Origin of the sequence: Paenibacillus pedocola (genome assembly GCF_031599675.1) — a bacterium.
Lineage (GTDB): Bacteria > Bacillota > Bacilli > Paenibacillales > Paenibacillaceae > Paenibacillus_AQ > Paenibacillus_AQ pedocola.
Window position 1 is genome coordinate 3,690,038 of record NZ_CP134223.1, and the last position, 115,343, is coordinate 3,805,380.

98 protein-coding genes (2 of these 98 running past the window's edge) are annotated in these 115,343 nt (G+C 50.8%); 25 read left to right on the forward strand and 73 right to left on the reverse strand.

Features of this window, described 5'->3' with window-relative positions:
* The 18 genes from QU597_RS16215 to miaB all read right to left on the reverse strand — a co-directional run.
* Nucleotides 1-560 carry the 5' portion of an ABC transporter permease gene (locus QU597_RS16215; RefSeq protein WP_310828947.1) on the reverse strand. It extends 436 nt beyond the left edge of the window, so the window shows 560 of its 996 coding nt (coding positions 1-560); it begins with the start codon at nucleotides 558-560; its stop codon lies beyond the left edge, outside the window.
* A 40-nt stretch (nucleotides 561-600) separates the two neighbouring features.
* A complete protein-coding gene (locus QU597_RS16220) occupies nucleotides 601-1,704 on the reverse strand; it encodes an ABC transporter substrate-binding protein (protein WP_310828948.1) in 1,104 nt (367 codons plus the stop codon).
* A gap of 35 nt (nucleotides 1,705-1,739) precedes the next feature.
* Entirely contained in the window at nucleotides 1,740-3,059 is a 1,320-nt protein-coding gene (locus QU597_RS16225; RefSeq protein ID WP_310828949.1) for an O-acetylhomoserine aminocarboxypropyltransferase/cysteine synthase family protein, read from the reverse strand.
* Between the two features lie 25 nt (nucleotides 3,060-3,084).
* Nucleotides 3,085-4,398 carry a nitrogenase cofactor biosynthesis protein NifB gene (gene nifB / locus QU597_RS16230; RefSeq protein ID WP_310828950.1) on the reverse strand — a complete coding sequence of 438 codons (1,314 nt, stop codon included), beginning with the start codon at nucleotides 4,396-4,398 and terminating at the stop codon, nucleotides 3,085-3,087.
* Nucleotides 4,399-4,427: 29 nt separating this feature from the next.
* Nucleotides 4,428-5,306, reverse strand: a complete 879-nt coding sequence (gene nifH / locus QU597_RS16235; RefSeq protein WP_310828952.1) for a nitrogenase iron protein — start codon at nucleotides 5,304-5,306, stop codon at nucleotides 4,428-4,430.
* A gap of 28 nt (nucleotides 5,307-5,334) precedes the next feature.
* A complete protein-coding gene (locus tag QU597_RS16240; protein WP_310828954.1) occupies nucleotides 5,335-5,694 on the reverse strand; it encodes a NifB/NifX family molybdenum-iron cluster-binding protein in 360 nt (119 codons plus the stop codon).
* Between the two features lie 347 nt (nucleotides 5,695-6,041).
* Entirely contained in the window at nucleotides 6,042-6,260 is a 219-nt protein-coding gene (locus QU597_RS16245) for a hypothetical protein (RefSeq protein WP_310828955.1), read from the reverse strand.
* 125 nt (nucleotides 6,261-6,385) lie between these two features.
* Nucleotides 6,386-6,988, reverse strand: coding sequence for a DUF1349 domain-containing protein (locus QU597_RS16250; protein ID WP_310828956.1), 603 nt, complete (start codon nucleotides 6,986-6,988; stop codon nucleotides 6,386-6,388).
* Nucleotides 6,989-7,045: 57 nt separating this feature from the next.
* On the reverse strand, nucleotides 7,046-8,236 hold the full coding sequence (locus QU597_RS16255; RefSeq protein WP_310828957.1) for an MFS transporter: 1,191 nt from the start codon (nucleotides 8,234-8,236) through the stop codon (nucleotides 7,046-7,048).
* A 12-nt stretch (nucleotides 8,237-8,248) separates the two neighbouring features.
* The gene (locus QU597_RS16260) at nucleotides 8,249-9,277 is read right to left on the reverse strand and encodes an ROK family protein (RefSeq protein ID WP_310828958.1); all 1,029 of its coding nucleotides are present in this window, start codon (nucleotides 9,275-9,277) and stop codon (nucleotides 8,249-8,251) included.
* A 147-nt stretch (nucleotides 9,278-9,424) separates the two neighbouring features.
* A complete protein-coding gene (locus tag QU597_RS16265) occupies nucleotides 9,425-11,731 on the reverse strand; it encodes a thiamine pyrophosphate-dependent enzyme (RefSeq protein ID WP_310828959.1) in 2,307 nt (768 codons plus the stop codon).
* A 26-nt stretch (nucleotides 11,732-11,757) separates the two neighbouring features.
* Entirely contained in the window at nucleotides 11,758-12,768 is a 1,011-nt protein-coding gene (locus tag QU597_RS16270; protein ID WP_310828960.1) for a 2-oxoacid:acceptor oxidoreductase family protein, read from the reverse strand.
* Nucleotides 12,769-13,179: 411 nt separating this feature from the next.
* Nucleotides 13,180-14,409 (reverse strand): family 8 glycosyl hydrolase, encoded by a 1,230-nt coding sequence (locus QU597_RS16275; protein ID WP_310828961.1) that lies wholly within the window; start codon nucleotides 14,407-14,409, stop codon nucleotides 13,180-13,182.
* Nucleotides 14,410-14,764: 355 nt separating this feature from the next.
* Entirely contained in the window at nucleotides 14,765-16,216 is a 1,452-nt protein-coding gene (locus tag QU597_RS16280; RefSeq protein ID WP_369698822.1) for a nicotinate phosphoribosyltransferase, read from the reverse strand.
* Between the two features lie 22 nt (nucleotides 16,217-16,238).
* On the reverse strand, nucleotides 16,239-16,784 hold the full coding sequence (locus QU597_RS16285; RefSeq protein ID WP_310828962.1) for a cysteine hydrolase family protein: 546 nt from the start codon (nucleotides 16,782-16,784) through the stop codon (nucleotides 16,239-16,241).
* Between the two features lie 55 nt (nucleotides 16,785-16,839).
* Nucleotides 16,840-17,610, reverse strand: coding sequence for an NUDIX domain-containing protein (locus tag QU597_RS16290; protein ID WP_042177372.1), 771 nt, complete (start codon nucleotides 17,608-17,610; stop codon nucleotides 16,840-16,842).
* 140 nt (nucleotides 17,611-17,750) lie between these two features.
* A complete protein-coding gene (locus QU597_RS16295) occupies nucleotides 17,751-18,167 on the reverse strand; it encodes a YlbF/YmcA family competence regulator (RefSeq protein ID WP_370656270.1) in 417 nt (138 codons plus the stop codon).
* 61 nt (nucleotides 18,168-18,228) lie between these two features.
* Entirely contained in the window at nucleotides 18,229-19,836 is a 1,608-nt protein-coding gene (gene miaB, locus QU597_RS16300) for a tRNA (N6-isopentenyl adenosine(37)-C2)-methylthiotransferase MiaB (protein ID WP_310828963.1), read from the reverse strand.
* 453 nt (nucleotides 19,837-20,289) lie between these two features.
* On the opposite strand from miaB, the gene QU597_RS16305 reads away from it, so the two are divergent.
* The gene (locus tag QU597_RS16305; protein WP_310828964.1) at nucleotides 20,290-21,864 is read left to right on the forward strand and encodes an alpha/beta hydrolase; all 1,575 of its coding nucleotides are present in this window, start codon (nucleotides 20,290-20,292) and stop codon (nucleotides 21,862-21,864) included.
* A gap of 27 nt (nucleotides 21,865-21,891) precedes the next feature.
* Here the strand turns inward: QU597_RS16305 and QU597_RS16310 are convergent, their stop codons facing one another.
* From QU597_RS16310 to QU597_RS16335, 6 genes are all read right to left on the reverse strand, one after another.
* Nucleotides 21,892-23,082: a beta-ketoacyl-[acyl-carrier-protein] synthase family protein gene (locus tag QU597_RS16310; RefSeq protein WP_310828965.1), complete on the reverse strand. Its 1,191-nt coding sequence runs from the start codon at nucleotides 23,080-23,082 to the stop codon at nucleotides 21,892-21,894.
* Between the two features lie 150 nt (nucleotides 23,083-23,232).
* The gene (locus QU597_RS16315) at nucleotides 23,233-24,327 is read right to left on the reverse strand and encodes an NADH:flavin oxidoreductase (RefSeq protein WP_310828966.1); all 1,095 of its coding nucleotides are present in this window, start codon (nucleotides 24,325-24,327) and stop codon (nucleotides 23,233-23,235) included.
* A gap of 185 nt (nucleotides 24,328-24,512) precedes the next feature.
* Nucleotides 24,513-25,358, reverse strand: coding sequence for a rhamnulose-1-phosphate aldolase (gene rhaD, locus QU597_RS16320; protein ID WP_310828968.1), 846 nt, complete (start codon nucleotides 25,356-25,358; stop codon nucleotides 24,513-24,515).
* A 52-nt stretch (nucleotides 25,359-25,410) separates the two neighbouring features.
* Nucleotides 25,411-26,667 carry an L-rhamnose isomerase gene (rhaA, locus tag QU597_RS16325; RefSeq protein ID WP_310828969.1) on the reverse strand — a complete coding sequence of 419 codons (1,257 nt, stop codon included), beginning with the start codon at nucleotides 26,665-26,667 and terminating at the stop codon, nucleotides 25,411-25,413.
* 179 nt (nucleotides 26,668-26,846) lie between these two features.
* A complete protein-coding gene (gene rhaB / locus QU597_RS16330; protein ID WP_310828970.1) occupies nucleotides 26,847-28,322 on the reverse strand; it encodes a rhamnulokinase in 1,476 nt (491 codons plus the stop codon).
* Between the two features lie 34 nt (nucleotides 28,323-28,356).
* Nucleotides 28,357-29,508 carry an iron-containing alcohol dehydrogenase gene (locus QU597_RS16335; RefSeq protein ID WP_310828971.1) on the reverse strand — a complete coding sequence of 384 codons (1,152 nt, stop codon included), beginning with the start codon at nucleotides 29,506-29,508 and terminating at the stop codon, nucleotides 28,357-28,359.
* Nucleotides 29,509-29,888: 380 nt separating this feature from the next.
* Between QU597_RS16335 and QU597_RS16340 the strand changes: the two genes are divergently transcribed.
* Nucleotides 29,889-30,644 carry a DeoR/GlpR family DNA-binding transcription regulator gene (locus tag QU597_RS16340; protein WP_310828972.1) on the forward strand — a complete coding sequence of 252 codons (756 nt, stop codon included), beginning with the start codon at nucleotides 29,889-29,891 and terminating at the stop codon, nucleotides 30,642-30,644.
* A gap of 85 nt (nucleotides 30,645-30,729) precedes the next feature.
* Here the strand turns inward: QU597_RS16340 and QU597_RS16345 are convergent, their stop codons facing one another.
* The 6 genes from QU597_RS16345 to zwf all read right to left on the reverse strand — a co-directional run bounded on the left by QU597_RS16345 (nucleotide 30,730) and on the right by zwf (nucleotide 38,052).
* Nucleotides 30,730-32,010, reverse strand: a complete 1,281-nt coding sequence (locus QU597_RS16345; protein WP_310828973.1) for an L-cysteine desulfidase family protein — start codon at nucleotides 32,008-32,010, stop codon at nucleotides 30,730-30,732.
* 96 nt (nucleotides 32,011-32,106) lie between these two features.
* The gene (locus QU597_RS16350; RefSeq protein ID WP_370656271.1) at nucleotides 32,107-33,075 is read right to left on the reverse strand and encodes an alpha/beta hydrolase; all 969 of its coding nucleotides are present in this window, start codon (nucleotides 33,073-33,075) and stop codon (nucleotides 32,107-32,109) included.
* A gap of 225 nt (nucleotides 33,076-33,300) precedes the next feature.
* The gene (locus tag QU597_RS16355; protein ID WP_310828975.1) at nucleotides 33,301-34,671 is read right to left on the reverse strand and encodes a sensor histidine kinase; all 1,371 of its coding nucleotides are present in this window, start codon (nucleotides 34,669-34,671) and stop codon (nucleotides 33,301-33,303) included.
* A complete protein-coding gene (locus QU597_RS16360; RefSeq protein WP_310828976.1) occupies nucleotides 34,668-35,342 on the reverse strand; it encodes a response regulator transcription factor in 675 nt (224 codons plus the stop codon). The genes QU597_RS16355 and QU597_RS16360 overlap by 4 nt, the downstream gene beginning before the upstream one ends.
* A 217-nt stretch (nucleotides 35,343-35,559) precedes the next feature.
* On the reverse strand, nucleotides 35,560-36,453 hold the full coding sequence (gene gnd / locus QU597_RS16365; protein WP_310828977.1) for a phosphogluconate dehydrogenase (NAD(+)-dependent, decarboxylating): 894 nt from the start codon (nucleotides 36,451-36,453) through the stop codon (nucleotides 35,560-35,562).
* 60 nt (nucleotides 36,454-36,513) lie between these two features.
* The gene (zwf, locus tag QU597_RS16370) at nucleotides 36,514-38,052 is read right to left on the reverse strand and encodes a glucose-6-phosphate dehydrogenase (RefSeq protein ID WP_310828978.1); all 1,539 of its coding nucleotides are present in this window, start codon (nucleotides 38,050-38,052) and stop codon (nucleotides 36,514-36,516) included.
* Nucleotides 38,053-38,251: 199 nt separating this feature from the next.
* Between zwf and QU597_RS16375 the strand changes: the two genes are divergently transcribed.
* The gene (locus tag QU597_RS16375) at nucleotides 38,252-38,566 is read left to right on the forward strand and encodes a winged helix-turn-helix transcriptional regulator (protein ID WP_310828979.1); all 315 of its coding nucleotides are present in this window, start codon (nucleotides 38,252-38,254) and stop codon (nucleotides 38,564-38,566) included.
* Between the two features lie 80 nt (nucleotides 38,567-38,646).
* Here the strand turns inward: QU597_RS16375 and QU597_RS16380 are convergent, their stop codons facing one another.
* The 4 genes from QU597_RS16380 to QU597_RS16395 all read right to left on the reverse strand — a co-directional run bounded on the left by QU597_RS16380 (nucleotide 38,647) and on the right by QU597_RS16395 (nucleotide 48,118).
* Nucleotides 38,647-43,434 carry a LamG-like jellyroll fold domain-containing protein gene (locus tag QU597_RS16380; RefSeq protein WP_310828980.1) on the reverse strand — a complete coding sequence of 1,596 codons (4,788 nt, stop codon included), beginning with the start codon at nucleotides 43,432-43,434 and terminating at the stop codon, nucleotides 38,647-38,649.
* Nucleotides 43,435-43,772: 338 nt separating this feature from the next.
* Entirely contained in the window at nucleotides 43,773-44,312 is a 540-nt protein-coding gene (locus QU597_RS16385; protein ID WP_310828981.1) for a GNAT family N-acetyltransferase, read from the reverse strand.
* Between the two features lie 27 nt (nucleotides 44,313-44,339).
* Entirely contained in the window at nucleotides 44,340-45,257 is a 918-nt protein-coding gene (locus QU597_RS16390; RefSeq protein ID WP_310828982.1) for a PadR family transcriptional regulator, read from the reverse strand.
* A 182-nt stretch (nucleotides 45,258-45,439) separates the two neighbouring features.
* Nucleotides 45,440-48,118, reverse strand: a complete 2,679-nt coding sequence (locus tag QU597_RS16395; protein ID WP_310828983.1) for a family 78 glycoside hydrolase catalytic domain — start codon at nucleotides 48,116-48,118, stop codon at nucleotides 45,440-45,442.
* Between the two features lie 134 nt (nucleotides 48,119-48,252).
* On the opposite strand from QU597_RS16395, the gene QU597_RS16400 reads away from it, so the two are divergent.
* A complete protein-coding gene (locus tag QU597_RS16400) occupies nucleotides 48,253-49,149 on the forward strand; it encodes an AraC family transcriptional regulator (protein ID WP_310828984.1) in 897 nt (298 codons plus the stop codon).
* Nucleotides 49,150-49,260: 111 nt separating this feature from the next.
* Complete coding sequence (locus QU597_RS16405) at nucleotides 49,261-50,007, forward strand: YdcF family protein (protein WP_310833339.1); 747 nt, start codon at nucleotides 49,261-49,263, stop codon at nucleotides 50,005-50,007.
* Between the two features lie 70 nt (nucleotides 50,008-50,077).
* Here QU597_RS16405 and ybaK read toward each other — a convergent pair whose 3' ends face one another.
* From ybaK to QU597_RS16455, 10 genes are all read right to left on the reverse strand, one after another.
* The gene (gene ybaK, locus QU597_RS16410) at nucleotides 50,078-50,551 is read right to left on the reverse strand and encodes a Cys-tRNA(Pro) deacylase (protein ID WP_310828985.1); all 474 of its coding nucleotides are present in this window, start codon (nucleotides 50,549-50,551) and stop codon (nucleotides 50,078-50,080) included.
* Between the two features lie 155 nt (nucleotides 50,552-50,706).
* Nucleotides 50,707-52,488, reverse strand: a complete 1,782-nt coding sequence (locus QU597_RS16415) for a glycoside hydrolase family 36 protein (protein ID WP_310828986.1) — start codon at nucleotides 52,486-52,488, stop codon at nucleotides 50,707-50,709.
* 42 nt (nucleotides 52,489-52,530) lie between these two features.
* Nucleotides 52,531-54,249, reverse strand: a complete 1,719-nt coding sequence (locus QU597_RS16420; protein ID WP_310828987.1) for a sensor histidine kinase — start codon at nucleotides 54,247-54,249, stop codon at nucleotides 52,531-52,533.
* Nucleotide 54,250: 1 nt separating this feature from the next.
* Nucleotides 54,251-55,816, reverse strand: coding sequence for a response regulator (locus QU597_RS16425; protein WP_310828988.1), 1,566 nt, complete (start codon nucleotides 55,814-55,816; stop codon nucleotides 54,251-54,253).
* A gap of 151 nt (nucleotides 55,817-55,967) precedes the next feature.
* Complete coding sequence (locus tag QU597_RS16430; RefSeq protein WP_310833340.1) at nucleotides 55,968-57,608, reverse strand: extracellular solute-binding protein; 1,641 nt, start codon at nucleotides 57,606-57,608, stop codon at nucleotides 55,968-55,970.
* A gap of 70 nt (nucleotides 57,609-57,678) precedes the next feature.
* Nucleotides 57,679-58,581 carry a carbohydrate ABC transporter permease gene (locus QU597_RS16435; RefSeq protein WP_310828989.1) on the reverse strand — a complete coding sequence of 301 codons (903 nt, stop codon included), beginning with the start codon at nucleotides 58,579-58,581 and terminating at the stop codon, nucleotides 57,679-57,681.
* 31 nt (nucleotides 58,582-58,612) lie between these two features.
* Nucleotides 58,613-59,476 carry an ABC transporter permease gene (locus QU597_RS16440; RefSeq protein WP_310833341.1) on the reverse strand — a complete coding sequence of 288 codons (864 nt, stop codon included), beginning with the start codon at nucleotides 59,474-59,476 and terminating at the stop codon, nucleotides 58,613-58,615.
* Nucleotides 59,477-59,694: 218 nt separating this feature from the next.
* Nucleotides 59,695-62,694, reverse strand: a complete 3,000-nt coding sequence (locus QU597_RS16445; RefSeq protein ID WP_310828990.1) for a glycosyl hydrolase — start codon at nucleotides 62,692-62,694, stop codon at nucleotides 59,695-59,697.
* Between the two features lie 461 nt (nucleotides 62,695-63,155).
* Nucleotides 63,156-65,414: a WD40/YVTN/BNR-like repeat-containing protein gene (locus tag QU597_RS16450; RefSeq protein WP_310828991.1), complete on the reverse strand. Its 2,259-nt coding sequence runs from the start codon at nucleotides 65,412-65,414 to the stop codon at nucleotides 63,156-63,158.
* Between the two features lie 227 nt (nucleotides 65,415-65,641).
* Entirely contained in the window at nucleotides 65,642-65,914 is a 273-nt protein-coding gene (locus QU597_RS16455) for a YolD-like family protein (protein WP_369698823.1), read from the reverse strand.
* A gap of 202 nt (nucleotides 65,915-66,116) precedes the next feature.
* On the opposite strand from QU597_RS16455, the gene QU597_RS16460 reads away from it, so the two are divergent.
* Nucleotides 66,117-66,554, forward strand: a complete 438-nt coding sequence (locus tag QU597_RS16460) for a hypothetical protein (RefSeq protein ID WP_310828993.1) — start codon at nucleotides 66,117-66,119, stop codon at nucleotides 66,552-66,554.
* Between the two features lie 126 nt (nucleotides 66,555-66,680).
* Here QU597_RS16460 and QU597_RS16465 read toward each other — a convergent pair whose 3' ends face one another.
* From QU597_RS16465 to QU597_RS16475, 3 genes are all read right to left on the reverse strand, one after another.
* Nucleotides 66,681-68,342, reverse strand: a complete 1,662-nt coding sequence (locus QU597_RS16465) for a DUF6138 family protein (protein ID WP_310828994.1) — start codon at nucleotides 68,340-68,342, stop codon at nucleotides 66,681-66,683.
* 196 nt (nucleotides 68,343-68,538) lie between these two features.
* Complete coding sequence (locus QU597_RS16470; protein ID WP_310828995.1) at nucleotides 68,539-69,021, reverse strand: SRPBCC family protein; 483 nt, start codon at nucleotides 69,019-69,021, stop codon at nucleotides 68,539-68,541.
* A 94-nt stretch (nucleotides 69,022-69,115) separates the two neighbouring features.
* The gene (locus QU597_RS16475; RefSeq protein WP_310828996.1) at nucleotides 69,116-70,792 is read right to left on the reverse strand and encodes a hypothetical protein; all 1,677 of its coding nucleotides are present in this window, start codon (nucleotides 70,790-70,792) and stop codon (nucleotides 69,116-69,118) included.
* A 187-nt stretch (nucleotides 70,793-70,979) separates the two neighbouring features.
* Here QU597_RS16475 and kduI point away from each other — a divergent pair, with 187 nt between their 5' ends.
* The 3 genes from kduI (at nucleotide 70,980) to kduD (ending at nucleotide 73,448) form a co-directional block, all read left to right on the forward strand.
* Nucleotides 70,980-71,813, forward strand: a complete 834-nt coding sequence (gene kduI / locus QU597_RS16480) for a 5-dehydro-4-deoxy-D-glucuronate isomerase (RefSeq protein WP_310828997.1) — start codon at nucleotides 70,980-70,982, stop codon at nucleotides 71,811-71,813.
* Nucleotides 71,814-71,847: 34 nt separating this feature from the next.
* A complete protein-coding gene (locus QU597_RS16485; protein ID WP_310828998.1) occupies nucleotides 71,848-72,603 on the forward strand; it encodes a DeoR/GlpR family DNA-binding transcription regulator in 756 nt (251 codons plus the stop codon).
* An 89-nt stretch (nucleotides 72,604-72,692) separates the two neighbouring features.
* Nucleotides 72,693-73,448, forward strand: coding sequence for a 2-dehydro-3-deoxy-D-gluconate 5-dehydrogenase KduD (gene kduD / locus QU597_RS16490; RefSeq protein WP_236330764.1), 756 nt, complete (start codon nucleotides 72,693-72,695; stop codon nucleotides 73,446-73,448).
* Between the two features lie 138 nt (nucleotides 73,449-73,586).
* Here the strand turns inward: kduD and QU597_RS16495 are convergent, their stop codons facing one another.
* On the reverse strand, nucleotides 73,587-74,045 hold the full coding sequence (locus QU597_RS16495) for a hypothetical protein (RefSeq protein WP_310828999.1): 459 nt from the start codon (nucleotides 74,043-74,045) through the stop codon (nucleotides 73,587-73,589).
* Nucleotides 74,046-74,156: 111 nt separating this feature from the next.
* Complete coding sequence (locus tag QU597_RS16500) at nucleotides 74,157-75,239, reverse strand: stalk domain-containing protein (RefSeq protein ID WP_310829000.1); 1,083 nt, start codon at nucleotides 75,237-75,239, stop codon at nucleotides 74,157-74,159.
* Nucleotides 75,240-75,372: 133 nt separating this feature from the next.
* On the opposite strand from QU597_RS16500, the gene QU597_RS16505 reads away from it, so the two are divergent.
* Nucleotides 75,373-75,993, forward strand: coding sequence for an NUDIX hydrolase (locus QU597_RS16505; RefSeq protein ID WP_310829001.1), 621 nt, complete (start codon nucleotides 75,373-75,375; stop codon nucleotides 75,991-75,993).
* 36 nt (nucleotides 75,994-76,029) lie between these two features.
* The gene (locus QU597_RS16510; RefSeq protein ID WP_310829002.1) at nucleotides 76,030-77,310 is read left to right on the forward strand and encodes an MFS transporter; all 1,281 of its coding nucleotides are present in this window, start codon (nucleotides 76,030-76,032) and stop codon (nucleotides 77,308-77,310) included.
* 114 nt (nucleotides 77,311-77,424) lie between these two features.
* Here QU597_RS16510 and QU597_RS16515 read toward each other — a convergent pair whose 3' ends face one another.
* Entirely contained in the window at nucleotides 77,425-77,802 is a 378-nt protein-coding gene (locus tag QU597_RS16515) for a FlxA-like family protein (RefSeq protein WP_310829003.1), read from the reverse strand.
* A 284-nt stretch (nucleotides 77,803-78,086) separates the two neighbouring features.
* On the opposite strand from QU597_RS16515, the gene QU597_RS16520 reads away from it, so the two are divergent.
* Nucleotides 78,087-78,938, forward strand: coding sequence for an alpha/beta fold hydrolase (locus tag QU597_RS16520; protein WP_310829004.1), 852 nt, complete (start codon nucleotides 78,087-78,089; stop codon nucleotides 78,936-78,938).
* Nucleotides 78,939-79,082: 144 nt separating this feature from the next.
* Here the strand turns inward: QU597_RS16520 and QU597_RS16525 are convergent, their stop codons facing one another.
* The 3 genes from QU597_RS16525 to QU597_RS16535 form a co-directional block, all read right to left on the reverse strand.
* Nucleotides 79,083-79,457, reverse strand: a complete 375-nt coding sequence (locus QU597_RS16525; protein WP_310829006.1) for a collagen-like protein — start codon at nucleotides 79,455-79,457, stop codon at nucleotides 79,083-79,085.
* A gap of 123 nt (nucleotides 79,458-79,580) precedes the next feature.
* Nucleotides 79,581-80,837: an acyltransferase family protein gene (locus QU597_RS16530; RefSeq protein ID WP_310829007.1), complete on the reverse strand. Its 1,257-nt coding sequence runs from the start codon at nucleotides 80,835-80,837 to the stop codon at nucleotides 79,581-79,583.
* Between the two features lie 222 nt (nucleotides 80,838-81,059).
* Nucleotides 81,060-81,962, reverse strand: a complete 903-nt coding sequence (locus tag QU597_RS16535) for a LysR family transcriptional regulator (RefSeq protein ID WP_310829009.1) — start codon at nucleotides 81,960-81,962, stop codon at nucleotides 81,060-81,062.
* 140 nt (nucleotides 81,963-82,102) lie between these two features.
* On the opposite strand from QU597_RS16535, the gene pyk reads away from it, so the two are divergent.
* Nucleotides 82,103-83,533, forward strand: a complete 1,431-nt coding sequence (gene pyk, locus QU597_RS16540) for a pyruvate kinase (protein WP_310829010.1) — start codon at nucleotides 82,103-82,105, stop codon at nucleotides 83,531-83,533.
* A 76-nt stretch (nucleotides 83,534-83,609) separates the two neighbouring features.
* On the opposite strand, the gene QU597_RS16545 is transcribed toward pyk, so the two are convergent.
* The 3 genes from QU597_RS16545 to QU597_RS16555 all read right to left on the reverse strand — a co-directional run bounded on the left by QU597_RS16545 (nucleotide 83,610) and on the right by QU597_RS16555 (nucleotide 86,140).
* Nucleotides 83,610-84,305, reverse strand: a complete 696-nt coding sequence (locus QU597_RS16545; RefSeq protein WP_310829011.1) for an ABC transporter ATP-binding protein — start codon at nucleotides 84,303-84,305, stop codon at nucleotides 83,610-83,612.
* A complete protein-coding gene (locus QU597_RS16550) occupies nucleotides 84,305-85,426 on the reverse strand; it encodes an ABC transporter permease (RefSeq protein ID WP_310829012.1) in 1,122 nt (373 codons plus the stop codon). Before QU597_RS16550 ends, QU597_RS16545 begins: the two co-directional genes overlap by 1 nt.
* 144 nt (nucleotides 85,427-85,570) lie before the next feature.
* On the reverse strand, nucleotides 85,571-86,140 hold the full coding sequence (locus tag QU597_RS16555; RefSeq protein ID WP_310829013.1) for a TetR/AcrR family transcriptional regulator: 570 nt from the start codon (nucleotides 86,138-86,140) through the stop codon (nucleotides 85,571-85,573).
* A gap of 153 nt (nucleotides 86,141-86,293) precedes the next feature.
* On the opposite strand from QU597_RS16555, the gene QU597_RS16560 reads away from it, so the two are divergent.
* On the forward strand, nucleotides 86,294-86,641 hold the full coding sequence (locus QU597_RS16560) for an AbrB/MazE/SpoVT family DNA-binding domain-containing protein (RefSeq protein ID WP_310829014.1): 348 nt from the start codon (nucleotides 86,294-86,296) through the stop codon (nucleotides 86,639-86,641).
* Between the two features lie 50 nt (nucleotides 86,642-86,691).
* A complete protein-coding gene (locus QU597_RS16565; RefSeq protein ID WP_310829015.1) occupies nucleotides 86,692-88,353 on the forward strand; it encodes an ABC1 kinase family protein in 1,662 nt (553 codons plus the stop codon).
* Nucleotides 88,354-88,505: 152 nt separating this feature from the next.
* On the opposite strand, the gene QU597_RS16570 is transcribed toward QU597_RS16565, so the two are convergent.
* Nucleotides 88,506-88,910, reverse strand: coding sequence for a VOC family protein (locus QU597_RS16570; protein WP_310829016.1), 405 nt, complete (start codon nucleotides 88,908-88,910; stop codon nucleotides 88,506-88,508).
* 232 nt (nucleotides 88,911-89,142) lie between these two features.
* On the reverse strand, nucleotides 89,143-89,811 hold the full coding sequence (locus QU597_RS16575) for a TetR/AcrR family transcriptional regulator (RefSeq protein WP_310829017.1): 669 nt from the start codon (nucleotides 89,809-89,811) through the stop codon (nucleotides 89,143-89,145).
* 114 nt (nucleotides 89,812-89,925) lie between these two features.
* On the opposite strand from QU597_RS16575, the gene QU597_RS16580 reads away from it, so the two are divergent.
* The gene (locus QU597_RS16580) at nucleotides 89,926-90,753 is read left to right on the forward strand and encodes an SDR family NAD(P)-dependent oxidoreductase (RefSeq protein ID WP_310829018.1); all 828 of its coding nucleotides are present in this window, start codon (nucleotides 89,926-89,928) and stop codon (nucleotides 90,751-90,753) included.
* A gap of 239 nt (nucleotides 90,754-90,992) precedes the next feature.
* Here the strand turns inward: QU597_RS16580 and QU597_RS16585 are convergent, their stop codons facing one another.
* On the reverse strand, nucleotides 90,993-91,877 hold the full coding sequence (locus tag QU597_RS16585) for a TetR/AcrR family transcriptional regulator (RefSeq protein ID WP_310829020.1): 885 nt from the start codon (nucleotides 91,875-91,877) through the stop codon (nucleotides 90,993-90,995).
* A 141-nt stretch (nucleotides 91,878-92,018) separates the two neighbouring features.
* Here QU597_RS16585 and QU597_RS16590 point away from each other — a divergent pair, with 141 nt between their 5' ends.
* Complete coding sequence (locus QU597_RS16590; protein ID WP_310829022.1) at nucleotides 92,019-92,612, forward strand: hydrolase; 594 nt, start codon at nucleotides 92,019-92,021, stop codon at nucleotides 92,610-92,612.
* A 271-nt stretch (nucleotides 92,613-92,883) separates the two neighbouring features.
* On the opposite strand, the gene QU597_RS16595 is transcribed toward QU597_RS16590, so the two are convergent.
* Complete coding sequence (locus QU597_RS16595; protein ID WP_310829023.1) at nucleotides 92,884-94,956, reverse strand: beta-galactosidase; 2,073 nt, start codon at nucleotides 94,954-94,956, stop codon at nucleotides 92,884-92,886.
* A 187-nt stretch (nucleotides 94,957-95,143) separates the two neighbouring features.
* Here QU597_RS16595 and QU597_RS16600 point away from each other — a divergent pair, with 187 nt between their 5' ends.
* Nucleotides 95,144-96,010 carry an AraC family transcriptional regulator gene (locus tag QU597_RS16600; protein ID WP_310829024.1) on the forward strand — a complete coding sequence of 289 codons (867 nt, stop codon included), beginning with the start codon at nucleotides 95,144-95,146 and terminating at the stop codon, nucleotides 96,008-96,010.
* Between the two features lie 204 nt (nucleotides 96,011-96,214).
* On the opposite strand, the gene QU597_RS16605 is transcribed toward QU597_RS16600, so the two are convergent.
* The 4 genes from QU597_RS16605 to QU597_RS16620 form a co-directional block, all read right to left on the reverse strand.
* The gene (locus QU597_RS16605; RefSeq protein ID WP_310829025.1) at nucleotides 96,215-96,589 is read right to left on the reverse strand and encodes a Cif family virulence factor; all 375 of its coding nucleotides are present in this window, start codon (nucleotides 96,587-96,589) and stop codon (nucleotides 96,215-96,217) included.
* A gap of 24 nt (nucleotides 96,590-96,613) precedes the next feature.
* On the reverse strand, nucleotides 96,614-97,414 hold the full coding sequence (locus QU597_RS16610; protein ID WP_310829026.1) for an SDR family oxidoreductase: 801 nt from the start codon (nucleotides 97,412-97,414) through the stop codon (nucleotides 96,614-96,616).
* Nucleotides 97,415-97,491: 77 nt separating this feature from the next.
* Nucleotides 97,492-98,424, reverse strand: coding sequence for a helix-turn-helix transcriptional regulator (locus tag QU597_RS16615; RefSeq protein WP_310829027.1), 933 nt, complete (start codon nucleotides 98,422-98,424; stop codon nucleotides 97,492-97,494).
* A 294-nt stretch (nucleotides 98,425-98,718) separates the two neighbouring features.
* Nucleotides 98,719-99,369 (reverse strand): hypothetical protein, encoded by a 651-nt coding sequence (locus tag QU597_RS16620; protein ID WP_310829028.1) that lies wholly within the window; start codon nucleotides 99,367-99,369, stop codon nucleotides 98,719-98,721.
* A gap of 292 nt (nucleotides 99,370-99,661) precedes the next feature.
* Here QU597_RS16620 and QU597_RS16625 point away from each other — a divergent pair, with 292 nt between their 5' ends.
* The 3 genes from QU597_RS16625 (at nucleotide 99,662) to QU597_RS16635 (ending at nucleotide 102,582) form a co-directional block, all read left to right on the forward strand.
* Nucleotides 99,662-100,111, forward strand: coding sequence for a hypothetical protein (locus QU597_RS16625; protein ID WP_310829029.1), 450 nt, complete (start codon nucleotides 99,662-99,664; stop codon nucleotides 100,109-100,111).
* A gap of 384 nt (nucleotides 100,112-100,495) precedes the next feature.
* Nucleotides 100,496-101,569, forward strand: coding sequence for a ribosome small subunit-dependent GTPase A (rsgA, locus tag QU597_RS16630; protein ID WP_310829031.1), 1,074 nt, complete (start codon nucleotides 100,496-100,498; stop codon nucleotides 101,567-101,569).
* Nucleotides 101,566-102,582 carry an aminoglycoside phosphotransferase family protein gene (locus QU597_RS16635; RefSeq protein WP_310829032.1) on the forward strand — a complete coding sequence of 339 codons (1,017 nt, stop codon included), beginning with the start codon at nucleotides 101,566-101,568 and terminating at the stop codon, nucleotides 102,580-102,582. Before rsgA ends, QU597_RS16635 begins: the two co-directional genes overlap by 4 nt.
* Nucleotides 102,583-102,669: 87 nt before the next feature.
* On the opposite strand, the gene QU597_RS16640 is transcribed toward QU597_RS16635, so the two are convergent.
* From QU597_RS16640 to QU597_RS16660, 5 genes are all read right to left on the reverse strand, one after another.
* Nucleotides 102,670-103,011 carry a DMT family transporter gene (locus QU597_RS16640; protein WP_310829033.1) on the reverse strand — a complete coding sequence of 114 codons (342 nt, stop codon included), beginning with the start codon at nucleotides 103,009-103,011 and terminating at the stop codon, nucleotides 102,670-102,672.
* A gap of 32 nt (nucleotides 103,012-103,043) precedes the next feature.
* Nucleotides 103,044-103,373: a DMT family transporter gene (locus QU597_RS16645; protein WP_310829034.1), complete on the reverse strand. Its 330-nt coding sequence runs from the start codon at nucleotides 103,371-103,373 to the stop codon at nucleotides 103,044-103,046.
* 13 nt (nucleotides 103,374-103,386) lie between these two features.
* A complete protein-coding gene (locus QU597_RS16650; RefSeq protein WP_310829035.1) occupies nucleotides 103,387-103,920 on the reverse strand; it encodes a TetR/AcrR family transcriptional regulator in 534 nt (177 codons plus the stop codon).
* A gap of 176 nt (nucleotides 103,921-104,096) precedes the next feature.
* Nucleotides 104,097-105,836: an ABC transporter ATP-binding protein gene (locus tag QU597_RS16655; protein WP_310829037.1), complete on the reverse strand. Its 1,740-nt coding sequence runs from the start codon at nucleotides 105,834-105,836 to the stop codon at nucleotides 104,097-104,099.
* The gene (locus QU597_RS16660; protein ID WP_310833342.1) at nucleotides 105,833-107,569 is read right to left on the reverse strand and encodes an ABC transporter ATP-binding protein; all 1,737 of its coding nucleotides are present in this window, start codon (nucleotides 107,567-107,569) and stop codon (nucleotides 105,833-105,835) included. The genes QU597_RS16655 and QU597_RS16660 overlap by 4 nt, the downstream gene beginning before the upstream one ends.
* Before the next feature lie 148 nt (nucleotides 107,570-107,717).
* Between QU597_RS16660 and QU597_RS16665 the strand changes: the two genes are divergently transcribed.
* Together QU597_RS16665 and fosM are read left to right on the forward strand one after the other, a co-directional pair.
* Nucleotides 107,718-108,584 carry a LysR family transcriptional regulator gene (locus tag QU597_RS16665; protein ID WP_310829038.1) on the forward strand — a complete coding sequence of 289 codons (867 nt, stop codon included), beginning with the start codon at nucleotides 107,718-107,720 and terminating at the stop codon, nucleotides 108,582-108,584.
* Nucleotides 108,585-108,618: 34 nt separating this feature from the next.
* Complete coding sequence (fosM, locus tag QU597_RS16670; RefSeq protein WP_310829039.1) at nucleotides 108,619-109,044, forward strand: FosM family fosfomycin resistance protein; 426 nt, start codon at nucleotides 108,619-108,621, stop codon at nucleotides 109,042-109,044.
* A 93-nt stretch (nucleotides 109,045-109,137) separates the two neighbouring features.
* Here the strand turns inward: fosM and htpG are convergent, their stop codons facing one another.
* Together htpG and QU597_RS16680 are read right to left on the reverse strand one after the other, a co-directional pair.
* The gene (htpG, locus tag QU597_RS16675; protein ID WP_310829040.1) at nucleotides 109,138-111,015 is read right to left on the reverse strand and encodes a molecular chaperone HtpG; all 1,878 of its coding nucleotides are present in this window, start codon (nucleotides 111,013-111,015) and stop codon (nucleotides 109,138-109,140) included.
* A 153-nt stretch (nucleotides 111,016-111,168) separates the two neighbouring features.
* The gene (locus tag QU597_RS16680) at nucleotides 111,169-111,801 is read right to left on the reverse strand and encodes a DUF1796 family putative cysteine peptidase (RefSeq protein WP_310829041.1); all 633 of its coding nucleotides are present in this window, start codon (nucleotides 111,799-111,801) and stop codon (nucleotides 111,169-111,171) included.
* Nucleotides 111,802-111,960: 159 nt separating this feature from the next.
* Here QU597_RS16680 and QU597_RS16685 point away from each other — a divergent pair, with 159 nt between their 5' ends.
* Nucleotides 111,961-112,839 carry a glycosyltransferase family 2 protein gene (locus tag QU597_RS16685; protein ID WP_310829042.1) on the forward strand — a complete coding sequence of 293 codons (879 nt, stop codon included), beginning with the start codon at nucleotides 111,961-111,963 and terminating at the stop codon, nucleotides 112,837-112,839.
* Nucleotides 112,840-112,891: 52 nt separating this feature from the next.
* Here QU597_RS16685 and QU597_RS16690 read toward each other — a convergent pair whose 3' ends face one another.
* Nucleotides 112,892-113,788 (reverse strand): LysR family transcriptional regulator, encoded by an 897-nt coding sequence (locus QU597_RS16690; RefSeq protein ID WP_206100535.1) that lies wholly within the window; start codon nucleotides 113,786-113,788, stop codon nucleotides 112,892-112,894.
* A 133-nt stretch (nucleotides 113,789-113,921) separates the two neighbouring features.
* Between QU597_RS16690 and dapA the strand changes: the two genes are divergently transcribed.
* Nucleotides 113,922-114,797, forward strand: coding sequence for a 4-hydroxy-tetrahydrodipicolinate synthase (dapA, locus tag QU597_RS16695; RefSeq protein ID WP_310829043.1), 876 nt, complete (start codon nucleotides 113,922-113,924; stop codon nucleotides 114,795-114,797).
* A 176-nt stretch (nucleotides 114,798-114,973) separates the two neighbouring features.
* On the opposite strand, the gene QU597_RS16700 is transcribed toward dapA, so the two are convergent.
* Nucleotides 114,974-115,343: the final stretch of a DEAD/DEAH box helicase gene (locus QU597_RS16700; RefSeq protein WP_310829044.1), read on the reverse strand. 1,223 nt of this gene lie beyond the right edge of the window; only the last 370 of its 1,593 coding nucleotides appear in the window; the start codon falls outside the window, past its right edge; its stop codon occupies nucleotides 114,974-114,976.

The window sequence follows — 115,343 nt, forward strand, 5'->3', positions numbered from 1 at the left end:
GGAATCAGCGCGGTTGCCGGAATAACTCCCATCACCTTGAGCACCGGAAACAGCCAGTAGCTCCACTTACGGTACCAGCCGATCAGCACGCCAAGCACAATGCCCAGGAAGCTGCCGATCAGAAAACCGATGACTAAGAGCCGCAAGGAATATGCTGTACTAAGCAAAAGGGTACTGGCGTCCTCAACCATCACTGAGACAATCTGCGCCAAACCCGGAACGAACGGCAGCGGCAACAAATTCAGTTTCGTACTAAGTACATCCCAGAGCGATAGTACTAGCCCAAGTACAAAATAAAACGGCGAATCATACAGCGCTTTGTTCCATCTTTTATCATTCAGTCTGGCAACCGGGATGCGGAGCGCGAAAAAAACGATAAAGGCGAGCAATACGATCCGGTAAGGCAGCAGCTCCACCTCTTGCCGCGCCGGAATCACCAGACTGACTGCCAGCGCAACCCCGAAGGAGATAATCGGCAAGCCGGTGCGGAGCCCGGCAGGACGACGCAATATCTCCCGCGAAGGTTCAACCAGCGCCAGATTGTGGTCCACAATGCTCATAAATCGGCTAACCTCCTTAAAGGTCTATCGCAGTTTATTGCTACTTCACAGCCCCGAACACATCATAATAAGCGGTCTTGAGGAATTCCTCCGGATCGGTATCCTTTTTGAGGAAGCCGGTCTTACTGAACTGCTTCACGAAGTAACGCACATCTTCCTGGGCAGCATCCGTAGTGAAATTAAAATGATAGCTTTCGATCAAATCCGTCACCAGCTTCACATCATCAGTGGCCACGTATTTCTTCTCAATTTCCAGCTTGGCAGTTTCTTCCGGATGCTCGGCGATCCAGGCGGTTGCTTTTTGATAGGCTCTGGCGATGGCTGCGACGCGCTCCGGGTCTTCCTTGATTTTTTTGCCCGAGGCATACAGGAAGCAGCAGCTTTTGCCGGCAAAATTGGCATCGGTGGAGATATCCGACAGAACCGTGTAACCGTTATTCACTTCAGCCAGCTTACCGAACGGGTCCCAAGCGGCGTAGACGTCGATCTCGCCTTTTTTGACGCCTTCCTGAAGCTGATCCAACGGATACGCCAGCCACTGCACATCCTTTTGCGGATCGAGACCGGCATTGGTCAGAACGACACTGGCAACCGCCATCGGCACACCGCCGATTTCGTCAACCCCAATCCGTTTGCCCTTCAGGTCAGCAGCAGTCTTAATGTCCGAACCCGGCGGAACGACGAGCTTAATGCACCCGTGATGCAGTCCGCCGATTACCTTGAGATCAAGTCCTTGCTGGATGGATGTAAACCAGACAAAGTCACCGTTGGTCACTGTAAATTCACCTGTTGTGAGCCCTGTTTTCATTGTATCCATCGAACCGCTGACCAGCTCTACATCAAGGCCTTCCTCAGCAAAAAAGCCCTTCTCATACGCCACATAGCTCGGTGCACCGCACACCGCTCCGCTCAGCGCCTGAATCTTCAGCTTGCCGTATTTATAGCTGGCCTTGGCCGCATTTCCGCTGTTACCAGCCGCAGCATTGCCTGTCGGAGCTTTCGCTGTCGCGGCAGCCGTATTAGACGTATGATTATGGTTGTTAGTTGAATTATTTTTCTCTGCAGTATTGTTGCCGCAGGCGGTTACTACCACCAATGCCGAGGTAACCAGCAGGATTGCCGGCAGCTTTTTTTTATTATTCATAACCGTTTCTCTTCCTCCCCAGTTTCAAGCTTCTCTTATACTAAAGTTTCAACAAAAGCCTTGGCGAACGCCTGCTCCAAATCCTGAATCAAATCATCGGCATCCTCCAGCCCAATTGACAAACGGATCGTTTCCGGAGCAATTCCCGCCGCCGCCTGTTCCTCGGCATTCAGCTCGCCATGCGTCGTCTTCGGAGAATTAATGATCAGCGATCTCGCATCACCTACATTGGCATGATAACTGAACAATTCCACGGCGTTCAAAAAGCTTTTGAGCTGCTGCTCATTGCCCTTGAAGCCGAAGGTGAAAATCGAACCCGCACCTTTAGGAAAATACTTTTCCGCCAAGGCCTGATAGGGATTACCTTCCGCCGCCGGATGGCTCACCCAGCTGACTTTATCACTCTTCTGGAGGTAATCGACAATCCGCAACGCATTCGACACCTGCTTGGATATCCGCTCCGACAAGGTTTCTGTCCCCTGAATCAACAGAAAGGCATCGAAGGGGCTAAGTGAAGCTCCAAAGTAAGCCAGATAGCTGAGCCGGACCCTCGCTGTAAAAGGGGCCTCCGGGAAAACCTCAAGAATGCTTCGCTCCCGCCCGCTCTCCTGATCCCTGAGTAAATACTGCGGCTCCTCCAGATGTGGGAACTTGCCGTTATTCCAATTGAATTTGCCGTTCTCTACAATGACGCCGCCCAGCGTAGTGCCATGACCGCCGATAGCTTTGGTAGCAGAGTAAACGATAATATCGGCTCCATGAGCAAAGGAATCGAACAAGTACGGTGTGCCAAAAGTGTTGTCGATCACAAGCGGAATACCCTGCTCATGCGCAACCTCGGCGATAGCCTCGATATCGAGTATGGTCGAATTCGGATTGCTGATACTTTCGATCAGAATCGCCTTCGTATCGCTCTTAATCGCGCTCTTGAAGGAAGCCGGATCATCCGAATCCTCCACGAAATCCACATGTACCCCAAATCGTGGATACAGATGATTAAGTGCATCAAACGTACCCCCGTACAGCCGCGGAGTGGTCAAAATCCTGCCCCCGCCCTCCGCAAGATTAAGCAGCGTGTAGGCCACCGCAGCCATACCGGAGGCTACAGCTACCGCTCCCGTGCCCTTGTCCAGTGCGGCGAGCCGCTGTTCCAACACAGCAACCGTCGGATTGCCGATGCGGGTGTACAGATACCCGGCCTCCGTCATGCCGAATAATTTCTCTCCACGCTCCACGCTGCCCAGATCATAGGAGGCCGTCTGATAAATCGGTACAGCCACTGAATAATTATGCTCCCTTGAATCGTAACCGGCGCGTACCTTCAACGTGTCAAAACCCAGTTTCTTCTCAGCCATCGTTCTCCTTCTCTCTCTTCTTTTTTTAATGAACGGCCCCCGATGAAAAATAAGACAGTAACCTTCCGTATTTCAATAGCAAGGTGTCAATCTCTTCCTTGGTCACCACAGCAATAATCTCTGCTTTACGCAGGGTTTCCCGCGGCAGCGCGCCGATTCCTGAGCAGAACAGCATGCTGCAATCCCCCAGCAGATCTACCGTTTCCTTAAGAATAGTGTCAGGTTCAGATTCACCGCAGGCTGCCGTCCCGTTGCAGTACGCCTGGATCTTGCGGACGCCAAGCAGCCGGGAGGCTTCCCCGTCAACCTCATAGATCAGAAATTCCCTGGCATGCCCAAAATGCACATTCACCTTGCCGCCGCCTCTGGTCGCGACCGCTATCCTTGTTACTACGCCGCCGGAGCTGCTGCGCCCGCGCCGCTCCCGGCGGCTTTGTAGTTTGCTGTCCAGCCTTACCAGCTCCAGTTCCCGCTCCTGCGGAGAGTATACGGTCTGTTTGGTAAGAATCTCTTCCCCGATGCGATCCTCACCGAGCAGACCAACCGCATCGGCACGGCACTGGCGGCAGTGCCGCATGACCGGCATCAGGTCGGCAGAATCCTCTTGCACCTGTAGTGTCAGCCTGGGATCAGGCGGAACTCTTCCGTCCTGCTCAAAACGGCTGCCTGGTGAAATGATCAGGGGCATAATATTATGCGAGAAAGCCCCCGCTTTTTTTGCTGCCCGGGTCACCTCAAGCAGATGCCTGTCATTCACACCAGGAATCAGCACTGAATTGACTTTAACCTTAATACCCTGCGCCGCCGTTAAGCGGATTCCTTCTAGTTGCCGGGAGATCAGAATATCTGCCGCAGCTGCTCCCCGGTATGCCTTGCCCCGGTAGAATATCGAGTGATAGATTTGCCCGCCGATTCCAGGATCTACTGCATTCATCGTCACGGTGACATGCCGGATGCCGTATCCGGCAATTTCCTCCACATAGTCCGGAAGCTTAAGGCCATTCGTGCTGAGACAGAGCTGCACATCCGGCATGCCCTTAGACAGCAGCCGGAAGGTTTCTAAGGTCTGCACTGGATTGGCCAGCGGATCACCGGGCCCGGCTATGCCGACAACCGTCAGCTGGGGCAGTACCTCCGCAGTCAGCTGCACTTTCCGGTACGCCTCCTCCGGGCTAAGCACCCGGCTGACCACGCCCGGGCGGCTTTCGCTCACACAATCGTATTTGATGTTGCAGTAGTTGCAGTTGATATTGCATTTCGGAGCCACCGCTACATGCATTCTGGCGAAAACCTCATGCGCCAGTTCGTCGTAGCAGGGATGCCGCTGAACATCCGCCAAGCTGTTCCCTCCTCTCTTCAGCCCGTATGCTACAGATTTCCTGCTGCCGCCGGAGCAATCAGTCCGGACTCCAGCGCAACCAGCTGCTTGCCCCAATCCGCCGCCCACTGTCGCAGCTCATGGGTATCCAGCGGAGCTGGCACCTTCGATTCGGTATGCTCCGCGATTCTTTGCGCAAGCCGCTGGTATACCTTTGCCTGCTCTGACTGGGGAGCCGCTTCTATCGTGGTTTTGCCCTGGAGCTCACTCTGGGTTACTGTTACGGAACGGGGGACATATTCCACCACCTGTGTGTCGGTCCGCTTCACGAAATCATCAACAATCTCCTTGGCATAGGGCGCATTGATTGAGTTGGCAATGACTCCGCCCAGCAGCGCCCCACCTTCCCTGGAATATTTCTGAATTCCCTTAAACAGGTTGTTAGCTGCATAGATGGCCATGAAATCCGCTGAGGTCACGGTATAAACATGCTCAGCGATCCCTTCGCGCACCGGCACGGCAAATCCGCCGCACACCACATCGCCCAGCACATCATAAATTACAAAATCCAGATCCAACTCTTCGAATACTCTTTGCTGCTTCAGCAGTGAAACCGACGTGATGATGCCGCGTCCGGCGCAGCCGACACCGGGTGCAGGTCCCCCTGCCTCTACGCAATAAATGCCGTTGAACCCTTCAAAGATTACATCTTGAGCCTTTACGGAATGACTGTCCCGCAGCGTATCTAGCACTGTCGGTATGTATTCTCCGCCGCGCAGGGTGTTCGTGGAATCGCTTTTCGGATCGCATCCGAACTGCATAACTTTATAGCCTGCTATAGATAGGGCCGCACTAATATTGGAAGTCGTTGTCGACTTGCCGATTCCCCCCTTGCCGTAAATCGCGATTTGCTTGATCTTTTTTGCCATGTCTGATGCTCCTTTGCTGTTATTAGAATTATTGCAGGATGGATTCCCGCCCCGACCTTAGAAATTGATTCAGCCGTCTGAGTGCCTGCTCGACTGGTGCCCGAACAGCCATCGCCACAATTCCATTTTCGTGCAGCAGCGCCTTCGCTCCAGGCCCGATCTGGCACACCAACACAATCGAACAATCGCTTAGAAGCTGCGCCTTGGCCTGCAGGCTTGACTCCTCATGTCCTCCTTGAGCTGTAGAATGCCATTCACAGTTCCGGTCTTCAGTACAGCAGAACATCCCATCAGCTTCAAGCTCATAAATCAGGAACCGGTCACACCGCCCAAAATGCTGATCAATCATATAATCATCCCCGCTGCCTACAGCAACTCTCCATGTCACTTCCATCCCCTCCCGCTGTTTCCAATACACAAAGAGGCCAAACCGCCACCTCTTAGGTGCCTATGGTTTGACCTCCGGATTGTGGTCCAGTCGGCCCAATCCTGTGGTAGCTGTATATTCTCCTGATGTCGTTAAGCGCTGTGGCAGCTGCAACAGTATTGTGAGAAAATTCACATTCACTAATATAAGAAAAGGCCGGCACAGCATCGTACGGATGCTATTACCGGCCTGCGGTTAACCGCTCAGCTAATCTAACAAATACCAATTGATTTACTTTGTATTAATATACCTAACACACTGCTAAAGATCAATCCCTTAAATCGTGAAGTTTATGTGATCAATTGAGCTTAATGACTCTCCAGGTGATCCAGCAGTCCGCCAAACAGCTCTTTAGCTTGCCTGGTGTATTTGCCCTTCTCCTTTTTCATGGAGGTATGGAGCAGAGCGGCGTGGCTGCTGGAAGAAAGCCTATGCACTTCTATGATTCGATCATGCTGGCCGCTGCCTTTAAATAGGATTCCAGCAGTTAATGCAACAGTGAGTAATAGTAGCATTTGATTTCTCATGAATATCCACCTCTCAGCCAGAATAATGTTAAATCCTCTTATTCTAGGATGGCTGAGTAATAGCTATAGTATGCAGCCGCTGGCTTTGCTTAACTTCCGGCAGACAGCCTCACTTGTTCATAGAGTTAATCCCTCGGCGGTTCTTCATGAACATCCGTATCAGGCAGGGTAGTCACCCAGCGTGTAAATTCAACGCTGAGCCCAGCCCTCGTCGGAGCACAGAGAAGCGGACCAGCCTGCACACCCGTCTTATACGGAAAGCGGGCAACACGAATCGTACGCCAAGGATGTATATCCGTTCTGGCTCTGAGGATAACGGCATCTTCTAAGCGTGAGGCACGGATGGTGATATTCTCTCCAGTCCATTCAGGTACAGGGGACAAGGACCAATCCGAGTATTCATCCGTTACAACGGCACCGACATGCGGCACGCCATCATTTAGCTCAATTCCGGCCTTTATCCACTCTGTGGGGCTATGCCACAGCATAATCCCAGCCTGGTCATATAACGCTGTAAGACTCCCGCTTGCAAAACTGACTTCAACCGCACACGAATCCTCCCAGGCGGCAAGCAGCGCGTGCCCGTTGTCATGCTGGAACTGATACATTGTTTTCTCCCAATAATCACTGCCTTCTACTGCTTCAACAACCATGCTCCCGCCCTGCTCCATTATGGATTGCGGCTGATTGCTCCATACCCCATCCTGCCAATTCACCGGCTTCTTCATCTTACTGCACCCCTTCGTGTCAGACTCGTCAGAAATCGATTCCAGTTTAACCTTTTTTTATCTAAAATGCTGCAATTTCTTTTTCATCAGCGTATTGATCTGCTCTGAGCTCATCAACATGACTACAATAAAGCCGATCATGGCGCCCGGCAGAATCATGAAGGTACTCCGTGCAGCAATCCACCCCAGCAGTGGCGGCAGGAAGGCCCCGCCTGTATAAGCCAGCGCCATCTGATAGCCCATAATTTTCTGGGAGTTCTCTTTGCCGAACCGGGCTGGAGTCTCATGCAGCATACAAGGGAAAATCGGTGCCGACCCCAGACCAACCAGAATAAAGCCAATTAACGAAAATACCGCCGGAAGCGGCAACGCCAGCACCACTGCACCTAACAGTGAAATCACCAGGCCTGCACGAATCAAAACACGGTTACTGTATTTAAAAGTAATGAATCCGGTAATCAGCCGCCCGGCAGTGATTCCCCCGTAATAGAGTGAGACCCAGCCGGCGGCAGTTGCTGCAGACAGACCCTTGGCATTGACCAGAAAACTGCTCCCCCATAATCCAAGCGTTGCTTCAACGCCGCTATAGAACAGGAAGGTGATCATTGCCAGTTTTACGCCTTTGATCTTCAAAACATTGCGGTCCGTACCCGCGGGTTCAGCAGATTCTCCAGATTTTGCCGCTTCCTGGCCAATATTCTCTGTTCTTTTCCATAAAGGCAAGGTTACAAACAGCAGGATCACTAATGCAAACTGAATCAGGCTGACTGTTAAAAAGCCTTTTCTCCAGGAATCTCCGTTCGAGATATAGCCAGACATAAGGATTGGACCGAGCATGGCACCGATTCCCCAGAAGCAGTGCAGCCAGCTCATATGATGCGCTTTATAATGAGTCGCCACATAATTGTTCAGACCGGTATCAATGGAACCGGCTCCAAGTCCCAGCGGCAAAGCCAGCACAGCCAGCCAGATAACAGAAGAGGAATATGAGAATCCCAATAACGCAAGAGCTGTTACAGCGACACTGATAAAAGTAACCTTGCCCGTGCCCAGACGCTGCAGCACAGCGCTGCTGGCCAAACTGGAGATAATCGTCCCCCCCACAACCACCATCGATAGCAGCCCCGCAGTTTCTACAGGTGCCCCGTAATCCAGCCGCATAATCGGCCAGGCTGCGCCAAGCATCGAATCCGGCAGTCCTAAGCTGATAAAGGCCAAATAAATTATGATTAGAAAGAATGTTGCCATTTGATCTCCCACCTACGTTTCAGATTTGGTTAATTGCAGGCCCGGTTCAAGTGTCCGAAGGGTCTGCACGATCATGCCCTGTAAATAGTCTGCCGTAAAATCTTCGGTCATCCGGATGTCCGGAACGGTACTGTCCGGTAAAAATAAGCTGCACTGATCAACTACCGAGCGCAGATGATGATCCGTTAAAAAGCTTCCGTAAAGCACCACAAGATCAGGATTCAGCACACTGTTGACCGCAGCTGTCAGTTTGGCAATTGCTTCGGTAATCCGCTCGAACGAGGTAATCAGCGAGGGATCCCCCCACGGAATACCCAGCGGAATATTAGCTACCTCACCGGCGAAGCCCCGTTTGCCTTTATGCAGTCTGCCATTGATGTATATTCCTGCCCCCGGTCCAAAACGGTCCGGAAAATACATATACACTACAGAAGATTCTCTGGTTTCCTGCAATCTGTTACAGTACCCGATGACTGCAGCATTAACATCGTTCTCCAGAACAACCGGTTTGCCGTAACGGTTCCTGAAGTGCTCTGTTACAGAAATGTCGCGCAGAGCGATATAGTCAGAGACCAGCATTTTCCCGTCGATCTCCGCTCCCGGCAGACCGAAACCTATCGCCTGTATGGATGAATACTGCTGCATAGCCTCGTCAATCAGCGTTTCAAAGCTGCTAAGATCAATCCGGGTCACTGGTATACTTACATCTTGCAGGCGCCGGCCCGACAAGGTGACGACCGTTCTGCGGATCTGAATCCCGCTATCCTCTTCATAAGGAAATAGAATCAGGCCCAGTGAATGTTCGTCGTTATATATGTATTGCTGAGCCGGCCTGCCCCCGCTGGAGGAAATCATGTCCCCCTCCCTCACTTCCTGCTGCTCCACCAAATATTGCAGCACTGTACCTACTGTAACAATGCTAAGCCCCGTGTTCTCGGCTATTAGGCGCTTCGTCGCCTGCCCCTGCTCTTTCAATTCTTTACGTACCAGATTAATATTCACTTCTCTGATAACCAGCGCATTGCCGCCAATATTTTTCATCCTGTTCACCCCGCTTTATATAATACTTTATAAAAGTGTTTTAATAAATAGGCGATTTTAACTTTTTCGAGTACATTTAAAAGCCCGGCAAATATCTGCCGGGCTGAGTTCAATATTATAGAGTTGCTAGTCTAATTGGCTTCCAGCTTACAGATCCGGATGCTCATGTTTCGCTTTGAGCCGGCTCCAGCGGCGCTGAACTTCACTCTCGAAGCTGCGAAGTGCCGGTTCGTTCTCCGGCTTAAGCAGATGGCGGGTTTTGCCCATCGTCTTCAGCCAGGCGGAGACTTCAACACGTTTGTCCTTGTCTTCCGGATTATACGTAATGTTCGTTGTGCCATGCTCCACCTCATACAGCGGGAAGAAGCAGGATTCAACAGCCAAGGATACAATATCCGTGCCATCCTTGTCCTCGGACATCCAGTTCAGCGGGCAGGCGATCAGAATTTTGCCGTAGACGAGGCCTTCATTCTGTGCATACCACTGGGCTTTTGCAGCCTTCTTCAGCAGATCCTGCGGATACGCTTCGCAGCCGGTGAACACATAAGGAATATTGGTAGCCGCCATGATCTGGGCTGTATCCTTATGCTGGGTTAATTTACCCTGCTGGGTCTTACCGATACTTGAAGTAGAAGTACGGTGGCCGAGCGGTGTCGAATACGACTGCTGTGCACCTGTATTCATATAACCTTCATTATCGTACTCGACGATGATCATTTTGTGTCCGCGCAAAGCAGCACCAATGGCTGGCCCCATCCCGATGTCCATACCGCCATCACCTGTTACCATGACGAAGGTAAAGTCATCTTTCAGGCCCAGCCCGTCCAGCTCACCGCGGCGCTTGCGTTCCCAGAACATTTCAACCACACCGGACAGCGTTGCTGCACCATTCTGGAAGAGGTTATGGATAAACGTCGATTTATGCGATGAATAAGGATAGCCGGTCGTGGTTACCATTGCGCAGCCTGTATGGTAGAGCGCGACGATATCTCCTTCAATTCCCTTGAAGAATAATTCAAGACCCGAGAAAATCCCGCAGCCCGGACATGCGCCGTGACCCGGAGACAGACGTCTCGGTTTCTTCATCAGGCTGCGGACCGGAGGAACCTTCACGGCCAGCTTGCCAGTTTCTTCATTCTTAGTAACTGTAATCAGCCCTGTCTTCAGCAAGTCGAAATTCATCGGCTTCAGCAGGCGCTGCGGTGCTTTGTCAGGTTCGCCAGGATTATGTCCATAATAATCAAATGGCACTTCTACACGGTCAGCTACGACAGCATCCATAGCCAGCTGGAAGAAATGATGACCGTCTTCGGCATAGAAATCCTTACCGCCCAAACCGTAAATCCGGCTGATCACCTTAGTGGTTGTATTGCCGTAGGTGAATAGTGCAGCCTTAATCTCATTTACCATGTTGCCGCCGTGTCCGCCGACAGAATCCGCACGGTCACCCACAGTGATTGCTTTGACATTCTTCAATGCTTCAGCAATTTGTTTCTGCGGGAACGGGCGGATCATATTCGGTGAGATGGCTCCGGCTTTGATTCCCTGCAGGCGCAGCTGATCCACGACATCCTTAATAATCTCAGACGCAGAGTTCATCAGGAAGACCGCCACATCAGCATCCTCCATCCGGTACTGCTCAATCATAGGATAGTGGCGTCCGGTCAGCTCAGCAAATTCCTGGGCGATTTCTTCGAATACTTCTCCGGCATTGTACATTGCCACCGACTGCTGATAACGGTTGTTGATATAATCCGGTTCATTCATATATGGACCGACTGTGACCGGATTGTTACGGTCTAATGTATCTGTAAAGCCAACCGGCGGCTGCTCGCCTACGAATTTGTGAACATCTTCGCGGTGGGCAAAAGCCTGCACACGGCGCTTCTGGTGGGATGTAAAGTAGCCGTCAGAAGCTACCATGACCGGAAGACGGACTTTCGCATGTTCTGCCAGCTTCAGTGCCATCAGATTCATGTCGTAGACGGACTGCGGATCACGACACATCAGAATCGGCCAGCCGGTATTGAGTGCAAAATACAAATCGGAGTGATCACCGTGAATGTTCAGCGGTCCCGAAATCGAACGGCAGATCAGGTTCATGACCATAGGCATGCGCGTACCGGCTTGTACAGGCAGCTGTTCAAGCATGAACATATATCCTTGCGCGCTGGTTGCGTTAAATACGCGTCCACCTGCGGTAGAGGCGCCGTAACAAATCCCTGCTGAGCTGTGCTCGCCGTCGGATGGAACAAGCATAATATCATGCTGGCCGCTGGCTTTCATCGTATCGAGGAACTGGGCAACCTCCGTCGATGGTGAAATCGGGAAATACCCCATGACATGATAGTTGATCTGATGCGCAGCGTAGGCTGCCATCTCATTACCTGATTCATATAGGAATTTCTGCTCTACTTTGGCAGAGCCTACTTCTTTTTCATAATCAATAGCCATTGTTCATTCCGCCTTTCTTACCAGATTTATAATTGCGTGACCAGATCAAATGTATGATGCACAGTGTGGCTGTCAGCGTAGCCTTCCTTCTCACGGATACTGGACAGTGCCGAGGTCGGGCAGGCGCCAACGCATTTCAGGCAGCCTTTGCAATATTGATAATCGATACCCAGCAGGAACATTTGTGAACGTCCCTTGCGGTCAAGCCGTTCTTCCCAGACAAAACACTGGTCCGGACAGACGGTATCACACTGTGCGCAGTTGATGCAGGACTCGTTCTCATAAGCCGGAATCATGCCGGAACGGGAAATGCTCAGGTTCTTCAGGAAGCTGCTGCCCGGATTGATAATCGTACCGCCCATCGGCTGGGTTTCATAACCAAGCGACGAAATGTCGGAACGTACATATTCAGGCATGCTGTCTCCTGGCGCAAGCTCGAAGTGCATAAACTTTACTTCGTTATAGCCGCGGTCAAAGGTCGTAATCGCCGATTGCACGGCCTGCGGATATTTTTTGCCGAGCGACTTCTCGATAACACCCTTCATAGTTTCGGTATCGAGGAACGGGCAGAGCCGGAACAGCGCACCTAGCATGGCCATGTTTACACGGTTCTTCTCTTTCAGTGCGATGCTTGTCGCGTCGATCACGGCAATGGTACCAGCCTTCATTTTCAGCAGCTCTTTGAGTTCTTCCGGCGTCTTGGCCGAGTTCACAAGAACAGTACTGTCTTCATTGATTCCGCTGGTCACATTGACGGTCTTGGCAAGCGCTTCGTGAAATACACCAACCACATGGGGACGCTCTACCGGCGAAGTATCACGGATATGCGTATTCAAATCACAGAACCGGATGTGGGCCTTTACAGGAGAGCCCTTTTTCTCCGAACCGTAAGACGAGAAGCTGACGCCGTTCAGTCCTGCTCCGACGACTCCCGCTTCCGCGAGCATCTTACCGGCCAGGTTAGCGCCGAGTCCTCCAATGGACTCCAGCCGGATCTCAAAAAATCCGAGATCGTTTACTTTTGGTAATTGTACCACCGACATAACCCCTTCCTGAGTGTCAAGAATAATAACATCCTTTTGACTTTTTCATTGATTGTAACGTGATAATAACTGTTGCGAATGTGATAAATCTTGCATTTTCCACGCCTTGGGAATCACAATTATTTATGGATTTCAATTGGTTTCTTTATATGCGACAGTGCGGCGTTACTTAGAGAGAAAGTAATCTGTCATAGAAATGGCAAAATGTGAAAATTGTGTGTAATCCTTCAATTCCCAAGGGTTTCGTGAATACAAGACCAACCTTAATTTAGCAATAAAATTAAAAATTAAGATGTTAAATTTATCACATTAATCATGATTTATATCACAGTAGGGGTCTGTTAACTTACGGAAATATAAATAAGCCCATCCGGAGATGGGCTGCCGAGCGGGTCTTTTCTGACTCTAATAAGTCCACCAGTTGCCGGACATCACGATCATTGAAAACAGCTTAATGCTGTCCTCGTAGTAATCTTCAGCAGCACTGCCGGCCGTATGGCTCCAGAGTGAATTCAGCCAGCTTTGGTTACTTGAAGAGATCATAGCACTTACTCCAAAGGGAGCGTAGAAAGCTCCGCTGTTATAGCTGCCAAACGTTGTACCGTTCAGCTTATAACCGTCTTTAATGTTTCCAGGCGTACTGTTTACTTTGGTCTTGATCCAGCTGTTAAGCTGCGTAAGCTGGGCAAGCGCACGATTATCACCGGAAATCAGATAATCTGTAGTGATCCGCCATGGCGTACGACAGGAGTTATAGTTGTAATTCCCGTCATTGGCATCCTCCAGAAAGCCGGCTGCTGCCGGTTTATAGACACCTCCGGAATAGACCACAAAGTCAGGCAGCAGACCAGTGCCCCCACTATAGCCCGTGTACAGGCTGTTTATAATGGTGTACGTTTTATCGGCTACACTGGTCCAGCGCGCATCACCGGTTGCCGCCTTGAATGCCTTCAGGTGATCCAGCATGAAATCCGAGGGCCGTGTAGCCGTGTTGTAAGAGCCGCTGTTGGCCCAGTCTCCCAGACGGATCGTCCACTGCGTCTGATTGATCTCATTGTCCATGATGGCTCCAATGACATTATTCGCAGCCTGCAGATAATTGACCGTGCCCGCACTGCCCCATTGCCGGTCTGCAAGCAGTAGCGCAAAAGCAATATCCATGTCCCCGTCAGTAGCGGAATCCTCCCCCTCTATATTCTGAAAGCTGCTGTTCTGCTTCCAGGACATCAGATAGGGATTGATGGAGCTGGGATGGGCGGTGTAATAATTATATAGACCGTTAAAATACGTCTGTGCATTGGTGTCATACCCGGCCATCAGCACTGTAAAGAGCATGCCATAACCGTGGGCTTCGGACACGGTTTCCCCGTCTGAATTATATTTAACATAGTATTTTCCGGTACCAGCCGGTTTCAGATATGCAGCTTTCCATTCATTCCACTTCGCCTTGACCGAATTGTCCATACTTGTCTGCGTAACATTATTCGGTTTGATGGTACCGCTTGTATAGGTGGTGTGCTGCGGAAACGGCTTGTTGACGGCAGCCAGTGCAGAACCGGCCGGCAGAATGAACAGCGCCAGACATAAGATAATGAAGCTTTTCCAGCCCGGCTTCCACTTGTTTTGCTTGTTCATAACGATTCACTCCTCATGTTTGGTCAGCCTCCGGGGGGTATTTCGTGCACCACAGGGTATCGGCTGTGAACGCAAATGCTTAAGCAAAAGAATTCATGAAGCAATGAAACAGGCAAAACCGGATTCGCACACCTCCCTCTATTCGGAATGGGGTTTTTCTTAACCATCCTGAAAGTTAAAGCGTTTAAACTTTCACAGCAAAAAAATAAATTTGCTGACATGCTAAATATAGTCTTCCATTTTATTCCTGTCAATATATGAAACGTCCAGAATATGGCATAAAGAAGCTGTCCTTCACTGCATGTCTTGATTGCGGAAGGACAGCCCCTTTAATTAGCCTCTGACAACAAAACTTCTACTCAATATCCTGCTGCATATGCTCTGCGATCAGTTCTTGCTTCCGCGTCCATACCTTTTCACTGAGATTTACACGGTACACCTCAGGATTCAGCTTGCGCAGGTACTCCGGCCAGAACAAATCAAGCTGTTCCTGGTGATAGCTGCGGATTTCATCCAGCGCAGGCAGCTTGTAGACTTGGAATCCGTTCACAAATATCGGCTCCAGCATCGGCAGCGCCTCATACTTGTCGACGTTCTTGCGCAAATACGGATGCAGCGGATTGAACAGCTTAATGCGGCCGCCGCTGCGCGGAGTCTCCTCTTCAGGGAAGCTGATATAATCCGCCATCGCCTTGCCATTGGTTCCGACAATGCGGAACACTTCTTTTTTGCCGGGAGTCGAGACCTTCTCGGGGTTGGAGGAAATTTTGATCGTCGGTATCATTTCACCTGTAGGCGACTCAATTTCAACCAGCTTATACACGCCGCCAAGCGAAGGCTGGTCGGAAGCGGTGATAAGCTGTGTTCCCACCCCCCATGTATCGATGGCTGCACCCTGCAGCTTGAGGTCCATGATTGTATTCTCATCCAGATCATTAGAGGCGACAATCTTAACATAGTCCAGGCCGGCCTCATCCAGCATCTTGCGCGCCTGGATAGACAGATAGGCCAAGTCTCCGCTATCGAGCCGGATACCGTTCATCCGCTTACCCTGTGCTTCCAGCTTCTTGGCAGTGTTGATGGCATGCGGCACACCGCTGCGCAGTGTATCGAAGGTGTCCACCAGCAGGGTAACGCCATCCGGCATTACCTTGGCATAGGCATCAAAGGCTTCCTGCTCACTTGCAAAGCTCTGCACCCAGGAGTGTGCATGTGTTCCTTTGGTAGGAATGCCGAACATTCTTCCGGCCAGCATGTTAGAGGTAGCATGAAAACCGCCGATATAAGCCGCCCGTGCGCCCCATACCGCCGCATCCGCCTCCTGCGCTCTCCTGGTTCCGAATTCCAGCAGGATATCGCCGGGAGCCACCTGCTTGATCCGTGAGGCCTTTGTAGCAATCAGTGTCTGATAGTTCATGAAGTTGAGAATCGCCGTTTCGACAAGCTGGGCCTCCATAATTGTTCCTTCAACCCGTACGAGCGGCTCATCCGGAAAGACGAGCGCCCCTTCCTTCATGGAGTGGATCGTCCCCTGAAAATGAAACTGCAGCAGCTCCTCAAGAAACGCGGGCGCATAATTCTCTTCCTGCTCGGATAGATAGCGGACATCATCTTCGGTAAAGCGCAGGTCACTGATATACTGGGCAATGCGCTCCAGACCCGCGAACACGGCAAAGCCGTTCCCGAACGGCAGTTTGCGGAAGTAGGCTTCGAATACTGCCTTGCGTTTATGCGTTCCGTTCACCCAGTGGGCGTACATCATATTGATCTGATATTTATCGGTATGTAGAGCAAGCTCTCTCCTCAAGTCCTCATCTCCTAAATTCTCTCTATTGTGCGGCGGTAACAACCTTCGCTCCAAGACTGCCCTGGAAATGCCCCAGTGCCCAAAGATGCCCGTCCGGGTTAAAACTGGCCACAGCGTCTTCGTGTATGATGAGATCAAACCCTTTGTTGTATGCATCCACTGCGGTATGCAGCACACATATATCGGTGCATACGCCGATAAGATGCAGCTCCGTAATGCCGCGTTCGCGCAGTTTCAGCTCCAGATCGGTCCCGCTAAAGGCGCTGTAGCGCGTTTTGTCCATCCAATAGATCGAAGACCGGTTAGCCTCATATATGTCTTTCAAAGTGCCGTACAATTCCCTGCCGCGGCTGTCCCGCAGATTATGCGGCGGAAACAGCTTGCTCTCCGGATGATACGAATCATCTGCTTCATGCAGATCAACAGCCATCACCACGTAATCGCCGTTCTCTGCAAACTGCCTGGTCAATTCGCTGACTCTTGGTGCAATCTCAATCCCCGGCTGCCCGACAGGCAGACTGCCGTCAATAAAATCATTGGTGAAATCTATCACGATCAATGCCTTCATTATACTGGCCTCCTTAAGGCTGGGTTAAAGGGTTATCCGGTTACCAGACATCTTCCTACGTATAGATAGACAATAACGGCTCATGGTCTGTGAACATATACAGCTGTGCAGGGCGCTGGGAGTACTGGTTTGAGCTGACCGGATTGCCGGCTTCATCCCGTACTTCCTTTAATATACCCTGACGGCTGCGTGTTGAAGTAATTTTGCGGATAAAATTCGGCTCTTTGAATTCCGGCACTACCGTCTGGATTACCTGATACAGCTCGCTTAATGTGAAATGCCGGGGCAGAAACTGCCGGGCAATCGTGGTCTGCAGCATCTGCTGCTGAATCCGCAGGTAGGCATCAGTGATGATGTCATGATGGTCAAAAGCCAGCTCCAGCTCCTCCAGGGCTTCCTGAAGCGTAAACAGTCCAACCTCACCCGCATCATCGGAGGCTTGTCTCTGCTCCAGCATCCATTCCTCCACCAGCGCAAAAAAAGCATGGCTGATAATCCACCCGCGCGGATCCCGGCCAGGCGTACTGTACACGCCAAGGTATTCCAAGTGTCCGCCGTCGACACCGGTTTCCTCTTTCAGCTCACGTGTTGCTGCATCATATATAGATTCATCTTCCTGGCAGAAACCGCCCGGTAAGGCCCACATTCCGGCACATGGCCATTTCTTCCGCCGGATCAGCATTACCTTTAGTTCGCGCAGGGGAAGTGTCTTGGTGACCGTCTTCCGTTCCCGCTTAGTCAAAGTGAACATCACAATGTCGGCCGGAACTCCGTCCGGGGTGCGGTACTTTTTGGCGTTATAGGTTTGTTCCACATTCTCGCTCACTTTAGATCATCCTTTGCCGCAGCTTTTGTTTGCTGTTCGTATCTTTTAATGTACCAAACCTGAACTTCGAAAATCAACAAATCTGCCGCATTTATATTTAAATAAAGGGACGGATCTGCATCCGCCCCTCCGATAATGGTTTAATCTCCGCATGTGGACGGCGGCGCTTCTGTTCCGGCTTCCACATTGATTTTCTCTGACACAGTGTCCCGGATTACGGAAATAACCAGCTGCAGCAGGTAATTAATATCGCTCTGGCTCTGCTGGAACTCATTCACGACCGGAATCCCGTCGATTTCATCCTGCAGGACTTCGATTTCCTGTTCAATCTTCGCTACCATATCCTTATTGCCGAAGCTCTCAAAGGCGACAATCTCCTTCTGCTTCTTCTTAATCGTGGCAATTAGCCCCTGCACACGCTCGTGATTCTGGATTTTGAGCTCGGCCTGCTGGAAATGCCGCACTTCTTCACTTGTCGAAATCAGTGAAGCGAGTTCCTTCGCTTTGCCCATAATATCCTCACGCACAATCAGATCACGGGTGTTGAAGCTCTGCATGCCATATTTATTCACACTCGGGTTTTCCTGGCTCACTAACATCGCCTCATTTCGCTATAATTTAGAGAACAGCTGCGGCTTCCGCCACATAGTCCCCTTTAATGTACCAAGTTTTGGTATCTGTAATTCTAACCTGTACAAAGCTGCCGATCAGCTCCCGCGGACCTTCAAAATGAACGAGCTTGTTGGCTCTGGAGCGCCCGGAGAGCACGTTTGCGTTATTCTTGCTCTCTCCTTCTACCAGCACCTCTACCAGCTCACCCAGCATCCTGTCGTTACTGACCCGGCTCTGTTCCTTAATCAGGTCATTCAGGCGCTTCAGGCGCCCGTTCTTAACCTCCTGCGGAACATTATCCTCCATCGCGGCTGCCGGTGTTCCCTCGCGGGGAGAATAAATGAAGGTATACGCCATATCATAACCTACTTCGCGGACTAGCGACAGTGTGTCTTCAAATTGTTCCTCGGTTTCACCCGGGAAGCCGACGATAATATCGGTCGTCAGCACTGCATTCGGCACACTTGCTTTGATCTTGCGAACCAGCTCTAGGTAAGCTTCCCGGGTATATTTACGGCTCATTTTCTTAAGTACCGCCGTACTTCCCGACTGCACCGGCAGATGAATATGCTCTGTCAGATTGCCGCCTTTGCCTAGCACTTCAATCAATCTATCGTCAAAATCACGGGGATGGGAGGTCATGAAGCGGATACGCGGAATATCAATCAGCCGCATGTCATCCATCAGATCCCCGAATGTATAGTCAATGTCGTTAAAATCTTTACCGTATGCGTTCACATTTTGCCCTAGCAAGGTCACTTCCTTGAAGCCCAGACGGGCCAGCTCCCGCACTTCGGCAATTACATCTTCCGGCCGGCGGCTGCGCTCCTTGCCTCTGGTAAACGGCACGATGCAATACGTACAGAACTTATCGCAGCCGTACATAATATTAACCCAGGCGCGCATTCCCTCCCGCTTTTTCGGAAGATTCTCAATGATGTCGCCTTCCTTGGACCAGACCTCTACCACAAGCTCCTTGCTGAACAGCGATTCCTTGATAATCTGCGGCAGCCGGTGAATATTATGTGTCCCGAAGATCATATCCACGAAGCCGTGTTTGGCCATGATCCGGTTAACGACACCTTCCTCCTGAGACATACAGCCGCAGACACCCAGCAGCAGTCCCGGCTTCTCCAGCTTCAACGTTTTGAGATGGCCCAGCTCACCAAATACTTTATCTTCGGCATTCTCGCGGATGGCACAGGTGTTCAGCAGAATGATATCCGCATCGTTCCGGTCTTCTACCGGCAGATAGCCCATTTGCTCCAGCATACCCTTCATCGTCTCGGTATCATGCTCATTCATCTGGCAGCCGTAAGTGGCAATAGAGTAATAATGCTGTTTATGGCTGTTCAGTTCTCGGAACTGCTCCATAATCCGGGTCGTTTTCGCATCATCAAAATGAATAACCTCTATCTCCTGCTTCCCTCTGCGTTTGCCTTCTTTGTAGTCGGGATTGGAATTAATCTGCACCGTCCGGCCTTTGATTCTATAAGTGGTCTTGCCTTCTTCTTCACTGATGACTTTGGCATCAGAAAAATCAAAATATTTCGAGTAATCCTTCGAACCGCCCTTGCCGGATTTTAAGTCCGGTGAGTTATTCCCCATTGTCATATGTTCACGTCCTTTATGAATGAAGCATTATCAATAAAATCATAGCAAAATAATCTTGCTAATTAAAAATTATAGCATAAATAATGGAGCCTAATCCATCTGCCCTCTAGAAGAGCCTCTACTTCCCGCCGGGAATTGAATCCGCATACAAATAAACCTCCCTACCGGAATCCGTAAGGAGGTTCTTATTAGAATTAATCAGGTTTATCTATCAACGGCGGAAGTACATACGCATATAGACTAGATCCAGTTTGGAATTTTTGACACAGATAAAAAACATCCTCATTTCTTGAAATCAACCTCCCCTAAAATACCTTAGCCCAATTTTAACAGTACACCGTTACATTTACGTTACACTTTTCTACAATAATCAGCATATTATGATAAAATAACAACTTTTTTTCGCTATAATAACCATAGATAGACTATGCAGGCGTGCAGAGGAGTACAGAGATGGAGTATATTTTGGAAAATGGTTTTAAACTTAATTACGAATATGCTCAAGCCAAGCAGCCAGGCCCCGAAACCGAGACACTTGTGCTTATTCACGGGATGGGGTTTGACCTCAGATGCTGGGACCGGATCATCCCTTATATGATGGAAGATTATCATACTCTCAGATATGATTTCAGAGGACACGGGTTAAGCGGGACGGGAGACCTTGATCCAGCTAAGCTGGCCTCCCTGTATACCGAACACCTGCATGCGCTTGTGCAGCATCTGGAGATTGGCCAGTTCCATATTCTCTCCCATGGAGCGGGTTGTATTATCGGGCTTTATTACAGCAAAGCATATCCGGAAAAAGTGCGCAGCAATGTGTTGTTATCCCTGCCGCTCTTTAATTCAACCAATACGGCCTACAAATATGCGGATTACCGAAAAGATCTAATGAAGCATCAGTCCATGCGTACCTTAGCCGACCATGTTATTCCGAATGTGACCCTTTTCCGGCAGGGCAGCCCGGAGATTGGCAAGCTGTATGAGGCCTTCTCCAGAGTAACCTTGGAAGTCTATGTTGAACTGCTCGATTTCTTTGCCGGTGCGCACAGCGATATTATGGATATGTTCAAACAGCACACAGGTCCAACCCTGCTGTTGACCGGTGAACGTGACCCTATGTATCCGCCATACCTGTCCAGCCTGATTGCCTCAGCCAATCCAAACTGCCGCTTTATGACGATCTATAATTCGTCTAACATGGTGTTCTATGACCAGCCTGAGGAAACGTACAAGCAGATCAAGATGTTCTTCGCCAGTGAATGGAGCCACCGGGCACCCCTGGACCCTTTATTAATGGATTTGCATGCGGAGTTCTTGGGATTGGTGGACACTGATCAGGAGCAGCAGGTCATTGCCTCCCGCCTAAAGGTCGTCCTGCTGAAGCCATTTCAAGTGTTTGTGGATGATTCGGAGATCCTCAGCGGCTGGGGCAGAAGAAGCGCCAAGGAGCTGCTCATCTATCTGCTGCTGACTCCTAACGTAACGAGGGACCAGCTGTGTGAGGATCTGTGGAAAGATATGGAGACGGTCAAAGCCCGGAATCAGCTACGGGTCTGCCTGAATCATCTGAAGCAGCTGCTGAATAATGACGAGACGAAGCTCATTTACAGCAGCAACCAGCAAATCTCACTGCAGGCTCCGGTGAATTGTGATTTGCTGACACTGCTGGACCTTACTAAACAAGCGCTTGAGGAGACAAACCCGGAACAGAAAGACAAGCGGATTCAGGAAATTTTCCAGCATATCCATGAAGATATGTTCCGCAATCTGAACCAGGAATGGAATTTGAATTTTAGAATGCGCCTGGAAATCCAGCTGAGTACACTGGTGTATCATCTGGCAGACAGTTGGGCGGTCCAGGGCAATTACACAGGAGCCATCGCCTGCCTAAAATATGTATTATTATTCAATCCGGAAGAATATGATGCCTACGAGCGGATCGCGCATCTCTGTGAGCAGAACAATCAGAAGCATGAGGCCAGAAAATGGCGCGCAAAAGTGGAGCAACTTCAGACTGCAAAAGGGTAGACCCTAACGTAAAGTGCTGCTGCGTCCTTAACTTTTGGTTAAATATACAGCAGCATTATTACCTCCGTAACCATGAGAAGTGATCAGCACTTCTGCGGAGGGTTTCAGGAGGGTCTCCGTAATCAGCGGCAGATGCTCAAACCCCCATTGATCGGTCCGGATTGTACGGGGGATAAACTGATGGTGAAATCCAAGCAGCGAAGCAATGATTTGCGCCAGTCCGCTCGCGCTGAACGGATGGCCGATCAGTCCTTTGATTGAGGTTAAGGGAACACCATGTCCAAAGAGATCCCGGGAGACAATATCTTCAATACTGTCATTGGCGGCATACCCCATCGCCTGGCTGTTATAATAATCCGGGATTCTTTGCCCCAGTACACTGCTCACAGCCTGCTTCATGCTGCTGCCTGTCTGATCATGCCCATTGATGGATTCAGCGTCATTGTTGGTCACTACGGCATCTATATATCCGTAAATAGTTGCCTTACGGGCCAAGGCATGTTCTTCAGTCTCCAAAATCAGGCTTGCCGCTCCTTCCGATAACAGGAAGCCCTTGCTTCTTTTGCTAAAGGGGGAGCCTGCATATTCTGCCTGTTGATTAAACGGCAGTGCTCTGATTTTACCAAATCCGAATACGGTTACTTTGTTATTGCTGCTGTCCGCCGCACCGACTATGGCGGTATTGATCTTGCCGTTCTGCAAGTACATCATTGCATCCTCCACAGCCTCCACTCCGGCAGTGCAGCCCGTAGTCACCGTTTTGGTTATCCCCTTCAAGTGAAAAAAACTGGAGACCGAAGCAGCGAGACTATGATAATGCACCAGTCCGCAGCAATAGACCGGCATTTCTCTGAATTTATCTGCCGATGAAATCAAGGCCATTTCTTCGAGCGGTGTGGTTCCTCCCATTGTTGTTCCCATAAATATACCAGTAGAAGTCCCGCTGTCCTCCAAATCCAGATCTGCCATCTCGAGTGCTTCTGAAGTTGTACTAATGGCCAATTTGGCGATCCTGGGTAATGCCCTGTAGTGCTTGTCCTCCAGTTCTCCAAGTCCCTGTACAACCTCACCGATCAGTAAATCCTCCCGGTTTGGGGTAATCTCGTTCCTTAATGAAAACTTATACTCTCCGCTGATCAGATGATGAAGCAATTCTTCGTTATTCTCGCCATTCGGAACCTTCACTCCGAAACCGGTAATCACTATACGCTTGCTCATCCTATATCATCCTTTTCATTTAAATTATTTAGATGACACAAAGAGGCTTCCCCCCGCATGCGTGTTTTGGCTTCAGCTTGCCAAAACTCACTACCTGGTGAAAGCCCTCTTAGTAGAAAGTATAGTTATAATCTTTAGATGAAATTGAACTTAGCTCAACGTCCGGGTCGCCTCTGAGGTAAACGGAATAATCTCCTCCGTCCGTCCGCTCTGTACTTTGGCCGGCCATGCAGGATCGCTGATTAGCGCCCGGCCTACAGCAACCAGATCGAATTCTGCCTTTTCCAGTCTTTCCAGCAGACGGTCAATGTTGTCTTCTTCATTCTGTTCTGTCACGCTGCCCGTAAATTCACTGTTCAATCCTACTGACCCTACGGTAATCGTTGGCTTGCCGGTAATTTTCTTGGTCCATCCGGCCAGATTCAGCTCGGAGCCTTCAAATTCCGGCAGCCAAAAGCGGCGGGTGGAGCAGTGGAAAATATCAACGCCAGCATTGCTGAGCGGTGTAAGGAACCGGGCCAGCTCTTCAGGTGTCCGGGCCAGCTTGGCAGAATAATCTCCGCTCTTCCACTGGGAGAAGCGCAGCACGATTGGGAAATCGGGGCCGACCGCACGGCGGCAGGCGTCAATGACCTCGACGGCAAAGGTTGTCCGGGCTTCCAGATCACCGCCGTACTCATCGGTGCGCTTATTGGTTTTCTCCCAGAAGAACTGGTCGATTAGATAACCATGGGCACCATGCAGCTCAATTCCGTCGAAGCCAATCTTTTTGGCATCCGCTGCAGCCTGGGCAAACGCAGCCACAATCCCGTCGATTTCCTGCTGTGTCATCGGCTCTGTCACCTGCTCACCGGCCAGGTTCAGTCCGGATGGGCCGATCGGCAGTGCCTCAGCGTTCGGGAGCTGCCCAATGGTGCGGGCCATGCCGACATGCCAGAGCTGCGGAATGATTTTGCCGCCGGCTGCATGAACTTCCGCCACCACATTCGCCCAGCCTGCAAGAGCAGCTTCACCATGAATATTCGGGATGTTCTGATGGCTGACCGCCGAGGGATGGTTGATTGCCGTGCCTTCGGTGATGATAAGCCCTACACCGCCCTCCGCACGTCTGCGGTAATAAGCGGCTACATCACTGCCGGCGACACCATCCGGCGAAAAGACGCGGGTCATCGGGGCCATAACAATTCTATTGTTGAGCGAAAGCGAGCCTGCCTGAAAGGGAGTAAACAATACATCTGTATTCATGTCGTACCTCCATTAAATAATATAATTACTTTAAGTAAGCATATTATGACGCTTATCAGGAACAAAAGCAAATTGGAGATACCTCTTGTTTCCACGCACTTTTAAAAGTTAAAAAACCGGACAACGCAGTTGTCCTGCTGATGTCCGGTTCTCATTCTTAAGCTATATATAATTGAAGAAAAATTCTACAATTCCAGGATGCCCGCTTTTGGTGTTACACGGAACGCAGCAGCCAGATCGGCCAGCTGACGGTCGGTAATCTTCTGTTTGATCTCTCTGCCGCCAATTAAATTGTAGACGATCGCCGCTTTTTCAATCGTTTCTACAAGGCCAAACGTAGCATCCATAGTTGCACCGGTAACGAAGATTCCGTGCTGCGGCCAGACAACAACGCGGTAGTCCTTCATCTTGTCGGCTGTGGCACGGCCGATTTCACTGCTTCCCGGAACAATCCAAGGAATGACGCCAATACCGTCAGGGAATACAACCAGACATTCCGTACACATTTCCCAGAGGGTTTTGGTGAATTTCAATTCATCCAGATCATGGGTAAACGTCATGGCGATTACATTGGTAGCATGGGTATGCAGCACAATGCGGTGCGTCTGATCAACCTTCAAACGTTCGATGTGGCTCATGAAATGGGAAGCCAGCTCACTTGTCGGTACAGCACCATTGCGCAGTCCCCACAGTACTTCAACGCTCTCTCCGCTCTCCGATACACGCAGTACCCCGAGGTTCGCTTCCGGGTCTTTGATCACATTGCGGAAATATTTGCCGGAGCCAGTAACGATAAAGTATTTACCGGCCAGCTCAGTAACCGGGAAGGTAAGCTGAATTGTACGCAATGACTCGCGGATGTTGATATACTTGGCAACTTCCTCTTCGTCCAGCAGATAGCTAATGTTGCCGCCGTTCAGCTCATCCCAGCCCAGGGACCACATGTGATGGGTGATTTCGGACATTTCCTGGATAAACGGTGCTTCGGTGCTGGCGATGTAACCTTTAGTTTCAATTACAGATGTGCTCATATGTTTTCTCTCCTTTGGATGCCAATCTATTGGGAACTGCCGCTCAAAAAACTTACCGTGCCGAAAGTACTTCCTGCTCATAAGCCTTCACATCAGCCAGCCAGCCTTCGCGGACCGGCGTGTTCTGTGATGCACAGTAGTAATCCCAAACCGCTCCAAACGGATAGGATTTGAATTCCTCCACAAGTGCAAGGCGTGAAGTATAGTCTCCGGCCAGTTCAATCGCTTTGAGTTCAGCAATTGGCTCCAGCATGGCACGCAGCAGCGCCTTGATGGTATTGCGTGTGCCGATTACCCAGGCTGCGATATGATTGATGCTGCCGTCGAAGAAGTCCAGTCCGATATTCGTGCGCGGCAGCAGGTCTCCGCGGACCAGCTCACGGGCGATTTCCAGCAGCTCATCATCCATCGTAACGACGTGGTCGCTGTCCCAGCGGACCGGTCTGCTGACATGCAGGAGCAATTGTTCACTGAACATCAGGATCGAAGAAAGCTTGTTAGAAATCACTTCGGTCGGATGAAAATGTCCGGCATCGAGACAGATCGCTTTTCCGCGGGTCAGCCCGTAGCCCATATAAAATTCATGCGATCCGACAACATAGCTCTCAGAGCCGATGCCGAACAGCTTACTTTCTACTGCATCGATATTGTACTGCGGGTCAATGTCTTCGCTGAACACTTCATCCAGTGAATCCTTAAGGCGTGCGCGCGGGGCCAGGCGGTCAACCGGAGTATCCTTATAACCGTCCGGTACCCAGAAGTTAGTCACACAAGGCTGTCCCAGCTCACGGCCGAAGTGCTCGGCGATTTTGCGGGAAGCTTTGCAGTGCTTGATCCAGAAGCTGCGGATTTCTTCGTCCGCATGGCTTAAGGTAAAACCGTCAGCAGCTTTGGGATGGGAGAAGCAGGTCGGGTTAAAGTCAAGCCCCAGTCCCTGTTCCTTGGCCCAGTCCACCCATGGTGCAAAGTGACGCGGCTCCAGTTCATCCAGATCCACCTTCTCGTCTGTGTCCGCATAGATTGCATGCAGGTTCACTTTGTGTTTGCCCGGGATCAGCGACAAGGCCCTTTCTAAATCCTGGCGCAGCTCATCCGGCGTGCCTGCGCGGCCAGGGTAACTGCCGGTTACGGCGATACCGCCGCTCAATTCCTTGTCTTTGAATAGAAACCCGCGGACATCATCGCCCTGCCAGCAGTGAAGGGAAATTTTGATCTGGGCAAGTTTCTCCAGTACCTCATCCACATTGATACCGTGGGCGGCGTACAGCTTCTTCGCTTCGTTATAGCTGTTAATGATGCTCTGATCCATGATGAGTCCTCCTAAAAGTTTTGTGAGCATCTGCTCCAATCTGAGTTACTTCTTACAAAACTGACTTCGGAAGCATACGCTTAGTTTTGTGAGCATCCGCTCCATCTGAGTTACTTCTTACAAAACTGACTTCAGAAGCATACGCTTCGTTTTGTGGGCATCCGCTCCATCGGAGATATTTATTTGCTGTCTCCTGCAGCGGTTACTGTATGCAGCTCTTCCCAGCGGACTAGCAGCTCCTTAAGCTGCGGCAGCGGGCGCGGCAGATAGGACTTAATCTTAAAGGACTTGCCAATAATCGTTCTGGCCTCTTGGATATTTGCAACAGCACCTGCTTGAATCATCTGCACCGCAAGATTGCCGAGTGCAGTCGATTCAACCGGACCGGCCAGCACCTCCCTGCCGATGATGTCAGCAGTCAGCTGGCACAACAATGCGTTGTTCGCGCCGCCCCCGACGATTTGCAGCACCTCGACCGGTCTGCCGGTCAGATGCTCCAGCTCCGCCAGATAACTACGGTAAGAAAGCGCCAGACTGTCAAAGATACAGCGGGCAAGCTCGCCCGGCGATTCCGGAACAGGCTGGCCGCTCCCGGCACATGTCTGGCGGATTTCCTCAATCATGTTGTCCGGATTCAGAAACCGCGGATCATTGCATGGAATCAGGCTGCGGAAGCCTTCGGCTGCTCCGGCAAGCTCAGCCAGTTCACCGAAGCTGTACCGCTCCCCGTCCAGTCTGCGGACTTCCTGGATCAGCCACAGTCCCATAATGTTCTTCAGGAAACGGTACGTTCCGAAAGCGCCCCACTCATTGGTATAATTAGCTTCCTTCGCAGCTGGAGTATTGACCGGCTGCTCCAGCTCTACACCAAGCAGTGACCAGGTGCCGCTGCTGATGTAGGCGGAGGAACGTCCATTTTGCACAGGTACACCCAGTACCGCAGAGGCTGTGTCATGTGTTGCTGCACAGATCAGTTCACATTCCGGCAGATCATACTGTTCCATAAGTGTATCGCTAATGCTGCCTAGAACCTCACCCGGTTCAGTAAGGGTTGCGAACTGTTCTCTTTTTAGATGGAGCAGAGCCAGCAGGTCCGCATCAAATTCACGGTCAGCCAGATTGAGCAGCTGTGTCGTAGAAGCATTGGTAACCTCGTTAATCTTACGTCCGCATAATCTATAGTAGAGATAATCCGGCACAAGCAGAATCTGATCGGCTGCAGCCAGCTCCTCACGGCTATGGGCATACAACTGATATAACGTATTAAAGGTTAATTGCTGAATACCGGTTTTGGCATACACCGTTTCAGGAGAAATCAGCTTCGCCACTTCTTCCATCACACCGTCTGTACGGCGGTCACGGTACGCATACACCTCTTGCATCCGGTTTCCCTCAGCATCCAGCAGCACATAATCAACGGCCCAGGTATCGATACCCAGTGTACATTTGGTGATGCCGGCTGCTTTTGCCTTTTGCAGGCCGAGCAGGATTTCCTCGAATAAATAATCGATATCCCAGAAGCAGGAGCCGTCTCGTTCGGTAAAGCCGTTGCTGAAACGGTGAATTTCCTCCAGCGAGAGACTTCCGTCCGCTAGTGTTCCGAGTACAAGCCGCCCGCTGGAGGCGCCGATATCGACGGCAATATGATAGTTCATAGGGAAGCTCCTTCGTTCAGAGTAATGGGGCTTTTTAGAGAATTTTACGGAACAGGGCGATGACTTCTTCCTTCGTAGGAATGAACGGATTACCCGGTGCGCAGGCATCCTTCATTGCGTTCTCGGAGAGAAGATCAAGATCCACCTCGTCAACACCCAGTTCGGATAATTTAGCCGGAATGCCGACTTCCTTCGACAAGGCCTTGATGGACTCAATAACGAAGTCAGCACATTCCTTATCGGTTTTGCCGTCCACCTGAAGGCCGATAGCCTTGGCGATGGCCCGGAATTTCTCAGGTACATATTTGGCATTCTCTTCTTCAACAAAAGGCAGCAGCATTGCATTGCATACGCCGTGCGGCAGATCATATACGCCGCCAAGCTGATGCGCCATCGCATGTACATAGCCGAGTCCTGCATTGTTGAACGCCAGCCCGCCAAGGAAGATCGCGTAAACCATCTGTTCCCTCGCTTCGATGTCATGGCCGTTCTTTACAGTACGGGCCAAGTTAGCAAAAATCAGCTCTACAGCAGCCAGCGCCGTTGCGTCAGTAACCGGATAAGCGCCCGGTGTAACGAGGGCTTCAATGGCATGGGTCAGCGCATCCATACCTGTTGCCGCTGTAAGTGCAGCCGGCTTATCCACCATCAGCTCGGGGTCGTTCACAGAAATGGTCGCGATACTGTTCTTATCAACCATAACCATCTTAACCTTGCGTTCTTCATCAGTAATTACATAGTTAATAGTAACTTCGCTTGAGGTTCCGGCAGTGGTATTGACGGCAACGATCGGCAGCGATTTATTCTTGGACTTGTGTACTCCCTCATATTCGGCAATATGTCCGCCATTGGTAGCAACGATACCGATAGCTTTGGCTGTATCCTGCGGCGAACCGCCACCGATGGAGATCAGATAATCACAATCATGCGATTTCAGGAAATCCACGCCGTCGTGAACATTTTTACAGGTCGGATTAGGCTTTACTTCATCATATACCACATATTCAATCCCTGCTTCATCCAGCACGGCCAGCAGCTTGCCGGCGATCCCGCTCTGCATCAGGAACTTGTCGGTAACTACCAGTGCTTTCTGCAGGTTCAGTTCTTGAATGTATGGGGCGATTTCCTTAAGACAGCCTTTTCCCATAATGTTGATCGAAGGAACATAATAGACATGAGTACTCATTGAATGACCAGCCTCCCAGCAATTTTGTGTAACAGCAAGCTCTTAAGTTATCTTCATCTCTGCAAGGTTTATCCCGGCTGCGGCACCTCAGGCTGGTCTCTGGAGTCATCGCAGCGGACCGTACTCAGGCGCTAGTCTTATGAAGCATGCGCTTTCAAAGAGAAAATGAACATCTTTATCGTAGCGTTATAAATCTGTGTTGTCAACAATTAATATATTATTTATGTTGTTTTTATTTGTTTAATGTTTGTTATGTAGGGATTACCATATAAAATATGTTGTTTTCAGTTATTTTATTGCAAAACACAGATATTCAAGTCTATATTTAAATAACAGAATTTATTGAACAAAATTGATACAGCTCCGGAAAGGTGATTACGATGCTAGCTGCCGAAAGACGCAATAAAATAATAGATCTTGTCCATCAGGACAAGCGTGTGCTTGTCTCCGACCTGAGCCGCATGTTCGAGGTAACGGAAGAAACGATCCGCAGGGATCTGGAAAAGCTGGAGAAGGACGGTATTGTCAGCCGGACTTATGGCGGGGCGATGTTGAACAGGCATACCAATGAGGATCTTCCGTTCGTAACCCGCAACGCAATAAATACAGATATTAAACGCAACATTGCGCTGAAGGCGCTTGATCTGATCAATGACGGGGATACACTGATGGTAGACCCCAGTTCAACCTCCTTTGAGTTCCTTAAGCTGCTGGGTAACAAAAATAATCTGACGGTCATCACCAATTCAATCAACATTTTGCAGGAGTTCGCGAATTCCGGCATGAACATCATCTCCACCGGCGGTTCCCTGCGCCACCGCTCACTGTCACTGGTCGGTCCGGTTGCTCATGATACGATTCAGCGCTACAATGTCGATACGGCTGTGATCAGCTGCAAGGGAGTAGATATGGAGCGGGGAATTACGGATTCTAACGAGCCGGAATGCGAGCTTAAGAAATATATGCTGCGCCAGGCCGAGAAGGTCGTGCTGCTCGCCGATCATACCAAGTTTAATAAGACTGCCTTTACGCAGCTGGTAGAGCTTGGCAGAATTGATGTACTAATCACTGACCGTAGACCCCCGGAGCCGTGGCTCAAGCGGCTGGCTGAGGAGAATATTGAAGTTCTCTATTAATATGTTTGGTCACGATATACAAAAGAGGACATCTCCCCTCTTCCTGTTTGGGGAAATGTCCTCTTTTTGTGCTGTAACGGTGTAGTTAACCTTTGGACAGCATAATATTCAAAATCGTCTCATCAGTTGCGGCAAGCCCTTCCTGTACCAGCCGTTCCATATTGCGGATCGTATCCTCTACCTTTTCAAAAATCACCCCGTCATTGTCGGACGGTGAAATATTATTCATCGCCAGCGTTGCCGCCTGGATCGCGGCATTGGTTGCGGTAGAGATTTTGAGCGCGCAGGTCGATTTCGCACCATCGCAGATCATGCCGGACAAGGAAGCAATCGTATTCTGGATTCCATGCTTGATTTGCTCCAGACTGCCGCCCATAAGATAGACAATCCCGCTATTCGCTCCCACGCCGCCGGCAATGCCCGACCCGCATAGCGGTGAGAGGCGGCCGATATAATGTTTGACATGCACGGTAACCAGATTGCTGAGGGCGATAGCCCGGGCCAGCATTTCATCGTCTTTGCCCAGAAGCTCCGCCAGCTTGATCACAGGCAATGTGCAGGCTATCCCCTGATTGCCGCTTCCGGCAGTAGTCATAACAGGCATTGCGCTGCCGTCCATACGCGCATCAGAGGCCGCAGCCGTAGCAGCAATGACCGAATTCGCCACATCATTACCGAACAGATTGACAGCGGAGCGCTGACTCATCTTTTTGCCGACCTGAAGGCCATAGTCTCCCCGCAATCCCTCGTCCGAAATCGCTTTATTCATTCTGGCACCCTCCAATAGAAACTCCAGCTCTGAATAATCCGTGTTGCAGACAAATTCAAAGATTCCTTCCAGAGAAACTGAATAGGCTTCGGGGCTCAGCAGTTCGTCCTCCCCGCAGTCCCCCTTGTCCTTCTGGATCCCGACTGGCACCCCATCCTTCTCCAGTAAGACAATATTGGTATGCTCTCCCGAAATAATTGCCGTTGCCTGGTGGTTAGCGCTGCTGACCCGGGCTTCAATATACAGTTTCTCCGGGGTATCTTTCAGTTCCACATCCAGCAGCTTACGCCCGATGATTCTGTTAGCCTGCTCTAATTCTTCTGCAGTCAGTCCGGAGAGAATCTCCAGCTTCCTGTGTGACCGGTGGATTACTGCGCCTAGTGCGGCCGCAATCGGCAGTCCGGTCTGCCCGGTGCCGGGAATCCCGACTCCCATAGCATTCTTGATTATATTTCCGCTAAGATGCAGCTGAATGGACGTAATCTCCTCCTGCAGCAGCTCAGCCGCCAAAGAGACGGCATAGGCCACAGCGATCGGCTCTGTGCAGCCTTCTGCCGGAACGATTTCTTTTTTGAGTATTTCCAATAGATTAACCATAGATTAGATCACCATTCCTCTAGTTGCCGGAGCTTATCCATATATAGTACAACAGAGTGCAGGTTCAGGGGAACCGTATATTGATTTTGGTTAGATTTACTTAACCCGCGCTTCATTCATAAATGCCCTGAAGTTCTCGGCAATTGCCTTGGATTGGGTGTGGTGTAAATAATGCTCTCCTTCAAGTGTTACCACTCTTCCATATTCCAATGGCCGGACCTGCTCTTCATGCAGCGGCAGCCAGCCCTCAACCTCTGTATTGTCCGCCTGTACAAATAATATGACTGGGAAAGCTTTCGGGAAGCTTAGCTGCTGAGCGTCTTTAAAATTCGCAGAGATATGCTTCATCTCGTTCAACATAGTATCGTTGTTCGAGTTTTTATACGATAGCATCCGCATCTGCCGCTTCATCTGATCATCGAAGGATAATGATGCATACGGGTCACCGCTTATTTTCATAACGAATCTTAACAGACCTGATTTCTTGAGGAATTTGAACGATTTTAACGGAAATTCAGCATCCATCCCGCCTTGTTCCGGAACACTGCTGTCGATCCCGGCAAAGGCAGTCACTTCCTCCGGATACTTGTTCACATAATCCAGTCCATATATACCTGCAATGGAGTGCCCCATTAGGATATACCGGTCAATGCCCAGCTGCTGCAGCGCTTCATGAACTTCACTTACAATATTCGCGGTTGTCCGTTCCGAATCAGTTCCGTCACTTAACCCATAGCCGAAGGGCTCAACCGCCACCACGCGATAATAGGGGGACAGTTCATCCATCAGCAGCTTAAAATCAAGGGCCGGTGCAGCTGTGCCGAATCCGGGCAGGAGCACAACCGTTTCATTTCCTTGCCCCTCTATGGTAACATTCATCTGTTTGCCGTCTACAGGCACAAGCTGCCCATAGGGGATTATTTTTCCTTGTTCGGATTTGCTGCTGACCACATTCACGATAAACACAATCGCCAGAAACAGTGCTAATGCGATCGCTAAGATACCGATTATTTTAAGTGAAAGCCTTAGTATCCTCTTCATTCTGTTACCTGTCCGCGTGTTCATTCCCTGAGTTTGTTCCACTAACATCTTCCCCTGTCCGTACTGTTTTTTCGGCTGCTTGAAGGAGCCGTTAAGATCAGCCTAAGGGACGAAGATGTACTCCGAGTGACGGCAATATGAACGCAGTATGAACAGGTGAAAAATAGTGCGGCAATACATGCAGGAAGCTTGCATTAGATGCTGCAGCATAGAAAACGCGGATCTAGAGCCTCGGTCCCCTCTATGATTCTAATTTCCATGCTGTCCGATGAGCGGTAAGGTCACAATGATAACCGTCCCCCGGCCGGGTTCACTCTCCACCTGGATACCGCCTTGATGCAGCAATACAATCTGCTTTACGATGGCAAGCCCCATACCGCTGCCGCCATATTTGCGGCTGTGCGAACGGTCTGCCTTAAAAAAGCGTTCAAAGATCCGCTGCTGATCCTCCTGCGAAATTCCGATTCCCGTATCGGAGATCCGGACGGTTACATTGCCAATTTCCTGTAGGATGCTGACGGCGATGACGCCGCCATCCGGGGTAAATTTGATGCTGTTGCCAATAATATTCGTCCACACCTGATTGAACTGATCATAATCGGCTATCAGCATGGCTGGTATGAGATCAAGCTCGAAAGTAATATTACGTGCTGACCATTGCGGCTGGAGCGCAACAATCACCCGCCTGAGCTGTTCATCCAGACTGAACTTGACCCGCTGCTGCGGCTGCGGCTGTGATTCAAGTACACTCAGCTTAAGCAGACTATCGCTCATCTTGGACATCCGGTCTGCTTCAGCCATAATAATCTTGAGATAACGGCTTCGTTCATCGTCTGTGATATCTGCTTGCTGAAGTGCCAACGCATAACCCGAGATCGAAGTGAGCGGTGACTGAACCTCATGAGATACGTTCGATACGAATTCCCGGCGCATTTGCTCCAGCTGTTGCAGCTCGCGCATCATTTGTTCGAAGCTGCGTGCCAGCGTCCCCAGTTCCCCCGATTGCTTAATGTTCAGCTTAACGCTGAAGTCACCAGCGGTGATCTGCCGTGTCGCCTGTGTCAATTTTTTGATCGGACGGATAAGGTACATGGCGGCCACCAGAATCAGCAGGCTCCCGGCAATCAACGAGTAAGTTAAGAAGTTAAGCACCCATTTAATAATAAAAGTGGACGATGAAGGCGCACGCTGCTCCACGAACATTGCTTTCGTCCCTATCTCTGTCTTAAGCGGCAGGCCTATGAGTATCGGATCAATTCCGTCAGTCCTGGTTATAACAGCCTCCCCCTTTAGTACCTCCGCGATTTGTCCGGTAGTTACATTGAGAGGGTCATGTCCGTCAAGTACACTAAGGGTCTGCAGCTGTCCCTTCGCGTCATAGATACGGACATAAAAGGAATTAAGCTGCTTCATCCCGCTGACGAACGAGTCTGCTTCCCGGACCGGTAATAGCTCGTAAATCCTGGAAACATCCTGGCCAAAATCCAGCAGGGTAACCCGCAGATTGTCATTCAATTGATCTTCATATATCCAGGTAGCCACAAAAAAGGCGATGACTGCGCCCCCGACTACGGAGAACAGAAAGGTCAGAACGACACGTATATATAAGGATTTAATCATTCGGTAACCTCTAAGCGGTAGCCAAGTCCGCGTACGGTCCCGATCTGGAAATCCGTTATATGCGCGAACCGTTCACGCAGGCGTTTAATATGTACGTCTATCGTCCGGTCATCCCCCGGGTAGTCCAGCCCCCAGATCTGTTCGATCAACTGCCCGCGTGTGTAGACCTGTCCGGGAGTTCCGGCAAGCTTATACAGAAGTTCGAATTCCTTCAGCGGAAGCGTGAGCGCCTCAGAACCTAACATGACCTTATAGGTCTGCCGGTCAAGCGTGACGCTGCCAAGCCGGATCGTCTGTGTGGTGCCGATTTTATAGCGTTTCAATAAGGCTCTGACCCGGACCGTTAACTCCAGCGGATCAAAAGGCTTCGTCAAATAATCATCTGTGCCGAGTTCAAACCCTTTGACCTTCTCCCAGGTTTCGCCCCTCGCAGTCAGCATCAGCAACGGCAGATCAGGGCTGGCTCTCCGGAGTTCCCTGCATAAGGTCCAGCCGTCCATCACCGGCATCATAATATCAAGTACAACCAGATCAACAGGCTGCGAAAGATAGATACCCAGTGCCTCCTTGCCGTCCGCAGCCTCGGCTGTGGTAAATCCGTCGTTCCGCAGAAATAAACAAACGAGTTCGCGAATGTTCGCATCGTCGTCCGCAACCAGTATAGTAGGCATCTGTTCCCTCTTTTCCTTGTTTCAGCTTATCGTAAAGTAATCATTATACTATACAGACCTGCGATTCATATAATCATCCGTGAAAGGGAGATTTCAGTGCACAAAAAAGCGGCAAACCCTATTGCCCTGTAAGGACATTAAGTTTTGCCGCTCTTATATTAACCCTGCTATAAAAATAAGGGCTTGTGCCAAAGTTCAAGGTATATAAATGTGCCGCTTATTTAGTCTCCACGGCATGTCCGCCGAACTCGTTGCGCAGCGCGGCAACCACTTTGCCGGTGAAAGTGTCGGTCTCCAGCGAACGATAGCGCATCAGCAGCGCCATTGCGATAACCGGTGTAGCCGCCTGCAGATCAAACGCAGTTTCCAGTGTCCATCTGCCCTCTCCGGAGGAGTGCATAATTCCTTTGATCTCGTCCAGCTTGGCATCCTTCGAGAAGGCGCGTTCCATTAGCTCCATCAGCCACGAGCGGATAACGGACCCGTTGTTCCACACACGGGCTACCTGCTCGAAGTTGAAGTCAAAGCCGCTTTTCTCCAGTACCTCAAAGCCTTCCCCAATCGCGGCCATCATGCCGTATTCAATCCCGTTATGCACCATCTTCAGGAAATGGCCGCTGCCGGACTTGCCGGCATACAGGTAGCCGTTGTCCACAGAGGTATCACGGAACAGCGGCTCGGCAATCGTCCAGGCTTCCTCGTCTCCGCCGATCATGTAGCAGGCGCCGCCCCGTGCCCCTTCCATCCCGCCAGAGGTGCCCGCGTCCAGGAAGTATATCCCTGATTTTTCAAGTTCATCATGGCGGCGGATGGATTCCTTGTAGTGCGAGTTCCCGGCCTCGATGATAATGTCACCTTTGGACAGCAGCGGGGTCAGCTCAGTAATTACTGAATCAACAAACTGATGCGGCACCATAATCCAGGTAATCCGCGGAGTATCCAGCTTGCTTACGAGTTCAGCCAGATTAGCCGCCCCTGCAGCCCCCTTCGCTCCAATCTCTTCAACGGCAGCAGCATTCACGTCATACGCCACAACCTCATGTCCATGATCCAGCAGGTTCTGGCCCAGATTGAAGCCCATTTTTCCTAATCCGATCAATCCGACTTTCATTACATATCCCTCCGAAATGTATTTTGTATAGGCAAGTGTTAATAGTACAAAGGGTACAAGTTACGCTCCGGGCCGGATAACATCAGCTTCAAATCCGCGTAAACGATTCTGCTTGGGCAGCTCCGCAGGCGTTACCTCATCGAGCCACCAGTGGTCCTCTCCAAGCAGCTCATCCGCCGCGTCCGGTCCGTAAGAACCCGAAGCATAAGTATGAAGCGGCAGCGTTCCCTCTTCCGTTGCCTCGATAATCGGCTGAACCCATTGCCAGGACAGCTCCACTTCATCCCAATGGGCGAAGAAAGTGGCATCCCCAAGCAGCGCATCATAAATCAGATTCTCATAGGCTTCCGGCAGGTCCGGATTGGCCGAGTCATGTTTGATGCTGACCGGCTCAAGCTGGCCGTGCTGGCGCGGGTTTTTGGTATTCAGCTGCAGTGAAATGCCTTCGCCGGGCCCGATTTCGATTACCAGCAGGTTCGGGTCCATCGGGACCTCCCCTCTGTTTTTGTTATGGAAATCATTAAACGGTTCCTTGAATTCTATAACGATCCGGGTCGATTTCTCTTTCATGCGTTTGCCGGTGCGGATATAAAAAGGCACTTCATTCCACATCGGATCATCAATCCACAGGCGGGCGGCGATGTAAGTCTCATTCTGCGAGGATGCATCAATACCCGGTTCGGCAGTATAGGCAGGGACCTCTTTGCCTTTAATCTCCCCAGCGCCGTATTGTCCGCGCACCACATGCTGAGCGACCTCTTCCTTCAGCAGCGGACGTAAGGACTGGATCACATGCCGCTTCTTGCTGCGGACATCCTCAGGGGTGCTGCCTTTAGGAAGCTGCATGGCCATCATCATCAGGAGCTGCAGCATATGATTCTGGAACATGTCGCGCAGCGCACCTGCCTTGTCATAATAGCCTGCCCGCTCTTCCACGCCGACAGTCTCAGCAGCCGTAATCTGGACATTCGCGATATAACGGTTTTGCCATAATGCCCGGAGCACAGGGTTCGAATACTTCAAGACTTCCAGGTTCTGTACCATCGGCTTACCGAGGAAGTGATCAATCCGGAAAATTTCTTCTTCTTTAAAGGCCGCATTCAGGCTGTTATTCAGCTCGCGCGCCGACTGCAAATCTCTGCCGAAGGGCTTCTCGATGATCAGGCGTTTCCAGCCGGTAGTATCGCCAAGACCGCTAGCCTCAATATTGCCGGCAATCGGACCGAAGAATTCAGGACCGACAGACAAATAAAACATCCGGTTACCGGGAATGTCCAGCTGTTCTTCACGGCGGCGCACATGACCCAGCAGCTTCGTATAATCCTCCGGACGTCCCACGTCCAGCACGCTATATTCAAAAGCCAGCAGAAACTTCTGCAGCTCGGCTGAATCTTTTACCGGATGACGGGAAAAGGTCCGCAGTGAATCCAGCACCTGCGCCTGGAACGTTTCATTGCTGAGCTCCCGTCTGCCGAGTCCAATCACAGAGAGAGGACCGGAAAGCTTGCCATCTGCGAACAGATTATATAAAGCCGGATAAATTTTGCGTTTAGCCAAATCTCCGGTAGCGCCAAAAAGCACAAATGTTGATGATTCCACTTTCATTCCTCCCGTTATTATCTAATGTTTATTAGGTTACTTATAATTACTCGCAAACTTTAATATAACACATCATACGACTGTAAAATTCATTCGTCAACCTCATTTCGACATTTACGAAAAGTACTAATTTTCACGAAGTTTTAACTATGTTATAGTAAGTAGGGTATTAATAATAACTTTTGAGGGCGGATGCAGAGTGAACCAGGAGATTAGGCCGTTACTGGCCAAAGTGGAGCATGCCTATCATATTGTCGGAAAAAAATGGGTGAATCTGATCATCCATGTGCTGATGAAAGGGCCACTGCGGTTCAGTGAGCTGCATACCATCATCCCGGATTTAAGCAAACGCATGCTGAATGAACGCCTGAAGGAGCTTGAAGGCTGTGGTCTGCTCAGCCGAACAGTAATTCCGGACAGGCCCGTCCGCACAGAATATTCGCTAACACAAAAAGGGCAGGAGCTTGGAGCTGCGCTCTGCCATGTTGAGGATTGGGCGGTAAAGTGGCTGTGATGACGTTAACAGTAAAAAAAGCGGAGCCTGCGGCTCCGCTTTAGGTCATTCATTTTGCTACATCGCATAATTAGTTCATCTTACTCAACGTATAGTTGATATTCCGCCAGCACTTTTTCCTTCGTTAGTACATTGTTGTAAATCTTCAACTCGTCGATTAAACCCTTATAAGGAGTATCCCAGTAATTCACACCCAACGTGAAGATCCCATTATTATTCTTGAAAATATTTGGGAAGTCGATGCCTGAAAACTTCTCTTCGCCGTTGATATACAGCTTAACCGTTCCGTCATGGACTGTAAAAACAACATGCGTCCATTGATTTTCAGCGATTTTGAATCCGGCTTTTGCTTGATAGGCCGCATTCGCCCATAACACCGTTTCTTTATCAGCGAGCTGCGGTACAAGGCTGATCCAGCTGCTGTTTGAGCTAGCCCCAAAGAAGGCTGTCGTAAAGTTCGTCAGCTGCTCAGGATTCAGCCACACGGAGACGGAGTAGCTATTGCTGTTGATCAAGCCGTCAGGCAGGCGGATACCGGACAAGCCGTCCAATAATGCGGCTTGACCCGAAACTCCAGTTCCGTAGGTGATACTTCCAACAGTTGTACTGTCGATTAGCGAACCTGTTACTCTGCCTTCACCGGCGAGCTGAAGGGAATCCTTCAAGTCCCCGTCAAAAGAGAATACGGCGACAAGCCCGTCCGTTACCTTTACTGTATAGCCGGCAGTTACACTGCTGCCATCTGTGGAAGCTGCGGTAATTACCGCTTCACCGACTGCCTTCGCGGTCACCACACCTGTTACTGAATCCACCTCTGCAATTTCCGGTGCGCTTGAGGTCCATGCCAGAGCCTGTTTTCCGGCATTCCCCGGAAGGATCACAGGCTGCGGTGTAAAGGTATTGCCTGTGGCTATACTTTTCTCAGTATCGGCAAATGAAATGGAACTCACCTTGACATTCGCATCAGGTTCACCGTTCACGAGCCAGCCGACGGCTTCCGGAGTCAGCGCTTTCTCATAAACCCGGAACTGATCGATCAGACCTTTATAAGGGATATCCCAATAATTGACGCCAAGTGCAAACACACTATCCGTTCCTTTGAAGACATCTGTATAGGATGTGCCCGAATATTTCAGTACTCCGTTCACATACAGCTTGACTGCTCCGGCATCATACGTGAACGTGATATGCGACCACTTGCCGGCTTCAATCTGCAGACCGGTATCCGCGTCCAGCCAGGTATCACTGCCGAACCACATCCGCGTGGTGGCTGCACCATTGCCGTAAGGCAGAAGACTTATCCATTGCGTTGAAGATTGGGCACCGAAAAACGCCGGTGTATAGGCTGTCAGCTGCTCCGGATTCAGCCACAGGCTGATTGTATACGCGTTGCTGCTGATCAGTCCGTCCGGCAGGCGGACGCCGGAGCTGCCATCCAGCTTAACGGCCTGGCCGACTTCCCCATCCACATAGCTTACTTTTCCATCTGTAGTGTTAATCAGCTTGCCTGTGACTGCGCCTGCAGCCAGGCGGTCACCGCTCTCTGCCAGATTACCTTCAAAATCATATGCTGCAACCAGGCCGTCTTCGAGCTGAGTGCCGCTGAGCTGCACTACAACTACTGTAAAGGTCTTGGTTTCCGTCGCTTTGCCAAGTTTGATAGTGGCTGTAAGCTGCACCGATGCATTTCCGCTGCCCGCTGCCGGGCGTGTTACTTTACCGTCTGCTGCAACTACAGCTTCATTGGAAGAGGCCCAAGTGATAACCGCTCCATGTACACCGGAAACCGGCAGTTTCAGTTCCCGGTAGACCTTACTTGTATCGCCCAGAGTAAGGCTATTAGCCACATTTACGACCAGTTCTTCATCGCTCAGCAGCTCTATGGCACTGCCCCAGACCGCTACGCCCTGGTCGGACATTGCTGTAAAGACCATAACATTGTCTTTCCGGGTTGAATCCCATTGCTTCACAAATACGCCTTTGTAAAGTCTCTGTACAGTGCTGCCATTGTCCGTTTCGTCGATCAGCAGATGGGCATAATAATCACCTGTAAGTTCCCAAGTTCCGCTAACCGCTCCGCCAAGGGTACCGTCTTCAAGCAGCTCAACGTCAACTGTGGATTTAATCTTAGCCGAGGTGTCCTCGCCGTGATTGACAAACTGATACGCACCGACCACATCGGCCCGCTTAACCTTGGACAGCGTCTCGCCGGAATAGCGGTGTGGTGCGACAACCGGCCAGGCATCTTCATTCATGAACATCTGGTGCACCCGCACCTCATGAGTTTCGCCGCGCAGCGGGAATCTCGTATGGAAGAAATTGAAGAACTTACCCTCTTCCTCGTCATAATATACTGAATTATGGCCTGAGGATACATAGCCGTACGTAGGGAAATCAGCCACTCCGTTCAGATTGCTGAACAGGAAGTTCCCCAGCAGTTTATTACCAATGGCCGAATGATCTTCATCGGTCGCCAGTACAGCATCTTGGCCTGTAGCATCCTTATATGGACCGTCCGGATTCACGGAACGGAACAGGCGCATATTGTAACCGCCGTCAGATGCAAGTCCGCCGTAAGTCACATACAGATAGTAATAGTCCGTATTCTTATCATAGACTACATATGGGCCTTCGCCCGATTTGAAATTACCGCCGGAAATTTTCGTTCCAAAATAACGGTCAATGATTCTGCCGTCTGCCGTCGTGCCGTCTTTTCCCGGATACTTCGGCTCGCCGGTAGCCGGATCTACTTCCAGCACAAAAATCCCGCCTGACCATGATCCATAGGTCATCCACAGCTTGCCGTCCTCGTCATAGAACAGGGTCGGATCAATCGCGTTGGTGTACATTTTATTGTTGTACGTTCCGTTCGTATTGAACCAGGCCGGATTCATGCCATCCAGTGTCCCGTTGTCAATCAGCGCCTGAATGTTAGTATTGGTCCACTTCTTGTTGACCTTACTGTTGGCATCATAGGCTTCGCCTGCGGTGAATCCGGAATACAGCACAGTTCCGCCGTAGACGTATGGGCCTTCAATAGTCTGCGAAACGGCATAGCCGATAGCAGAGCGGATATAGGTGGAAGAGGTGCAATAATACATCATATAAGCGCCTTTGCTTCCATCCCCGTTCACATAATCCGCATTCCAGAACACATCGGGTGCCCAGACGGAGAAGCCGCCTTTGCTGTCCGAATCATTCTCCCCGGCCCAGGCGAAGGATTCCGCCAGATTCGCGGACAGATCACCGAAGAGCGCGTTATCGGGTGTAGTGTAGCCGTTAGTGAAGGTGCTCCAGTTCATCAGATCCTTAGTTTTGGCTGCTGCAATATGCGAACCAAAGACATAATAGGTATCCCCGTCCTTTACGACCGATGGGTCATGCACGGATACGTTGCTGAACGCCGGCGCAGTCGCCTCCGGTGAAGGGAGCGGAGACGGAGAAACCGTTGGAGACGGTGCTGCTGTCGCACTTGGAGCGGCTGTTGCAGTCGGTGTCGCTGTCGCACTTGGAGCGGCTGTTGCAGTCGGTGCATCAGTCGGTACCGCAGTGGCGCCGCTGATTACTGCAGCCGTGGCTGTTGCCGTTGGCGCCGGTGTATCCAGCTTGATCAGGGAGCTGTACTTCTGGTCGTACGTCACCTTTCCGCTGCCTTGAACATTGATAGCTTCGCTCACATTTGGAATCAGATTGATGATTTCTGTTCCGGCTTCCAAGCGGAGGCCTGCCTTGCGGTTCAGGGTCATTTCAGCAATTTTGCCTTTGCTTAAGTACAAGGTCGGCTCGCCGAGTGCGTTCATGATTACCGAGTCGAAACTGCCGCTCAGTTGAATGACTGCAGCCGTAGGCAGTGTCTGTTCCACAGTCACTTTACTGAAGCCTGCTCCGGTTGCCGCAGCATCTTCTTCAAGTTTGACACCCGACTGAACCTTTACATCTGTCACAGCACTGCTGCCTTTAGCCGCAATACGCAGCTTTCCGTTCTTTTTGTCTGCCACTAAGACAGCAGCCGTTGAATTGTTCAGGACGACGCTGTTTTCCCCGCCGCCGGCCACCACGATTTTGCCCGCAACCTTAACATTATCGAGTGTAATATCACCTTCAGCAATGCCCTCAGTGAGATACAGATTGCCCGCGATACTGGTGTTCTTGAGCTCTACTCCGGCAGCACCGATCACCACGTTCCGGGCATTTAGACCGTTATAGCTGCCGCTTTTTAGAATGATTTGTCCGGACAGCTTGCTGATCATGCGCAGCGCTTCTGCTCTGGTTACCGAACGTAAGCCTTTGAAGCTGCCATCCCCATAACCGCTAAGGAAGCCGTCGCCCAGCAAGGAAAGCACGGCCTCCCTGCTCCACTCCGGAAGATCCGCAGCATCTTTAGGTGCGGCAGCAGTCGAAGAAGCATCTAACCGAAACAGCCGGTACAGCATTACAGCTGCTTCCTGGCGGCTTACGGTCTGGGCAGGACGAAATGTACCATCGCTGTAACCCGACACATACCCGGCAGAGACCGCTTTCATAATCTCACTATAATAAGTACTGCCTTCAGCAACATCACTAAAACTGCTTCCGCTCAGAGTTTGCAGATTGAATACTCTGTTGACCAGTGAAACCCACTCTGCGCGGGTGATATTCTGATCCGGTTTATACAAGCCGTTCCCATATCCCGTGATTAGCCCGTTCTCTACCCATGACTGAAAATCAGCCTCTGCCCAGTGTCCCTTATAGTCAGACACCGTGGTTTGGGTAAGCTGTCCCGTTTTGCCGGATTCGTTCGCCGTCCCGGAAGCCGCCATCATCGGCGAAGGTACGAGCAGCAGCAGCGCAAGGAGCGAAGCCGTTAGCTTGCCAGTTGTTTTGTTCAAAATATAAGATCCTCCGTTTCTAAAGAGTAGTTTAAGAAGAAACTAAGCTGTAGTTCTGGTACGCAGCAGCCCCCTTTGCAACTCGGATATAAAAACGCTTTCATTGAATAATTGAAAAAATGTTCTCCAGCGAGTTTTGGTTTATTTTATATAAATACGAACCAATTATCGTGAGAACAGCTTGAACGGTTTTATTTTAATGGCATAATCAGCAATTAGTCAATTAGAATTTTTTATTTAACTAAATCTTTTCATGTTTTTATTGATAATAATCGACAGCAAACAAAAAAAGCATGAACTGATCATCAAGATCCGTTCCATGCTTATTGTTAACCCTGCTATTCAAAAATCAGATACCAGTAAATTGCGGCTTCATTCGTCTGCGGATGCAAACCCTTGTAGAGAAAATAATCAACTCCGCCGATCACAAAACCGCAGCTTTCATAGAATTTGCATGCCCTGACGTTATTGTTTTGCGTTTCTAACATGAGGCCCTGCATACCGCCCGCCTCCGCCCATAGCTTGGTCTGCCCGATCAGCTGCCTGCCGATGCCGAATCCCCTATATTCGTTGTCTACTTTCAGACAATCTACAAAGCCGTATTTGTTCCAGTGTTTTTTCAACAAAATCTGCCCCACAATGCTCTCACCCGCATAGGCCAAATAACACTTCTTATTGGGGTTCCCGATATATTCCGCGTAATCTCCGGCAGCCAGTTCTTCATAACTTTTCCGGTAACAGGCCAGCTCAGTAACTGTATATCCTATCTGCCCACCGTTAATAGTCAGGTTCAGCATCGAATCAATGGTAAAACTGCTGTCCATTTCTATGCTCCGGGCTTGCTCCAAGTGTTTCAGTTCCCTGATCTGAATGTCCATAGGCTCACTCCATTAACAATTTCTATATTACACTTGCAGCAGCCACGCTTCCGCATCAGCTTCCAGTGCGAACATTCTAAAGGCATTACCCTGGCTCAGCTCTGCCAGCAGCTCTTTGAATCTCCCCTTGTCCGCCTGATCCCTGTTAATAATAGCAGCTGCTGTGATCCGGTAGTTGATGAATTTTTGCAATGCCGTTCCGGCCAGCCCCGTCCGCAGATTGTAAAAGTCCTCTGAGAGCACCTCTTCATGAAGCAGCACTTTATAAATATTATGCTCCATGCAGACGCCGACCAGATCCAGAATATCCTGTTCTGTGCTGAGCTTGCCGTCCGTTAACCTGTAGTTAATGTACTGCTGGTCTTCTTTGGTAATTACTTGAATATTCACAGCATCCACTTCCTTTTCATTTTCATGAATAATAGCCTCACGGATCTCTCCGATCCATTGCAGCTCGCTGGTGTAGGTAGAGAGGATATTGGCATCGATCATCCTCCAGATCAGTGCTTCCCGCGGGCTTCTGTCCGGTGCATAAACACCCTTTGCTGCCTTCCCCTGTTCCAGATGAATCAGTGAGCGGATTTCCTGCTCGTAGCCGGCAAGCATCCGAAGGATTTCATCCGTCTCCAGCCCGTTACACCAGGCTAGCTGGATGAGAAAGGTCTTCCGGACCTCCGGCTGCTCCGGGGAGGACAGCACCCAACGTCTGAGCTCCTGCTGCCCTGCAGCGGTTATTGTATAGATCTTCTTAGAAGGTGAGCTCTCCTGATGCTGGACTTCGTTCGTTACATACCCCTCGTTCAACAGCTCTACCAGCGCTTTGTAAATCTGGTTATTGTTGCCCGACCAGTACATGAACGTGGATTCCTGGATAAGTTTCTTCAAGTCATAGCCGCTTAACGGCCTGCTACTCAGCAAGCCTAATATGGCATTGTTGATCGACATCTGCATTCACTCCGATTGTTTTATCATATGTTAACAGTAACATATGTTATGCAGAGATTACAAATCATATTTCCGTACGCAAAAAGAGCTGTCCAGAATCTGTTGCGATTCACTGGAACAGCTCTAACTAAGATATTCTGCGTCTGCGTTTATAGTAATCTGACTTTGCTCATTCAACTACGTCAGTTCAGCAGATTGTATTTGAACATGTAATTCCCTGACCCCAGCTTACATTCTACTCCGCCGCTTACCGCCTTCATCTCCAGGATCCCTGCCGCCTGTCCGGCGGTCAGCGCCTGCTCCTGCAGTCCCTCCAGCTGTGCTCCCGGTAGTACTGCCACTCCGCTGGCATTGGCCGGAATCGAAATCCCAATCTCCATCACGCCGTCTGCCGAACGTCTCCAGGAGGACGAGACTGGGCCATACATCGTCTCAACCGCAGCCTGTGCAAAATCCATGCCTGCGCCAGGCTGCGGCTTGATATGGATCACCTTGAACCCGGGCTCTGCTTCATCCGGTCCTATTCCAGCAACATAGCGGTACAGCCATTCACCGATCGCTCCGTAGGCATAATGGTTAAATGAATTCATGTCCGGGCTCCAAAAGCTGCCGTCCTCTTTGATCCCGTCCCAGTGCTCCCAGACCGTTGTTGCGCCTTTCGTCACCTGATACAGCCAGGACGGGTAATCCTGTTTAAAAAGCAGCTCATACGCAAGCTCCCCCTCCCCGCATTCACTGAGCACGGGATTCAGATACGGGGTACCGACAAAGCCGGTCGTCAGATGATTTCCTGCCTCCGCCAGCAGTCCGGTAAGCTTATGGACCGCCCGCTCCTTCGCCTCTCCATCAACGAGCCCGAAACGCAGCGCCAATACCTGTGCAGTCTGTGTCGGGACCGCAAGGCGCCCCGAAAGCGTAAGGAATTCGCTGCGGAAAGCCTCGGTAATTTTGCCATGCAGCTCCTGATAATAAGCAGCCTCCTCAGCCAAGTCCAGTACGGCTGCCGCTTTGGAAGTAAGCTCGACGGAATAGGCATAGAACGCGGTAGCCACGTAATCCCGGTCTGTAGCCCCCACATAGCTGTCCGGTTTGGAGTCAAGACCCAGCCAATCACCGAAATGAAATCCGGTATTCCACAAATACGGATTGTCTCCTTCCCCGTAAATATAGGCGACCCATTGTTTCATACTGGTGTACTGCTCGGCAAGCAGCCTCCGGTCACCATACATTTCGTAAATCGTCCACGGGACAATCGTTGCGGCATCCCCCCAGGCGGCAGAGGAGTGTTCAGTATCGCCCCAGCCTTCCGAGAACGTATCCGTGAGATTCGGAATATAGAACGGGATGCCTCCACCCGGCAGCTGGTCCGCTTTCAAATCCCTCAGCCATTTCGTGAAGAACGGTCCTGTATTCATTAGATAAGAAGCGGTACGGACAAACATCTGGGCGTCGCCGGTCCATCCCAACCGTTCATCCCGCTGCGGACAATCGGTGGGCACATCGAGGAAATTGCCCTTTTGGCCCCATAGGATATTATGATGCAGCTGATTCACGAGCGGATCGGAACATTCGAATTGGCCGGTGCGCTCCATGTCCGAGTGCAGTACAATTCCTATGAAATCCCCCAGGCCGACGGATTCCGGGAACCCAGTAAGCTTCACATAACGGAACCCCTGGAACGTGAAATGCGGTTCATACGTCTCTGCCGCTCCTCCTTTTAGCGTATAAGAAATCAGCTGCTCGGCAGCACGGATATTATCACGGTAGAAGTTGCCCTCACGGTCCAGAATTTCCGCATGCTGAAGCTGAACCGTCCGGCCCCGTTCTCCCTGAACCGTAAACTTCAGCCAGCCGACCATATTCTGGCCCATGTCGAGGACAGTGTCACCGTGCGGTGTTGTAAGTATGGCAATAGGCTGCAGCTTTTCGATCTTAGTAACCGGAACATTTTCCTGGGCGGTGATAATCTCCTTAGAATGTTGATGAAGCTCTACCGGATACCAGCCATCCGGCGACGGGTCCATAATATCCCGCTCCAGGCGGGCATCATACCGTTCCCCCATATAAATCTCCGACATCCGTACAGCACTTTCCGCAGCCTGCCACTGCGGGCCTGTAAGAAAACGTTCCTCTCTGCCGTCCTCATACCACAGGTGCATTTCTAGCAGCAGGGCAGCTACAGAACCGTAGATCTCTTTATCATGTTTATATCCCAGATAGCCTTTATACCATCCGTTTCCAATCAGTGCTCCCAGTGTATTCACACCTTCGTGCAGTTGACTAGTGACATCATAGGTCTGGTACTGCAGCCGCTTCCCATAACTCGTCCATCCTGGTGTGAAATAATGATCTCCCACCCGGCTGCCGTTCAGCTGCAATTCATATAATCCCAGTGCGGTAGCATATATTCTGGCCCTGACTACAGTCCCATTGACTTGTACGAATGTACGGAGCAGCGGACACACCTCAGAATCCTGAGCAAAACAAGCTGCTGGGGCGCTGATCCAATCCCCCTGCCACTCCCTTGCAGCCAGCAGACCCGTTTCAAAATAAGCCGTTTCTGCCGACCATTCTGACCCGATCCCTTCCTGATCCCATACCTTAACACGATAATAATACCGCGTTCGGGCCTCCAGCTTCAGCGTCTTCAATTCAACATGCACGGACTGTGCGGACTGCACTTTTGCAGAATCCCAGATGATCAGCTGGAAGTCAGCATCCCGGGCAAGCTGAATCCGGTAAGCCGATTGTGAACAGTTCCAGCCGCCGGAGCGGAGCTGCCAGCTGATTCTTGGTGCCGGCACATCAAGGCCAAGCGGGTTTTCCTTATACTCGCAGCGGAGTTTAGTGACCCACAACATAGGTATGATTCCTCCCTTATTAGCTATAAAACGATCTTTGCCTTATAATTATAGCTGCGTTACCGCTTACATTAACGGGCATTCAGGCCATAACCTCCCGGTAATCAGGCCATTTTTCAGGAGGAGGATTTCAAATGCAGCGAAAAGCCGAACTGTTCACAAGCGAGACTTTTCTGCAGAATCAATTGCATCTGCTGGTCAACCGCGCGACGGAGGACTTCGCCGTTCCTTTTCATGCGCATGATTTTATTGAATATTGTTATGTAGCAGAAGGCCGGGGATTTCATCATATCGAACAGGATACTTTTCCCGTGCAAAAAGGCATGCTCTTCGTTATTCCGGTAGGCGTGTCGCATGTGTTCCGTCCTGCTACGCCCGATGCCCACGGCAACCGCCTAATTGTCTATAATTGCCTGTTTGATGGTCATATGGTCGACCGTCTCTCCGTTATTGTGCAGGAGCCCCACATCCGCGAGCATCTGGGAAGTCTCGGCAGGAGCGACTCACCTTACTTCTCCGTTTTCGATGAAGAGGGGATCATCGAACGCCTGATGCTGAGTCTATACCGTGAAGGCTCCGGATACGGGGAGGGTTCCGCAACCATGCTGATTGCCCTGCTGAGCGAACTGATTGTCACAGTATACAGAACGAAATTGGCTCCTATGGACAAATCTGCGGCAGAGAGCTCTGACTTTACCGCGATTATCCACTATCTGGAGCACAATCTCTCCGGGACGCTTACACTTGCCGTTCTTTCGGAAATGTCGAAATGGAGCGTCAGACATCTTCAGCGCATGTTCCGCACCCATACCGGACAGCCATACGGCTCCTACCTACAGTATCTGCGGATTCAGAAAAGCTGTGAGCTGCTGCGGATTTCAAGGCAGAAGGTCCCGCTGATTGCCGAGTCTGTCGGCTACCGCGATATGGATTCCTTCAACACAGCCTTTAAAAAAATCACAGGAGTCACTCCCCGGCAATACCGCAAAACAGTTCAATCCACTAACAGAGACCCGCTCAATATGTTGTAAATGAACAGCCGTACCGGATTGCCGCCATCCAGATCCAGAAGCACCTGCTAATTACTTCATGGTACAATACGGCTAGAGATTATATATCCAAGGAAAGGGCGGTTGATCCTGCTGATTTATCTAATTAAATTTGCCTACAGCTTCATTCTGCCGCCGGGGATCTTCGTCGTACTACTGGCCGCAATGGTCATTTGGCTGTGGCGCAGCAGCCGCCGCCAGGCCATGGTGTTGTCTGCCGTTACGCTGCTGCTCTATCTCTCGATGACTCCTTGGGTAGGCGACGCGCTGATCCGCAGCCTGGAGAATAATTACGAGCAGCCGGCCCGAATTACCGGCGATGTTATTGTAGTGCTTGGAGGAGGCGCAACCTCCGGCACTCCCGATATCGACGGTGAAGGCAATCTGCTTGGTTCAGCAGCTAACCGTCTGCTCACCGGAGTACGGCTGTACCGCTTAAACGGGCTACCGGTCCTTTTCTCCGGCGGACAGGTGTTCAGCGACAGCGGCAACGAGGCCGATACCGCGAAACGGCAATTGCTTGGGCTCGGGATTCCGGATGCAGACATTATAACGGAGAACCAGTCCCTTAATACGGAGCAGAATGCCGTGAATACCACTGCACTCATGAAGGAGCTGGGCTTCAGCCAGCCTATTCTGGTAACATCCGCCTTTCATATGTCCCGGGCGATGGCACAGTTCCATAAGGCCGGACTGGATCCGCAGGCCTATCCGACAGACTATACTACCAGCCGGGGTACGGCAATGTATCCCGGGAAGTTCGCCCCTTCGGGTAGCGCTCTCCAAAGTACCGGACTGGCACTGAAAGAATACTTGGGACTTTTGGCGGCCCGGTTTTGAGTCGCTTATATTGCAGCAAAAAAGCAGTGGCTCGAAGAATCTTCGGGCCACTGCTTTCTCTATACTGGTATTATTTGATTAGCTCGCAAAATACGGCTCCGGTCATGTCCGCAAGCTCCTGCGGGACAAGCTCCATCTGCATGCCGATTTTACCTGCGCTGACGGCCATCGTGTCGAGAATTTCCGCGCTGTGCTCAATAAAGGTCGGATACAGCTTTTTCATCCCGACAGGAGAACAGCCGCCCCGGACATAACCTGTCCATTTCAGCAGATCCTTCATAGGCAGCATCTCGATTTTTTTCTCCCCGGCGGCCTTGGCGGCCTTCTTCAGATCAAGCTCTTCAGCTACGGGAATGACAAATACATAAAGGTTCTGCCCGCTGTGCGAGACCAGCGTCTTGAAGACCGTTTCCGGTGCCTTCCCGATTTTCTCGGCAACTGCTGTACCGTGGACGGCGCCATCCTCATTGTCATATAAATGGACCTCGTAGCTGATGCCCTTGGCGTCAAGCATCCGCAGGGCATTCGTTTTGCTTATTTGCATCTTTCCTCAACCTTTCCGGCCGTGCGATCCGTTCTGGAAGGTGCGCTGCCATATGTGTATATTGGAAGTATTATAACACGGGCAGACTCCCTTAAGGCAGCGTTCCTCTTCATCCACCCATCCACTAAGCAGCTTATGCTGAAGCCGGAATGAAATCAGGTCACCACCGCCTGAACCGCAATGACACCGGCTGCCGGAACCTCCAGTACATGAATCCCCTTACCCATCGCCGCCAAAACCTGTGAAACGGTGTTCCCTTGGCAATCGCAGATAATGACCCGCCGCTGCCCGGCGTCCCTGTCCAGCTCCAGCACCAGCCGGGTAAGCAGCGTACCATTCACCACCAGCACTTCTTCCGGAAGCTCACCGGTTAAGGGAATTACCATATCCAGATAGGCGGCGGCGATCAGCTTCCGGGAATTCCGGGCCATGACCAGCGGGTAGAGCAGCTCCGGATGCCAGGGCTCAAGACTGCCTTCTAGCAGTACATCCCGGTGCCCGCGCCAGAACCCAAGCCAAAAAGTCAGCATCTCCATATGTGGCTGCGGCAGCTCTGCCAGCCGGACGGAAATCTGCGGCACAGCGAACAGGACGTTGATAAACTGCAGCGCGGCACCTTCGGCAGACTCCTCCAAATTCCACATCAGCATGTCGGAGTGAGCCGCCGTATTGCCGCAGATCAGCCGGATGTCTATCGTCTTGATCCGGTTCTGGACCGCATCATTCGGGCAGTCTCCCGCCCGGAACATATTGCCGTATTTGCGCATCAAGGGGCCTATATAGCTCTGGCGGAATTCGATCAGAATGTCCGGCTTCAAGCGGCGCAGCCGGTTAATAATTCCGCCCAGCAGCAAGTCAACAGCCACCGGAACAGAGGCCGTGTCACGTCCGCCGTCCGTCTTCCCTGCATCCTCCGGAAGTGCGTAGAAGCTGTCAACGAAATCCAGCTTAAACCCGTCCAGATTCCACTCCAGCAGCGCCTGCTCATAGATACCGGTCAAATATTCCCGCACCTCTGGATAACGCGGATCGGCTACCCCTGCACCGAAGCCTTCATGGAAATAGAGCAGTTTGTCCTTGAAGCCCCCCCATACTCTGCTGTGCCTGCCAATGAACGGAACCGCATACCACAGCATATATTTCAGCCCTGACTCCTGCACTGCTGCGACATGAGCCTTCATATCGGATATTTTGCCGGCGCTGGCCTTCCAGTCTCCGCAATAGGCATAGCCGCGGGAGGCATCCGAAGTCTGCCAGCCGTCGTCCACAATAACCGCCTTGCAGCCCAGCTCCGCAGCCAGTCTGCATTCTGCTTCCACCGCTTCCGGTGTCAGCTGCTGGTGAAAGCTATACCAGGTGGAATACATCGGCTCCCGGGCCGCGTCCGGCACAGGGGCAGGCTCATGGCCGGGGAAGCCGGCCCACCAGTCCGCTACACCTGCCAGCGCCTGAAAATACGGAATCCTGCGGGAATCCAGCCTTAGCCGGGCTTCATAAAATGCCAGCGGCGCACCCGGTTCAGAGAACAACGTCACAGAACAGTGAAAGCTGGCCGTCTCTTCATTCAAACCTGCATGCAGCTTCAGCGGGTTCATGACATCCGAGCAGGCAAAACTCAGCACATTGTTGCCCCTGTTACCGTATAGACAGACGACAGGTGCAGAGGAAGTTGATCTGGAGGTAAAACCTTCCCACCAATCCGGTATCAGCCCCCGGCTGCGCTCTGCAGCCGGATGCCACAGACCTTGGACATCTATTGCCTTACAGCTCCAGGTTAAGGACAGCGTAGGAGGCAACGCCGGAACAGATGCCGTAAGCCTAAGCGTCACAACTTGCACTCCGCTCTCTAGCTGTTCCAGTGAAAGTGCGGCTTCAAAGTCCGTAGAACCGCCTTCCAGGGTAATTTCATACTTTTCCGTGACTATAGATTTTTTCAATTGGACCGAAACTCCTTTAGCGCGGATAAGGCAGCGGAGCCGCTACATCCGGCGGGGAATAGTGATCTGGATACAGGTGCCGATCCCGGTACGGCTGCCAATGACGACGCCGTAGCGGCTGCCCCCATGCAGCTTAATCCGTGAATCGACGTTACGGATGCCGTAGCCGATCCGGGGACCGTCGGGGTCCAGAATCTGCTGAATCGTCTCGGCTTTCATACCGACACCGGTATCGATGACTTTGAATACGATATCCGAATCGCGCTTCTCCACCACCAGCCGGATGCCGATGGTGCTTCCGAACCAGGCATGCTCCAGCGCATTTTCAAGCATCGGCTGCAGGATCAGTTTGACGGTCATGTACTCCAGCACTTCAGGATCAATATCATAATAGACATTCATCCGGTCACCGTATTTGATACACTGAATGGCGATATAAGCTTTCGCATGTTCGATTTCCTTGCCTACCGTTGTGAGTATTTCACCCCTGTTTAAGGAAAGCCTGTAGAATTTGGCCAGCTCCTGGACCAGCACTTGCAGCGTCTGAACATCGCCGAACTGGGCCAGCCGGCTGATGGAAGAGAGGGTATTGTAAAGAAAATGGGGGTTGATCTGTGCCTGCAGGGATTCGAGCTCGGCTTCTTTTTTCTGGAGGCTTACAGCATAATTGCGGTGAATCAGTTCTTCGATGTTACTGCCCATCCGGTTGAAGGCTGCAGCGATCTGTCCCAGCTCGTCATTGCCTTTATAGCTGATCCGCTTCTGAAAATCCCCGTCCCGGAAATCATTCAACGAGCCTACAATCTTCTGAATCCGCCGAGAAAAATAACTCGACACCCCGATTCCGAGTCCAGCCAGTACAACCGCGCTGACCAGACAGACTAGCAGGGTCATTCTTCGTACCTTATCCGCACTTTCATCGAACAGACTGTTCGGAACATAGGCCTGCAGCTCCCAGCCCAGTCCGTCCAGCGGCTCGCTCAGCAGCAGCCGGTTCAGCTCCATACTCCCGCTCTCTCCAGCTGTATTTTCCGGTGAGGATTCTATGACCACCTTACCCGTTCCATCAACCACACGAAGTGTGCTGTAGCCGCCGATTTTCCGGTAATCCACAGAGTCCAGCAGATCGCTGATCTGCACCGCAATCCGGATTAGGCCAATACTCTTTCCTCGCTGTACATCATCCATCCGCTCCAGCAGCGAGATATTGCCATTCGCCTCATCGCGCAGTATCTGCCGCCAGATACTTTGGCCCGCCATGGTTTCAGATAGCCTCAGCTCCCGGTACCAGGGTTCCGTTTCAATCCGCTTCAGATGAAAAATTTCATACCGCTTGGTCGAGAGCAGCGGATTCTGGCCATTGTCATAATAGAAGACCTCAGACAGGCTGTCGTTCTGCAGATAGACGGACAAGCCTATATTACTGCCCGTATAGTTTAGAAGATTCTCAAGCGCCGGCATCAGTGTCTTGGTCATCGTCTCATAGCTGTACCAGCCTTGATCGTAGCGGCGCAGCGCACTTTGCAGACTGTAATTGTAATATAGCATATTGGATATCCGTTCAATATTGTCTGTGTGATAACGGATATTGTCGCGCATCTGCTGCAGTGTGCCTTGAATATTCTCCCGCGTCTTCTCTTTTAGCGAGTTCACGGAATGGGTGTAGGCGAATCCTCCAACCGTACCTACAGCGAGCAGCAGGCACAGGACATAAGGAAGGATCAGTTTATAGCCAAAGGGCATATTCAGCAGGCGCCGCATGTTACAGATGTCTCCGGTAATCGCCCGGACTGACACCGTAATGATCCTTGAATTGCTTGCTGAAATGCGACAGGTTTTTGTAGCCGACCTTGTTTGCAGCTTCATAGACCTTCAGCTTAGGATCACCGAGCAGCTGCTTCGCCCGCTCCAGACGTCTCAAGGAGACATAATCCGAGAAGTAAATGCCCGTCTCCTCGAAGAAAATCTGCCCCAGATGGTTGGGTGAGAAGGAAAAATGGTTCGCGGCATCCCGCAGCATCACATTATGCTCCAGATGATCTTCAATATAGGCTTCAATTTCTTCAACAAGCTTGCGTTTCTTGCCTTGGCGTTTGCGCTGGAGCCGTTCGGACAGCTCGAACATCCGGCGGCGGAGCCAGGACTTCATGTCCTGAGTCGTCTCCAGGTGATACAGAATACCCAGCTGCTTCCGGTCCAGCCCCAGCAGCAGGTAGAAATCCTCGTTAATCGTATGCAGATAAGCGTCCAGCTGCGAAACAATATGCAGGATCAGCTGATAGATCTCCAGCTTTGTCTCCATCTTGCCCACCCAGACGAACAGCTCTTCATTACAGTCGTCAATATCAACCAGCCGGTAAGAGGACATCGCCTGAAACAGGGACTGCAGAATGCCATCCAGATCCCGTGCATTCGCTGAAATCGGCTCCTTGGCATCCGTGTGGTGGATCAGCCTGCCTTTGCCCAGGAACAGCTTCAGTCCCAGCGCTTCCTTTGCCCGTTGAAACGACTCATGCAGCTCGCTCAGCCGGTTTACAACCGGGCCAATTCCGATTGTGACCGTAAGCAGAGTGCCGCTGACTGCCTGATGAATCAGCCCCTGCAGCCTTCCGCTGTCGTAACTCTTATCCAGAATGAATGCAAAATGGAACCGATCCAGCCTGCAGGCCTGAATCCGCTCCCCGGCGCAAAAATGCGCAACTGCCGTGTCAAGCTTTTGCTCGATACCAGTCTTCACGGCATCCCCGTAGCCGTTCAGCTTCCAGTTCAAATCATCCGGTTCCAGCACCGCTGTATAGAGGCTGGCAGCATGCCAGGATATTCCGATCCGCTGCAGCATCTGCAGCACCTTCTCTTCATCCGGCCTTCCGTCCAGCAGCTGCTTGAAAAGTTCCCGCTTGAGCAGCGGCTCCGAATCGGAAATGTACTGCCGGAGATGGGTATTCGCCTGCTCCCGGTCCAGGGACAGCTTGACTTCTTCCAGCGTCATGCGCATATCTTCGTCGTCCACCGGCTTTAGCACATAACCGGAGGCACTCATGGAGATCGCCTGTTTGGCATACTGGAAATCCTCATAGCCGCTGACAAACACAATTTTTAGCTTTGGATTCAGCTCCAGCGCTCTGCGGGCAAGCTCCATTCCTGACATAATCGGCATTTTGATGTCGGTGACAACAATATCAACAGCGTTGTTCTCCAGCACTTCCATTGCTTCAAATCCGCTGCTTGCCGTAGCGCATACGGACATTCCGAGCGCTTCCCAGTTCATGAAACGCCTCAGTCCCTCCAGATCAAGCAGCTCATCGTCCACCAGCAGCACCTTGTACATTTCATCCCATCCTTGTAATTCGTTTAGATGAAACTAAAGATTCTGCCCCATTGATGCTTATGCTGTTCAGACTCAGACGGAATTTACATTTATTAGTTAAAAGGGGTACACTTGGATTCAGTATACCCCACGTCTCCATCAGACTCTAGCGTTATTTCATCTTGCTTAGATTCTTCTGCCATCTTTCGGTCTGGAACTGCAGCAGCTTCGCATAACCGGCTTTATTTGCATCCTCATTAGCTTTTTTCAACAGGGTCAGTACTTCCTCATCACTTTTTGCATAGAGTGCTTTGGCATATACCTCAAGGAAGATATCGTTCACAGCGGAGGCAATCGTACCCTCCTCGGAATCAGGCAGCGGATCGAGATTCACAAACTCCGTGAAATTTCTGGAAGTTTTCCAGGTCACCTTCTGCTGGGCAAGTGTTGTCCAGTTCTGCTTATCTGCCGGCAGCTGGGCATCCATCTTGGCTTTGGTCTGATCAATAAAGGTCGTGTTGCCAACCCAGTTGAACCGGCCGATTCTTTCTTTGTCCTTATCGGCTTGCGGGGTGTTCAGCCCCTTCTCATTCAGAATCGGCACACCGTCGGCATCTGTCTCATCCCAATACAGGCCTTGCCGCCCGAAGTTAATAATCCGCTGTCCTTCTTCGCCGGTTAACCAGTCCAGATACGAGAAAATCGCTTCAGGGTCTTTAGCCTTCTTGGTGATGACGAGTACATTCCAGCCAAGGGAATTGTAATTGTTCGGGGTAATCTTCGCGGGATCGAGTCCCGCCTTATGAATCGGCCAGATAATGTCGTAGCCGCCCTCCGGATCCACCGTACGCAAGGCATTGTTGGCATCCCGGCCCGGATTGACCACATCGCCGTCCGCATAGACCGCCACCCGGCCGGTCACTAGCTTCTCGGTCACCTGATTGCCCGTCTGCGTAAAGGCATCCTGGGTGATCAGCTTCTCGCGGAACAGCTTGCTGGCATACTGCATGCTCTCGATGAACACAGGATCCTCAAAAATCGATCTCAGCTCATTGCCTACCGGATTAATCTTGGCCAGGTAAGGTTTGTTCTCGGCAAAGCCGCCATACATCGTTTCGAGCCCGCGCCCCTTGGCTCCAATCTCAAGCGGAATAACATCGCTGTATTTTTCTTTCACCAGCTTCAGGTAAGCATAGAGATCATCATAGGTTTCCAGCTTCGGCGAGCCGAGCTCTTTATAGATTTTCCGGTTGACGATCCAGCCTCCGTTCCCGTTCGGGCTTGACGTATACCAGTTCGGGAACTGGTACAGCTTGCCGTCATCCGAGCGGAGCATACCGAGCGTCGCTTCACCGGCGTTATTTTTCAAATTAGGGTATTTATCAAGATATTCATCCAGCGCCACCAGCAGACCTGCCTGCCGCAGCCTTTCTACATTCGCACCACGGTCCATCATAATAACATCCGGCAGGCTGCCTGAGGCGATCATCGTGCTGAACTTGGTTTCTGCCGCCCCGCTTGATTGCACGGCTGTCATATTGACCTTAAGAGTATCCCGGATCCAGGCGGTGGTGGAATCCTTCCCCCACGGCTCCGTCGTATCCCAGTCATAATTGCTGTAATAACTGAAGGTGACCGGTTTCACTGTACTTCCTATAGCAGCTGCTGTGGCTTCTGCCGTCTCTGCGGGAGCAGCCGTCTCTGTAGCAGCCGCCGGTGCCTTGGTCGGTTCCACAGTACTTTGCACACCGGCATTACTATTGCCTCCTCCGCACCCGGACAGAAGCAGCACGAAACCCAATACAACCGACATCAGCGGCAAGCCCTTTTTACGCTCCAAATGAGTAACCCCTCTCTTATACTTACTATACACAGTAATGCGGCTATTCCTTGAGTGAGCCTATCAGCACACCTTTGACAAAATATTTTTGCAGAAACGGATAAACCATAATAATCGGCAGCGTTGCCACCATTGTCGTGGCCATAATCAGCGATTTGGTTGTAACTGACTTCATCATCGCCTGCCGGTCCTGCGCCGCCGCATTCATGCCGATGGACTGCAGCTGATCCGTGACAATATTGGAATTGAGGATCTGCTTCAGCAGGGTCTGAATGGGTATCAGCTTCGGATCATTGATATAAATGCTGGCCGAGAACCAGTCATTCCAATGCCAGACTGCCGTGAACAGTGCTAAGGTTGCCACAACAGGCCCTGAAATCGGCAGTACGATGCGGAGCAGTACACCGATATGATTACAGCCGTCAATCCGCGCCGACTCGGCCAGCCCTGCGGGCAGCCCCAGAAAAAAAGTCCGGAAAATAATCATGTTATAAACACTGATCAGCCCCGGAATCACCAGCACCCAGAAAGTGTCCATCATGCCGAATTCGCGCAGCAGCAGGAAGGTTGGAATAAGCCCGCCGCTGAAATACATCGTGATGACGCAAAACACCATATAATATCTCCGGCCCAGCAGCTCCTGCCTCGACAGCCCGTAAGCGAGAATGGCCGTGAACAGCACTGACAGCACTGTCCCCACCACCGTCCGCAGCACGGAGACCAGAAACGCCTGGCCGATCCGGCTGTCATGAAAGACCACTTCATAATTGTCGAGGGTCGGACTGCGCGGCCAGAACGTAATGCCGCCGAAGGCCGTGTCCGCCCCCGTATTGAAGGATATGACCAGCGAGTTCCAAAAAGGGTACAGGGTGACGAAGCCGAGCAGCAGCAGCAGGATATAAATCAATACTTGCAGCACCTTATCGCTCCGCGTCAGCTTCATCATAACCTGTTCCCCGCTTCCCCATAGACTGAATCTACCATAAGCTTGAACCCATTTTTCTGGCCGCCTTGTTGGCTATTGCCAGCAGGCTGACGCTAATGACCGCCTTGAACAATCCTGCGGCCGCCGCATAGGAGAACCTGCTGTTCAAAATCCCCATCCGGTAGACATACGTATCGATCACATCGGACACATCCCGCAGAATCGGGTTCGTCGCCAGAATCAGGATATCCTCGAATCCGGCGTTCAGAATATTGCCCACAGCCAGAATCATGAAGATGATGATCACCGGCCGGATGCAGGGCAGCGTAATCAGCTGAATCTGCTTAAAACGGCTCGCCCCGTCGATGGAAGCGGCTTCATACAAATGCGGATCGATACCGGCAATCGCAGCCAGATAGACAATTGCCGCAAATCCAATTTCTTTCCATACTCCCGTAGCGACCAGAATGCCCCAGAAGTATTCCGGCACGGACAGAAAACTGATCGGCTCCGTCGTCAGATTAAGGCTCATCAACAGCATGTTAACGCTTCCATTATCAGTCGAAAGCATCGACCCGACGAACCCGCCAACGATGACCCAGGAGAGAAAATGCGGCAGATAGCTGACCGTCTGAATGATCCGCTTGAACATCATCTGCCGCACCTCATTCAGCATAAGCGCCAGCAGGATCGGGGCCGGAAAACCAAACAGCAGCTTGAGCAGGCTGATGACAATCGTGTTGCGCATAACCGTCCAGAAGTCAGGCGAATTAAAAAACGCTTCGAAGTGTTTAAGCCCGACCCATGGACTGTTAAAAAAACCGCCGAACAGCTGATAATCCTGAAAAGCCATCAGTACCCCGTACATGGGCAGATAACTGAAGATAAGGATGAAGATCAGCGCCGGCACCACCATCAACTGCAAATCCCACTGCCTGATCCACCTGGACCACCAGGAATCAGAACTCTTTTTCTGCGTGTGAAACACCCTTCGTTCGATCTGCACGGTTGTCATCCTTCCTGTGTCTTTGCTTTACACTTTCATCTTATGCCCAGCAGGAAGGACGTACCAGTACCGCCGCCAACGAAAAATGTGGTTCAGCAACGATCCCTTAATTCCCGGAAAATCGCTGCTTATTCTGGTTCGTCCGGGAGTTTGACAGCGTTGATGTCATCAATATAAATCGTTCCGCTGCCCGGTGTGCCGCTGCCCTGCGCAATATAGAAGGCAAACTCCTTAATTGATCCGAGATCAATCACCCCGTTGCCTCCGGTAGACCAGCCCGGCCGGGCAAACACGGTAAATGGAAGGGTCACCAGCACCGGCTCAGTACCCTGTAGCTTCAGGCTGGCCTCCCAGACTTCCCCGTTCGTCTCATGGAACTGCACAGCCAGCTGCCGGTTCGATCCGTCAGGCTGCAGCCAGAAGGATATGGCTTCCATTCCCGGCCACTCCTTGCCCATGCTGCGGTAAACGCCCGCGTAGCCGGGATTACCCACCGTGTAATCCAGCTTCAGCCCGTAGCTGCCTCCGCTCAGATGGTACGTGTCCAGCGTAACCGTCGCCGCATTACCGGAGACATTGCGCTGCCATTTCCCCCGCAGATTCCCGTTTGATCCGCCGTAGCCCTCGAAATCATCGATCAGATAGCTGTCTGCTGGCGGAGGAACGTACGGCCCGTTTCCTGTCTCCCCATTGTTCAAAGCGCGGGGATGGCTGTACAGGGACTGGATGCTGCTAAGTGAATTTTTATCAGTCAAATACTGCGACCACGTCATGAAATATACATACCGCGATTGTTTGCTCTGCAGCATTTCCATATCCGGCAGCTCTCCGTTCTCGCCAATGGCTATCGGTCTGCCGCCGCTGAGCTGCACTAGCTTGCTGTAATACGTATCGCGATAATCATTGTTGTAAATATCCATAGCCAGAACGTCAACCCTGTCATGGCCGGGGTAATATGGCGCCGAATCATAAGCCCAGGAGCTTTCTGCATTCGGGCTCCAGACCCAGATCAGATTATCCAGCCCATGCAGATTGGTTAACCGGTCGTACATATTGTTCCACAGCTGCTTGAACAGCTCCGGCCGCGCCCCCCACCAGAAAAACTCGGCATTCATCTCATGATACGGCCGCCACAGGACCGGAATGTTCTCGTCCCTGAGCTGCTCCAGGTATCCGGCCACTTCGTCTACCTGTGCCGCCCACTGGTTATACAGTTCCGTGCCGGGGGTGACGATGTCCGTCATCTGAGCCAGCGTCACATCTCCAGTAACACTTTCCCAGCCGGCGGTTGCCGGATCCATCGGCCGCGGCTCGTGGTAAGTCAGCGTTACCATCGTTCCGCTTTGCCCTTTAAGGACTGCCTCGTCAATCATAGCCTGGCGTAACTCGCCGAGATCTCCGCCGGTGTAGTAAGCAAAATCCGAACCCCACAGAGCGGGATAGTAGCCGGTCAGCTCTGCAGCGGTGTCATACCACTTCGTCGGCTCTTCGTAATAGTTATGCTGGCCCGTATAAACAGCGTTTCCTACCGACGCATATAAGCGGTCCAGGAGTGCACGGGTGGCCTCGGAAGCCCCCGGATTGACCGGGTGCATCTTCAGTGTAGTCAGCTGAAGCGTACTTGCCGCGGAAACAGCAGTCCCTTCACTCACCGCTTTTACAGAAATATCGTACAAGGTTTCAGGCGATAAGCCTTCCAGTTTGTAAGTGTATAGTGGATTCCCGTTAACAGCAGGAATAGAGAGGCTGGACCATGTGCCTTCAGCAGCTTTTTTGTAAGAAATTTCGTAAGACTTCACGCCAAAAGGGCCTGAAGAAGCTGCCCATTCCAGTTCCGCGGATACACCGTCGATGTTACCGGCTGCAAAGCCTGCCGGAGCACCGGGCGATAGATCTGCCGGAAGCTGCGGCATTGCACCAACAAATACCTGATCCAGCAGGATATTCGCGCCTGTAACATTAGCAGTCATCAGACGCAGGAACGAGGCGCTGCTTCCGGTGTGCAGCTGCTGCACAGTACGAGTCCAGCCCGAAGCGGCGCTGGTAGTAACCGGAAGCAGTGTCTTCCCGCTATCCTGATAGACAATAAGGTTTACTGTAAGGCTGCCAGGCGGCGTGGCCGCAGACTTGCTCCAGTAAGACACCAGATAACTGCTGGTGTCCGCGGATAATTTCCCCGACTGAAGTAAGGATTCCGGATTGAGCTGGGCCGCATATTGCCCCGAATAGGTGTCATAGGTTACGGTCGAAACCGTCCCTTTCTGTTTCCACGGGGAAATCAGACCACTCTCAAAGTCTCCATTCGCCACCAGATTGGCTCCCGGGGTTGCTTCAAGTCCCATGCGTGAATCAGAGAAGTTACCCGCGGCATCCCTGGCACGCAGCATGATGGCGTAGACGGAAAAGGGATCAAGACTGCCCAGTGTATAGGTGTACTCCGAAACAGTAGCCTGATGGGGTACGGACACTACAGTCCAGGCAGGGTCATCTGTTTTTTTGAATGACAGCTGGTAGGAATCTACCGCCATATCATCAGTCGAGCCGGACCAGGTCAACTTCAGTGAATCCGGCTCCCGCAGGGTCTGCCAGACGCCGGGTGTAGTCGGCCTTTCGATATCGACATTCTCACGGATGACCGCGTCATCAATGTAATAGTCTTTACTTGTACTGTTCCAGAAGGACAGGCGGATATACTGCACTCCCGGAGCCGGTGTATAGAGCAGCTGCCGGTATTCCCAGCTGGTGGAGCCCGAAAATTGCAGGATCTGCTTACCTTGCTGCGTGCCGAAGATATCCATATCCACCGATGCGCTCGTTACCCCTGTCCCGGCGAACTTCACCCATAGTCCGACACGATAGGTTTTGCCTTGCTGTACCGCCACTGACGCGGATGCTCCGCCCGTATTACGTTTCACCTGCAGACTTTTTTCTCCCCCATGCTGCTCACTTGTCACTACAACCGGACTGCCCCATTTCTCCCATCCGGTGTCCCCTGATTCAAAACCCGGATTGCTCAAAAGATTCTCCCCAGCCGCCCGCGAGGGTGCAGCAGGAACAATGATCGATGCAACAAACAGAGCGGCGGCCAGCCAGCCATACAACCATTTTTTGCCCGTTCGTGCAAACACTTGGATCAAACCTCCATTTGAATTTCAGCCGGTTGGATTACGACCTTTCAATCGTCCGGCTCATCAAATGTAAGCGTTTTCTATTGTGGTCAACAAGGATCGCCAGCAACGAAAACTGTGTTTGAGCAACGACTAATTTTTGTTCGATACGGAGTGGAGACAGAAGGTTTCAGATCGAAGGATAGCGGGAGAATATTGGCTAGGTCGGACAGGATATAATAGACGATTTACTCTATCTATATTCCGTTAGTCTGGACGAAAAGTTCCTATATATAGAACGAACTTATGAATTTTCTATTTAGGGGATTAGCCGTGCAATCTTGATAGACAGATTTTCTCCAGCTAATTTCTCACGTACAGCCTTAAATCAGCGGTACTTTATAAATCAGCTGGAGTTATTCCAGTTATGTTCTGATTCCAGGCAAAACGGATTCATTAGATGGAGTTTTTCCCGTTAGCGTTTATCCAAAACTTATCTCTGTCCGGTACGCCCCGTTACCGCAGGTCACGGCGAGCACCTGCCGGCTGTCACTATCGAGAGCGACGCCTTTCCAGCGCACCGCACCAAGTGAGTCATCCGCCCACGTCTCCCAGGTGATCCCGCCATCCCGGCTGCACACCACCTTGGATTCAGTCATAGTACGAACCATCGGCTCGCTGGCCAGAATCAGCAGATCCCTTCCCCCGTCGCCCTTGCCCACAGCCAGTGCCGAGACATTAAACGGCTCGGCTGTACCCGCCGGGAAAAGCTTGCTCCAGCTCTGGCCATCATCGGGGCTGCTCCATAATCCTTCCGAAATAAACCCGGCATACAACGTCCCGCTGCGAGTGGCAGAATAAGCTACCGTATTCAGCACCGATGCTGGACCCCTGTGTTGAAAGGGGAGCACCGCTCCAATAGATTCCCATGTGTCCCCGCCATCGGCGGAACGCCAAATGCCCTCGCTCCACTCCCCCGTGAGGACATGCCCCGCCCGGATGGGATCTGCAGCCATTAGCTGATTAGCACCGCAGGCGTTCTTGACCTGATAGACAACCACGGACAGCAGCTCTGCTTCAATCCAGTTTTTGAGGTGAGGAAGTGTTGACACATGAGCCGGCGGGCGAAAAGGCGTCTGCTTCCACGTCAGCCCCCCGTCTGCAGAACGGTAAACTCCGGCCCCTGAGGAAATATCGCCATCGATGTAAGCGTAGAACGTGCCGGAATGAACACCATCCTCCCGCAAAGCCTGGACGAACAAGCCCTTTTCAAGGGTAAGCACCTCCTCCGCAGACTGCCCTCCATCTCTGCTTAAGGCGATACAGGCAGTACGGCCATGGCCTACAAGCCCGTATACATAATGTTCAGAATTGATCCTAGAGACGGCCACAGCGGTACTCCCCGAGTAACCTGCCAGTCCGGGCAGATTGCGGAAGGTCACCCCGCCATCCTCAGTCACCTTAGGCGAATGGTCCGCCATGGTGACACAGAACTTGCCGGGCTGGCCGGGAGCTGCGGCTACCGCTTCCATGCAGGTGGTTTCCAGCCCGCGGAAATGGCCTGCCCGCCAGGTATTTCCGCCATCTTCGCTAACCGCGACTCCATACCAGTTGCACAAATAAAGCCGGTCTTTGTTCAAACAGTCCACGATCAGCTTCGAAATCGCCCAGCCTGCTGCCGCTGCGCGTGATCCCCCGTTGAAGCTGTCCATGTATGACGGAAACCCGCTCAAATCTTCATCCCGGTGCTGCCGGAGAAGCTGCCATTCTTCCCCGCCGTCTCCGGAATAATATATTGGAATGGGCGGGACATCCTTCATATGCGGCCGCACATCAGGGGCTGTATACCACCGCTGCGGGTTGTGGGTATCCTGAACCACCGTGCCATAGCGGTGTTCACCGGGCAGGAGTCCTGCCCCGGCGGATATCCAGGTCCGCCCGCCGTCCCTGCTGCTGCAGATGCCTCCCCAAATGCAGGCGGCCATCAGGCGCTGCGGATCACGGCTGTCAAAGCACAGCTCGGCAAAGCTCGCACCTTCATACAGCAGCTGCCAGGATTCTCCCAGATCCGGGCTGGCATACAGCCGCCCTTGCTTGCCTCTGGGCTGATCCTGGAGCAGACCCAGTACCCCGCCTTCACCCGTCTCCACATAGTCCATGTTCAGGTCATCATCGCTAATGGTGCCTGCAAACAATACACCAGGAATAGCTGGGTGAAAAACCACACAGCCGAATCTTTCCTCCGGCAGCAGCGTTTGCTGCCAGGTCTCGCCTTCATCGCGGCTGATCCACAAACCGCCGGTGTACCCCCCGGCAGCCACGACCACCGGATGATGCGGGTCGACCGCAATGACCTCACCGTACATCCGGGTCGGCCCGTTCCCGTAGAATCCCATGCCGGTGCAGACTTCCTTCCAGCTCCCGCCGCCATCGGATGATTTGTGTACCGCACCGTAAAATGTCCGGCTTCTCACTTCACCCGAGCAACGGAACATCACCTGCGGGTGATGACTGCTGATGGCAAAGCTCTGTACCTGATGATGATAGCTTTGGGTTAAGCCGCTGTTCAGCGTCTCCCAGCTCATTCCGCCGTCCAGGCTGCGAAAGACTCCCGCCACATCGCAGCGGGCATAGAGCACTCCGCTATCCGCTGGATGCTGCAGCAGACCGGTAATATAACCGCCTCCGCCAAGCGCAGCAGGCGACCAAGCTTGTGCCGTCCTAAGTGAATGATTCAGCAAGTTCGTCCCTCCTCTGTTCCATCACCTTAAGTCTACCTTTAGGCTACGCATAGAGGCATCCCCTCCGGCAACGGATTATGACGCTCAGCAATGAATCTGCAGCTCCTGAACCAAAAGACCCTTGGTTTCCCAAGGGTCTCATTGCTGCTATCTGCCAAAGTCTGCTGCGTCAGCCTCCTGACAGCGCCGGGAGGTCTGATCGTGCAGCGCCTTCTATCTTCACTTACCTAATCTCTGGGATAATTGATAGCCATAATATCCATAAAAGGAACCTTGGTGATCTCCTCGTTCAAGCTGAGATGCACCTTTCCGGTCCGCGAGTCCATGCCGACGATCTGCCCCCGCAACGCTTCTTCCTTCCCCCACACGGTCAGCAAAATGACCGACTCCTCTTGCATTGCTTCCGTCAGCTGGTTGCCAATCTCCTCCAGCACAAATTCATCTCTTGTCGGCCGTTTGGCCACTTTCGCTTTTGCCACGATATTCCTCCAATAAGCCATTACTCGGATTACGATTACGCCGTCATATGAATGCTCCTATGTATTATAACATGGACTTCCACCGCATCAACCCGCGTAACCTAGTTGTTTTCATCCACTGCTATATTATTTAAGGAGAATCCTCACTCACATTAATGTAAAATATAGTTAATTCATTTATCTATCGTTAATCGAAGTGAGAAGGATGCACAGGAGGGATACAATGAAAAAATCTCTATTTCTGTTGATTGCGATCTGTCTTGCAGGCACTTTTATTGCAATAAGATCTGTTCATGCGGATTGGGCGTATAAATTTGTTGTAAATGAAGGTAAGGCTTATATCATTTCGGACATCCGAGTAGAACCTGAACAAGTTGATTCAATCATTGGTGAGGTTACAAAGTATTCAGATTTTGAAGACACATACTCTGGTAATTTTTCTAACCACTTTCCGGAGGGAACAAAGTATTACAATATCAAAGACGTTAACACCAATGAGGCGATTGCGATTAAGTTGAATGATGGATCGTATATTAAAGCGAACTATCAAGGTGAGTATGCTGGCGGAGCCTCATTTGAATGGGCAAATATTCTATGGTCTACTGCAGGTCTATTCATGCTCGTCATTGTGACTTTTTTTGTAATCAAGAAAAAGAAATGAATGTCATTCGAACAGCAGTAAACGGTTAAAAATGCATGAGGTGTCTCAAAACCGCGAACCGCTCCATGAGGCACCCCATTATTCAGTAATTTCACTTATTATGCGGATAGTATCAGGATGAAGGCGTTAACGGCGTTTGGCTGCTTGGATCAGGTCTGAAAGGTATTGCTTCTTATCCCCTTCAGCTTTGTCAGCAAGCTTCTTCAGCTTGTCCGTCCCGCCCCAGATCAGGTATACAAGATGTTCCACCTGGTAGTAGTTAAGGCCGCGGACTTGATTAAGCAGGAGTCTAAGCAGCTCCCCATCCTGTAATTCTTCCCTAATCTTCAGCTTCAAGGTATCTGTGCTGTATAGCATACACGTAACCAGCAAGGGAAGTGTCTCTCCGTTAAGGCCGTAATGTTGGGATAAAGCCGCTGTGAAGCCGTCCTGGACCGACTGATGTTCAACATCTACCTTCTCCATATACTGTCCGGCGAGCGGGAAATATACCGGATCTGTGAGTCCAAGGCCGAAGACCGCATAGCTGCCCGGCATGCAGCTCTTCTCCCCTTCCGTATCCGTATACCATTCGAAGGTTTCCATTGCCGCCTTAGCGTACTCTTCCAGCAGCGGGTGCACCTCCGGATATTCAAGCGCATTCGCAAAAAAGCGGTGCGTGCCCGACTTGGCCAGTCCTTTAATCGGCAGCCAGCACTTTACAGCGGATTTCAGTTTAATCTGATAGCTTTTGGGAAAGCCCAGCTTAAGCAGATTAATCAGGAACCGGAGCGCCTGTGCATAGCTCTCCCCTGACTCCTGTTTAATATGGACGCTTACCTCGGCAAACACATCATTAGCGCTGCATTCTACCCGTTCACCGCGTAATCTCACATCATCTTTCGCAAAGGCTCCACTGCCCTGCTTCATTAGTTGTTCAGCCCGGGTGCTGCCGAGTTCGACCGCACATTTCAAGAAGGTAAGCCCCACGCTTCTGCTGAAGGAAGGCTCATATTTGAGGATACAAATGGCGGCATAAATCACAAGCTCGACGGAGCTTTGCCCGGTCACGTCCAGCATTGCACCGCTTTTCTTCTTGTATTCCCTCTGCCACTCTGTTCCTGTGTTCTCGAAATAACGGGGCAGCCACTGGTCCTCTACCCAATTTCTAAGTGTCACAGTCAGAGTATGGCGGTGTTCCGCAAGCTGTTTGTTCCCCCTGTTAAGCTCTTGTATTTTCTCAAATACAGCGATGATTCTGCCGGGATCCAATTCAGCAAACAGGCCTTCGTCCAGCAGATGCCGGGAGAGAAAAAATGTTTCTAACGGCTTGGTCGGATATTTTCCGGCTTCGAGCTTGTCCGAGATATAAAGGCTGATCTGTTCAAGCAGCTGTTGCTTCTTCTCCTCATCTACATAATCGAGAATACGTACATTGACCTCTCCGCCGCGCACCCGGAACTTCCCGTCAAACGTAAACCGGTAATCAATCACCGCCCGCGGTAATGTAGTGATGTGGTGCTGCATATACCCAGCCAGCTCAGGAATCAGCTCCCGCACTTGCTCCTCTGTCAGCTGCTCACTGGTATTCTGCTTACTGTTACCCGGCTGTGATAGATCAAGCACATTATCTGTCACGTCCACTCTGCCATCCGCATATTCAAGGAGTGCATAGCCGTGAATGCCCGCCTGGAGCGTAGTGCGTTTCACAGTTTTTTCTGCGTCCTTATCGTTGATATAGGCCATCCACTTATCTATTTCCTGTTTCATTTCTTCGAGAATTGCTTCCACCATATGATTCATGTCCATTACATACTCCTTTACACAGCAGTATCGGCAGTGAAATTGTTCATACTAACTCTAGCATAGCCTGTCCGTGCAGCCGGAACAATTAGACGTTAGTGTTATTTCGTATAATTCTCTTGGCAGCGTTCGTTACGACGACAATGCATCACTTCTGTTATTTAAAAAAGCTGCCACAAGGGCAGCTCTTCACATTCAGCTTTCAGCTCTGGCGGTATTCCCCAACCAACGCCATATACACTTCGTATTGTTGTTCCCATGCCCTTTTACGGTCTTGAAACACTTCTCCATCCAACAGCGCTGCAATCACATCCAGACACACATGCCAGCCGGCGAGGTCTTTAGGCGTATGATCCGTGAGTGTACCTATCGTTTCAATCAGCAGCAGCCGGCAGCCCTCCGGCTCGGCGTCCAGCTCGAAACGGACCTTATCTTCGCCCCAGCTATATTCCAGCACCGAAGCCGGCTCACACTCCGAAATCCTCATCTCGATAAGGTTGCCGTCCTGCATATCAAACATCATACTGCCGCCGGTCCGCAGCTCTTTCACACGCAGCTCGGAGAACCATTTCGGCAACAGGTCATTGTCAGTCAGATAAGCCCAGACCTCTCCTACAGAATGCTTGTAATGACGTTCAAAGGTGGCTGTAGTACCTTCCGGCACTCTTTTTAGCTTAGCGGTCATCTTGTTCCCTCCTGTTTAACGTTCTTTTTCAGCATTCTGCAGCAGAACCTGTTATCCAGACTGTAAAGGATTCACAGCTTAATCGCAAATAGGTCTAAACAGCATAATCATCCAAGCTTATCCGCTTACCATTATGCAGGGCTGCTGGTTCTTCACCCGCAGAAACTTCCAGCCTCAGCTGATCTCCGCCGGAGGCGATATATTCTGCTGCAAGTATAGTCTCTGTGTCAAAAACAGGCGCTTTAGCCGACATCTCAGCTGCAAATTCTTCAAGGCTGATAATGCCGCACTGTTCCGCTTGTTTAACCTCCATCGCCTCAACCACTACGCCGCCCGGCATTCCTGACGCTTTTACCTCCATGTAATGCTGCCGTTCAATCAGCTCATACATGTGGGATAAATAGACGGCAAAATAAACGTTATCAACATGCCCGAACAGCGCCTGCGGCTGCTCCCGCCACTGGCCCTTCGGCAGAACACCGATGACTGTGCTGTCCTTGCCGCCGGGTACCGGAAACAAAGATATTACCGTGCCTTTGTGATAAAGAACATCCATATAAGGACTCTGGTGACGCGGATCGCCTTCCTGATACCCTTCGCCCGGATGGAAAAAGTACAGCTGATTGGCCCCGCCTGCCCCGCTCACCGGCAGAGAGTAGGTCCAGCGGAGCTGTTCATTGTCGAACTCCTCCACCCGCTCCCATAATCCGCCGGCGGCATAATCCCCGCAGATATAAGCGTAGGAATGCAGCAGCGGCTGTGAACTGGGTCCGCCAGGCACAACCTTCTGCGTCAGCTTCTTCACCTCCGCCGGTGTCCGGCGGTCAAGCGCAAGCTCACGGATCTGAGCCGGTGCTTCGTAGAACAGAAAGCCGGCATATTCCGTACGCGGCATCCCGCCGGGAAGTCTGAAATCCCCGAACTGCACATAGTCATGGAGCACATTGCGGTCGCCCGGCACATCATGCGGCCAGCCGCGGGAATGAGCACCGGCCCACGCTCCGCGGAGGTAGAAAGATGCCCGCTCGCTCCACAGGTGATCGAGCATTTCACCAAGGGCGGCTTTCACTCCGCTCTCCTCCTCCAGCTCCCAGGCGCAGGTGAACGCCTGCACCCAGTGCCAGAACCACGGCAGGCTGCCATATTCAGGCATTCCCTTAGCCCGGATATAGGCCAGCGTTTGCTCAAGGCTTACCCGTCCGTCTTCGCGCAGCTCTTCATCCCCGAACAGCCGGCCGAAAATCAGCTTCGCCGCCGTGTATTTAGCTTCGTGGTGACCATAGTACACTACGGGTTTGCGAAAGAAGCCGCTCCGGTAAATATGCCCGATTGCAGTATGGAAGGCAATCCGCAGTCCGGCACTGAACAAGCCGCTGTACTGCTTGCAGAACCAGACCATCAGACTGCCCATAATTTCCACAGGCAGCTCATGCGGGGCTGCTTCCCGCGGAACCGGGTGCAGGCCAAGCGGCCAGTGTCCGTAGAGGGGAGTCCCGGGCTCCCTGTTCTGCAGCAGCACCGTTTCCAGCAGCACTGCCTCTGCCTTCTTACTCACAGCCTCCCTGTCTGATTCCAGCCGGAGACTGTCGTCCACAGCGGCTGCAAACAGATAGGATGCATAATAGAAGTTGTTGCGCACATCATCATGGAACCACAAGCCGCTATCCAGCAGCGGAAGCCGCTGTGCTTCCAGTGCTACTTTATGGATGATTTCCTTCCGACGCTCTTTATAGGGATGACTCCGGTTGCTGCTTGGTTCCGCCGACATCATTTTCCCCTCCCAGGGTTTCATTTTTACTATATTGTGCACGCTTTCAGTTCATCTGGCAATCGATAAACCGAACAAATAAACTAAAATAAACGTACTAAAAAAGATTATGTCTTGCCAAATGAACGCATATGGATTAAATTGTACCTATACGAACGAAAATACGTTTGCGAAGGGGATTGAATCCGCAATGGAAAGACGTTTTGCATCACACCCGAATGAAGTTAAGCAGTTTGACACCGAGCGCCTGCGCAAGGAGTTCCACATTCCTGTCATTTTTGCTCCGGATGAACTGAAGCTTGTCCTGACCCATGAAGACCGCATGATCGTTGGCGGTGCTAATCCGGTAAATGAGGATGTCGTACTGACCACTGACCTGAAAGAGCTTGGAGTAACTTACTTCCTGGAACGCCGCGAGCTCGGAGTCATCAATGTCGGAGGCAAAGGTTCGGTAGTTGTCGACGGAACCGAATATGAAATAGATTTCAAAGAATGTCTGTATGTCGGACAGGGCGCCAAGGATGTAATTTTCAAAAGCGCCGACAGCGCAAAGCCGGCAAAGTTCTACCTGAACTCGGCTCCTGCACACCAGTCCTACCCTACTACCAAAACAACGCTGGCTGAATCCGAATCCGGCGCACTTGGCGGCCTGGAGAACTCCAATGAACGCACCATTCACCGCTTCATCCATACGAACGGTGTACAAAGCGCGCAGCTCGTTATGGGGATGACCCAGCTGAAACCGGGCAGCATGTGGAATACAATGCCTTCCCATACCCACCCGCGCCGGATGGAAGCCTACTTCTATTTCGATCTTCCGGACGATTCCATTGTGTTCCACCTGATGGGCGAACCTACGGAAACCCGCCATATCGTGATGCACAACGAACAGGCGGTCATTTCTCCAAGCTGGTCGATTCACAGCGGTGTAGGTACACACAACTATACCTTCATCTGGAGCATGGCCGGAGACAACAAACGTTATGATGATATGGACCCCGTAGGTATGAAAGAATTAAAATAGAATAAAAACAACTACGGAAAGACGAGGCAGGCGGATGAACCCGATACGGCGACACGAGATGATTATGGAAGTAATGCTGAACCAGAAGGATGTAACGGTGAACGAGCTGAGCGAGAAGCTCCAGGTAAGCGGTAAAACAATTCGCGAGGACTTAAGCAAGCTGGAGGAGCAGGGACTTATTATGCGTGTGCATGGCGGTGCAGTGCTGGCACAAAGCGATCAGTTCGGCATTCTGCCCGTGAGGACCCCGCTGGATAAGTACTCCGACGAGAAAACCGAGATTGCTCTGCGCGCTATCGCCCATATCGAAGAGGATGACATCATTGCCCTGGACGGCGGAAGCACTACGCTGGAAATTGCCCGGCGGCTGGATAATATGCCTCTAACGGTTGTTACAAATGATGTATATATCATCAGCGAGCTGGTTCCCAAAGATAACATCCGTCTGGTCGTTCCCGGGGGTTACCGTGTCCGCAATATGCTGGCCGGTCCCGAAGCCGTCGCCTACGTGCAAAAGCTAAATATACAAAAAGCATTTTTGTCGGCTACAGCCGTGCATATCGAGCATGGACTGTCAATTTACACCGGAGATTTAATTGATTTCAAGCAGGCACTCGTTGCCACTGCCCGCAAGGTGTTCGCCGCATGCGACCACCACAAATTCGGGCATACCGCGCTGCGCACCTTCGCTTCATTACAGGAAGTCGATGTGCTGCTTACAGACAGCGGACTTATACCCGAAACGGTAGAACAGTTCCGCAGTGCAGGCATCAATATTGAAGTCGGTTAAATTTCATTACAAAGACGGGAGCTGCTTCTCAGAGTAAGACTCCCCTATACTATCTACCATTACGTAAACTAAAAGGAGCGAAATATATTATGTCATCATTATTCAGTTTGGCAGGCAAAACAGCAATCGTAACCGGAGCAGCCCAAGGTCTTGGTCAAGGTATTCTGCTTGCCTTCGCAGAAGCAGGTGCAGACGTGGTTTCCATTTCCCTGAACAGCAGTGAAGAATCCGTAAAAGCGGCTGAAGCTTACGGTGTAAAAGCCCTCAGCATCGAAGCAGACCTGAGCGATCACAGCAAGCTGCAAGGAGCGTTTGACCAAGCGCTGGAACTGACCGGCCACGTGGATATCCTCGTTAACTGCGCAGGCATGATCCGCCGTACTCCAGCCAAAGACCACAGTGAAAAAGACTGGTTCGACGTTATCAACCTCAACCAGAACACCGTGTTCCTGCTGTCGCAAATCGCCGGCCGCCACTTCCTGGAAAGAGGAACCGGCAAAATCATCAACATCTGCTCCATGCTCTCCTACCAGGGCGGTATCAACGTTCCTGGCTACACAGCAAGTAAACATGCCGTTGCCGGTCTGACCAAAGCCTTTGCTAATGAATGGGCACAATACGGCCTCAACGTTAACGCTATTGCTCCAGGCTACATGGCTACAGAAAATACAGCTCCGATCCGTGCTGACCAGAGCCGCTCCGACTCCATCCTCGACCGTATCCCTGCAGGCCGCTGGGGAACTGCTGAAGACGTTAAAGGCCCTGCTGTATTCCTGGCTTCCGCTGCTTCCGATTACCTGAACGGTCACGTACTGGCTGTAGACGGCGGATGGCTGGCTAGATAAGATTTTCTTTTCCTCCGTTGAATATAAATGAATTCACTTCACCCGGATGCCTCAGGTATCCGGGTGTTTTTTTGTACATAAGCGGCTACCTGCCATGCATATTTTTATTCTGAGTTAGTCTACAAGGCTCTCAATGATTCACGCCAGTTCCACAAACTCACCCGGGTGAGCGCGAATATAAGCCGCGATGGCTTTTAAGCTCATCCCGGACAGCTGCCCGAAGCTTTCGTATAACACTCCAATCTGTCTGGCCAGCTCCTGATCCTGCTCCATATCTTTGAATGCAGCCTCACTCCACTGCCGTCCCAGCCTGTCGTTCCGTTGTTCCAGCATGCTTCTGGTCTCCTCCAGCAGCCGGATCATTGCAGTATCCTCAAAGAACAACAACCCTTCCTGAACTCCGTTCCAATAGCCGGGTGTATCCAGCATATAGGAAATCCAGGCATAATACTCCGCTGAGGATTTGTGGGCGTGATCGTAGAATACCCGGAACATACAAAGCGCCTTCTGCCCCCTGCTGAGCTGAGCGATTACCCCTGCTTTGACTTCAGGCGATTTGCCGCGGATAAGCCAAACGCCGGTTCCATACAGTGCCACCCCAGACGCTCATCACTTAAAGTCTGAAACGTTACCGAATCCATTCTGGCCAGATGCATAACACCGCTCCTCTGTTCATTTACCTACATAGTCTGATCTGATACGTGCTCATCAGTCCATATACAGCAGCACTGTTCGAATCTGCTCTGCCGCCCGTTTATTCTGTTGATCCAGCGGGTCAAGTGAAATATTGCTAGTAATAATGATCAGGCCTTGATAATAGTAAATTTGTTTCTGGATAATATTCATCACGGCTCTGAGCGGTACAAAGGTCCGTCCATTTCGGATCTCAACCTTTGGAATGAAGGTCTTCTGATTATGATATTGCACGGTGGCTTCCAGCTGCTTGGAATTGACGCTAATTGAAGCACCGAACTTGGCAGCAATAAATTTCAGGGGAACCATCGTTGTACCTTCCCTGAGGTAGGGCACCACACTGGAATTAGCAGCATCAATCGCAGACTTATTACCTTTAACCAGCACAGTAGAGTGTCCGATTGACAGTACAACAGCATCCTGCAAAATATCATCCACTAAGTCATTCAAGGCCGGCTGCCCGGCACTCTGGCACGAGCTGCCCTTATACAACACCATATAGTCGGTGATGATATCTATCGCTTCTTGTCTCATATCCTTGGTCAGCTTTGTATCGTTAAGCACCTGCTCCGTTATGACCCAGCTGCAGTCTATATTCTGCTGCGATTCCGCCAAGGCTTTGATCAAGGCCACCGTCAGGCTGTCCGGCAATGCCTTCTGTGCTGCAGTAATCCAGGTGATATCCGGGTCCAGATAATGGTCCAGCACCTTAAGGTAGCCGATAACAAATATCTCCGGCGCACTAAGCTTAGACTTGTCTAATGCCGCGGTTGATTTGCCGTATACCAGCTGCGCATATTCCTCCGCATGCTCTTTATCCGACCAGCTTATATCGGCATACAGAGCATTCATTACAGCTGCCTTCTCATCCAGCGGATGGTTAGGGGATACCAGAAAGTCTGCTACAGTGCGGCTTAACCCGTTTTTCTCGGCATCGGCTACGATATCCACATCCAGATAGGCCTTATAAATGGCGGTTGATGTAACGGGAGAATCCGCATAGACAAGCGACGTCCCTTTTCCCAGAAACAGGCCTGACACAATCAATGATACCGCGATGACCAGTTTGCTCAAACGGGAGTTCAACAGGGTGTTCATATACATTCCTCCTTATGCTATATTTAGCTGACGTGGTACAAAGATGTGCTCTTAAAACCTTAACCAGAGATGATTTCCGGCAATCTCACCCGGGTTAAGAGCCTAATCTTACTTGTAAAAGGGGGTTTAAAGCATGAATGAAGAAATACTAACTACCTTTGATGATTATGGCGTTGTTACCGGTGCTGCCCCCCGCGATGAGGTGCACCGTCTGGGACTGTGGCATGAGACCTTTCACTGCTGGTTTGTCGGCCAGGAGCCTGAGGGTTTATCCATTTACCTCCAGCTGCGCAGTGAACAGAAGCGGGACTATGCGGGGCTGCTGGACATTACCGCAGCCGGACATTTGCTCGCCCATGAGGTTCCGGAGGACGGTATACGTGAAGTACAGGAAGAGCTGGGTATCCTGGTGACTTATCCGGAGCTGGTTCCGCTCGGGATCATTCCATATACGATGGATAAGGAAGGTTTCCTCGACCGTGAACGGGCCCACGTGTTCTTGCACAAGAACACTCTGCCTTTGGAAGCCTTCAGCCTGCAGCAAGAGGAAGTAGCCGGAATCGTGACCGCCAGCTTTGCAGACTTCTGCAAGCTCTGGGGAGGCGAAACGGCGTCCATCCGTATCCGCGGCTACCGGATGGACGGGAACACACGTGAGCCTATCGACGAGCTGGCCGATATCAGCCGCTTTGTCCCTCATGAAGCAAGCTATTATTTGCAGATCATCGCAGGCATTTCCGCCACTTTTGCTTAATTATACCAAATTACGTACTGGATGATGGAGATTCCAATGACCAAAACGCGTCTTAGCCCATCCTTTTATTATTTATGGGGGACCCAATCCGCAGCGAATTCTGCAGATGTCCTCTACATTATGGCCTTAACCGTACTGGTGCTGGACCATACGGGCAGCCTGATCTCGGCCACACTGGTCCCGCTCTTCCGTTCACTCTCGCAAATGCTAAGTGGGCTGATCGCGCCTCTCCTGATTGCACGGTTTAACCTTTCCCGGCTGCTCCTGCTATCCCAGAGCGGACAATTTCTGTTTTTTGCGGCAATGGCAGTTTACTTGGGAGTCCAAGGCAGCGGCGCTTCACTGTTTATTTTGTTTACGCTAAATTTTGCCATGTCTTTCCTGGATGGCTGGACAGTTCCGGCGCGCAATGCGCTAGTACCACGGCTTACCAGCTCTCGTGAAGGACTGCTGCGGGCCAACGGCCTATTATCCGTCAGCGACCAGATCGTGCAGTTTGCCGGTTGGGGACTCAGCGGTATTATCAGTGTCTGGATTGGAACAACCTCTACCCTCCTGCTAACCGCAGTTATCTATGCTTTGGCAGCCCTGTTCACTATGCGGATTAAAGAACCGCAAACCGGAATGGAGACTCACAGTCCTTCCGATAATGCTGCCGGGAGCCTGGCTGTTCCTTCCAGAGGGTCGGTCTTGACAGAAGGCTGGAAGATCATCTGGCGAACGCCAAGTCTGCGGGCATTAACCGCGATTGACGCCATCGATATGCTCGGCGGCTCGGTATGGGTCGGTGCATTTACACTGTCTTTTGTGCAGGAGGCGCTGGGACAGGGTGAAGAATGGTGGGGATTTATTAATTCCATTTATTTTGCCGGCACGATCGGCGGGGGACTGCTGGTGATCTCGGCGGTCCGGCGGATCGGCAGCAGGCTGCTGCGCTATATGCTGATTGGCATGGCCGGTTACGGCCTGCTTACTTTTCTGTATGCCATCAACACCCATCTGATTGCCGCATTGATACTCGTACTGGCGATGGGACCATTCGCCGAGCTTAGCGCCGTGACCCGCAGAACACTGGTCCAGCACAGCGTGAACAGTGAGCAGCTGCCAAAAGTATTGTCCGCACAGGCCGCAATCCTCCATCTGTTCTTCTGCATCTCCCTGCTTGGCATGGCCTGGGCGGCGGAAACCTTCGGCATTGTGAAGCTGTATGTCTTTGCCGCCTGCCTGACCTGCTCGGCTGTTGTCGTCGGGATTATATATGCTAAATCTCTGCGGAACGTCGAAGAGAATTCCTCCAGAAATGAACAGACTCATTAAACGGGCACCGGAGCCACGGGGCTGATCAACTCTCTGCCTTCAAAAGAATCATCCGCTCCAAATGACAAAAAGGGCTATTGCTATCCGCAGCAATGGCCCTATTTACGGTTAAAGTTAAATCAGTGCGTTGAAATGGCCCTCCGAGTCCACTGTAGCCGTCCGGGGATCGGCCAGACCGATGCCCTTAAAGCCCCCTTTTCCCAAAGTCTTCCAGATTGGGGGCTGATCTTGCAGGGAAGCGGATACCACATCAACGGATGTGCTGCTCCCGACTTTTCGCGCGAGCTGGGCCTCTAACAGCCGGATTTGCCGCTGCAGCTGCTCCCGGCGGTTAATTGTCTGCACCACGTCGCTCTGCTCCGCATTCACCTTGTCCAGCTCCATCATCAGCCGGTCGCGCTGCTTCTCCAGGGAACTGACATCACTCTGAGTACCGCCGTAGGCCGCAATGGCCTGCACCGGGCTGATTCCGGATAATGCTTGTGACATCATAGTCTCCCCCTCCATTTCCATAACTTCTATTAATCTCTATTACCCGGCTGTGCCCGCCATGACAACATCCCAGCCGTTTCCCGGCGAAAATCATTTCATAAAATATCGTTTTCCCCGTTCCATAAGATGCATGCACCGCACCGGAAATTATGCTAGCATAACATTTATAACAAGCCACAATATTTGAGGTGATCGGAATGTTAGAACGTTCCATGGAGAATGTAATGGAATCTGTGAAGGGAAGGAGTGATGTGTAGAAAAAAAAAGAAATGAGGATGATTATAATGAGTGCAACCCATACGATTAAAAGCGATGGATTTGAACTGAATTATTGTGTTAAAGGAACTGGAAAGCCGGTTTTGGTGATAGGCAGCAGTGTTTATTATCCTCAACTATTCCCGGAAGATTTATATGATACCTTCCAGTTTATTTTCCTTGATCATAGAGGATTTGTGAAGCCGCCCCGTATACTGCAACCCGAAGATTATAGATTGGACAAAGTATTAGATGATATAGAGACAGCAAGACAGGAGCTTAATTTAACCCATTTCATCCTGCTAGGGCACTCAGGGCATGCGTTCATGGCCTTGGAATATGCCAAAAAGTATCCCACCCATGTCCATAAAGTTGTCTTATTAAACTCGGCACCAACAAACAGCGAGGAAAGACAGCGTCAAAGTTTTGACTTTTTTAATGAGACGGCAAGTCCAGAGAGAAAAAAGCAGCTTGAGCTGGATATTGCTCTGCTAGAAAGTGACATTCAGAAGGATCCTGAACGGCGGTTCATTCATATGTGCATCCGGATGAGTGCCCAAAGCTTTTATGACTATACTATTGATGCAGCTTATATGTGGAAAGATGTTTACACGAATATGCCAATCATCGATCATCTGTGGGGGGAAGCTTTCGGAGAATTGAACCTGATCCAATCTCTTGCTACCCTTAATAAGCCGGTATTTATCGGTTTAGGAAGGTATGATTATTTGGTAGCCCCTGTTTCACTTTGGAATGCTGTAGATGAAACCTATGGGCACGTGAAAAAAGTAATTTTTGAGCATAGTGGTCATAATCCGATGTTTGAGGAACCCCAAACCTTTGATAGAGAATTACGACGGTGGATTCTTGAGGACAATTGAGGCTTTCCTTTGATAACGAAAACACTAAGTTCATGCTTAGTGTTTTTTTATTGCCTGCCTTATAAATAGGCGCATCAACAGTTAATCTACTGGATCAACACAGCAAAAAGAACAGCCGATGGCTGTTCTTTTTCGCCGCCTGCCTTAGAAGCAGGTGAACGAGCTAATCCGGTTCAAATCGATGCCGAAATACCCCCAGAAGAACCCAAACCATCTGAACCCTGCAACAGAATTACGTCCGACGAATACCGGGAAGAACCAGAATTGCTCGCCGTTATTCAGCCAAATATAGGTGTTGCGGAACAGGCAGCGTCTGATCCCGCCAGGGTCGACGGCATATGGGGTGGCCGACATTTGCGGTACGAATTGCGGCGGCGGAGCCGTCGGCGCTTGAACGCCCCCCGGTGCACCTCCCGGAGTTCCTGGAAATCCGCCTGGCCCCCCCGGTCCTCCTGGTCCTGGTCCGCCCGGGAACCCCGGAAATCCTCCGCCGGGTCCCGGTGTTGGAAAAAATCCCATATGTGATCGCTCCTTTCATTGAGTAGGCATAATCATCATATGTATTCGCGGAGAAGGCGCTTGGGCGGATTCCATGGAAATGTAAATTTTCTCGAGTTGCTAAACCCTCTTTGGAGAAATAACTTATGCAGCTTCAACCGAGTGTGTATCCGCTTGCTTGCGCCGAAAGAACGGCTTGCCCTTCGACCAGTTGATGAACGGCTGCTCTATGACATAATAAGAGATCGTTGCGGCCGCATACGAGATTGCGACAACGGATATACTGATCCCCAGCCATCGCCACACGTCAACGATCCCGAAATAGTGATAATCCTTAATGCCGTACTTTTCTATTAACGTAATGAACAAATAATGCCAAATATACAGGCCGAATGAAACTTTCGCAGTATATCGGAAAAAGCGGTTATCCAGCCATCGCCCTAACATCACGCTGAACGGTGCCGACAACAGCACGACCCCGAACAAAATGGCATAAGCGGGAAAATAGTACGGTTGATGCTGGAGGCTGAAGTCAAATTCGCCTTGATGGCGCATACGCCAGATTAGCAAGCCTGCAAGCACTAAGGCGGCTGCACCGGCTGCGTCAAACAGCCCGAGCTTGCGCAGTCGCTCAATTGCGGTGCCGCGCTGCAGAATCGCGACAGTTACGCCCGCCGCCAGGATGCCGATGGTAAAGTGGCCGAAGAATCCGATAGGATTGTAATTCGGCATCCAGTATTTCGCACCGCCGAGCTGACCATAATCCCAGCCTCGGCCATTCTCGCCAGGCGTAAACCAATGGTGTACAAGTGAGTTGGCGACCAGCATCAATCCAAACGTGACGACCCAGAACATGATCGCCTTTCCGAAGGAACGCCGCTTGCTGAGCATAAACAATAAAGCCATAAATAAAGGCATAAGTATGTAGCAGAACACCTCGAAGCTTATCGACCAGAATGGCCCATTTAAGTCGGACGGAAAAAACGTGGTATAGTGGAAGCCCGTCGTAAACGTAAAACCCGTTAAGATTCGCCGCCACAAGAACTCTGTAGGAATGTCCAGCCTCCATACAAGCAAAAGGCAAACCAAAAACGAAACATAATAGCCGGGCATAATTCTTGCAGCGCGACGAACTGCATATTTTCGGATACTAGGATACGCCTCATTATCCAAATACGCGCTCCAAAAGGGGAACGACAACAAAAATCCGCTTAACACGAAAAACAGGCTGACCCCGCTGTTCCCAAGCAGGACAACCGACTGCACTTCTTGAAGCCAATGTTTTTGCGCGGGCATCGCCAGACGTTGTGATACATGATGCAGGATGACGGACAGGCAAGCGATCGCACGAACGCCATCCGCTCCCGTTAATTGGGTGCTGCCTAACCTAAACTTTGACATCTGCTATTCCTCTTTTCCGAATTGACTTCCCGACAAATGATGCCCGCTACTCCAACACTTATATTCGCTCTGTACATCAATTTCAGGTACTCCTATTTTTCCATAAATCATTGGAAAATCCTTCAAGGATTATGCTATTAAGTTAAAAATATAACACGTTTTGAAAGATTTTGGATATTCCTAAACCTGTGAGTGTAAACTAACTCAGTCCCATTAGAACATTTATTTTCCTGTCCGTCCTTTCGACTGCTCCCGGACAAGTAGGAGGAATGCTGACGCTGCCGGCGACAACGTCTCCTGCTTCCGGGTACAGACAGCAATCGGATTCAGCAGCGAAGCGCCGTTGACCATCACACGCTCCACTTCTCCGCGCTCAACATTGTCTTTTACGGCCAGGGAGGAGATAAAGATGGCTCCGTAACCCGCCATGACGGCCCGAACCATCTCGTTCACCCCGTTAAATTGCAGGCCGACCTTGGGAGGATTCACATTCAATGCCCGGCACAAGGAAAATAGACGTTCCCGGGTGGAGCTTCCCTCTTCACGCAGAATGAAGGGAACCTTCATCATTTCCGCTAATGTAATTTCCTTCCCGGCGTAGGGATGGTTTTTGGGAACGATAAACCAGAGTTCATCCTCCAGAAGTTCCTCCCATTCGATGCCCGGCTGCTCCTCCCAGCCGCCTCCGTAGACGGCTACCTCCGCATCGTACTGCAGCAGCCCCTCCACCGCTTCCCGGGAGTTGGCCGTGGTCAAGACCACCTCCACGGAAGGATGCTTCTGTTTGTATAGAGCCAGCCATTCCGGAAGCAGCAGATTGGCTGGCAGATAGGTGGCGACGATCCTCAGGATACCGCTGAACCCGGCCTTGTATTCCCGGACCACTTCATCCAGCTCACGCTCCAGCGCAAACAGGCGTTTGGCGTGGCTGGCCAGCATCCGGCCTGCATCGGTCAATAGAATGCCACGCCCTTTGGAGGCCAACAGCTGGATGCCCAGCTCCTTCTCCAGGTTGCGTACCTGGGCCGTAACCGCAGGCTGGCTGATCCGTAGTTCCTCCGCGGCGCGGGTGACCCCGCCTTTTTCAGCGATGGTGTGGAATATTTTAAGGGCGTGAAGATTCATAAGATGACCTGCCTCCTACATCAAAATTGATGAATAACGAAAATATATATATTTTTCTGATGAATCGTTATGCTTTATTGTATGAGTTAGAGAAAACATTCACAAGAGTTCAACGCTAAATATAAGGAGAGAAAAAAGCCATGCGCAAAACTAAAATCGTCTGCACCATCGGTCCCTCCAGCGAAAGTCCCGAAATGCTCCGGAAGCTGATCCAAGCCGGTATGAACGTCGCCCGCCTGAACTTCGCCCATGGAGAGCTGGACGAGCACGCGGAGCGCATCCGCCGCATCCGGGAAGCAGCCAAGGAGCTGAACCAATATGTTGCCGTCCTGCTCGACATTAAAGGCCCGGAAATCCGCATCGGCAAAATGGCCTCGGACTACGCGGAGCTGGTAGCGGGTGAATCCGTGGTTCTAACCACCGAGGAAGTGCTCGGCACCAAGGAACGCATTCAAATCACCTACAAGCAGCTGCCCCAAGATGTGAAGCCCGGCAGTATCATCCTGATCGATGACGGTCTGATCCGTCTGGAGGTTGTAAGGGCTGAAGGCAGTGAGATCACTTGCCTCATCAAGAACGGCGGCAAGCTGAAGCAGCGTAAGGGCGTCAACGTTCCCGGCATCAAAACCAGCCTTCCCGGCGTAACCGAGAAGGACATCCGGCACATCAAGTTTGGCATTGAGCAGAACATCGACATCATCGCCCAATCCTTCGTCCGCAAAGCCGAAGACATCCTCGAGATTAAACATATCCTTAGCGAACACAAGGCCGGCCATATCCAAGTCATCGCCAAGATCGAAAATGACGAGGGCGTGGAGAATCTGGACGCCATCCTGAGCGTAGCCGACGGCCTGATGGTAGCCCGCGGCGACCTGGGCGTAGACCTGCCGGTGGAGGATGTGCCGCTGGTTCAGAAAGATATGATCAGGAAGTGCAACCTGGCCGGGAAACCGGTCATCACCGCAACTCACATGCTGGAGTCCATGCAGGTGAACCCGCGTCCGACCCGTGCGGAAGCGGGCGACGTTGCCAACGCCATCTTCGACGGCACTGATTCCGTCATGCTGTCCGGCGAATCCGCCGCAGGCAAGTACCCGCTGGAGTCCGTCGAGACCATGGCCCGCATCGCCGCCCGCGCCGAGTCGGTCATGGGAGATTACGGCCGCTGCAGCTGCAATGGTGACGCGGCTGCCACCGACGTAACCGGTGCCATCGGCGAAGCTGTTGCCCGCACGGCTCTCATGCTCTCCGCCAAGGCCATTCTCGCCCTGACCGAAAGCGGCTTTACCGCCCGGACCATCGCCAAGCACAAGCCGGCTGCACCGGTCATCGCCGTATCCACCAAGGAGAGCGTACTGTACGCCCTGTCCTTGACCTGGGGTGTAACCCCGCTGCTCCGCAGCGAGTCCGCTTCCAGCACAGACGCAGCCGTAGCAGCCGCCGTTGAACTGGCCAAGTCGGCCGGTTACGTACAAGACGGCGACCTGGTGGTCATCACTGCAGGTGTCCCTGCAGGCCGCACCGGAACCACCAACCTGCTGCGGGTTCACAAAGTAGGCGAAGCGCTCTAAAAAGTAAACAATCCGTAGCAGGAGCCTATCGCACCTGCTACGGATTTGTTTTACCCTTTTTGTTTTACCCTACGGTCTATACATACCTTCCTGCCGGCGCCAACGATAATTTACCGTCTTCCATCCGGTATACCTTATCGCAATAGGTGAGCATCCGATCATCATGAGTCACCATAATCGCCGCTTTATGGCGTGTTCTCACCTCATGGGCAATCAAGGAGACAACCTCATGGGCGCGTTTGGTATCAAGGCTTGCGGTAGGCTCGTCGGCCAATATAACATTAGGATCGTTAATTAAAGCCCGGGCAATAGCGTTACGCTGTTTCTCGCCCCCGGACAGCTCCTCCGGGTAGCTCTTCAGCTTGGCGCCTAGCCCAAGTTCTTCAAGCAATTTTACGGCAAAAGCTTTGTCTGCAGCACTGACCTTCCCTGACATCCGCTTCACCACAAGCAACTGATCAAGAACATTCAGGTATGGAACCAAATTTGAAGCCTGCATGATGAAGCCAATCTCACGCAACCGGATGTCGGACAGTTGGTTGCCTGACAGCTTCGATATATCCTGACCATTTAATATAACTTCTCCTTCAGTGGCTTTAAGCAATGCACCCGCAACGGATAAGAAGGTACTTTTACCCGAACCGGATGGTCCCACTACGGCAACAAACTCTCCTGTTTGCACATTTATGGATACGTTATCTAGTGCTGGAATACGGTTCATTCCTTCATTGTAATATTTTGAAGCCCCCGTAATTTGCAATCCCTTAGTCATTATTCAACCCTCCCAAGCGCTTTAAGCGGATCAATTTTCGAAATCATGCGTACCGACACCAAGGAACTAAGCAAGGAAATCACTACCAAAATGATGGAATACGTCAATACCAGCTTTGTTTCAAGCATAAACGGCATGCCTTTTGGCATGATTGCCGCTGTCCCATACGTTAGGATAATGCCAACGATAATGCTAGAGAGCGACAAAACAAACACCTGTGAGACGACGGCTTTGCCCAAGAACCCATTCTTAGCTCCGATAGCCTTCATAATTCCGAACTGGTTAGTCTTCTGCAATGTAAATACATAGAAGAACACACCAAGTACGAATGCCGAGATCGTAAGCAGGAACGCAAGCATCATCATGATTGTGCCATTCTCTTCTTTGTAACCGGGCATTCCCTGCACAGCTGCTGCACGAGTAACCGTTTCGGTCCCCGCCAATTCTTCATTGATGGCCTTAGGGTCAATATTCTTACCTTGAAGCATAATTGCATTGACTGGTTCCGTGACCCCTTTGTCTGAGCCTGGTGCTGCAAACGCAAGTTTTCGCCACTCTGCAATAGGTATGAAAACAGCTGATACATGGTTGTAAGTCTGATTTTGGACAAAACCGGCAATAGTCAATGATTCCGTTGAACCATCCAGCTTGAAGGTGTCACCAAGTTTAAATCCCTCATCTTTCATGGTCTTATTAACAATAACTTTCGTCAGATTATTGGAATTCAGTCCCACACCTTCAATAATCGCCGGCTCTAAAAAGCTTCCCGGATCAATACCAATAATAGCTATATCTACTTTATCCTCATTGGCTGCACTATTTCCTTTGACTGCCGATGCCATGATGGTACCCATTGGAGAAACGGCACTAACATTCGGCATTTCTGTTAATTTCGCGGTCAGCTCATTTGACAATAAGGATTTACTCATTGACGCTTTCGATCCTTGTTCAAAAACCACATAATCGGCCTTCATGGTTTTAAACGTCGACGCCGCCAGTGTAGATAATCCATTCCCCAAACCCGATAAAACAAATACCAACCAAGAAATAAGCACAAAAATGACTGCAATCATCAAGAACCTTGTTTTGTTGTGTTTCAATTCCTTCAATGCCAAGAACATAGTTTATTCCTCTCCTCCTCTTAAATAAATGACACGAGTGTCAAATTAAACATTTTGTATCCCGTTATAATTTTCCCGACTCGTTGTAATCTAGTATGAACCATTTTCGACACGCGTGTCAAATATAATAAATGGAAATGGACCTCAGTCCCTTCCAGCTCCCCCCAGCCACATTTTGTACAATAGCTTACTCCACTCAGGTGTAGGCATGTTCAGCATATTAGGAGTTTCAATAAGGTTAAAATAGACGCCTATGATGACTGGAAGTGGAAGGCTTGTATTTAAGTGTCCCTCTTCCTGCGCACGAACAAACAATAGCTCAAGTTGATTCTTTAAAGTGATATGGGCCTGCTCAATAAATTCAAGATCACTCGCTGCCGCAACAGAATTAGCTATATTTATTTTATGGGCGTCACCAAGCAATTGATGGAAATCAGCCTCTTCCAGATACACTGTGAGCAGATTCTGAAGAGCGGTCATACAATCCGTCTCATCAATCGCTGACGTTTTTCGTAGTACACTTTCCATTACACGCTTCATACATGCAGCAACGATCTCGTCTTTATTGGCATAATACTGGTATATTGTACTTCTTGCCCCAACCAGTTTTTCTGATAACAGTTTAAGCTGAAACCCCTCATATCCGTGTTGCAGGAGCAACTGCTTGGTCTGGTCGAGCAACTCCGATTCTGTAAAAGCCTGCTTTCTCCCCATGTTGATCACCGCCCCTAACTATTCTGTAGTCTCATTGTAACAAAAATTGCGCTTATTGTATTTTACCGGTTCAAAACTCAACACAATCATTGAAAATATGATTAGTATGAAATATCATACTGTTGTACAGATTGATTATCAAAGGAGAGATTTATGATGCATCAAAAAAAAGAAAATAGTCACGGATTCGGGCATGGCAAAGTGCTGGGAACAACCTCAATGGGTGAAAGAGGACAAATTGTGATTCCTAGAGAAGCAAGGGAAGAACTTGATATTAAGCCAGGTGAGAAATTCATCGTTTTCGGGAATAAGCGCAAGGGCGCCGTAATTCTGGTCAAAGCAGAAATGTTCAACAAATTTGCGGATTTCTTCATGAGTGCTTCTAAAAAGTTTGAAAGCATGGCCCAAGCGATCTTTGATAAAAACACTGCTATTCCTGAAGATGAGGATAATGAACCTGAGGCCGATGAAAAAGGACCTGAGGCTGACGCAAAAGAATGAGCGAATTCTTTAAATTGATGAAGGATCTCCGGTTCCGGAGAACCATGCGGATGATTTTTAAGTTCGCCTGGGATTTCTGGTGGCTGGGCAGGCAAAAGCATTTTATTACGGGACGGCGCTTAGAAGCGAAAACAAAAGCCTTATACCGAAAACAGGCCACATATTTTACGAAGACCGCAATGGATATGGGTGGATTAATTATCAAGCTTGGGCAGCATGTGAGTGCACAAGTGGATATTTTGCCGAAGGAAATTATTGATGAATTGTCAAAGCTCCAGGATTCCGTAGATTCCGTAGATTTCTCCGAGATACAGCAAAAGGTAGAGAGTGAACTCGGAGCGTCCATTAGCGAGATTTTTGCTGAGTTTAGTCCAGCTCCCATCGCAGCGGCTTCCTTAGGACAGGTACATCGGGCGACATTACGGACAGGTGAAGAAGTCGCAGTAAAAGTAATGCGTCCCGGAGTCGAGGATATTATCGCCATTGATTCGAAATCCATACAAATTGCTATTCGGTTATTAAAACGCTGGACCAAGATCAGAGACTTCATGGACCTTGATGCTGTGTATGATGAGTTTCACGAAACCGTTATGGAAGAGCTCGATTATCAAAAAGAGGGACGAAATGCAGAGGATTTCCAGCTGCAGTTTATCCATCGGGATGATGTCGTCGTTCCAGCCATTCATTGGTCCTATACAACTTCAAAGGTTTTAACCATGGAGTTTCTGGAAGGTGTAAAAATCAACAATTTTGCCCAGCTTGATGCCTGGGGCGTGGATCGGACTAAATTAGCGAAGTCACTGATAGAAATCTTCGTAGAACAGATTCTATTAGAAGGCTTCTTTCACGCAGATCCGCATCCGGGAAATGTTCTCGTGCAGCCTGACGGCACCATAGCATTAATCGATTTTGGAATGGTCGGACGAATTGCCGGGGATATGAAGGCGCAGATGGTAGCCCTTCTAATGGCCGTGTATTTAAAGGATGCTCACGGCGCCATCGATGCCCTTACCCGTTTGAGATTTTTAAGACGGAATGTAGATTTAGAGGTATTTTCAAGGAATCTAACGTCATTATTTAAACAAATCAACGGGGATACGTTTGACCTCAGTTTTGTGACGTCAGGTGACAATGCTGAAGAATTACGGGATTTCCTCTACTCTCAGCCCTTTCAGTTACCTGCAAATACAACATTTTTGGGAAAAGCCATAGGCACGGTGTATGGTCTTTGTACTGGACTGGACCCTGAGCTTGATTTGATTGGGACCGTTAAGCCTTATGTTGAAGAGGTTGTGCGCAGTGATCTGCGGGGAAGTGTCTTTTCCAACGTGGTAGATGAAGGCAAGAATCTTCTAAAAGGAATCCTTCCTACGACCAAGAAGTTCATTTCGGCAGTAGATAAATTGGATAGCGGTAATTTACGGGTGAAACTATCAAGTTCCTTTGAGAAAAAATTGATAGATACGCAAAATAGGAATACAGGGCGGATTATTGCAACCATCATTGGAGCGGTATGCCTTCTGACTGCCACAAACATGTGGAATGAAGTGAATCATATGGTTTCTTATGTGCTCGGCACGTTGGGGCTGATCATTATGCTTAGCCAGCTCAAAGTGAGAGAACGCCGCCGTGATGTAAGACATGCAAAGCAGATGAGAGCTATGCGTGAACATAATCGGTTTGAAAAGTCGAAGTTTAATTCCCATGAATAACGGCCAACTAACAGCGAACTAGCGTCCAATCCAGGTCCGAGCCACAAATGATTGCGGCTGTTCTCCTTACGGTCCGAACATTTTCTGGAGAACGAGGAAGGATCGGGCGCGCAAGCTGTTACGCGAGTTTGACGCCCCTCCTTTCCTGCCTGTTATTGTCTACCTTTAAACCGTTTAATTGCATCCTCGGTCACCGGTTCGAAGAGGTTAAGAAGGTTTCCGTCGGGATCGCGGAACAACATAGAACGGTTCCCCCATGGCATCGTAGTCGGTTCCTTTACCCAATTTTCGACAAATGGCTTCAAGCGCACATATTCAGCTTCGATATTTTCGACGCGGAACTCAATAATGACCGTGCGATTATTAGCCCCCACCACGGAATCGGCTCCGAATAGCTGAGCCGTCTGGGAGTGGCCGATGGCAAGGGTGCAAGATGGCACAACGAGTTCGGCAAATACAGGCGCAGGTCGCTCCGCGGAAACCCCCAATACTCTCTCATAGAACTCAACGAGACGATCCACGTCGTCAGTAATGATGCGTACAGAAGCAAAATTCACAAGATATCATCCTTCCTGATCATAATCGATTTGGTTATCTATCTGTTTTGCATTTACATGTCCAATTATAAAAAAACGCTGCTGACAACGTTATGTCAGTAGCGTTTTAGAATTTTTAGGGCTTCATCACGAATCTGATTTGTAATGTCAAACTGATCGATGAAGAAAATCCCCTTCCATCATGACCAATTCGTGGGAGGATTTTCTTTCCATAAGCAAAAGGTCGCCTTCCTTATTCCGTTTCATTTGGAGACGTTGACGGATTTTTGAGGGCAGGGAGCAGGATAACGTCGATTAGCGAAGTGTAGAAATGCTTGTCGAATGTTTTGCGCTGTACGAGTCCGCGATAAGAAGCCATTGAAGTAATAACCTGGCAAGCCATCTCAATGTCCGCGTGGGTGGAGATTTCACCGCGGCCGGCGGCCCGGTGCATGAGCTCACGATTCACTACAGCCCACGGTTCGAAAATCCCTCCGTTAACCAATTCCGGATTCTGCGAAAAAAAGGAGCCCAGACCTGCGAGTACCCGAAGTTTGCGTTCACCCTCTTCGATCGATTGCGGCTTCAATAGCGCGAGCAGATCACTCTGCAAGTTTCCCGTATCGGGCAAGAGGTCAAGCTCAAGATGATTTCGATTCATCCAGGTCAAGGCATCTCGGACTAACTCTGCCTTGGAGGACCACCGGCGATACATTGTCGCCTTCCCGGCCTTCGCTCTAGCTGCGACCATGTCCATTGTCATTCCATCAAAACCGGCTTCGGCGAGGATGTCGATTGTCGCTTCCAGGATTTTAGCATCCCGCGTGTGATCTCGTTTACGGCCTAATGTTTTCGCTGGTTTTTCCGCTACTTTGTCAACTAGATCGGATCCGATTGACTCTTCATTTTTATTCTTATTCATAAAATTAAACCCCTTTTTCGATACCTTATAGTTCCGGAACTTGACAGTTCCGTATTTAGGCGCTTTAATTTAAGTATCCCACACAGAACAGGGAATTTAAAGGAGGAGTATACCATGGACAAAAAAGTCTGGTTCATCACGGGAGCCTCTCGCGGTTTAGGACGCATATGGGCGGAGGCCGCGCTCGCGCGTGGAGATGAGGTTGCGGCTACCGCCCGCAAATTGGAAGACGTTTCCGATTTGAAGGAACGTTTCGGAGATCTCGTTCTTCCCATGGCGCTCGACGTAACGGATGCCGAGCAGGTTCGCCAGGTCGTTCAGCAGGCTCATTCCCATTTCGGCAAGCTGGACGTTGTCCTCAATAATGCCGGGTACACCTTGGTCGGAATGGTCGAGGAGGCATGCGAAGCCGATGTCCGCGCTCTGTTTGATGCGAACTACTTTGGTTATCTTCGAGTCATCCAAGCCGCCTTGCCATTGCTGAGGAAGCAAGGCAGCGGGCATTTGCTCAGCGTTTCAAGCTCCCTTGGGATCGAGGCAAGGCCGCTCATCGGTTTCTATTGCTCCTCCAAATGGGCGGTCGAAGGACTCCACGAAAGTCTGGCGCAAGAGGTCAAGGACTTTGGGATTAAGGTGACGCTGCTCGAACCCGGTGCCTATGCGACCGAGTTTGGCGCTTCAGGTAAGCGAGTACCGGAAATGGACGTCTATGCCGATGTACGGAAGCAAGTGTTCACGAGTCTATCAAGCGAAAAACGCGGCAACCCTCAAGCGACTGCAGAAGCCGTTCTCCAGATCGTGGACGCAGCGGAACCCCCACTACGATTTGTGCTCGGATCTGAAGTCTTACCTATGGCACGCGGCATCTATGCTGACCGTCTAGCTACCTGGGAGGCCTGGGAGACTGTCTCGAATGCAGCGCAAGGCAACCCTATGCAATAAGCCGTTGCAATTGGACTGAAGCGGACGTCAACATCACTTAGCAGAATATATATCAGATAACCAACCGGCTTTCTATTTTAGCAAGGAACCTCTCCGACTTTTCGAAGAGGTTCCTTGTTATAACCATAAATTTCGCCCTACTTGTGATACGGTTCACCATAACACCTTTATAGTGAAATCGAAAGGGACTCGATCGGATGCTTATGTAGAAACTAGACTCTTTGTAATATAAGGCTTTCTCACTCTTCCAGAACAATTTGCTTCAACTGAATGACCGGACTTCTCAGCTCCTGTTCTTGTTCCAAGTAGGCGCAAAGCGCCTGAATGAGCGGTCTCTTGGGCTGAGTCTGAGAGATCTCCGTCCCCAGCAATTGAACAATCTCTTGCAGCTCCCTCCGCCGAGCGAGCCCGCCGGGCCAAGTCTCAAGCAGCGCGGTCACTCTGCCGAACAATTCTTCGATCATTCTTTCTTTTTCGTTATTCCAGTCCTTTGAATCTGAATGAATAAATTTTGTGAAAGCGATTTGTCCAAGTAACCCCTTCGAACCTGACCTAGACATATGTTCGACTAGCGCATCTATTTTATCGACGATGAACCAAGCTGTATCCTCTATCGACAGCAGCTTCACCTCGAAGATGATGTGCTGCAGATAGTCCTTCAGGATCGCACGGTATATAAAAATTAGATCCCAGAGAAACGATTCGATTCTCTCACCATAAACTTCAAGTAGCCAGTATTTATGCCACTCCATCATACGGGCGCGAACATGATTCCTTAGTGAACGGAAAGTTGCGTACTGCGTAATAGGAAGATCTATGAAGTCAACCATAATGTGACTGTATTCAATAAAATACTGAAAGCGAAATACGATTTGATTGACGAGCCGCTCCTTGGGAGTGCCCGTCTCGGTTTGTTTCAGGTGTTCAGCCCGATCAAAATAAACCATCTGGCACTCGTCGAAAACCGCGCACAATAAGTCCTCTTTGGACGGAAAATATTTGTACACCGAGCCCTTTGCAATGGAACAGTCCTGAGCAATTTCCTGAATTGAGGTCGCCAGAAACCCTTTTTCTTTAAACATCTTAGAAGCCGAACAAATGATATCCTGTTTGGTTACACTCATCCTCACGTATCCCCCACTTGACAATTCTAAACTCATAGTACAAAATTATGAACATAGAGTCAATTGACCCCATTTTCAAAATATTGAACTGTAGGTCACACGGGGGACAAACTCGATTTCTTAGTTGGAGTGTGATTGATCTTGGAAGAACTTTTGTTTCAATTCCCTAAGACGGCATTAATCGTAATCGACTTGCAGAAGTGGCTTGGAACCCAGTATGCCCCTCACTCGGCAGAGCAAGTCGTCACCCGCGCCGCCACTATGGTTCAAGCATTCCGTGAGGCAGGCGCATTTGTTGGGCTTGTTCGCGTATCCACGAAAGACTTCAAAGATATGCCTCGTCCGTTGCTGGATCAGGCCCCCCCAACCTTCAATCTGGTGCCTGGATGGGATGAAATTGTACCCGAGATCGGAGTCACTGACACCGATCATTTAATTACCAAGCGCCAATGGGGAGCATTTTACGGAACGGACTTGGATCTGCAGTTACGCCGGCGGGGCATCACGACGATCGTGCTTTGCGGCATTGCCTCTGGTATCGGCGTAGATACCACTGCGCGTGAAGCCTTCGCTCATGGGTATCAGGTAGTTTTTGCGACAGATGCCATGACCGGCTTCAGCGAGGAGGAACATGAACACGTAATTAAGGCCATATTCCCGCGTATTGGCAGAATCCGCTCGACCGAGGACATTCTTGCTTGCGCCGCGCTTCAATCTTATCCGGCATCTTTATAACGGAGCGGTAAAAATCTATTAAGAAAGGCTGTGACAGGCAACTTGCTCCTAACCTTTCACAGCCCTCTCTCCCAGTCCGACGTATCTTTTCTACTCTTCATCACTTTTTACCAAAAATTCTTCGTCATTTGTAATATGGTTTACCGCAATAAATCTTCACCGTGAAAAAGTCCGTTTCACCAGTAACTCCATCAGCTGACATTTCACTATTATCCCTCTCACAAAAAAAGACCCGAGCAGCCATCCACCGGCTCCTCGGGTCCCTCATCTCTTACTTCGCTTTGCGTTTCAGCATGGCCAGGCCATTGACCGGCAGTTCCAGCTCAGCAGGAACCTCTGCGCCGGATTCCAGATCGGTATAACCGCGTCCGTCCAGCTTGACCGTCTGTACATCACCGCTGAAATTCTGCACGAAAATATACTCATGCTCGCCGTCTGTGCGCAGCTGTGCGGTTACTCCCACAGGCAGATCAGACTCCAGGGTACGGGTGATTCCTGCCTTGGCAGTGATCGCCGCATACAGCTCCACGTAGAACGCCAGGTCTTTGACACGTGTAGCCAGATGGTACGCCTCACCTGCACCAAGCTTGTTCAGGGTCAGCGCCGGGCGGCCGGCATAGAAGTCGCTGCGGTAATGGCCAAGCGCCTCTGCGCCTTCCAGATGAATCAGCTCCGCAATTTCATGCGCATCGTAGTCACCGGACAGATTCAGAACATTTCCGCTTTCCAGCACCAGTCCGTTGAGATCGCGGCTATGCAGACCTTCGGTCTCTTCAGCCCAGATACCCAGCGTCTTGCGCAGCGGGCCAGGGAAGCCTCCGAGATGACAAAGATCAGTCTCACCGACAACTCCTGACCAGTAGGTAGCCAGGAACGTACCGCCCTGTTCTACATACTGTTCAATCCGCTGCCCGTTCTCTTCACTGATCAGATACAGCATCGGTGCAATGACCAGCTTATAGCGGGACAGATCATCCCCGGAGCCGATCATATCGACTGCAATGCCCTGCTCCCACAGCGCACGATAGTGCTGCAGTACAGTCTCTTCATATTTCAGGCCGGAATTGCGGATACCCTGGGCATCCTTAACCGCCCAGCGGTTATCCCAGTCATACAGGATTGCTGTTTCGGCAGGTGTCGAAGTTCCGACTACTTCAGTTAAACCGGCCAGAATCTGGCCCACTTCGGCCACATCCTTGAACACCCGGGTCTCGCCATGACCGCTGTGATCGAGTACGGCACCGTGGAACTTCTCGCTGGAGCCGCGGCTTTTACGCCACTGGAAGTACTGCACGGAATCCGACCCATGTGCAACCGCCTGCAGGGATGACAGCTTATGCATACCCGGCCGCTTCAGCTTGCTGACCGACTGCCAGTTCGTGAGTGATGGCGTGCTCTCCATGAGCAGGAACGGCTTATGCTTGAAGCTGCGGAAGAGATCATGGTGCATCGCTGTCCAGGCGGCCAGCCGGGCATCGTCGCCGTCCTCGGTGTAACCCCAGTCCGGATAGGCATCCCAGGAAACCACATCCAGAATTTTGGCCAGCTCACGGTAATCAATACCGTCGATCATGTGCATATTGGTTGTAACCGGCAGATCCGGGTTGTAATCCCGTACCGAAACAATTTCATGACGGCAGAAATCAATCGTCCGCTCACTGACAAACCGCCGCCAGTCGAGGTTCAGGCCGTGTACCTGAGTCTCACCATGCGGAGCCGGGGAATCAATCTGCTCCCATGAAGTGTACGTATGGCTCCAGAAGGTTGCCCACCAGGCATGATTAAGCTCATCGAGGCTGCCCTTGTATTTGACCTTCAGCCATTCCCTGAACGCATTCTGGCAGAGATCACAGTGGCATTCGCCGCCGAACTCATTGGAAATATGCCAGCCGATGACCGCCGGATGATTCGCATAACGCTCCGCCAGCTTGGCGTTGATCAGCGCTGTCTTTTCCCGGTAGACCGGTGAAGTGTAACAGTGGTTATGGCGGAAGCCGTGCAGATTGCGGACACGGTTCCGTTCGACACGCAGCACCTCAGGATATTTCTCAGACATCCAGGCCGGACGCGCACCGCTTGGAGTCGCCAGGAAGGCATAAATGCCATTCTCTGCAAAGGAATTCAGTACATTATCCAGCCATTCAAACGTGAACACGCCTTCTTCCGGCTCCAGTGATACCCAGGAGAAAATACCAACAGACATTACATTACAGCCTGCCAGCTTCATCAGCCGGATGTCCTCACGGAGAACTTCCGGGTATCTTAGCCATTGCTCAGGATTATAGTCGGCTCCGTGCAGCATCACGGGAACCTTGCTGCTGAATGCAGGGGATTTGAGACTCATAATTGTATATTCATCCTCTCATTATCTTCCATGTCAGGATGGGACTTTTCTCTGATTGATATCATACAGAGGTCCTGTCCATTTCACGGATATTCATTTATACTATTTATAATATAGGATAAAGGTTTCCTAACTGTAGGAATAATCTCGCGATTACATAGTACAAAATGAATATGAGGTGAATATTATGCTGCCTTTCTCCCTGGTGGAGCTGCCCCGCAATTCTGATGAATTTCCGCTCTATCCCTACTCGGTCGGCCGCCACATCCAATACCATCACGTCCGTCCTTCCGGGTTCCCTGTGCATCAGATTTTCCTGATCCGCAGCGGCAGCGGGCTGTTCCGCGACCTTACGGACGGCACCGAGACACTGCTGACTCCCGGCATGGTCTTTGCCTATCCGCCAGACCGGGGGCATGAATATTATCCGCTGTCCCACGAGCCTTGGATTGTCGGGTTTATCGGCTTGATGGGCAGCCAGTCCGGACCTGTACTTGAGGGGCTGCGCCTGCTGCCCTCCGAGCCCTTTCTAACCGGACGGTTCGAAGAATGCTGGGAGGCCATCGCGGAAATCTGGCATACCGTGGACAAGCATAGTGCCGCGCGTCTGGATGAGCAGACCATGCAGGAGCTGTCTGTTACACTGTACAGGCTGCTGCTGAAGCTTCGGCGCAGTGAATACGGCGACAGTCATGCTAACCGTCCGGAGGCCGAAACGGTCCGGAACGAGGCACTGCAAAAGGCCGTCCGCCTGATTAACGAGCATTTTACCGAACCGCTGCTGATCGCCAATCTTGCTGCCGCCGTCGGTTATTCCGTGCAGCATTTCCAGCGCCTGTTCCTGCAGGAATACGGTGTCACTCCGCATAAATATCTGCAGAACCTGCGGCTGCAGCGCGCGCTGCAAATGATTACCGAAAGCCCGGAACGGCCGGTGCAGGATCTCGCGCTGAACGTCGGCATGGAGACCAATTATTTCATCCGCGTCTTCCGTAAGACTTACGGCTGTACGCCGGGCGTCATGCGGAGCCGGCTGGGTGGTGAGCGAATTTGAAGGAGTTATTAGGGCTGAGGGGATCTAACAGGTTCTCCTCTTTAATTCATTTACAACGGGCTGTACGGGAGACTGAAGAGACTGAAGAGACTGAAGAGACAGCAGTACTGTCTGAATGTGCTCAATAGGCTCAGGGCTCCGGTCCTTCAGCTTTAATAGCAGATGATTTACTATCATTGTTAGGTTCACCTCGTTTTTATCTGATCAGTGTTTGTCTGCTTGTCCTGATTCTTTAGACAGCCGAATCGCAAGCTGCTTAATCTTATGCTTACGGATCTGAAAATAAAAATCCAAATAGAGAGGGTCCGGGAGGCCGGTTTTGTCAAAAACCCCGTCAACCTTAAAAACCACTATGGTTTCTTCCTCCTGCTGTTTATCCTGCTTGGGTTCAAGCGTTATGCCAGCAGCAAAGTGATGATCGGCACTCCATTTTTTTATAGCAGTTTTGCCAGCCCACTCTTTGCCTTCATCGAACACAAGTGCATCTTCCGAAAAGCAGTCGATATAAGCATCCGGATCGGGTTTATTGGCAGCGGCTATAAAATCTTGTATAACCTGCGGAAGGAGATTAGGCTCCATAAGATCAACCCCTTTGTAATTTCGTTAAACGGTGCGGATGGTTCCCCCGTCAATGACATATTCACAGCCAGTAATATAAGAGGCTCTGCTTGAAGCAAGGAAGGCGGCGAGCTCGGCAACCTCCTCAGGTTTGGCCGGACGGCCGAGAGGAATGCCGCCTAGTTCGTCCATTAACTGCTGGCGGGCAGCTGTATAGTCCGTTCCGGCTTGTTCAGCCATTCTCCCAATTAAGCGTTCCGCCGCTTCCGTTTCGGTAAATCCCGGCGCGAGTGCGTTGATTCTAATCCCCATAGGGCCAAAATGGGTCGCCAGGTTTTTACTGTAGTTAACGAGCGCAGCTTTGGCAGCCGAATAAGGCATGGTCATGTTGCCGGGATGCTTACGTTGAATAGAGGAGATATGGACAATCACTCCGCTTTGCTGTTTAGCCATGTAAGGCAAAAAACCGCGATCAAGCCGGACGGAAGAAAACAGGTTGGCATTAAACGTCGTTTGCCAATCTTCATCTGTTTGAGCTAAAGCTCCTGCTGTACTTGCCCAGGAACCTCCCACATTGTTAATCAAAATATCTAGACCGCCGAGCTTTTGGGTCGTTTCCTGAACAATATGATCCACGCCTTCCGGAAGGCTCACATCGGCCTGAATGAACCCTACCCCCTCCGGTAATGCTTCGGGCATGGATCTTGCCGTAGCTATAACTTCAGCTCCCGCTGCATGCAGACGCTTTACGATCGCGAGGCCGATCCCCCGGGTTCCGCCGGTCACAAGTGCTCTTTTACCTGCAAATTCTTTGCTCATATCCAATAAGTACGGGCTGTTATTCATCTTCTGCTGAATCCTCCTTGGTATGTTTTGAATACAAGGCTAGTTTAATCAACAGAACCTGACAGCTGCGTGTCCAGTTATCTTAAATATTTTTTGGCCATTTTGGCCGTGCGGGTTTTCATCTCCAGCCTGACAGCCCCCGGCTCCATAACCTCCAGTAAATCTCCATAGGAAAGAAGATATTGAATAAGCCATTCTCCGGAAGGCATATCAGTCGTGATCCGGAAAGATCCGTCTTCCTGTTTCAAAATGTCCTCTTCCCTAAACTCATCCACGATGCGATAGGCTCCTGCCGGATCTATTTTTAATACCAGAGGGATTCTAGGCATTTCATTAACCTTAATTTCTTCACGGTAAGTCCCGGAAGACTCCATCCACTCCTGCTGAGGCTCCAAGAAATGGGCACCGTCCCCCTCTATAAGCCGTACATTCGACATCCTGGTAATCTTAAAGGTTCTTAGAGCAGCTTTTTCAAAGCTGTAGGCCTCCACGTACCAGGCTCTATCCTTAAACAGCAGTTTCAGTGGTGCGGCTCTCCGGCTCTTTTGTTCCCCGGCCCCGTCCAAGTAGGTAAACGAAATCACTTTGCGCTCCAAAATAGCCTGTTTCAGCAATGGGTATAGTTCTTTTTGTTTTAGCCCGCTTCCCCATGGGGAGAAATCGACTTCAATCCAGCTGGTACTATTTTTCCTGAACAAGCTGCTCAGCTTTGAGAAGACCTCGCCGGAATCAGGCAATCGGGCTGCGGAAAAGCTTTGCAGGGCAAACAGGATTTCATCCTGCTCCTTGTCGGTAAGCAATGATTTGTTCAAGACAAACCTGTCTGTAAGGGAAATGCCGCCGCCTTTTCCTTGGCTCGTATAGACCGGAATTCCAGCCTGGCTCAAAGCTTCAACGTCCCTGTAGACCGTTCTGACAGACACCTCGAACCGTTCAGCCAGCTCCGGTGCCGTGACAGTCCCCTTTTCCAATAAAATGTAAGTCATTTGAAGTAATCTGCTAATTTGCATTCGCTCACCTCTTGGTTTCAGTATAAATAAAAAAACTTGACAAGATTATGTCAAGTTAAGATCGAGCGTTAGTTGAACCATACCCGTAAGTGAAGCAGAGAATTATGAAAGCGATTTAATATTTTATCGTATTATTTTTCACCTGCACTAAGATTTTACAATGATAGCTAAATAGTGTATGCCTAACGACACTTTAGGAGGTAATATAATGAACAAGTACGACGAAGCCATGAAGCTGCTGGAAGAACAAGTGGGTAACAAGGAGTTTATGATTTATATATAACTCCTCCTGGTTCAGGATACCCGTTCAACAGCTTGCGGTAACGTTCTTTCATATTCCTTATGTAAAACATAACGTTGCACGCCTCTCGAAAAATACACTGCATCCCTGGCATGCTTGACGGCGGTTACGCTGTTGCCTGATTTGCGTTCCATTTCTGCGAGCAGCGCTGATCTCATCCACCGCTTCTTGATGGACTCCAGATGTTCCCGCGCCTGAGCACTCTTCCCGTCCTCCACCAGTAGCGCCGTTTCGTAATATGCCCGGTAATCAGGATAGCGGATATACGGCACGGCTTCCTGAACAGCAGCCATATCTTTGCGGTAAAGCCCGTAAGCCGCCTTGAATGGTGCCTGTGCCGTTGCCCGCTTATATTTGCTCATCAGCTGCTCCATTATCATTTTTGCTTCGTCCTCAAGTCTGTTCGCAAACACATACTGGATATACAAGGCTGGATTCTTTTTTTGACTGCGTAAAAAGGACTCTACGCAGTCCACGCGCTTGTCCAAAGCTGCAGGATAATAGAATTGGGTTACAAAAACAATAAGGCCAGCCACCACAGTAACCCCTATGATCCAAATTGGTGAGTAGTCATTAAGTGCCATGAATAAGACAACCACAAACAGCACGGAATAGATAAAGATGCTCCAGCGAAAGCGTTTCATTATAAAACTCCTTTTAACATCATATTCAACAAGCAATTGTCTACCCTAAAATTCCATCCTCTGAGACGGTGCTAACCGGCGCTATAAATTCAATACATTTGGAAAAATTATACGTTGTTATTTCCTGACTAGTCAATGCGCTCGCGAATATCTTATCAGAGCAACGGGCTGGCTCAAAACCGTCGATAACCAAGAATTCACTGGGCCCTCCTTTCTGTTCTTGGAGAATAAGAGCATCGCCGTATAATACGCACATGATGATTACATCGGCCCCGGAACGGATTTGCTGGTATTGGATCAGAAGGGAAATACGCTGATGTCCCGGGAGAACGCAGTTTTTCTCTCACACAGTGACGGCTTCCTGTTCGTGTATCCGCTGGCCTGGGAAGACAATTCGATCCTTATACTCCCTGCAGTCAACGAGGAGAGCAGCCCGCTCGGCAAAATCCGGTTTGACATCAGCAACGGGGCTTCCGAAGTCTTGCTGGATGAGCGGATTACTGAGCAGGCTAAAGAGGATATTTGGGAGCATGAGCGGCAGCAGAATTACTATCTTATGTCTACCCTTGCTTGGTCGCAGGACGGCAGGTTCGCGGCTTACACCTCCGGTACAGGTACAATCCTGCTGTATGACAAAAATGAAAGCACGATAGCTTTTGTCGCAGCAGGCGTTCTGCTTGGATGGATGCCGGATGGAACACTGGCCTGGGCCGATGTTGGCGGCCATGCTTATACGTTTTGAGGGACAGTCAAGAATACGAGTGCATTTAAATTATAATCAATTTGTACATTGATAAATTTTCCATAATAGGATACCTTTAAAAAAGCTTAGTGATAAGCAAGTTCCGTATACGAAAGGGGATGTGATTTTAATGGCAACTACTTATATGGTGGTTTCGTCTTAGAATCGAATAGCAGGCATACATGAAAAACGCGGGATATTGCCCGTATTCTTTGTTATGCCATCCAAAGTAACCTTTCGTGAAAATTGCTGTTTGCAGGATACGATAAGGATCGTATCTTTAGGTGCGTTCTGATGCCGTGTATCAGCAGCTTCTTTAGAGGCTGCTGGTCCGCGGCATTTTTGCGTCAAAAAAACAACATTAAAGGAGCTAACAACACAAACATGATCGATTTGAAAACCTATGGCTACACAGAAATAGAAGACATTCAAGACGGATTACTACCCGGCAGGGTTACCGAGCTGCGGCGTGAGCGCTTCACGGTTATAACCGAAAGGGGTGAAGTAACGGCCGTGCTCAAAGGAGCCTTTTATCACGATGCGAAAACACGCTCAGATTTTCCATGTGTCGGTGATTTCGTCTTACTGCAGTATAACGGGAGCGGAGATTCACTTATCGTTACGGTACTCCCCCGCCGCTCCAAGTTCTCACGCGCTGATTACTCCGGGCATGCCGCAGGCTACGCCAAAACCATCCGGGAGCAGGTCGTCGCAACCAACTTTGATTATGTATTTATCCTGACTTCGCTCAATTTGGATTTCAACGTTACCCGCATTATGCGGTATCTGACCCAGGTTAGACAGAGCGGCAGCCAGCCGGTCGCTATTTTAACCAAAGCTGATCTCGTTGAAGATTATAATCCCCTGCTCGCAGAAGTTATGAATAGCATTCCCGATGTGCCGGTACACGCCATTTGCAGTCATACCAGCCTTGGGCTGAATGAACTCACTCCCTACCTGATGCCAGGCAAAACAGTCGTTTTTCTCGGCATGTCCGGCGTCGGTAAATCCTCTCTGTTAAATGCGCTAATGGAACAGGATGTTATGAAGGTCCAGGGGATCAGGGAGGTTGACAGCCGGGGGCGGCATACGACAACACACCGTCAGCTGTTCATGCTCCCCTCAGGGACGATGGTCATTGATACGCCTGGAATGCGTGAGCTTGGGCTTTTTGATGCCGCTGAAGGCATACACGCAAGCTTTAGCGATGTGGAGGAGTGGTTTCCGAAGTGCCGCTTTGCGGATTGCCGCCATCAGGCAGAGCCGGGCTGTGCCATAATCGCCGCACTGGAGGATGGTTCGTTGCCGCGTGAACGTTGGGAGCACTATGTTGCCCAGCAGCATGAGCACAAATTTGTCCACGATAAAACAGGCTACCTCATTGACAAGCGGGCCCGAAACAAAACAATAGCCATGCAGAGCAAGCAAACGAAGAAAAACGGGGGATGGAAAAAATGACAATTACAATCGAAACACTAACCTATGCCTTAAGCCAACAGTTTAAGAAAGAAATCTACTCAGCAGACTTCCAGACCACTTCATTACAGGGCGGAACTGTAGGAAATGTACAACTGGTAACTGGAACCGCTGAAACCACTGACGGCGAGCAATTACCGTATCGTGTAGTGCTGAAAATTCAGAAAAAATGGGAGCGCTACGGGGATCCGGGTTCATGGCGGCGGGAGTATGATCTCTATGCCTCTGACTTAGGGGCAACGTTCACGGATACCTTCCGCTGGCCGGTATGTTATCACGCTGAAATGAATGCCGAGCAAAGTGAATTCCAGCTGTGGCTCGAATATATCGATGGCGTATCGGGCTTAGACTTAACTGGTGATATGTATGAACAGGCTGCACTGGAGCTAGGACGTTATCAAGGCAAGCTGTACGCGGAGCAGTCTGATGTGCTGGAGAGACTGACCAACCTAAGCCGGGCGGATCTCCTGAAGAACACATACCTCCATTACCGGTCTTGGCCGGTCGTCTACGACTATATCCGTTCCGAGGACTGCGAATTCCCGCAGCATGTGCGGCAAATGCTGATTGACATCGATGAGCATTCAGAGGAGATATTCGCTCGCATCGAACAATTGCCGCTCGTGCTGTGCCACCGGGACTTCTGGGTGACCAATATTATCTATGACGGAGGGACAATAGCACTCATTGACTGGGATATCTCCGGATGGGGCTACCTGGGCGAGGATCTCGCCAGCCTGCTTGCGGACGAAGCGGATCTCGATCACATGCTTGAATACTACCAGCGATGCGTCCCCGCGTATTACAAAGGCTTTGCAGAGCATACGGATGCTCCCCCTGTCGCCGATCATTGCGTCTGCGAGCTGATCCTGATCATGTTCGGCTACAGGCTTGTGGAAGGGTATGTCCATGCAAAGGACAATGACGGGAAGACACTTAGTCTTCAGACGCTCCAAAAAATCTATGAAATGAATAGCAGCCCTGTCCTGAGCTGACTCTAAAAGCTCAAAAAATTGAACTCCGGATACCCGCGAATGCTGTGGGTTTCGGAGTTTCTTATTTACCGGTCTTTTTATGGAGCGCTACCCCTGCGGAGCCTTCTCCGGATGATTAGACGAATTGAGCAGCACCACGCCGCCGATAATGGCAGCAATAGCGATGAAAGACACGAATGTAAAATGATCGCCCCACACCACAACTCCGAGCAAGGCTGTAATCGCCGTCCCGACACCAGACCAGACCGCATAAGCGAAGCTGAGCGGAATGACCCGCAGGCTCATAGATAAACTAAAAAAAGATAAACCCATACCTACAACTACCCCGATACCGGGCAGTAGGTTCGTGAAACCGTCCGATAACTTAAGCATCATTGTTCCGAATATTTCAAAGCAGATAGCCATAGCCAGGTATATGTAACTTTTCAATTGAATCCCCATCCTCTTCTTTGCCCGTAAAATCAATGCGCCCCGCCGGTAGCAAGCTTCAGTGTAATGACGCCGCCGATGATGAGCAGCAGTCCCAGTATTTTTTTTGCATTAAGCCGCTCTTTGTAAAAGAATACCCCCACCATTGCCGTTAACGCCGTGCCGACACCGGACCAGATGGCATAGGCGGTGCCGAGTGAAATGGATTGCAGCGCCAGCGACAGGAAGTAAAATGCTGAGCCAAGTCCCGCTACCACCCCAAGGGAGGGAAATAGCCTTTTGAATCCGTTGGATAATTTGAGCAGCGAACTGCCGCAGACCTCAGAGACGATGGCAATAGCCAAAAATACAAAGGGGTTCACAATCTTTTTCCTCCTAATACGTCATTTTCAGCAGTTCCTGAATGACCTTTTCGCGCAGCTCTGCGTCCAGATTCCCAAAGGAGAACATTTCGGAGAACCAGAGGCCGTCAGCAGCTAATCTTACAATGGTGGACCGCACAGGGTCGATCCCATCGTTCTCGATGTCTTTTTGCCACAGCGCATACTGTTCCTGCAGTTTTCCGAGCAGCTCCGGCTTGCTGAAAAGAGCCGCGGTAAGCGCGGTGCTGATCCCATTCCCGTCCTTGATATCACAGGCAACGGATTCCGTATAGGCCCTGCTCCACTTTCCTTCATTAACAGCCGAAATGGCTGCCCGCTCCTGCACATCGGTGACAAAGCCGTCCGTCAGTTCTTCAACTAACCCTTGGATTAAAGCATTTTTATTTGAAAAATGGTGCAGAAGCCCGCCCTTACTGACTCCTGCCTCTTTGGCAACCGCCTCGAGCGTAAGCTTCTCCACCCCTTGGTTCCTGATTACGAAGGATGCGGCTGTCAAAATAACTGACCGCTTCGAATTACTGTTCATAAGGTTCACCTCTGGATTTACTATACCGTCCGGACGGTTTTATTGTCAAAGCATTTTTCACAGGGAAAAGCGGCGTCCGCCGTGTCTTGTCATTCCTGAACAAGTCCCGGCAGACGCCGCCTGTTATGTGTACATCTGCTTATTGTGGCTGGTCCAGCCGTGTAATCCCTCCTCTGTTACACCGCCGCAAACTGGCTGTTGTACAGCTTGGCGTAGTGTCCGCCGCTGGCGAGCAGCCCTTCATGCGATCCGCTCTCGACAATGTCCCCGTCCTTCATATAAAGGATAATATCCGACTCGCGGATTGTGGACAGCCGGTGGGCAATGACGAAGCTGGTCCGGCCGGAGATCATCTTGAGAAAAGCCTTCTGGATACGGATCTCAGTCAGCGTATCAATGCTGCTGGTCGCTTCATCCAGAATCAGCATCGGCGGGTCAACCAGCATGACGCGGGCGATGGTGAGCAGCTGCTTCTGCCCCTGGGACAGATTGTCGCCGGAGCCGCTGATCTTCGTAGCGTAGCCTTCAGGCAGCCGCTTAATGAAGCTGTGCGCATTCGCCGCTTTAGCGGCAGCGATCACTTCGTCCTCTGTCGCCTCCGGCTTGCCGTAAGCGATATTGTCACGGATCGAACCGCCGAACAGCCATGTATCCTGCAGCACCATCCCGAAATTCTGCCGGAGACTGTCACGGGTAATCGTTCGGATATCTGTGCCGTCAATCCGGATGCTTCCGCTATCCACATCATAGAAACGCATCAGCAGGTTGACGAGCGTTGTCTTCCCTGCCCCCGTCTGCCCGACAATTGCCACCCGCGTCCCCGGCTTCACTTCCAGGCTAAAGCTGCGGATCAGCGGCCGCTCCGGTGAATACGCAAAGCTAACCTTATCGAAGGTAATCGTCCCTTGGCTGATGCCAAGGACATGAGCGTCTGGGGCATCCGGAGTTTCCGGCGCCAGGTCCAGAATCCTGAAGATCCGCTGTGCTGACGCCGTAGCCGACTGCAGCTGCGTGATAACGCCGGTAATCTCATTGAACGGCTTCGCGAACAGGTTCGAGTAGATCAGAAAGCTCGATAGATCCCCCACTGTAAAATGCCCGCCGATAACCAGTGTACTGCCGATGATGGCAATGACTGAAAAAGTAATATTGTTGACCAGCCGGGTAGTCGGGTTGGCCAGCGAACCATAGAACTGTGATTTGACACCGGTCTGATATAGTTCGTTGTTGCGTTCCGAGAACCGCGCGAACGAGCGGTCCTCATAATGGTAGGCTTGCACCACTTTTTGCCCGCCGACGATTTCCTCAACATAGCCATTCAGCCCGCCGAGGATTTTGGCCTGTTCACGGAACAGACGCTGAGAGCGTGTGGTGATGAAACGGGCGACAAAATAAGTCGCGGGTGCTGACAGCAGCACCACTACCGTCATGACCGGACTGATATAGAGCATCAGCCCAATCGCTCCGGCGATGGTGACAATACCGGTCAGCAGCGTGGAGAAGCCCTGCAGCAGGCCATCAGAAACGGCATCCATATCATTAACAAAACGGCTGATGCTGTCCCCCTGCGGATGATTGTCATGGAATTTCAGCGGCAGGGTATCCAGCTTATCGAATAACTCACAGCGCAGATCATAGACCGTTTTATACGCTATTTTGTTAGTGTAATAGGTGAGCAGCCAGCCGAAGAAGCTGCCGACAATATATACCGCGGCCAATAGCAGCAGCAGGCGAAGGATGGCCGGAAAATCCACATTGTCCGGACCGATCATCCGATCGACTGCCCGGCCGATCAGGAGCGGACCGATCAGACTGGAAATCACACTCAATATGGCGCAGATTACCGCTGAGGTGGCGATTCCCCGGTAATGTCTCGTATAATTCAACAGTCTCTTCCAGGTATCCTTAGTGTTCATTGTGCCACCTCCCTGGTGGACAGCTGCGATTCACAAATTTCCCGGTAGACGCCGCAGTCCGCCAGCAGCTCCCGGTGAGTGCCGGTTCCGGCAATCCGGCCTTCATCGAAGACGATGATCTGATCCGCCTGCTGCACGGTACTGACCCGCTGGGATACAAGCAGCACCGTCATTTCCCGGCTGTGAATCTTCAGCGCCTTACGTAAGGCGGCGTCAGTGGAGAAGTCGAGCGCACTGGAGGAATCATCGAGAATCAGGATCGGCGGCCGGCCGACAACCGCACGGGCGATCGTCAGACGCTGCTTCTGCCCTCCTGATAAATTCAAACCGCCGCGGGCCACCGGCGTATCCAGCCCTTCCGGCAGCTTGCGGATAAATTCATCCGCCTGGGCTACGGCAGCAGCCTGCATAAGCTCCTCCCGGGAAGCCTCCTGCTTACCCCAGCGGATATTCTCCGCGATCGTGCCTGTGAACAGCAGCGCCTTCTGCGGTACGATGCCGATCCGGCTCCGCAGCTGCTCCAGCGGATAGTCTTTGACATTCACGCCCCCGACTTTGATCTCACCCTCTACCGCATCATAAAAACGCGGAATCAGATTTACAAAGGTCGATTTGCCCGAGCCCGTGCTGCCGATCAATCCGACCGTCTGGCCGCGCTTGATGGAGACCGAGACATCCTGGAGTGCAAGCTCTCCGGTGCTGTTATAGCCGAAGGAGACATGCTCAAAGGAGATCGCCGGGGCATCATATTCTGCTGCAACAGCAGCGGTATTCCCTTCATCCGAAACCGAAGTGGCTGCCGCTAGTACTTCACTTACCCGGTTCGCAGAAGAGGAAGCCTTGGTGAACAGGATAACCAGATTCGAGACAACAATCAGCGCCAACAGAATCTGGGTCACATAGTTGATAAAAGCGATAATCTCACCCTGGGAAAGCCGTCCGGCATCGATGTGTCTGCCGCCTGCCCAGAGGATGGCGATAATGGCCGCGTTCACGACCAGAGTCGTCATCGGACCGAGCCAGGCAGAGATACGTCCGACCCGGATCGCGGTCGCGGTCAGGTCATCCGATGCAGCATCAAAACGCTGCTTCTCCCGGAGCGATTCGGCAAAGGCGCGGATGACACGGATACCGGACAGGTTCTCGCTGAGCACCAGCGCCAGATGATCCAGCTTCTGCTGATATTTGCGGTATAGCGGGGAGCTGCGGGTGATGATGAAATACAGGATCACTCCAAACACCGGCGTTGCCGCAAGCAGGATAAGCGACAGCCGGAAATCCAGAATCATCGACATGATGATCGCTCCGATACAGATAAACGGCGCCCGGACAACCAGCCGGATCAGCATGGCCACTGCCAGCTGCAGCTGGTTCACGTCATTCGTGATCCGGTTGATCAGCGAAGGAGTACCGAAGAGGTCCAGCTCCGCATAAGACAAGGAGGAGATATGCTTGAACATTTTGTTGCGAAGTGATGTGCCGAAGCCCTGGGATGCGCGGGCCGCATAATATTGGCAAACCATGGAACAGCCGAAGCCAAGCAGCGTCATGAACAGCATCAGCCCGCCCATCTTGTACACATAGGCACTATCATTCTTACCGATCCCGTTATTAACGATAAGCGCTACAATCGTCGGCAGCAGCAGCTCCAGTATCGCCTCAAGCAGCTTGAAGATCGGCCCGAGAATAACCTCTTTTTTGTACGGTTTTAGAAAAACAGCCATCTTAAACATCATTACCTCACCAGCCTATACAATATGTAACCCCTATGAAATCATGAAAAGACCCGTTATGATTATGTCATATCCGTTTACATATTAATAATATTGGTTTCGTATCAATGCGATACGAATTACATATATCAAATACGGAGGTTTGCATATGGATATCAGACAGCTCAAATACTTTTTGGCTATTGCCGAAGAAGGACAAATCACTTCGGCGGCAAGGAAGCTGCAAATGGCCCAGCCGCCGCTCAGCCAGCAGCTGAGGCTGCTGGAGGAAGAGCTCGGCGTGAAGCTCGTGGAGCGCGGCCCGCGTAGTGTACAGCTCACCGATGCCGGGGTGATCCTGCGCGGCCGGGCACAGCAGATCCTGGAGCTGGCAGACTCGACCACGCGGGAAATCAATGATTTCGTCAATGGGCTGCAGGGAACGCTCTCGATCGGAACCGTCTCCTCTTCTGCCGCCACCCTGCTGCAGGACCGGCTCCTGGAATTCCATAAAATGTATGCCGGAGTCAAATTTGAAATCCATGAAGGCAATACGTATACGATTATCGACCTGCTGAATAAAGGAATCATTGAAGTCGGCATTGTCCGCACCCCGTTCAACAGCACCAGCCTCGAATGCGTGTATGCAGCGGCTGAACCTATGATTGCCGTGATGACTGCTGAATATGACTGGAGCAGCGGGGAAACCTCCATTGATATTGGCGAACTGAAGAGCAGACCGCTAATCATCTACCGCCGCTTTGAGCAGCTGATCCGCGAAACCTGCCTGGAGCATGGCTTCAATCCCGATGTGTTCTGCATGAACGATGATGCCCGCACTACCCTGCTCTGGGCCAACGCCGGGCTTGGCATCGGCATCATTCCCAGATCGGCGCTCGGCCTGGCGAGCAACAGCAACCTGGTATCCAAAGAGATTCGAAGCGATACGCTGAATACCCGCGTAGCCGCTGTCTGGATGAAAGACAAGTATTTGTCGTCTCTCGCCTCCAAGTTCATTGAGAGCTTTCAGACATAGCAGCATTAATAACTAAACGGTTGAGGTGGTAATAGTGTCGATAAAAGGGTTTAATCATTTTTTATTTTCAGTTTCCGATTTGGAAAACTCCATTGCGTTTTACAAGAATGTATTTGACGCAAAATTGTTAGTGAAAGGCAGAAGCACAGCCTATTTTGATCTAAACGGAATGTGGCTTGCACTCAATGAGGAAAAAGATGTCCCGCGTAATGAAATAAGCCAATCCTACACACATATTGCTTTTTCAATTGATGAAGCAGCATTGGATAAAATGTATGAGAAGCTCAAAAAAATGAATGTACACATCTTATCCGGTCGTCCTAGAGATGTAAAAGACAAGCAGTCCATTTATTTTACAGACCCGGACGGTCATAAATTTGAGTTTCATACAGGGACTCTCCAAGATAGACTAGATTACTATAAACAGGAGAAGACACATATGGAGTTTTTTGATTCATAAGAAACTCCTTAATAATTGGCAAAAAACCCGCCCCGGCCAGCACCGGAAGCGGGTTAAATCTATCATCGTGTTCCCGAGCGCAGCCGCCGCGGATTACACCATGATTTTGCAAATATCGTTCGTGAACTCCACCGGATCATTGATCTGCAGACCTTCGATCAGCAGCGCCTGATTGTACAGCAGATTCGTGTACAGACTCAGCTTCTCCTTGTCCCCTTCGGCAGCAGCCTTCAAGGACTTGAAGACATCATGATTCACGTTGATTTCGAGCACCTTGTCCGCCTGCACCTCTTGGCCGTTCGGCATTGCCTTGAGGATTTTCTCCATCTCAATCGTCAGCTCACCTTCGGTGGACAGGCAGACCGGATGGGATTTCAGCCGCTTGGAGGCTTTGACTGCCTTCACTTTGCCGGACAGGATGCCCTGCATTGCTTCGAACAAGCCCTTGTTCTCATTTTCTTCCTCTTCCGACGGTTTGTCCGCTGCATCTTCGATGCCAAGGTCCCCGCTGGAAACGTTTTTGAATTCTTTTTCCTTGTAGGACATAATCATCTTGATTGCAAATTCATCGATATCATCAGTGAAATAGAGAATTTCATAGCCTTTGTCCGAAACCATCTCCGTCTGCGGCAGCTTCTCGATCCGTTCCACCGATTCCCCGGAAGCATAGTAGATATACTTCTGGTCTTCCGGCATTCTCTCGATGTATTCAGCTAGTGTAACCTGTTTCTTCTCCTTGGAGGAGTAGAACATCAGCAGGTCCTGTAGGGTTTCTTTTTCCATGCCATAGTCATTGTATACACCAAACTTCAGCTGTCTGCCAAAAGATTTATAGAACGTCTCGTATTTCTCACGCTCGTCCTTAAGCAGGCTCAGAAGCTGGCTCTTGATCTTGCTCTTGATGTTCTTCGCGATCAGCGTCAGCTGGCGGTCATGCTGCAGCAGCTCGCGGGAAATGTTAAGCGACAGGTCCTCCGAATCTACCATCCCTTTAACGAAGCTGAAGTAGTCCGGCAGCAGGTCGCCGCATTTGTTCATGATCAGCACACCGTTGGAGTACAGCTCCAGGCCTTTTTCATACTCTTTGGTGTAATAATCAAACGGAGTATTCTCTGGAATGAACAGGATCGCATTATATACTACAGCACCATCGGCACTGATATGGATATGCTTAAGCGGCTTGTCGAAGCCGTAACGTTTCTCCGAGTAGAAGTTATTGTAATCCTCTTCGGTCAGCTCGTTCTTATTCTTGCGCCAGATCGGCACCATGCTGTTGACGGTTTGTTCTTCTTTGGTTTCCTCGAACTCCCCTTCGCTGCCTTCCTTCGGCTTACTTCCGGTAATATCCATCTTGATCGGGAAACGGATGAAGTCGGAATATTTCTTAATGATTGATTTCAGGCGGTATTCTTCCAGAAACTCGTCATAATTGTCTTCTTCAGTGCTTTCTTTAATCTTCAAAATAATGTCGGTACCGACACTATCCTTCTCAGCAGGCTCAATCGTATAACCGTCCGCGCCCTGGGATTCCCATTTGTAAGCCTGGTCACTGCCCAGTGCCTTACTGATCACGGTGACATCCTCAGCAACCATAAAGGCGGAGTAGAAGCCCACCCCGAACTGTCCGATGATGTTGTGGCCATCCTTGGCTTCATTATCCTTCTTGAACGCAAAAGAGCCGCTGTTCGCAATAATACCCAGGTTGTTCTCCAGCTCTTCCTGCGTCATCCCGATCCCTGTATCGGAAATCGTCAATGTCCGGCTAGCTTTATCAGCAGTTACTTTAATGTAATAATCCTCTTTATTGAACACCAGACCCTCATCGGCCAGTGCTTTATAATAGATTTTGTCGATGGCATCGCTTGCATTCGAGATCAGCTCCCGCAGGAAAATCTCCCGCTGTGTATAGATGGAGTTAATCATCATCTCCAGCAGTCTTTTGGATTCGGCTTTGAACTCTTTTTTAGACATGAATATAGTAATCTCCTTTCAAAAATATCCTTCGGATTACTTCCGGATGATTAGCACTCCACAATGATGAGTGCTAACACTTCCTTTTATATACCATATTCACGTTTTTGATGTCAATATCTTGCTGCATAGAGATTCACATTTGCCGGGTGATCAGTAACGTATATGGAATCCTTCCAGGAGAGTTTTCCACAAATAATCATTATCGTGAAACTCATCAGGCACCAAGGGGATTTGCAGGGCACATACATTATGAAATGGCCACGGGGTTTCCACAATTCCGCTTACCGGCGCATGATTAATCACGAGTACATTGAATTCACCGGCCACCAGATTGTTTAGCACGTCCAGCAGCTCCGCCGTTTCATGTATGGTCCCTTCAGTGCGGATAAACAGAATCCGGTTGGAGTTTCTGAGCGTTTCCAGAAACCGCGGGACACGCCGGGTGATTTTCTCCCTAAGCTCCGGGTAGCTCAGCAGCTGGGTTGGAGTATTCTCATGAAGCGGAAAGTCGTGGTGGGAGAAGATATGGTAGGCTGCATCCCTCACAATATAGCAGCCTGCATGTTCATTAATGCCGGTAATCGCCAGATTAGGGAATTCCATAAAATTCATAAACCGATTCCGCAAAAGCTGGCTGACCCCCGGCAAAGCAGGTGACTCCACCCAGTCAAGGACGCCTCCGATTTTTCTGAGCATATGGCGCGACAATTGGTCCGCAGCCAGACAATTTTGTCCCAAACTGAATATGACATCGTAAGTTCCTTTGATCCCATTGAAATCCATGACCCATTCCCCCTCATCCATTTATCTATATTTAATTAATTCCATAGATAAAGGGTTTGGACTATCCGGACGATATCCAGACATCTGGTCTAGTATGCGGGTCAGCCTCCCTGATTCTCGCGTACTATAAATTCAGAAAAGTATAGGATGGTGAAAACATTGGTTAAAATATCAGTGCTCATGCCGGTTTATAATATGGCTCCGTATATTGAAGAAGCGATCTGCAGCATTTTAACGCAAACCTATTCCGATTTCGAGCTGCTTATTTTAGATGACGGATCAACCGACGGAACCTTAGACATCATTCGGAAATTTGATGATAAGAGGATTAGAGTAATAGCGCATACAGTGAACCAGGGATTAATTGCGACCTTAAATCAAGGTATTGATTTATGTACGGGCGAGTATATTGCGCGAATGGATGGTGATGATATCGCATTGCCTCACCGGCTTGAGCGTCAAGTGAATTTCATGGACGACCATCAGGACTGCGGTGTTTGCGGTTCTCAGGTTTATTTGTTAGGCAGAGATGCCATTACCGCCAAACCGTTAAATCATGAGGCGATCCGGTGCTGGCAGTTATTCCACTGTACGATGGTGCATCCAACGGTTATGATCCGCAAATCCGTACTGGAAGATCACGACATCAGGTATCTCAATTACTTTCATGCGGAGGATTATGAAATATGGAACCGCTTATCCGCAATAACCCAGTTGGTTAATCTGCCTGAGGTGTTGCTTATGTACAGACAGCATTCAAATCAGATAACTAATATCCACCAAGAGATACAAGTAGTCCAATCTGAACGTATCCGCAGAGATCAATTGCTTCGGCTAGGTATCGATGCTACTGCCGAGGAGTACCAGACTCACTTGGATTTTTGCAATTTTAGAATACGGACAGGTGAACCTGATCACTATTATCGATGCTTAGCATGGGCTAACAAAATCCTGGAAAGCAATTTACGGCAACCAATATATGACCACCAGACCTTAAACTTGGTATTATCGCAATGTTTCAGTTTATCCAGATATTGAAATGAATGAGGCCGCAAAATGCGGTTCGCTGTCCAAGCATCCCATCCGATCTTCAAAGCGCCACAGACTTCGCCTCAGCATCCGCCTGCAGCATCTGAATCAGGGATTGCAGCGGCAGTGACTTCCACTTCTTGGGATGAATGAGCAGCTGCAGGTCAAAATGAATCTCCGGATGGGTAAACGGCAGCTCGGCCAGATTACCACGTTCAATCTCTTCCTCAGCTACAATTCTCGGCAGCAGGGCAATCCCCAGACCGTTCCGCACACAGCGCTTGATCGCCTCCAGATTGGACAGCTCAAAGCCGATCCGGAACACGATTCCGTGCTCCCGGAGCAGATTCTCAAACAGGCTGCGGTAGATACAGCTCTCTTCGGAGACAATCAGCTCACAGTTGTTCAGATCCTGCAAGGTTATATTTGTAAGCTTCGCCAGTGGATGATCGGCAGGTGCCACCAGTACCAGCGGCTCATCCCGGATAATCGTCCGCTCCAGCAGCGAATCAGTCGTACTCCGGTCCAGCATGAGGCCAATATCCACCTCTCCTTCCCTGATCTTGGACACCAGATTCGCTTCCTGCTCCGTTTGCAGATGAATATTCAGTCCGGGAAATGTCGTCCGCAGCTGCTGCAGAAAAGGCGGAAGGTAAAAAGCGGCCAATGAATCTATTGTTCCGATAGTCAGCGTACCGCCGATCTGCTGGGCAATTGTTTCTTTGGAGCGGTCATATAGATCAAGAATTTCCACGAACAGCTTCAGCAGCTCTTCTCCAGGCGGGGTCAGGCGCAGGATACGTCCATGACGTTCCATTAGCGTGACCCCGTATTCTTTTTCAATCTTCTGTATCTGCATGGTTACACTGGACTGGGCATACCCCAGTTCCTCTGCTGCACGCGTGAAGCTCTGACGCTTCGCCACCTCGCGGAAGGTCCGCATATAGGTTAAATCCATTTCACTCACCCTTTAGACTGTGATATAACATCAATATTATTGATGACCCATATCATTTATTATAGCTAACGCCGATGGAATGTTCCATGCTAAAGTAGAATAAAAGGATTTAAAAATTTGGAGGACGATATTCATGTTAACAGAAGAACAGATTTATGGAATCTATGTTCCCGTGGTAACACCGTTCAATGCCGCCGGCGAGATTGATCTTACTTCTTATCAGCGTTATGTGAACAACATCATCAAGAACAAAATTCATGGTCTGGTCGTAAATGGAACCACTGGAGAATCGCCGACAGTCAACATACAAGAATTACAGACACTGATTACTGCCTCACAGGAGCTGCTGCATGGCAGTAAAATTCCGCTGGTCATCGGTACAGGGACCAATGATACAATGTCTACCGTCGCCCGTACAGAGCTTGCTGCGAGCCTGGGAGCCGATGCTGCGCTCGTTGTCGTGCCTTACTACAGCCGTCCTTCTCAAGCGGGCATCATTGCCCATTTCCGCAAGGCAGCCGAAGTCGGTATTCCGATTATCGCTTATGACATTCCCGGCCGTGCCGGAGTCGGCATGACCGTCGATACCGCCCGCACCATCCTGGAGATGGACAATGTGGTCGGCCTGAAAGACTGCTCCGGTTCGCCGCTGCTCGTCTCTGAGCTGTCCCGCCTCGGCTCCAAGCCGGTGCTCTGCGGAGATGACCTAAGTTTCTTCGACATGCTGGGCTGCGGAGCCGCCGGAGGCATGCTGGCTTCCGCCAACGTGCATACTGCGAAGTTCCTGAACATCTTCGAACAATACAAAGCCGGCCAGATTGATGCTGCCAGAGCCGAATACGACCGCCTGGTGCCGCTCATGAAGCTGCTCTTCAAGGAATCGAACCCAGCCCCGATCAAATGGCTGCTCAGCGTACAGGGTGAGATTGCTTCAGATACCCTCCGCCTGCCGATGACCTCGATCAGCGAATCGCTGCGCGAAGAGCTGGGTGCTTATCTAGCCGGCTAAGTCCTCCGCCATTAAATCATGACCTTAGAAGTAAAGACCCGTATTGTACACTCTGTATAGAGTGTACAATACGGGTCTTTTGTGTAAATTAGGTCTGCCAATTTATATTCATTGTACACAAAAACGGCGTCCTCCCCTAAAAGGAAAGGACGCTGCATCATTGATAGAGCAGCTGATTATTGCATTCTGCCGGCATTAACCGGGGCTTTATTGCCGTTTCGGTTCGAGCTTGACTGGCCGCCCGGTCTGCTCTGGCTGCCACCCGAGCGGGCGCCAGGTCTGCTTGCGGCAGAACCATTAGCTGATCCGCCGGCTCCGCCTGGCCGGTTACCCTGCGCACCTTTTGCATATCCGCCAGTTCTATTCCCTTGAGAACCGTTAGCACTCGCGCCAGGTTTGCCTGTTCCCGTGTTCCGTGCTCCTGCAGGTCTGTCGTTTGCGCTTCCGCTAACCCGGCCGCCACTTCTGCTGCCCAAGTCCGGACTGGCTTGACCGTTTGTTCCACTCTTCGGCTTGTTCCCTTGCGTGAACCATTCCGATTTCGGC

Excerpts from the sequence above, each read along its gene's own strand:
- QU597_RS16485 (WP_310828998.1), top strand. The coding sequence starts at position 71,848 with ATGAACCCGATACGGCGACACGAGATGATTATGGAAGTAATGCTGAAC.
- gnd (WP_310828977.1), bottom strand. The coding sequence starts at position 36,453 with ATGAAAGTCGGATTGATCGGATTAGGAAAAATGGGCTTCAATCTGGGC.
- rhaB (WP_310828970.1), bottom strand. The coding sequence starts at position 28,322 with ATGAACTATCATATTGCCGTCGATATCGGCGCCTCCAGCGGGCGGCTT.
- QU597_RS16305 (WP_310828964.1), top strand. The coding sequence starts at position 20,290 with ATGGAGTATATTTTGGAAAATGGTTTTAAACTTAATTACGAATATGCT.
- QU597_RS16545 (WP_310829011.1), bottom strand. The coding sequence starts at position 84,305 with ATGACTAAGGGATTGCAAATTACGGGGGCTTCAAAATATTACAATGAA.
- QU597_RS16260 (WP_310828958.1), bottom strand. The coding sequence starts at position 9,277 with ATGAAAAATATTGGCGGCAATGCGCTGGTTATCAGAGAAGTGAATATT.
- QU597_RS16470 (WP_310828995.1), bottom strand. The coding sequence starts at position 69,021 with ATGACCGCTAAGCTAAAAAGAGTGCCGGAAGGTACTACAGCCACCTTT.
- QU597_RS16430 (WP_310833340.1), bottom strand. The coding sequence starts at position 57,608 with ATGTCGGTTGTATTGGGTTTCGTGCTGCTTCTGTCCGGGTGCGGAGGA.
- QU597_RS16295 (WP_370656270.1), bottom strand. The coding sequence starts at position 18,167 with ATGCAGAGCTTCAACACCCGTGATCTGATTGTGCGTGAGGATATTATG.
- ybaK (WP_310828985.1), bottom strand. The coding sequence starts at position 50,551 with ATGCAAATAAGCAAAACGAATGCCCTGCGGATGCTTGACGCCAAGGGC.
- QU597_RS16615 (WP_310829027.1), bottom strand. The coding sequence starts at position 98,424 with ATGCAAATTAGCAGATTACTTCAAATGACTTACATTTTATTGGAAAAG.
- QU597_RS16460 (WP_310828993.1), top strand. The coding sequence starts at position 66,117 with ATGAAAAAATCTCTATTTCTGTTGATTGCGATCTGTCTTGCAGGCACT.
- QU597_RS16580 (WP_310829018.1), top strand. The coding sequence starts at position 89,926 with ATGGACAAAAAAGTCTGGTTCATCACGGGAGCCTCTCGCGGTTTAGGA.
- QU597_RS16585 (WP_310829020.1), bottom strand. The coding sequence starts at position 91,877 with ATGAGTGTAACCAAACAGGATATCATTTGTTCGGCTTCTAAGATGTTT.
- QU597_RS16420 (WP_310828987.1), bottom strand. The coding sequence starts at position 54,249 with ATGCGGCGCCTGCTGAATATGCCCTTTGGCTATAAACTGATCCTTCCT.
- QU597_RS16520 (WP_310829004.1), top strand. The coding sequence starts at position 78,087 with ATGAGTGCAACCCATACGATTAAAAGCGATGGATTTGAACTGAATTAT.
- QU597_RS16425 (WP_310828988.1), bottom strand. The coding sequence starts at position 55,816 with ATGTACAAGGTGCTGCTGGTGGACGATGAGCTGCTTGATCTGGAGGGA.
- QU597_RS16535 (WP_310829009.1), bottom strand. The coding sequence starts at position 81,962 with ATGAATCTTCACGCCCTTAAAATATTCCACACCATCGCTGAAAAAGGC.
- QU597_RS16575 (WP_310829017.1), bottom strand. The coding sequence starts at position 89,811 with ATGAATAAGAATAAAAATGAAGAGTCAATCGGATCCGATCTAGTTGAC.
- QU597_RS16245 (WP_310828955.1), bottom strand. The coding sequence starts at position 6,260 with ATGAGAAATCAAATGCTACTATTACTCACTGTTGCATTAACTGCTGGA.
- QU597_RS16285 (WP_310828962.1), bottom strand. The coding sequence starts at position 16,784 with ATGAAGGCATTGATCGTGATAGATTTCACCAATGATTTTATTGACGGC.
- QU597_RS16600 (WP_310829024.1), top strand. The coding sequence starts at position 95,144 with ATGCTGCCTTTCTCCCTGGTGGAGCTGCCCCGCAATTCTGATGAATTT.
- kduI (WP_310828997.1), top strand. The coding sequence starts at position 70,980 with ATGGAAAGACGTTTTGCATCACACCCGAATGAAGTTAAGCAGTTTGAC.
- QU597_RS16475 (WP_310828996.1), bottom strand. The coding sequence starts at position 70,792 with ATGATGTCGGCGGAACCAAGCAGCAACCGGAGTCATCCCTATAAAGAG.
- QU597_RS16440 (WP_310833341.1), bottom strand. The coding sequence starts at position 59,476 with ATGGTGGTGCCGGCGCTGATCTTCATCCTTATCTTCAGTTATCTGCCC.
- QU597_RS16525 (WP_310829006.1), bottom strand. The coding sequence starts at position 79,457 with ATGGGATTTTTTCCAACACCGGGACCCGGCGGAGGATTTCCGGGGTTC.
- htpG (WP_310829040.1), bottom strand. The coding sequence starts at position 111,015 with ATGTCTAAAAAAGAGTTCAAAGCCGAATCCAAAAGACTGCTGGAGATG.
- rsgA (WP_310829031.1), top strand. The coding sequence starts at position 100,496 with ATGATCGATTTGAAAACCTATGGCTACACAGAAATAGAAGACATTCAA.
- QU597_RS16465 (WP_310828994.1), bottom strand. The coding sequence starts at position 68,342 with ATGGACATGAATCATATGGTGGAAGCAATTCTCGAAGAAATGAAACAG.
- QU597_RS16435 (WP_310828989.1), bottom strand. The coding sequence starts at position 58,581 with ATGATGAAGCTGACGCGGAGCGATAAGGTGCTGCAAGTATTGATTTAT.
- QU597_RS16560 (WP_310829014.1), top strand. The coding sequence starts at position 86,294 with ATGATGCATCAAAAAAAAGAAAATAGTCACGGATTCGGGCATGGCAAA.
- QU597_RS16605 (WP_310829025.1), bottom strand. The coding sequence starts at position 96,589 with ATGGAGCCTAATCTCCTTCCGCAGGTTATACAAGATTTTATAGCCGCT.
- QU597_RS16500 (WP_310829000.1), bottom strand. The coding sequence starts at position 75,239 with ATGAACACCCTGTTGAACTCCCGTTTGAGCAAACTGGTCATCGCGGTA.
- QU597_RS16635 (WP_310829032.1), top strand. The coding sequence starts at position 101,566 with ATGACAATTACAATCGAAACACTAACCTATGCCTTAAGCCAACAGTTT.
- QU597_RS16250 (WP_310828956.1), bottom strand. The coding sequence starts at position 6,988 with ATGAAGAAGCCGGTGAATTGGCAGGATGGGGTATGGAGCAATCAGCCG.
- rhaD (WP_310828968.1), bottom strand. The coding sequence starts at position 25,358 with ATGAGCACATCTGTAATTGAAACTAAAGGTTACATCGCCAGCACCGAA.
- QU597_RS16395 (WP_310828983.1), bottom strand. The coding sequence starts at position 48,118 with ATGTTGTGGGTCACTAAACTCCGCTGCGAGTATAAGGAAAACCCGCTT.
- QU597_RS16335 (WP_310828971.1), bottom strand. The coding sequence starts at position 29,508 with ATGAGTACTCATGTCTATTATGTTCCTTCGATCAACATTATGGGAAAA.
- QU597_RS16340 (WP_310828972.1), top strand. The coding sequence starts at position 29,889 with ATGCTAGCTGCCGAAAGACGCAATAAAATAATAGATCTTGTCCATCAG.
- QU597_RS16550 (WP_310829012.1), bottom strand. The coding sequence starts at position 85,426 with ATGTTCTTGGCATTGAAGGAATTGAAACACAACAAAACAAGGTTCTTG.
- QU597_RS16350 (WP_370656271.1), bottom strand. The coding sequence starts at position 33,075 with ATGAACACGCGGACAGGTAACAGAATGAAGAGGATACTAAGGCTTTCA.
- QU597_RS16360 (WP_310828976.1), bottom strand. The coding sequence starts at position 35,342 with ATGCCTACTATACTGGTTGCGGACGACGATGCGAACATTCGCGAACTC.
- miaB (WP_310828963.1), bottom strand. The coding sequence starts at position 19,836 with ATGACAATGGGGAATAACTCACCGGACTTAAAATCCGGCAAGGGCGGT.
- QU597_RS16275 (WP_310828961.1), bottom strand. The coding sequence starts at position 14,409 with ATGAACAAGCAAAACAAGTGGAAGCCGGGCTGGAAAAGCTTCATTATC.
- QU597_RS16385 (WP_310828981.1), bottom strand. The coding sequence starts at position 44,312 with ATGGACATTCAGATCAGGGAACTGAAACACTTGGAGCAAGCCCGGAGC.
- QU597_RS16225 (WP_310828949.1), bottom strand. The coding sequence starts at position 3,059 with ATGGCTGAGAAGAAACTGGGTTTTGACACGTTGAAGGTACGCGCCGGT.
- dapA (WP_310829043.1), top strand. The coding sequence starts at position 113,922 with ATGTTAACAGAAGAACAGATTTATGGAATCTATGTTCCCGTGGTAACA.
- QU597_RS16390 (WP_310828982.1), bottom strand. The coding sequence starts at position 45,257 with ATGTCGATCAACAATGCCATATTAGGCTTGCTGAGTAGCAGGCCGTTA.
- pyk (WP_310829010.1), top strand. The coding sequence starts at position 82,103 with ATGCGCAAAACTAAAATCGTCTGCACCATCGGTCCCTCCAGCGAAAGT.
- QU597_RS16220 (WP_310828948.1), bottom strand. The coding sequence starts at position 1,704 with ATGAATAATAAAAAAAAGCTGCCGGCAATCCTGCTGGTTACCTCGGCA.
- QU597_RS16310 (WP_310828965.1), bottom strand. The coding sequence starts at position 23,082 with ATGAGCAAGCGTATAGTGATTACCGGTTTCGGAGTGAAGGTTCCGAAT.
- QU597_RS16680 (WP_310829041.1), bottom strand. The coding sequence starts at position 111,801 with ATGGATTTCAATGGGATCAAAGGAACTTACGATGTCATATTCAGTTTG.
- kduD (WP_236330764.1), top strand. The coding sequence starts at position 72,693 with ATGTCATCATTATTCAGTTTGGCAGGCAAAACAGCAATCGTAACCGGA.
- QU597_RS16455 (WP_369698823.1), bottom strand. The coding sequence starts at position 65,914 with ATGGCTTATTGGAGGAATATCGTGGCAAAAGCGAAAGTGGCCAAACGG.
- QU597_RS16505 (WP_310829001.1), top strand. The coding sequence starts at position 75,373 with ATGAATGAAGAAATACTAACTACCTTTGATGATTATGGCGTTGTTACC.
- QU597_RS16620 (WP_310829028.1), bottom strand. The coding sequence starts at position 99,369 with ATGAAACGCTTTCGCTGGAGCATCTTTATCTATTCCGTGCTGTTTGTG.
- nifH (WP_310828952.1), bottom strand. The coding sequence starts at position 5,306 with ATGGCAAAAAAGATCAAGCAAATCGCGATTTACGGCAAGGGGGGAATC.
- QU597_RS16655 (WP_310829037.1), bottom strand. The coding sequence starts at position 105,836 with ATGAACACTAAGGATACCTGGAAGAGACTGTTGAATTATACGAGACAT.
- rhaA (WP_310828969.1), bottom strand. The coding sequence starts at position 26,667 with ATGGATCAGAGCATCATTAACAGCTATAACGAAGCGAAGAAGCTGTAC.
- QU597_RS16345 (WP_310828973.1), bottom strand. The coding sequence starts at position 32,010 with ATGGTTAATCTATTGGAAATACTCAAAAAAGAAATCGTTCCGGCAGAA.
- QU597_RS16665 (WP_310829038.1), top strand. The coding sequence starts at position 107,718 with ATGGATATCAGACAGCTCAAATACTTTTTGGCTATTGCCGAAGAAGGA.
- QU597_RS16315 (WP_310828966.1), bottom strand. The coding sequence starts at position 24,327 with ATGAATACAGATGTATTGTTTACTCCCTTTCAGGCAGGCTCGCTTTCG.
- QU597_RS16400 (WP_310828984.1), top strand. The coding sequence starts at position 48,253 with ATGCAGCGAAAAGCCGAACTGTTCACAAGCGAGACTTTTCTGCAGAAT.
- QU597_RS16555 (WP_310829013.1), bottom strand. The coding sequence starts at position 86,140 with ATGGGGAGAAAGCAGGCTTTTACAGAATCGGAGTTGCTCGACCAGACC.
- QU597_RS16530 (WP_310829007.1), bottom strand. The coding sequence starts at position 80,837 with ATGTCAAAGTTTAGGTTAGGCAGCACCCAATTAACGGGAGCGGATGGC.
- QU597_RS16515 (WP_310829003.1), bottom strand. The coding sequence starts at position 77,802 with ATGATGTCACAAGCATTATCCGGAATCAGCCCGGTGCAGGCCATTGCG.
- QU597_RS16650 (WP_310829035.1), bottom strand. The coding sequence starts at position 103,920 with ATGAACAGTAATTCGAAGCGGTCAGTTATTTTGACAGCCGCATCCTTC.
- QU597_RS16255 (WP_310828957.1), bottom strand. The coding sequence starts at position 8,236 with ATGGCAACATTCTTTCTAATCATAATTTATTTGGCCTTTATCAGCTTA.
- QU597_RS16565 (WP_310829015.1), top strand. The coding sequence starts at position 86,692 with ATGATTTTTAAGTTCGCCTGGGATTTCTGGTGGCTGGGCAGGCAAAAG.
- QU597_RS16610 (WP_310829026.1), bottom strand. The coding sequence starts at position 97,414 with ATGAATAACAGCCCGTACTTATTGGATATGAGCAAAGAATTTGCAGGT.
- QU597_RS16690 (WP_206100535.1), bottom strand. The coding sequence starts at position 113,788 with ATGGATTTAACCTATATGCGGACCTTCCGCGAGGTGGCGAAGCGTCAG.
- QU597_RS16660 (WP_310833342.1), bottom strand. The coding sequence starts at position 107,569 with ATGTTTAAGATGGCTGTTTTTCTAAAACCGTACAAAAAAGAGGTTATT.
- QU597_RS16355 (WP_310828975.1), bottom strand. The coding sequence starts at position 34,671 with ATGATTAAATCCTTATATATACGTGTCGTTCTGACCTTTCTGTTCTCC.
- QU597_RS16510 (WP_310829002.1), top strand. The coding sequence starts at position 76,030 with ATGACCAAAACGCGTCTTAGCCCATCCTTTTATTATTTATGGGGGACC.
- QU597_RS16265 (WP_310828959.1), bottom strand. The coding sequence starts at position 11,731 with ATGGCTATTGATTATGAAAAAGAAGTAGGCTCTGCCAAAGTAGAGCAG.
- QU597_RS16595 (WP_310829023.1), bottom strand. The coding sequence starts at position 94,956 with ATGAGTCTCAAATCCCCTGCATTCAGCAGCAAGGTTCCCGTGATGCTG.